The organism is Roseobacter sp. MH60115 (genome assembly GCF_015644665.1).
Taxonomy (GTDB): Bacteria; Pseudomonadota; Alphaproteobacteria; order Rhodobacterales; family Rhodobacteraceae; genus Roseobacter.
On the sequence record NZ_JADOBQ010000005.1, the window covers coordinates 388,116 to 469,684 of the forward strand.

86 protein-coding genes are annotated in these 81,569 nt (G+C 61.2%); 39 read left to right on the forward strand and 47 right to left on the reverse strand.

All coding sequences use genetic code 11. The features are described 5' to 3' along the window. The first annotated feature begins 91 nt into the window (after positions 1 to 91). Complete coding sequence (locus ISX84_RS17725; RefSeq protein ID WP_195821714.1) at positions 92 to 1,159, forward strand: Hint domain-containing protein; 1,068 nt, start codon at positions 92 to 94, stop codon at positions 1,157 to 1,159. Between the two features lie 6 nt (positions 1,160 to 1,165). Here the strand turns inward: ISX84_RS17725 and ISX84_RS17730 are convergent, their stop codons facing one another. After that, positions 1,166 to 1,741, reverse strand: coding sequence for a TlpA family protein disulfide reductase (locus ISX84_RS17730; RefSeq protein WP_195821715.1), 576 nt, complete (start codon positions 1,739 to 1,741; stop codon positions 1,166 to 1,168). A gap of 24 nt (positions 1,742 to 1,765) precedes the next feature. On the opposite strand from ISX84_RS17730, the gene argH reads away from it, so the two are divergent. The 6 genes from argH to ISX84_RS17760 all read left to right on the forward strand — a co-directional run bounded on the left by argH (position 1,766) and on the right by ISX84_RS17760 (position 7,928). Beyond that, a complete protein-coding gene (gene argH, locus ISX84_RS17735; RefSeq protein ID WP_195821716.1) occupies positions 1,766 to 3,178 on the forward strand; it encodes an argininosuccinate lyase in 1,413 nt (470 codons plus the stop codon). Continuing rightward, the gene (locus ISX84_RS17740) at positions 3,175 to 3,348 is read left to right on the forward strand and encodes a hypothetical protein (RefSeq protein WP_195821717.1); all 174 of its coding nucleotides are present in this window, start codon (positions 3,175 to 3,177) and stop codon (positions 3,346 to 3,348) included. The genes argH and ISX84_RS17740 overlap by 4 nt, the downstream gene beginning before the upstream one ends. Next, the gene (locus ISX84_RS17745) at positions 3,348 to 3,509 is read left to right on the forward strand and encodes a hypothetical protein (protein WP_195821718.1); all 162 of its coding nucleotides are present in this window, start codon (positions 3,348 to 3,350) and stop codon (positions 3,507 to 3,509) included. Before ISX84_RS17740 ends, ISX84_RS17745 begins: the two co-directional genes overlap by 1 nt. Before the next feature lie 13 nt (positions 3,510 to 3,522). Continuing rightward, positions 3,523 to 3,837: a DUF2834 domain-containing protein gene (locus tag ISX84_RS17750; RefSeq protein ID WP_195821816.1), complete on the forward strand. Its 315-nt coding sequence runs from the start codon at positions 3,523 to 3,525 to the stop codon at positions 3,835 to 3,837. Between the two features lie 172 nt (positions 3,838 to 4,009). Further along, positions 4,010 to 5,275, forward strand: coding sequence for a diaminopimelate decarboxylase (lysA, locus tag ISX84_RS17755; protein WP_195821719.1), 1,266 nt, complete (start codon positions 4,010 to 4,012; stop codon positions 5,273 to 5,275). 40 nt (positions 5,276 to 5,315) lie between these two features. Then, positions 5,316 to 7,928, forward strand: a complete 2,613-nt coding sequence (locus ISX84_RS17760; RefSeq protein ID WP_195821720.1) for a TIGR02302 family protein — start codon at positions 5,316 to 5,318, stop codon at positions 7,926 to 7,928. Between the two features lie 10 nt (positions 7,929 to 7,938). On the opposite strand, the gene ISX84_RS17765 is transcribed toward ISX84_RS17760, so the two are convergent. Next, a complete protein-coding gene (locus tag ISX84_RS17765; RefSeq protein ID WP_195821721.1) occupies positions 7,939 to 8,841 on the reverse strand; it encodes a zinc-ribbon domain-containing protein in 903 nt (300 codons plus the stop codon). A 163-nt stretch (positions 8,842 to 9,004) separates the two neighbouring features. Here ISX84_RS17765 and ISX84_RS17770 point away from each other — a divergent pair, with 163 nt between their 5' ends. The 5 genes from ISX84_RS17770 to ISX84_RS17790 all read left to right on the forward strand — a co-directional run bounded on the left by ISX84_RS17770 (position 9,005) and on the right by ISX84_RS17790 (position 13,056). Then, positions 9,005 to 9,682: a cell division ATP-binding protein FtsE gene (locus ISX84_RS17770; protein WP_195821722.1), complete on the forward strand. Its 678-nt coding sequence runs from the start codon at positions 9,005 to 9,007 to the stop codon at positions 9,680 to 9,682. Further along, positions 9,679 to 10,584, forward strand: coding sequence for a cell division protein FtsX (locus tag ISX84_RS17775; RefSeq protein ID WP_412071580.1), 906 nt, complete (start codon positions 9,679 to 9,681; stop codon positions 10,582 to 10,584). The genes ISX84_RS17770 and ISX84_RS17775 overlap by 4 nt, the downstream gene beginning before the upstream one ends. Then, a complete protein-coding gene (locus ISX84_RS17780) occupies positions 10,584 to 11,324 on the forward strand; it encodes a lysophospholipid acyltransferase family protein (RefSeq protein WP_195821723.1) in 741 nt (246 codons plus the stop codon). Before ISX84_RS17775 ends, ISX84_RS17780 begins: the two co-directional genes overlap by 1 nt. Further along, positions 11,299 to 11,916, forward strand: coding sequence for a pyridoxamine 5'-phosphate oxidase family protein (locus ISX84_RS17785; RefSeq protein ID WP_195821724.1), 618 nt, complete (start codon positions 11,299 to 11,301; stop codon positions 11,914 to 11,916). Before ISX84_RS17780 ends, ISX84_RS17785 begins: the two co-directional genes overlap by 26 nt. 96 nt (positions 11,917 to 12,012) lie before the next feature. Beyond that, a complete protein-coding gene (locus ISX84_RS17790) occupies positions 12,013 to 13,056 on the forward strand; it encodes a sterol desaturase family protein (RefSeq protein ID WP_195821725.1) in 1,044 nt (347 codons plus the stop codon). 76 nt (positions 13,057 to 13,132) lie between these two features. Here ISX84_RS17790 and lpdA read toward each other — a convergent pair whose 3' ends face one another. The 16 genes from lpdA to mdh all read right to left on the reverse strand — a co-directional run bounded on the left by lpdA (position 13,133) and on the right by mdh (position 28,500). Beyond that, entirely contained in the window at positions 13,133 to 14,521 is a 1,389-nt protein-coding gene (lpdA, locus tag ISX84_RS17795) for a dihydrolipoyl dehydrogenase (RefSeq protein ID WP_195821726.1), read from the reverse strand. A gap of 107 nt (positions 14,522 to 14,628) precedes the next feature. Beyond that, positions 14,629 to 15,039: an MAPEG family protein gene (locus ISX84_RS17800; RefSeq protein ID WP_195821727.1), complete on the reverse strand. Its 411-nt coding sequence runs from the start codon at positions 15,037 to 15,039 to the stop codon at positions 14,629 to 14,631. Next, positions 15,036 to 15,578 (reverse strand): hypothetical protein, encoded by a 543-nt coding sequence (locus tag ISX84_RS17805; RefSeq protein WP_195821728.1) that lies wholly within the window; start codon positions 15,576 to 15,578, stop codon positions 15,036 to 15,038. Before ISX84_RS17805 ends, ISX84_RS17800 begins: the two co-directional genes overlap by 4 nt. Positions 15,579 to 15,582: 4 nt before the next feature. Further along, entirely contained in the window at positions 15,583 to 15,966 is a 384-nt protein-coding gene (locus tag ISX84_RS17810) for an MAPEG family protein (RefSeq protein ID WP_195821729.1), read from the reverse strand. A 32-nt stretch (positions 15,967 to 15,998) separates the two neighbouring features. Continuing rightward, entirely contained in the window at positions 15,999 to 16,694 is a 696-nt protein-coding gene (locus ISX84_RS17815) for a hypothetical protein (protein WP_195821730.1), read from the reverse strand. Between the two features lies 1 nt (position 16,695). Then, positions 16,696 to 18,252 carry a 2-oxoglutarate dehydrogenase complex dihydrolipoyllysine-residue succinyltransferase gene (gene odhB / locus ISX84_RS17820; protein WP_195821731.1) on the reverse strand — a complete coding sequence of 519 codons (1,557 nt, stop codon included), beginning with the start codon at positions 18,250 to 18,252 and terminating at the stop codon, positions 16,696 to 16,698. 20 nt (positions 18,253 to 18,272) lie between these two features. Next, a complete protein-coding gene (locus ISX84_RS17825; protein WP_195821732.1) occupies positions 18,273 to 21,230 on the reverse strand; it encodes a 2-oxoglutarate dehydrogenase E1 component in 2,958 nt (985 codons plus the stop codon). After that, the gene (locus ISX84_RS23590) at positions 21,227 to 21,721 is read right to left on the reverse strand and encodes a DUF805 domain-containing protein (protein WP_195821733.1); all 495 of its coding nucleotides are present in this window, start codon (positions 21,719 to 21,721) and stop codon (positions 21,227 to 21,229) included. Before ISX84_RS23590 ends, ISX84_RS17825 begins: the two co-directional genes overlap by 4 nt. Positions 21,722 to 21,923: 202 nt before the next feature. Continuing rightward, positions 21,924 to 22,811: a succinate--CoA ligase subunit alpha gene (gene sucD, locus ISX84_RS17835; RefSeq protein WP_195821734.1), complete on the reverse strand. Its 888-nt coding sequence runs from the start codon at positions 22,809 to 22,811 to the stop codon at positions 21,924 to 21,926. A 119-nt stretch (positions 22,812 to 22,930) separates the two neighbouring features. After that, complete coding sequence (locus tag ISX84_RS17840) at positions 22,931 to 23,749, reverse strand: glycosyltransferase family 25 protein (protein ID WP_229884388.1); 819 nt, start codon at positions 23,747 to 23,749, stop codon at positions 22,931 to 22,933. Beyond that, positions 23,749 to 24,231 carry a hypothetical protein gene (locus tag ISX84_RS17845; RefSeq protein WP_326838767.1) on the reverse strand — a complete coding sequence of 161 codons (483 nt, stop codon included), beginning with the start codon at positions 24,229 to 24,231 and terminating at the stop codon, positions 23,749 to 23,751. The genes ISX84_RS17840 and ISX84_RS17845 overlap by 1 nt, the downstream gene beginning before the upstream one ends. After that, on the reverse strand, positions 24,228 to 24,752 hold the full coding sequence (locus tag ISX84_RS17850; protein WP_195821735.1) for a hypothetical protein: 525 nt from the start codon (positions 24,750 to 24,752) through the stop codon (positions 24,228 to 24,230). The genes ISX84_RS17845 and ISX84_RS17850 overlap by 4 nt, the downstream gene beginning before the upstream one ends. Continuing rightward, entirely contained in the window at positions 24,749 to 25,438 is a 690-nt protein-coding gene (locus ISX84_RS17855; protein WP_195821736.1) for a hypothetical protein, read from the reverse strand. Before ISX84_RS17855 ends, ISX84_RS17850 begins: the two co-directional genes overlap by 4 nt. Positions 25,439 to 25,442: 4 nt before the next feature. Then, positions 25,443 to 26,636, reverse strand: coding sequence for an ADP-forming succinate--CoA ligase subunit beta (gene sucC, locus ISX84_RS17860; RefSeq protein WP_195821737.1), 1,194 nt, complete (start codon positions 26,634 to 26,636; stop codon positions 25,443 to 25,445). A gap of 205 nt (positions 26,637 to 26,841) precedes the next feature. Next, positions 26,842 to 27,426, reverse strand: a complete 585-nt coding sequence (locus ISX84_RS17865; protein ID WP_195821738.1) for a TetR/AcrR family transcriptional regulator — start codon at positions 27,424 to 27,426, stop codon at positions 26,842 to 26,844. A gap of 111 nt (positions 27,427 to 27,537) precedes the next feature. After that, positions 27,538 to 28,500 carry a malate dehydrogenase gene (gene mdh / locus ISX84_RS17870; RefSeq protein ID WP_195821739.1) on the reverse strand — a complete coding sequence of 321 codons (963 nt, stop codon included), beginning with the start codon at positions 28,498 to 28,500 and terminating at the stop codon, positions 27,538 to 27,540. A 193-nt stretch (positions 28,501 to 28,693) separates the two neighbouring features. Here mdh and ISX84_RS17875 point away from each other — a divergent pair, with 193 nt between their 5' ends. Next, positions 28,694 to 29,449, forward strand: coding sequence for a sulfite exporter TauE/SafE family protein (locus tag ISX84_RS17875; protein WP_229884389.1), 756 nt, complete (start codon positions 28,694 to 28,696; stop codon positions 29,447 to 29,449). Positions 29,450 to 29,533: 84 nt separating this feature from the next. On the opposite strand, the gene ISX84_RS17880 is transcribed toward ISX84_RS17875, so the two are convergent. After that, complete coding sequence (locus tag ISX84_RS17880) at positions 29,534 to 29,866, reverse strand: hypothetical protein (protein WP_195821741.1); 333 nt, start codon at positions 29,864 to 29,866, stop codon at positions 29,534 to 29,536. Positions 29,867 to 30,197: 331 nt separating this feature from the next. Between ISX84_RS17880 and ISX84_RS17885 the strand changes: the two genes are divergently transcribed. From ISX84_RS17885 to ISX84_RS17935, 11 genes are all read left to right on the forward strand, one after another. Continuing rightward, positions 30,198 to 31,055, forward strand: a complete 858-nt coding sequence (locus ISX84_RS17885; RefSeq protein ID WP_195821742.1) for an HpcH/HpaI aldolase/citrate lyase family protein — start codon at positions 30,198 to 30,200, stop codon at positions 31,053 to 31,055. Between the two features lie 4 nt (positions 31,056 to 31,059). Next, positions 31,060 to 31,617: an NnrU family protein gene (locus ISX84_RS17890; protein WP_195821743.1), complete on the forward strand. Its 558-nt coding sequence runs from the start codon at positions 31,060 to 31,062 to the stop codon at positions 31,615 to 31,617. A gap of 16 nt (positions 31,618 to 31,633) precedes the next feature. After that, positions 31,634 to 31,837, forward strand: a complete 204-nt coding sequence (locus ISX84_RS17895; RefSeq protein ID WP_195821744.1) for a DUF1737 domain-containing protein — start codon at positions 31,634 to 31,636, stop codon at positions 31,835 to 31,837. After that, a complete protein-coding gene (locus ISX84_RS17900) occupies positions 31,837 to 32,871 on the forward strand; it encodes a MaoC family dehydratase (protein WP_195821745.1) in 1,035 nt (344 codons plus the stop codon). Before ISX84_RS17895 ends, ISX84_RS17900 begins: the two co-directional genes overlap by 1 nt. 24 nt (positions 32,872 to 32,895) lie before the next feature. After that, entirely contained in the window at positions 32,896 to 33,612 is a 717-nt protein-coding gene (locus ISX84_RS17905) for a DUF4344 domain-containing metallopeptidase (RefSeq protein WP_195821746.1), read from the forward strand. Positions 33,613 to 33,666: 54 nt separating this feature from the next. Next, positions 33,667 to 34,332 carry a DUF1194 domain-containing protein gene (locus tag ISX84_RS17910; RefSeq protein WP_195821747.1) on the forward strand — a complete coding sequence of 222 codons (666 nt, stop codon included), beginning with the start codon at positions 33,667 to 33,669 and terminating at the stop codon, positions 34,330 to 34,332. A gap of 156 nt (positions 34,333 to 34,488) precedes the next feature. Beyond that, on the forward strand, positions 34,489 to 34,872 hold the full coding sequence (gene sdhC / locus ISX84_RS17915; protein WP_195821748.1) for a succinate dehydrogenase, cytochrome b556 subunit: 384 nt from the start codon (positions 34,489 to 34,491) through the stop codon (positions 34,870 to 34,872). A gap of 10 nt (positions 34,873 to 34,882) precedes the next feature. Continuing rightward, positions 34,883 to 35,254: a succinate dehydrogenase, hydrophobic membrane anchor protein gene (gene sdhD / locus ISX84_RS17920; RefSeq protein ID WP_195821749.1), complete on the forward strand. Its 372-nt coding sequence runs from the start codon at positions 34,883 to 34,885 to the stop codon at positions 35,252 to 35,254. A 50-nt stretch (positions 35,255 to 35,304) separates the two neighbouring features. Continuing rightward, the gene (gene sdhA / locus ISX84_RS17925; protein WP_195821750.1) at positions 35,305 to 37,110 is read left to right on the forward strand and encodes a succinate dehydrogenase flavoprotein subunit; all 1,806 of its coding nucleotides are present in this window, start codon (positions 35,305 to 35,307) and stop codon (positions 37,108 to 37,110) included. Beyond that, on the forward strand, positions 37,110 to 37,442 hold the full coding sequence (locus tag ISX84_RS17930) for a hypothetical protein (RefSeq protein ID WP_229884390.1): 333 nt from the start codon (positions 37,110 to 37,112) through the stop codon (positions 37,440 to 37,442). Before sdhA ends, ISX84_RS17930 begins: the two co-directional genes overlap by 1 nt. A gap of 21 nt (positions 37,443 to 37,463) precedes the next feature. Further along, the gene (locus tag ISX84_RS17935; RefSeq protein ID WP_195821751.1) at positions 37,464 to 38,243 is read left to right on the forward strand and encodes a succinate dehydrogenase iron-sulfur subunit; all 780 of its coding nucleotides are present in this window, start codon (positions 37,464 to 37,466) and stop codon (positions 38,241 to 38,243) included. Between the two features lie 69 nt (positions 38,244 to 38,312). Here the strand turns inward: ISX84_RS17935 and ISX84_RS17940 are convergent, their stop codons facing one another. After that, positions 38,313 to 39,038 carry a hypothetical protein gene (locus tag ISX84_RS17940; RefSeq protein WP_195821752.1) on the reverse strand — a complete coding sequence of 242 codons (726 nt, stop codon included), beginning with the start codon at positions 39,036 to 39,038 and terminating at the stop codon, positions 38,313 to 38,315. 153 nt (positions 39,039 to 39,191) lie between these two features. On the opposite strand from ISX84_RS17940, the gene ISX84_RS17945 reads away from it, so the two are divergent. After that, positions 39,192 to 39,413: a hypothetical protein gene (locus ISX84_RS17945; protein ID WP_318168085.1), complete on the forward strand. Its 222-nt coding sequence runs from the start codon at positions 39,192 to 39,194 to the stop codon at positions 39,411 to 39,413. Positions 39,414 to 39,447: 34 nt separating this feature from the next. Continuing rightward, the gene (locus ISX84_RS17950) at positions 39,448 to 40,293 is read left to right on the forward strand and encodes an urea carboxylase-associated family protein (RefSeq protein WP_195821753.1); all 846 of its coding nucleotides are present in this window, start codon (positions 39,448 to 39,450) and stop codon (positions 40,291 to 40,293) included. Here ISX84_RS17950 and deoD read toward each other — a convergent pair whose 3' ends face one another. From deoD to ISX84_RS17970, 4 genes are all read right to left on the reverse strand, one after another. Next, positions 40,294 to 40,998 (reverse strand): purine-nucleoside phosphorylase, encoded by a 705-nt coding sequence (gene deoD, locus ISX84_RS17955; protein ID WP_195821754.1) that lies wholly within the window; start codon positions 40,996 to 40,998, stop codon positions 40,294 to 40,296. 4 nt (positions 40,999 to 41,002) lie between these two features. Beyond that, positions 41,003 to 41,338: an H-NS histone family protein gene (locus ISX84_RS17960; RefSeq protein ID WP_195821755.1), complete on the reverse strand. Its 336-nt coding sequence runs from the start codon at positions 41,336 to 41,338 to the stop codon at positions 41,003 to 41,005. An 88-nt stretch (positions 41,339 to 41,426) separates the two neighbouring features. Then, a complete protein-coding gene (locus ISX84_RS17965) occupies positions 41,427 to 43,394 on the reverse strand; it encodes a protein meaA (protein WP_195821756.1) in 1,968 nt (655 codons plus the stop codon). A 99-nt stretch (positions 43,395 to 43,493) separates the two neighbouring features. Next, the gene (locus ISX84_RS17970; RefSeq protein WP_195821757.1) at positions 43,494 to 44,087 is read right to left on the reverse strand and encodes a GNAT family N-acetyltransferase; all 594 of its coding nucleotides are present in this window, start codon (positions 44,085 to 44,087) and stop codon (positions 43,494 to 43,496) included. Positions 44,088 to 44,132: 45 nt separating this feature from the next. Between ISX84_RS17970 and ISX84_RS17975 the strand changes: the two genes are divergently transcribed. The 6 genes from ISX84_RS17975 (at position 44,133) to ISX84_RS18000 (ending at position 51,066) form a co-directional block, all read left to right on the forward strand. Next, positions 44,133 to 45,500, forward strand: coding sequence for a 1-acyl-sn-glycerol-3-phosphate acyltransferase (locus ISX84_RS17975; RefSeq protein WP_195821758.1), 1,368 nt, complete (start codon positions 44,133 to 44,135; stop codon positions 45,498 to 45,500). A gap of 147 nt (positions 45,501 to 45,647) precedes the next feature. Beyond that, entirely contained in the window at positions 45,648 to 46,928 is a 1,281-nt protein-coding gene (gene ccrA, locus ISX84_RS17980; RefSeq protein WP_195821759.1) for a crotonyl-CoA carboxylase/reductase, read from the forward strand. 371 nt (positions 46,929 to 47,299) lie between these two features. After that, positions 47,300 to 48,019, forward strand: a complete 720-nt coding sequence (locus tag ISX84_RS17985; RefSeq protein WP_195821760.1) for a helix-turn-helix transcriptional regulator — start codon at positions 47,300 to 47,302, stop codon at positions 48,017 to 48,019. Between the two features lie 115 nt (positions 48,020 to 48,134). After that, positions 48,135 to 48,773, forward strand: coding sequence for an acyl-homoserine-lactone synthase (locus ISX84_RS17990; RefSeq protein ID WP_195821761.1), 639 nt, complete (start codon positions 48,135 to 48,137; stop codon positions 48,771 to 48,773). A 53-nt stretch (positions 48,774 to 48,826) separates the two neighbouring features. Beyond that, complete coding sequence (locus ISX84_RS17995) at positions 48,827 to 50,368, forward strand: ATP-dependent DNA helicase (RefSeq protein WP_195821762.1); 1,542 nt, start codon at positions 48,827 to 48,829, stop codon at positions 50,366 to 50,368. Continuing rightward, complete coding sequence (locus ISX84_RS18000) at positions 50,365 to 51,066, forward strand: SDR family oxidoreductase (RefSeq protein ID WP_195821763.1); 702 nt, start codon at positions 50,365 to 50,367, stop codon at positions 51,064 to 51,066. The genes ISX84_RS17995 and ISX84_RS18000 overlap by 4 nt, the downstream gene beginning before the upstream one ends. Before the next feature lie 33 nt (positions 51,067 to 51,099). On the opposite strand, the gene ISX84_RS18005 is transcribed toward ISX84_RS18000, so the two are convergent. From ISX84_RS18005 to ISX84_RS18055, 11 genes are all read right to left on the reverse strand, one after another. Then, positions 51,100 to 51,867, reverse strand: coding sequence for a TIGR02186 family protein (locus ISX84_RS18005; protein ID WP_195821764.1), 768 nt, complete (start codon positions 51,865 to 51,867; stop codon positions 51,100 to 51,102). 5 nt (positions 51,868 to 51,872) lie between these two features. Further along, positions 51,873 to 52,787 (reverse strand): sulfite exporter TauE/SafE family protein, encoded by a 915-nt coding sequence (locus tag ISX84_RS18010; RefSeq protein WP_195821765.1) that lies wholly within the window; start codon positions 52,785 to 52,787, stop codon positions 51,873 to 51,875. A 96-nt stretch (positions 52,788 to 52,883) separates the two neighbouring features. Then, positions 52,884 to 53,852 (reverse strand): ABC transporter permease, encoded by a 969-nt coding sequence (locus tag ISX84_RS18015; RefSeq protein WP_195821766.1) that lies wholly within the window; start codon positions 53,850 to 53,852, stop codon positions 52,884 to 52,886. Next, positions 53,852 to 54,946, reverse strand: a complete 1,095-nt coding sequence (locus tag ISX84_RS18020) for an ABC transporter permease (protein ID WP_195821767.1) — start codon at positions 54,944 to 54,946, stop codon at positions 53,852 to 53,854. Before ISX84_RS18020 ends, ISX84_RS18015 begins: the two co-directional genes overlap by 1 nt. 3 nt (positions 54,947 to 54,949) lie before the next feature. Then, the gene (locus tag ISX84_RS18025) at positions 54,950 to 56,503 is read right to left on the reverse strand and encodes an ABC transporter ATP-binding protein (RefSeq protein ID WP_195821768.1); all 1,554 of its coding nucleotides are present in this window, start codon (positions 56,501 to 56,503) and stop codon (positions 54,950 to 54,952) included. 3 nt (positions 56,504 to 56,506) lie between these two features. Then, positions 56,507 to 57,502 (reverse strand): BMP family lipoprotein, encoded by a 996-nt coding sequence (locus ISX84_RS18030; RefSeq protein ID WP_195821769.1) that lies wholly within the window; start codon positions 57,500 to 57,502, stop codon positions 56,507 to 56,509. 133 nt (positions 57,503 to 57,635) lie between these two features. Next, a complete protein-coding gene (locus ISX84_RS18035) occupies positions 57,636 to 58,073 on the reverse strand; it encodes a GNAT family N-acetyltransferase (RefSeq protein WP_195821770.1) in 438 nt (145 codons plus the stop codon). Next, positions 58,070 to 58,687 (reverse strand): tRNA (adenosine(37)-N6)-threonylcarbamoyltransferase complex dimerization subunit type 1 TsaB, encoded by a 618-nt coding sequence (gene tsaB, locus ISX84_RS18040; protein WP_195821771.1) that lies wholly within the window; start codon positions 58,685 to 58,687, stop codon positions 58,070 to 58,072. The genes ISX84_RS18035 and tsaB overlap by 4 nt, the downstream gene beginning before the upstream one ends. Continuing rightward, on the reverse strand, positions 58,684 to 59,121 hold the full coding sequence (locus tag ISX84_RS18045; protein WP_195821772.1) for a GFA family protein: 438 nt from the start codon (positions 59,119 to 59,121) through the stop codon (positions 58,684 to 58,686). The genes tsaB and ISX84_RS18045 overlap by 4 nt, the downstream gene beginning before the upstream one ends. Positions 59,122 to 59,128: 7 nt before the next feature. Continuing rightward, positions 59,129 to 59,692 carry a NifU family protein gene (locus ISX84_RS18050; protein WP_195821773.1) on the reverse strand — a complete coding sequence of 188 codons (564 nt, stop codon included), beginning with the start codon at positions 59,690 to 59,692 and terminating at the stop codon, positions 59,129 to 59,131. 105 nt (positions 59,693 to 59,797) lie between these two features. Then, positions 59,798 to 60,253, reverse strand: a complete 456-nt coding sequence (locus ISX84_RS18055; RefSeq protein WP_195821774.1) for a universal stress protein — start codon at positions 60,251 to 60,253, stop codon at positions 59,798 to 59,800. 135 nt (positions 60,254 to 60,388) lie between these two features. Here ISX84_RS18055 and ISX84_RS18060 point away from each other — a divergent pair, with 135 nt between their 5' ends. Further along, positions 60,389 to 60,790, forward strand: coding sequence for a BLUF domain-containing protein (locus ISX84_RS18060; protein ID WP_195821775.1), 402 nt, complete (start codon positions 60,389 to 60,391; stop codon positions 60,788 to 60,790). Here the strand turns inward: ISX84_RS18060 and ISX84_RS18065 are convergent. Continuing rightward, positions 60,785 to 61,651: a branched-chain amino acid aminotransferase gene (locus tag ISX84_RS18065; protein ID WP_195821776.1), complete on the reverse strand. Its 867-nt coding sequence runs from the start codon at positions 61,649 to 61,651 to the stop codon at positions 60,785 to 60,787. The genes ISX84_RS18060 and ISX84_RS18065 overlap by 6 nt on opposite strands. A gap of 57 nt (positions 61,652 to 61,708) precedes the next feature. Then, entirely contained in the window at positions 61,709 to 61,936 is a 228-nt protein-coding gene (locus ISX84_RS18070) for a hypothetical protein (RefSeq protein WP_195821777.1), read from the reverse strand. A gap of 121 nt (positions 61,937 to 62,057) precedes the next feature. Between ISX84_RS18070 and ISX84_RS18075 the strand changes: the two genes are divergently transcribed. Continuing rightward, positions 62,058 to 62,756 (forward strand): M48 family metallopeptidase, encoded by a 699-nt coding sequence (locus ISX84_RS18075; RefSeq protein ID WP_195821778.1) that lies wholly within the window; start codon positions 62,058 to 62,060, stop codon positions 62,754 to 62,756. Positions 62,757 to 62,774: 18 nt separating this feature from the next. Here the strand turns inward: ISX84_RS18075 and ISX84_RS18080 are convergent, their stop codons facing one another. From ISX84_RS18080 to rimO, 4 genes are all read right to left on the reverse strand, one after another. Next, the gene (locus tag ISX84_RS18080; RefSeq protein WP_195821779.1) at positions 62,775 to 63,146 is read right to left on the reverse strand and encodes a thiol-disulfide oxidoreductase DCC family protein; all 372 of its coding nucleotides are present in this window, start codon (positions 63,144 to 63,146) and stop codon (positions 62,775 to 62,777) included. A gap of 53 nt (positions 63,147 to 63,199) precedes the next feature. After that, the gene (locus ISX84_RS18085; RefSeq protein ID WP_229884391.1) at positions 63,200 to 63,550 is read right to left on the reverse strand and encodes a hypothetical protein; all 351 of its coding nucleotides are present in this window, start codon (positions 63,548 to 63,550) and stop codon (positions 63,200 to 63,202) included. Between the two features lie 85 nt (positions 63,551 to 63,635). Then, complete coding sequence (locus ISX84_RS18090) at positions 63,636 to 63,878, reverse strand: CDGSH iron-sulfur domain-containing protein (RefSeq protein WP_195821780.1); 243 nt, start codon at positions 63,876 to 63,878, stop codon at positions 63,636 to 63,638. Positions 63,879 to 63,987: 109 nt separating this feature from the next. Beyond that, complete coding sequence (gene rimO, locus ISX84_RS18095) at positions 63,988 to 65,361, reverse strand: 30S ribosomal protein S12 methylthiotransferase RimO (protein ID WP_195821781.1); 1,374 nt, start codon at positions 65,359 to 65,361, stop codon at positions 63,988 to 63,990. A 66-nt stretch (positions 65,362 to 65,427) separates the two neighbouring features. Between rimO and ISX84_RS18100 the strand changes: the two genes are divergently transcribed. Next, positions 65,428 to 67,359, forward strand: coding sequence for an AsmA family protein (locus ISX84_RS18100; protein WP_195821782.1), 1,932 nt, complete (start codon positions 65,428 to 65,430; stop codon positions 67,357 to 67,359). Between the two features lie 156 nt (positions 67,360 to 67,515). On the opposite strand, the gene kdsA is transcribed toward ISX84_RS18100, so the two are convergent. From kdsA to ISX84_RS18125, 5 genes are all read right to left on the reverse strand, one after another. After that, a complete protein-coding gene (gene kdsA, locus ISX84_RS18105; RefSeq protein WP_195821783.1) occupies positions 67,516 to 68,349 on the reverse strand; it encodes a 3-deoxy-8-phosphooctulonate synthase in 834 nt (277 codons plus the stop codon). A 1-nt stretch (position 68,350) separates the two neighbouring features. After that, entirely contained in the window at positions 68,351 to 69,997 is a 1,647-nt protein-coding gene (locus ISX84_RS18110) for a capsule biosynthesis protein (RefSeq protein WP_195821784.1), read from the reverse strand. After that, positions 69,975 to 70,634 carry an ABC transporter ATP-binding protein gene (locus tag ISX84_RS18115; RefSeq protein ID WP_195821785.1) on the reverse strand — a complete coding sequence of 220 codons (660 nt, stop codon included), beginning with the start codon at positions 70,632 to 70,634 and terminating at the stop codon, positions 69,975 to 69,977. The genes ISX84_RS18110 and ISX84_RS18115 overlap by 23 nt, the downstream gene beginning before the upstream one ends. A gap of 339 nt (positions 70,635 to 70,973) precedes the next feature. Continuing rightward, positions 70,974 to 72,002: a permease gene (locus ISX84_RS18120; RefSeq protein ID WP_195821786.1), complete on the reverse strand. Its 1,029-nt coding sequence runs from the start codon at positions 72,000 to 72,002 to the stop codon at positions 70,974 to 70,976. Beyond that, positions 71,995 to 72,339 (reverse strand): ArsR/SmtB family transcription factor, encoded by a 345-nt coding sequence (locus ISX84_RS18125; RefSeq protein ID WP_195821787.1) that lies wholly within the window; start codon positions 72,337 to 72,339, stop codon positions 71,995 to 71,997. The genes ISX84_RS18120 and ISX84_RS18125 overlap by 8 nt, the downstream gene beginning before the upstream one ends. Positions 72,340 to 72,734: 395 nt before the next feature. Between ISX84_RS18125 and ISX84_RS18130 the strand changes: the two genes are divergently transcribed. From ISX84_RS18130 to ISX84_RS18145, 4 genes are all read left to right on the forward strand, one after another. After that, positions 72,735 to 73,709: a LysR family transcriptional regulator gene (locus ISX84_RS18130; RefSeq protein WP_195821788.1), complete on the forward strand. Its 975-nt coding sequence runs from the start codon at positions 72,735 to 72,737 to the stop codon at positions 73,707 to 73,709. A gap of 355 nt (positions 73,710 to 74,064) precedes the next feature. Beyond that, positions 74,065 to 77,268 (forward strand): beta strand repeat-containing protein, encoded by a 3,204-nt coding sequence (locus ISX84_RS18135; RefSeq protein ID WP_195821789.1) that lies wholly within the window; start codon positions 74,065 to 74,067, stop codon positions 77,266 to 77,268. Positions 77,269 to 77,330: 62 nt separating this feature from the next. Continuing rightward, complete coding sequence (locus tag ISX84_RS18140; RefSeq protein WP_195821790.1) at positions 77,331 to 79,076, forward strand: type I secretion system permease/ATPase; 1,746 nt, start codon at positions 77,331 to 77,333, stop codon at positions 79,074 to 79,076. Further along, positions 79,073 to 80,443: an HlyD family type I secretion periplasmic adaptor subunit gene (locus ISX84_RS18145; protein ID WP_195821791.1), complete on the forward strand. Its 1,371-nt coding sequence runs from the start codon at positions 79,073 to 79,075 to the stop codon at positions 80,441 to 80,443. The genes ISX84_RS18140 and ISX84_RS18145 overlap by 4 nt, the downstream gene beginning before the upstream one ends. 88 nt (positions 80,444 to 80,531) lie before the next feature. On the opposite strand, the gene ISX84_RS18150 is transcribed toward ISX84_RS18145, so the two are convergent. After that, on the reverse strand, positions 80,532 to 81,167 hold the full coding sequence (locus ISX84_RS18150; RefSeq protein WP_195821792.1) for a LysE family translocator: 636 nt from the start codon (positions 81,165 to 81,167) through the stop codon (positions 80,532 to 80,534). Positions 81,168 to 81,569: the final 402 nt, after the last annotated feature.

Below are 81,569 nucleotides of genomic sequence, written 5' to 3' on the forward strand. Positions count from 1 at the left end.
ACACTCTGGAATCCCGTGGAAATCCATTGTTCACAGGGTGTCATCTGCTTGTTACGAAAATCGCAAAGATAAAAAGCAGGTAGGCGGGTATATGAAAACGGGCTTCAGAGGCACGTTCTTGATCTCCTGGTCACAAACAGAAATCGACGGTCTGGAGGCCGCACCCATGCAGTCCTTGAGCATTGGGGCCGCATGGGCATGGCGGGGAGACACGGTCCAGGTCGATGGGCCATCTGGTGTTCTGCGGTTGGACCGGGAACACGGGTCTACAAGGCTGCGCGGGCGTGCGGCCAGGATGGTGCACCGGCTGGTGGATGCCGCGCTCGACGCGCACCCACGGGACGATCTGTGGCAAGGCAATGACATCACCAATGACGCTGACAGTAGTTTCGTCGTCACCGATGGCGCGCAACGCTACACCGTCACGGTGATTAATATCGGGCGGGGCGCACAGCCGCTCCTGATGTTTCTCGATGAAATCCCGCCCCGCGGAACGGATTTATGGATCGCGCACCATACGCTCGGGGTGAGGCCCGCAATTGGGCGCGCAGCCGATAGCGGCGGCGTGATTTGTTTCAGCCAAGGCACGCGCATCACCACGCCTACAGGCCCACGTCTGGCTGAGGATTTGCGCATTGGCGATCACGTGCTCACCAAAGACAACGGCCCACAGCCCATCGAGTGGATCGGCAGCAGGCACATGACGGGCGCCCGGCTGTTTGCGATGCCGCACCTGCGCCCGGTTCGCATTCGCATGGGCGCCTTGGGAGTCGAACGCCCCGATCAGGAACTGCTGGTGTCGCCGGAGCACCGGATGCTGATCACGGGGGCGCGCGCGCATGACCTTTTCAACACACCTGAAGTTCTGGTGGCCGCCAAGGATCTTGTTGATGGCCAGCTCATTTCGGCTGATCTGACCGTGCGGGACGTGACCTACATTCATCTGCTCCTGCCCGCCCATAATGTGGTCTGGGCCAATGGGGTCGCAACGGAGAGCTTTCACCCGGCCAATGCAGCATTCCATACGCTGGACAGCGCGGACAAGGCGCGGCTGCTTGCGCAGTATCCCGATCTGGCGAGTGATCCGCATACCTACGGCGGGTATGCGCGGCGCAATCTCACCACGTCGGAGGCGGCGCTCCTGCAGCGCGCGGCGTGATCGGACCTAGCTGTCGGCCCCCAAAACAGCGCTGATCACGGCTTTGGCGCTGTCGCTGGACCAATCCGCATCCCCTCTGAGGCGGGCCACTTCACGACCCTCGGGGTCAATCAGCACCGTGATTGGCAGTCCGAAAATACCCATCTGGCTTGCCAGTGCCTGGCGCGGGTCCTGGTGGCGGGGCAGATTTTCAACGCCGATCTCGGCAAAGAATTTCTTGATGCCTTCAGGAGAATTGCGTCCCGTCGCGATGGTGACCACCTCGAAGTCGTCGCCGCCGAATTCAGCCTGCAACTCCGACAGTTGCGGCATCTCCTTGCGGCAGGGCGCGCACCATGTGGCCCAGAAGTTCAGTAGAATGTATTTGCCTCTGTAGGCCTCAAGCGTCTCTTCACCGGCGCCGTCGGCCAGTTGATAGGCGGCGTCCGATGTCGCCTCTGGCACCTCGTGAAAGACCAGCTTTTTCATGTCGCCCGCGCGCAGAAGGGCGGCTTGGGCAAGATCTGCCTGTGCGGTGACTGGAGCCAAGATTGCGCCTGCGCCAAGGGCCGTATAAACGAGCGCAGCAATTATTCTTTTCATTTCCCCTCCGAAGGGTTCAGACCGATGACAGACACACCCGCCTCCAGTGCCGCCAACACCTCAAACAAGATGTGGGGCGGTCGTTTTGCTGCCGGTCCGGATGCGATCATGGAGGCCATCAATGCCTCCATCGGCTTCGACAAACGTATGGCAGCGCAGGATATTGCGGGCTCACGTGCGCATGCCGCGATGCTGGGGGCAACGGGCATTTTGCAAGCTAGCGATGTTGAGGCCATTCGGGAAGGCCTGCTCACAGTCTTGTCAGAAATCGAGGGCGGTACCTTTCAATTCTCCACGGCGCTGGAAGACATCCACATGAACGTCGAGGCGCGCCTGAAAGAGATCATCGGCGAACCTGCGGGGCGGCTGCACACCGGGCGCAGCCGGAACGATCAGGTGGCAACCGATTTCAAGCTTTGGGTGCGGGATCAACTGGACGCGGCGGAAGGCGGGCTGATCGCGCTGATCAAAGCGCTGTTGGCGCAGGCCGAGGCGGGTGCCGACTGGGTCATGCCGGGTTTCACCCATTTGCAGACCGCCCAGCCGGTGACATGGGGCCACCACATGATGGCCTATGTGGAGATGTTCGGGCGCGATCTCAGCCGCATGCGGGATGCGCGGGCACGGATGAACACATCGCCCCTGGGGGCCGCAGCCCTTGCGGGCACCTCTTTCCCGATTGACCGGGCCATGACGGCAGAGGCGCTTGGGTTTGATAGCCCTGCGGCAAATTCGCTGGACGCTGTCAGCGACAGGGATTTCGCACTGGAATTCCTCGGCGCGGCCAGCATTTGTGCCGTGCATCTCAGCCGGTTTGCCGAAGAACTGGTGATCTGGTCCTCGGCGCAATTCCGGTTTGTGACCTTGAGCGATCGCTTCTCCACCGGTTCCTCCATCATGCCGCAAAAGAAAAATCCGGATGCAGCGGAGCTGATCCGCGCCAAGGTCGGGCGGATATTTGGCGCCAATACCGCACTTATGATGGTGATGAAGGGACTGCCGCTGACCTATTCCAAGGACATGCAGGAAGACAAGGAGCAGGTGTTTGATGCCGCGGACAACCTGATGCTGGCGCTGGCCGCGATGACCGGCATGGTGTCCGATATGACGGCAAACCGTGACAGCCTCGCCGCCGCCGCTGGATCGGGGTTTTCCACCGCAACCGACCTGGCTGACTGGCTGGTGCGGGTTCTCGACCTGCCGTTCCGCGACGCCCATCACATCACCGGCAGTCTCGTCGCCATGGCCGAAGCCAAGGGCTGCGATTTGCCAGATCTGACCCTGGAGGATATGACATCTGTGCACGGCGGTATAACCTCAGAGGTCTTCGACGTGCTCGGGGTTGAAAACTCCGTCAACAGCCGTACGTCCTACGGGGGGACCGCACCCGCCCAGGTACGTGCCCAGATCGCCCGCTGGAAGGAGATGATCGCATGACCCGTCTGACACTCATTTTGTTGTGCACAGCGCTTGCTGCCTGCGGCGTGGATGGCGAACCGGTGGCCCCTCAGGTCAACGGGAGCGTGACCATCAATCAAAACGGTATCTATCCCAGTGCGTCCGTCGGGGTCGGCAAAGGCCCGATTTCGGTCTGGTTGGGGCTGTGATGCGTCTGGCGATCTGTGTGGGCGCTTTTGCCGCGTTGTCGGCATGCACAGGCCCTTCCGTGCCGCGCGCTGTCCCTGACACGCCCGCGCCTGAAGCTCAGGCGTCCAAGAGCAGCATCCGGGTCTCGGGCACCGCCATCATCGGCTACGTGAAGGATTGATGCGGTGACCCCGTTGCGTCTTGTCTGGCTTGCGCTGGCGGTGTGGGGCACGATCCACCCGATGAGCTATTTTCTGCAGTGGTTTGGGGAAAACAGCTACGATCTGATGGCCATGGTCGATGCCTGGCATGCCAATGCGGCCACCAGCGGCCTTGTCTGGGACCTGACGATTGCAGCAGCGGCACTCACGATATGGGTGGTTGTAGAAAGCATCCAGCAGCGTCGTTGGATCGGTCTGCTGGCCATACCCGCAACCTTCGGGATCGGCGTCAGCTGCGGATTGCCGCTCTACCTGTTCCTGCGGTCGGGGTCTGATGGTCGACCCTGAATTGTCCTTCCGCGTTGAAATCCGGAATGCCAGTCCCTGAACTCGAAACACCTGCGCTCAATTTGACGGGCATCGTCTCTTTGCCCGCCTGATGGTTTTCCGAGGCAGGCACGGTGATTGCGTTAGCCCGCCGGTCTGATATGAGGCATGAGCTTTCAATCAGAGGCCCGACATGGACCATTTTCTTTACCGGGACGGCGCACTTCACGCGGAAGACGTGCCCGTGAGTGACATCGCCAAGGCGGTGGGCACGCCGTTCTACGTCTATTCGACCGCCACGCTGCTGCGGCACTTTCACCTTTTCGATGACGCGCTGGACGGCCTCGACCATCTGGTCTGCTATGCGATGAAGGCCGCCAGCAATCAGGCCATTTTGAAAACCCTCGCGCAGGCCGGCGCGGGTATGGATGTTGTCTCCGGGGGCGAATACAGGCGTGCCAAGGCCGCGGGCGTGCCCGGTGACCGCATTGTGTTCTCCGGCGTGGGCAAGACTGCCGCTGAAATCCGGCTCGCGCTCGAAGGCGGTATCCGCCAGTTCAATGTGGAATCCGAACCCGAGATGGAGGTGCTGAACGCCACCGCCGTCGCGATGGGCAAGGTTGCGCCGATCACGATTCGGGTCAATCCGGACGTGGATGCCAAGACCCATGCCAAGATTGCCACCGGCAAGTCGGAAAACAAGTTCGGCATCCCGATTGCGCGGGCGCGCGAGGTCTATGCGCTGGCGGCCTCGCTGCCCGGTCTTGAGGTGATCGGCATCGATGTGCACATCGGCAGCCAGTTGACGGATCTTGCGCCCTTTGAGCTGGCCTATCAGAAAGTCGCCGAGCTGACGGGGGTGCTGCGCGCGGATGGGCACACCATCCGCCGTCTCGATCTGGGCGGCGGGTTGGGCATTCCCTATGCGCGCGACAATCAGGCGCCGCCGCTGCCCGTGGACTATGGCGCGCTGGTCAAACGCACCCTGGGCCATCTGGGCTGCGAAATCGAGATCGAACCGGGACGGCTGATCGCCGGAAATGCCGGGCTCATGGTGTCCGAGGTGATCTACCTGAAGTCCGGCGAGGGTCGCGACTTCCTGATCATCGACGGCGCGATGAACGACCTGATCCGCCCGGCCATGTATGAAGCCTACCACGACATCATTCCCGTGACCGAACCTGCGCCGGGCGTTGAGCAGGTAAAATATGATATTGTCGGGCCGGTTTGCGAATCCGGGGACACCTTCGCCAAGCAACGCATGATGCCTCCGGTCGCCGCTGGCGCGCTTGTCGCTTTCCGGTCAGCGGGGGCTTATGGCGCCGTTATGAGCAGTGAATACAATTCCCGCCCCCTGATTCCGGAGGTTTTGGTGAATAAGGATCAATTTGCGGTTATTCGCCGACGTCCGACCTTTGACGAAATGATAAATCGCGATACCATTCCGGAATGGCTTTGACCCCGTATTCCCGGGGGCGAAGACCAACGGAGAAAAACCGATGGCGTCATTTTCCCGGAACGATGCGGACCGCGGCCTGAGAGCCGTGCGCTGGCCTTTGCGGCTGACCCGCCTGGGGATGATCGCCGAAGCTTTTGTGCAGAGCCTCTGGCCCTTGATGACGGTGTGCCTGTTTGTGCTGGGCGCACTGATGCTGGGCCTGCAGGACACGATTGCCATCGAAGCCGTCTGGGGTCTGGCCGTCCTTGCCGGTGTCAGTGCGCTGGGCGCGCTGGGGTATGCCTTCATGCGGTTCCGGCTGCCGACACGGGAGCAGGCCATTGCCCGACTGGATGCCAGCCTGCCGGGACGTCCATTGCAGGCACTGCTGGATACGCAGACGATCGGGGCGACGGATGCCGCCTCCACCGCCGTCTGGCGGGCGCATCAGGCGCGTATGGCCGCCCGCGCTGCCGAGGCCGAGCCGGTGCCCGCCGATCTGCGCGTCGCGTCCCGCGATCCTTACGCGCTGCGGTATCTCGCGGTTTTGCTCTTTGGGATCGCCCTGCTCTTTGGCTCCATTTGGCGGGTGGGATCGGTTGCGGATATGACGCCCGGGGGCGGCGGACTGGCCGCCGGTCCGGTCTGGGAGGGCTGGGCGGAAAGCCCCAGATATACCGGTCGCCCGACGATCTACCTCAATGATATTCCCGAAGGGGCGCTCCGCGTACCGGTCGGCAGCCTCATCACCCTGCGCCTTTACGGCGAAGTCGGCGCCCTGACCCTGTCGGAGACCGTCTCCGGCCGGACCGAGGTGCCACCAGCCTCCGACCCGGCGCAGGATTTCACCGTGGTGCAGGACGGCACGGTCACGATCAATGGCCCCGGGGGCCGCAGCTGGCGGGTCGAGGTTATCCCCGACAGCCCGCCCCAGATTGCCGTGCTGGAGGATCCGTCCGCCTCCGCCTTGGGGGAAACGACACTGCCGTTCGAGGCGCGTGACGACTACGGCGTTGAGGCGGGCGAGGCCCGCTTCACACTCGATCTGGCGTCGGTCACCCGTCATCACGGCCTGACCATCGCGCCAGAGACACGTCCCGATCTGATTGTGCCCCTGCCCACCCCCATCGCCGGGGACCGCCGCGCGTTCGAGGAAAACCTGATCGAGGACTTCTCGGAGCATCCCTGGGCCAATTTGCCGGTGTTCGTGCGTCTCTCCGCACTCGACGGCGCGGAACAGACCTATGAAACGGAGCCACGCGCGATGGTGCTGCCCGGGCGGCGGTTTTTTGACCCGGTGGCCGCTGCCGTGATCGAACAGCGGCGCGATCTGCTGTGGTCGCGCAAGAACAACAAGCGCATCAGCCAGATCCTGCGCGCCGCTGCTTACTTGCCCGAGGAGTTGTTCCGCAATCAGACCGATGCGCTGCGGCTGCGCAAGGTCATCCGTCAACTGGAGACCTTCGCCACCTACGGGCTCAGCGATGACATGCAGGAAGACCTCGCCCAGGAAATGTGGGATCTCGCGATCATCCTTGAAGAAGGCGATCTGGCCGATGCTGCAGAACGCATGCGCCGGGCGCAGGAGCGGCTGAACGAGGCGATCCGCAATGGCGCGTCGGATGAGGAAATTGCGGAGTTGATGCAGGAACTGCGCCGCGCCACGGACGACTATTTGCAGCAGATGATGCGGCAGGCGGAGCGCCAACGTCAGCAAAACGACGAAAACGGCGGCCCGCAAAACGAAAATACCATGACCATGACGCAGGATGACCTGCAGCGCATGATGGACCGTATTCAGGAATTGATGGAGCAGGGCCGCATGGCCGAGGCGCAGCAGGCGCTGCAAGAGCTTCAGCAGATGATGGAGAACATGCGCGTCACCCAAGGCCAGCAAGGGCAGGGCGGGCAGAGCCCCGGCGAGCAGGCGATGGAAGGTCTCTCGGAGACACTGCGTGAGCAACAAGGCCTGTCCGATCAGGCCTTCCGCGATCTGCAGGAGCAATTCAACCCCGGTGCCCAGGCGGGCGAAAGTCAAGGGAATGAAGGCCGCAGTGGTGGTCAGGGTCGGGGTCAAAGCCACGAGGGCCAATCGGGTCAAGGCGAAGGCAACGGCGAACAGCCGGGGCAGCCACAGGAACGCGGCGACGGCTCTGCGGGCGATCCGCGACCGGGTAGCGAAGGCTCCATCGCCGACCGTCAGCAGGCCTTGCGCGACGAGTTGCGCCGCCAGCAGGGCAATCTGCCCGGTGCGGGCACACCCGAAGGCGATGCTGCGCGCGATGCGCTGGACCGGGCCGGACGCGCGATGGACGGGGCCGAAGATGCCCTGCGCAACAATGATCTGGCCGAAGCCATCGACAATCAGGGCCAGGCGATGGAAGCGCTGCGTGAAGGTATGCGGGCGCTTGGCGACATGATGGCGCAACAGCAGCAGAACCAGCAACCGGGGCAAGGCACGCAGCAATCGGATCGCAGGGCGGAAAACCGTGACCCGCTGGGGCGCGAGTCCGGCAATTCCGGTGCGGATGGGGATACTGGGCCGCTGGCTTTGAACGATGATGCCTACGGGCGTGCGCGGGAGCTTCTGGATGAAATCCGGCGCCGGTCAGGTGAAACAGCGCGCCCCGAAGAGGAGCGCAATTATCTCAAGCGTCTCTTGGACCGCTTCTGAACCTCGCGCTCTACTGACTGCTGGAGGCTGCGGCGGCATCAAGCCACCCCAGCACGTCCTCAGCCTTGCCATCAAGCCACATCCGCCACTGATCCACCATTCCGACATAGGCGCTGAGCCACGGATCAGCTTGCGGTACGGCTTTGGCCAGTTCTGGCGCAAAAGCGTAGACCAGAGCGAGGATGGCGGCGAGCAGGACCACCACGACAAATCCACGTCCAAAACTGCGCTTTTCCTGAACTTCGACCTGGGCGGTTTGTCCGGCGTCTTCGCCCGGCGATCTGTCGTTGTTGGACCGCAGGGTAGAGTTGATTTCCTCGATGTTCGGCAACAGGTCGCGGCGCGCGCCGGAAACGGCAGTGGCCTCCACAACGGGCAGCGATGGCGGTTCACCCCGCATGCGTGCCATACGGTCGCGGGTTTCGCCTGCACGCTTGCGCGCCTCGTCACTGCCTTCCGCCTCTGTCAGGCCAAGATCAGGCTGACTTTCCATGCTTCCGGCGGTTTCGTTCTCGCGGGCTTTTTTCTCAAGCTCTGCCTCTTCCCGCAACACGTCGGCCACCGCCGGGTCCAGCGGTTTGCGCGACCGCGCTGCTGGCGTCTCTTCCTGCTCGGGTTCGGCCTCTGGTTCAGGTTCGGGATCCGCTGGGCTCTCTTCTTCGGCAGTCGCAGGCTCCTCAACGACGGGTACCGTTTCGGGCTCCGGCTCCGGGGGTGCGTCTGCGTCTGAGACAGTCTCTTTGGTCTCGGCAGCCGGCTTGCCTGCGGCGTCTTCATTGTCCTGTTCCGCATTAGGATGCGCCTGAAACCACATCTGCCCACAATTGGAGCACTGCACGTCGCGCCCCTCGGGCGGCATCACGTCATCGGGGACTTCGTATTGCGCATCGCAATTCGGACAGATCAGGCGCATGTCAGGTCCTGCTTCATAATGACCCCAGTTCGATTATTGTTTTTCTGCACCATATTGACATCGCACCCGTGCGAAAAGCGTTAACTGCGCACAAAGCTTGCAAGTGATGCATTGAAACCAGATCGCTGCTGGGGCACAACAGCGCAACAAAAAAGGGGGCCGCGTGATCGAGCTGGAAAATGTCGCCTACAGCTACGGGGGCGGCGCGCTACTATCTGAGATTTCGCTCAAGCTGGCGCCGGGTTCTTTCCATTTTCTGACCGGTCCCTCGGGCGCGGGTAAAACCACCCTGCTCAAGCTGTGCTATGGCGCATTGTTGCCGACCCATGGCGACGTGACGCTGTTCGGCGAGGATGTCTCGCGGCTGGAACGCGACGACATCGCGCTGGTGCGTCGGCGCATGGGGGTCGTGCATCAGGATTGCCGGTTTCTGGATCATCTGACGGTTTCGGAAAACATCGCACTGCCGCTGACGGCGTCCGGACGTCCTGCAAGTGCCGGACAGGATGATCTGACCGAACTGATGGCCTGGGTCGGGCTGACCCACCGTGCCGATGCTGTGCCGCCGGAGCTGTCAGGGGGAGAGCGCCAGCGCGCCGCCCTGGCCCGCGCGGTGATCATGTCGCCGGATGTGGTTCTTGCCGATGAGCCCACCGGCAACGTGGACTGGGAAATGTCGCAGCGGTTGCTGCGGCTACTGGTCGAGTTGAACAAGATGGGCAAGACCGTTCTGATCGCCACCCATGACCTCAGTCTGATCCGGGCCGCCAAGAGCCAGATCCAGGCACGGGTGTTGCGCATCGCAAATGGCCGCCTGCAGCTCGCCGGTGCGGACCTGTGACGGTGTCCCGCATCGATCTCAAACGTCTCATTCTCGGAGACAAACAGGCCGACCGCGTGGTGCCGCCCTCGGGTTTCACGGCGCAGCTGACGATTTTTGCAGCCGCCGCGATGGCTTTTCTGGCTGTCTTCGCCATGGCCCTTTCGCTGGCCTCCGGGCGTCTCGCGGCCCGCTGGGGGAATGAGCTCGCACAGTCGTCGACCATCCGGATCGTGGCGCCGCTGGATCAGCGGCAGGCCCAGACCGATGCAGCCTTGCGCATTCTCGAAACAACAGCGGGCGTGGCCTATGCCCGCGCCCTGGACGATGCCGAGCAACAGGCGCTGCTGGCGCCCTGGTTCGGTGCAGACCTCGACTTGCAGGCGCTTCCGGTGCCGCAGTTGATTGAAGTGATCGAAGAAGACACTGGTTTTGACGCTGCCGGGCTGCGGCTGAGACTGGCGGCGGAGGTGCCGGGCGCCGTTCTCGATGATCACAGCAGGTGGCGTGCACCGCTGGTGGCTGCCGCCAACAGGTTGCGCCTTCTGGGGTGGATTTCCGCTGTGCTTCTGGGGGCCAGCGTGGCGGTCATGGTGACCCTGGCCGCGAACACCGCGCTGGCGGCAAATGCGCAGGTCATCGCGGTGCTGCGCCTGGTAGGGGCCACGGATCGCTACATCGCGCAGGCGTTCATTCGCCGCTTTACCCTGCGCGCCTTCGGCGGCGCAATCATCGGCATCGCGCTCGCCATGGCGGCGGTTTCCTTTCTGCCCAAGGCCTCTGACACGGCCGGTTTCCTGACAGGTCTCGGATTTCAGGGCTGGCACTGGTTTTTGCCGTTCCTGATCCCTGTGCTGTCGGCGCTCGTTGCCTTTGTCGCGACCGGCACCGCGGCTAAGCGCGCTTTGAAAAGGTTGGCCTGATGATTCAGTATATTCGATCGGTTATTTTCATCACACAGATGTACATTGCCATGCCCATCGTCGGTCTGGGCTTTGCGCCCTGGGCGATGTTCAGCCGCCGGGGGGCGTATGCGGCGTGTAAAACCTACTCGCGCTATGTGTTCTGGACCGCGCGGTGGATGGTCGGCATGCGCTGCGAAGTGCGGGGCACCGTCCCGCAGGGCGAAGCGCTGATCGCAGCCAAGCACCAGTCCTTTCTGGACATCATGATGATCTTCACGGCACTGCCCGCCGCCAAATTCATTATGAAGAAGGAAATCCTGATGACGCCCATCATCGGACAATACGCCAAGCGGCTGGGGTGTGTCGCGGTGGATCGCGGCAAGCGCGGTGCGGCGATTGACAAGATGGTGTCAGACGTGAACGCAGGCCGAGCAGAGCCGGGGCAGCTGATCATCTATTCGCAGGGCACACGTGTCGCGCCGGGTGCGAAACTGCCCTATAAGGTCGGTACTGCCGTGCTCTACGGCCAGTTGGGTCAGCCGTGCGTGCCCGTTGCAACGAATGTTGGTGTTCTGTGGCCGAAACGCGGGATGTTGCGGAAACCCGGTGTCGCCGTGGTGGAATTCCTGCCCGCGATAGAGCCGGGCCAGACGCGGGACGCCTTTATGAGCACATTGGAAACCATGGTGGAAGAAAAGTCCGATGCCTTGATGGCGGAAGCGGGGTTCACATATGACGGACACAGTCACGCGGATTGACACGCTTGAGGCGCTGTTGGCGCTTTATGGCACGCCGGGCGCGGCATCGCTGCGCAAGGTCGCGCATACCATGACGCCGCTCTACCGGAAATGGATCATGTCCTCAAAGCTCTGCGTGCTCAGCACCGTGGGCCCGGAGGGGACGGATGGCAGCCCGCGCGGGGATGACGGGCCCGTGGTTCAGGAGATCGACCCGGGCACGCTGGCCCTGCCGGACTGGCGCGGCAACAACCGGTTGGATTCGCTGCGTAACATCGTAGCGGATGGCCGGGTTTCGCTGATGTTTATCGTGCCGGGATCAAACAACGTGGTCCGGGTGAACGGCCGCGCGTCACTGACCGCCGATGCGGATATGCGCGCGCGTTTCGAAAGGAAGGGCCGGTGCCCCACCACCGTCATCATCGTCGAGATCAAAGAGATCTATACACAATGCGCGCGGGCCTTGATGCGGGCAGGGATTTGGTCCGCGACGGATGCGCATGCCCATCTGCCCACCGTGGGCGACATACTGGCTGAAGTCAGTGAGGGCGAAGAGGGCGGCAGGGCCTATGACGATGCCTGGGGCGCCCGCGCGGCCCGCACGATGTGGTAAAACTCCCCATCTTTGAACGGAAGATGCCCCATTTAGGCCATTTTTGCGGTGTGCAGTCGCCTTGAGGCACTGAAGCAACGAGAAAAAGAGGCGATCATGGATCTGGGCAATGATTTCGTGAACGGAGTGCTTGCGCACGCATACTCCACAGTTACCGCTCCGCTGGATCCGGCGAACCGCATATTCGCCCTGTATATTCTGACGTCACTGGTCTTTGCCTTCTGCATCTACCTCGCGGCCAGAAAGCGAAACGAGGAGACGGAAGGCACCTTTCTCAAGTTCCTCTTTCCGAAAAAGGTGTGGGATCACCCGTCGGCATGGTTGGATCTGCGCTACTTCTTTTTTCACAACATGATCGGTCATTTCATGATGGTTGGTCTTGCGGCCTGGATGTCGACGCTGACCTTCGGGTGGATCACCGGCGGTCAGTCGCTGCTTGACCTGTCGCGGGAAAACACATTGTCCACGATGTCCAATATCGGTCTTGCCTTCCTGTTCATGATCATCGCAACTCTCGTCATCGATTTTATTGCCTTCCTCACGCACTACGTGCAGCATAAATCTCCGCTGCTTTGGCAGTTTCACAAAGTGCACCACAGCGCAGAAGTGATGCATCCGATCTCCAACTTTCGCGAACACCCCATTGACAATCTGTTTTATTCGCTGACCTTCGGCGTAGGCTACGGCGCGACCATTGCGGGTGCCATGATCCTCTTTGGATTTGTCCCCAATGTTCCGTCCCTGTTGGGTGTGCCGTTGCTGGGGTTCCTCTTTAACCTTGCGGGATACAACTTGCGTCACTCGCACATCTGGTTGCGCTGGCCCGGAAAGCTGTCGATGATCTTCCCCTCACCGGCACACCATCATGTGCACCACAGCTGCCACCCCGATCATATCGACAAGAACTTTGCATTCATCTTTCCAATCTGGGACGTGATTTTCAAAACCTACCACATGCCCGAGGACAACCGCGATGTGAAGTTTGGCATCGGCGAGGAAGACACCGGTGAAATGACCACCTGCCTGCGGCTCTACACCATACCCTTCCGCGATGCTTTCCGGCTGGTGCGACGTATGTTCGGCCGCCGTGGGGCGGGCGAAGTGGAACAGCCTGTATCATCCGTGACCCCGGCGGAGTGATCTGCACATATCTCAAGTAAAAAGGGCAAGATCGCATTCCGATCCTGCCCGTTGCTGTCGAACTGAAAACCCAGCCTCACATGTGGATCGGACCGTCTCCGCAGGCCAGGGCAGCCTCGCGGACCGCCTCTGAATAGGTCGGGTGCGCGTGGCATGTCATCGCCAGATCCTCGGCGGAGGCCCCGAATTCCATGGCGACACAAATCTCGTGGATCAGATCGCCTGCCGCCGGGCCGATGATGTGGGCCCCCAGAATGCGGTCCGTGTCCTTATCCGCCAGAATTTTGACAAAGCCGTCCCCGGCAAAGTTTGCCTTGGCGCGCCCATTCCCCATGAACGAGAATTTGCCGACCTTGTAATCGCGCCCTTGCTCTTTCAGCTCTTCTTCGGTCGCGCCCACATTGGCCACCTCCGGATGCGTGTAGATGACACCGGGGATCACGCCGTAGTTCACATGCCCATGTTTACCCGCGACCTGTTCGGCTGCAGCCATGCCCTCGTCCTCGGCCTTATGGGCCAGCATCGGGCCTTCGATCACGTCGCCAATGGCGTAGATGCCGGGCACGTTGGTCTCCCACTTGCCGTTCACCGCGATCTGGCCGCGCTCCGTCATTTTGATGCCAACCGTATCAAGGCCAAGCCCCTCGGTGTAAGGCTTGCGACCGGTTGCGACCAGCACGACATCGGCATCAATCACGTGTTCACTGTCGTCCTTGCGCAGTTTGTAGGTCACCTTTGCCTTGGTTTTCATGGCTTCGGTCTTTTGCACCGCGGCGCCCATGACAAAGGTCAGACCCTGCTTTTTCAACGTGCGCTGGAAGGTTTTCTGGATTTCGGCATCCATGCCCGGCGTGACGACATCCAGGAATTCCACGACCGTCACTTCTGACCCCAGACGCGCATAGACCGACCCCAGTTCCAGCCCGATCACACCGGCCCCGATCACCACCAGCTTTTTCGGCACCTTGCCGAGCTCCAGCGCGCCAGTGGAGGTCACCACTACCTTTTCGTCGACCTCGACACCCGGCAGGGAGGCTGGCTCAGAGCCTGAAGCGATGATGATGTTCTTAGTTTCATGCACGTCATCGCCCACTTTGACCTTGCCCGCCTCGGGGATCGACGCCCAGCCCTTGAGCCAGTCCACCTTGTTCTTCTTGAACAGAAATTCGATGCCGCTGGTGTTCTGGCCGATGGTCTTTTCCTTGTATGCCATCATCTGTTTCCAGTCGACCGACGGGCTTTTGCCCTTCAGCCCCATGGCGGCGAAGTTATGCTCTGCTTCATGCAGCATATGGCTCGCATGCAGCAATGCTTTCGACGGGATGCAGCCCACGTTCAGACAGGTGCCGCCCAGTGTCTCGCGCCCCTCGACACAGGCCACCTTCAGCCCCAGTTGCGCGCAGCGGATGGCGCAGACATAGCCGCCGGGGCCGGAGCCGATGATGATCACGTCGTAGTTAGCCATGGGTCAGATCCTTTGATTTGGAACGTCGGTGTTGTCTCGGCGCACCGCCGGTGAGGCAATGATGACCGTGTCAGGTTTCAGAATGCGTCCCGCCATAGTTGCCCCGCCTAGACCAAAGCTGCAAGCAGCATCAGGGTTGTGGCGCCGAGGCCAACGAACCAGATCACCGACCGCCAGGGCACCCAGCCGAAGGCGTAGGCGGGGACATAGAGGACGCGCGCGGCCAGATAAATCCACGCGCAGGCACGGGTGAGGGGGGAGGACTGGTCACCCAGCGTGACCACCAGCACGGCGATGGTGAAGAGGATCAGCGCCTCGAAATGGTTGCTCAACGCCCGGTAAAGCCGGGCAGTGCGCGGCGACAGCCGGTCGACCAGATCGCCGCCCAGGGTGTCGCGGTCGCGCGGGCTAAGGGTTTCGCCCGGGGCGAGCTCAATATTAGCAGGCACCGCCATCAACACGAATTGCCCCACCTGCAACAGGGCAGCCAACGCCAGGACGGTCAGCTCCACCGTCATGTGCCGAGCGCTTTCGCAATGGCGCGGGCCTTGGCGCGCATGCTGAGGCCCCGTGCACTCGGATGCGGGACCGCGTGATGTGCAATGCTGAAACGGGTGCACGCATGGCTGGCGACTTGTCCTAGGGCCACAACCGGACGGCCCGCCACCTCGTGCCGGGTGATGGCGTCGAAACTCGCCTCCACATCGCTGGCGGGCACCGTGGCGGAACGGCTGGCGGGCAACAGGTGAAACGCATGGGTGAGATAGACCGCGCCCCGCGCCAGACCGGCCAGTCCGAGCGCCAGATCGAGCACCCGGTTGAACAGCATCTGCGGCAGCATGCCGAGGCGTTTGAGTGTGTCGCGATGCGCGCGCGCCGTTGGGGCATCGAGCCAGTTGTAGCTGATCAGCACCCGGCCCGCCGGGTTGCCGCAGGTCAGGTGGTAGGGCGTGATATAGTCGCCCTCGACCCCCGCATCGGCATAGGTGTCATACCCTGGCCGCGTAAAGCTGCGCCGGGCGGCGATCAGACGGGTCCGCTCCTCGGGGGCGAGCATCGGCTCAAAGCGCCAGCAGGTAGAGGGCGGTGGTGGCCACGATCCCCACCGTCCAGGCGAGGCTGCGCAGGCCGACGATTCCGAAGGCGTAGGAGGGCAGGTAGATCAGGCGGGCGATCAGAAAGGCCTGCGCAGCCAGCAGGGTTTCGTTGGTGCTGCTGTCGGTGACGTAGATGAGCAGAACGGCCGGGGCAAAGAGCACCATGGCAGTGACAGAGTTGTTAAGCGCCCGTTCCAGCCGCCCGGCGATGCCTTTGACGGTGCGGTTCTCATCGCGGGAGCCCAGCAGGTAGCCCATGCCGAGCTGTGTAAGACCGCCGGTGGCCTGCAGGATCAGCGTCAGGATGACCAGAAGGCCGTAGAGGGCGAGGATTTGGATTTCGGTCACGACGGGTCTCCTTTTTAGACTTCTCTGGTTTGCTACTCTTTAGTTCTTTGGGGTGAAGGCAGCCTCTTGGGAGGCGAAGGAAGTCGGGGGATTGCGGGTTCGTTAGGTAGTTGCAGCGTCTCAACTTTTTTATCCTCTACTTCCTTTTGAAGACCAACAATTTGTATGATTGTAGTGATTGCATCCGGGGCATCTGCCAAAAAGGAAGTTGTGCCCAAAATTCCGGCTGCACAAAATGCGAGCGTTTTCATGAGGGCAGAATATTCAATTCTTCCTTCATTGATTTCCTCTTCTAGAGCGCTCAGAAGCTTAAGTATCTTTTGTTTCTTTTTTTGTGCAAGATCAGCTTCTTGTACACTGCCTCTTAGCCGAGAAATCTCATCGAGCAGCCGTTCTTGTGCCGGTTGCGAAATGAGTAAAACATCATCTGCTTTCGCTCTTGTCTCCCGAATGCTCAGGCGCGCAGCCATGGCCGCGACTTGAGACCGAAAATGGGGAAAGGACTCAAAAACATTTGTCGGTTCAAAGTCACCGATTGCTCCCAAACCCAATTCATTCGCACTGGCGTTCAAAACCTGGACGTATTCAAGAAGGTCGCCCTCCTCAAATCCGCTCTGCAAATCAGAATTGGAATTCAGGCGTACTTCAAGCAAATCCCTTAGATCTAGCCACCGGGCAATATTTCCTTGGGGCAGATTGTCAAAGTCCTCCCGCCGTAACAGCGGCATATCACAAATCCATCAACAACCGCCGTGGATCCTCCAACGCCTCTTTCACGCGCACGAGGAAGGTCACCGCGCCCTTGCCGTCCACGATCCGGTGGTCGTAGCTCAGCGCCAGATACATCATCGGGCGGATCACCACCTCACCGCCAATCGCCATCGGACGGTCCTGGATCTTGTGCATGCCCAGAATGCCCGATTGCGGCGGGTTCAGGATTGGCGAGGACATCAGCGAGCCGTAAACCCCGCCGTTGGAGATCGTGAAGGTGCCGCCCTGCATCTCGGCCATGCTCAGCTTGCCGTCCCGCGCCCGCGCGCCCTTCTCGGCAATCGCCTGTTCGATGGCGTGGAAGCTCATCGCATCGGCATCCCGAATGACCGGCACCACCAGCCCCGTGGGCGTGCCCGCGGCGATGCCCATATGCACGAAGTTCTTGTAGACGATATCGGTTCCGTCGATCTCGGCATTGACCTCGGGCACCTCCTTCAGCGCGTGGCAGCAGGCCTTGGTGAAGAACGACATGAAGCCCAGTTTCACGCCGTGTTTCTTCAGGAAAAGGTCCTTGTACTCGTTGCGGAGCGCCATGACCTCGGTCATGTCCACCTCGTTGTAGGTGGTCAGCATAGCGGCGGTGTTCTGGCTGTCCTTCAGGCGCTTGGCGATGGTCTGGCGCAGACGCGTCATTTTCACCCGCTCTTCGCGGGCAGCGTCATCGGCGGCCACAGGCGCACGCGGCGCGGCGGCGGCAGGCGCGGGCGCCGGTGCTGCGCTGGCCGCGGCAATCGCGGCGGTTACGTCCTCTTTCATCACACGCCCGTCGCGGCCCGAACCCGTGACCTGATCGCGATTCAATCCCGCTTCGGCCATGGCCTTTTTGGCAGAAGGCGCGTCTTCGACATCCTTCTCCGGACCGCCCTGTCCGGCGGGGGGCGTGCTGTACTGCGTATCGCCCTCCGGTGCGGCAGGTTCGGTCGCCGCCGGTGCCGCCCCCTCACCCGGCGTCATGATCGCAAGCTTTGCGCTGGCTTCCACGGTGGTGCCCTCAGGCGCCAGGATCTCGGTGAGTGTCCCCGCGGCAGGTGCTGGCACTTCCACGCTCACCTTGTCGGTTTCCAGCTCGCAGAGCATCTCATCCGCCGCCACGCTATCGCCCACGGATTTGAACCAGGTGCTCACGGTCGCCTCGGTCACGCTTTCCCCCAGCGTGGGCACCATCACGTCGATGGGGGCGCCACCGCCGTCAGATGCCGTGCGGGCTGCGGAGGAGGGTGCCTCCGCCTCCTTGGCGGCTTCCTTACCCTTGGGCGCGGCGTCAGAACCCGCGTCGCCCTCGGAGATATTGGCCAGCAGGGCATCGACCCCCACAGTATCGCCTTCGTTTGCGACGATCTCATCCAGCGTGCCCGCCACCGGACTGGGTACCTCGACGGTGACCTTGTCGGTTTCCAGCTCACAGAGCATTTCATCCACGGCGACGGTGTCGCCGGGCTTCTTGAACCATGTGGCCACGGTGGCCTCGGTGACGGATTCGCCCAGCGTGGGGACGCGAACTTCGGTGGTCATTTGAGTATTCCCTTCGACGCTTATTTCTTGAGTGTCAGCGCATCGTCCACGAGCGCTGCTTGTTGGGCTTTGTGCTGGCTGGCCAGACCCGTGGCAGGGCTGGCAGACGTGGCGCGGCCTGCATAGATCGGGCGCGGATGCTTGGCCTTGATCCGGCCCAGCACCCATTCGATGTTGGGCTCAATAAAGGTCCAGGCGCCCTGGTTCTTGGGTTCCTCCTGGCACCAGACGACTTCGGCCTGCTTGAACCGTTCCAGCTCCTTGACGGCGGATTGTGCCGGGAAGGGGTAAAACTGCTCCAGCCGTAGCAGGTAGATGTCATCGATCCCGCGGGCGTCGCGCTCTTCGAGCAGGTCGTAGTAGACCTTGCCTGAACACATCACCACGCGCTTGATCTTGTTGTCCGAGACAAGCTTGGTGTCGGAATTGCCTTCCTGCGCATCATCCCACATCAGCCGGTGGAAACTGGAGCCGGTGGTGAATTCCTCCGCCTTGCTCACGGCCAGTTTATGACGCAGCAGCGACTTTGGCGTCATAAGGATCAGCGGTTTCCGGAAGGACCGGTGAATCTGTCGCCTCAGGATGTGAAAGTAGTTTGCAGGCGTGGTGCAATTCGCAACGATCCAGTTGTCTTGTCCACACATTTGCAGAAAGCGTTCCAGTCGCGCGGAGGAGTGTTCCGGCCCCTGACCTTCAAAGCCGTGCGGCAGCAGGCAGACGAGCCCCGACATGCGCAGCCACTTGCTTTCCCCGCTTGAGATGAACTGGTCGAACATGATCTGCGCCCCGTTGGCGAAATCGCCGAACTGCGCCTCCCAGAGGGTCAGCGCATTGGGCTCAGCCATCGAATAACCGTACTCAAACCCCAGCACGGCATATTCGCTGAGCATCGAGTCGATGACCTCGTAATGCGCCTGCCCGGGCTTGATGTTGTTGAGCGGATAATAGCGCTCTTCGGTGTTCTGGTTCACCAGCCCCGAGTGCCGCTGCGAGAAGGTGCCGCGGGTGCTGTCCTGACCGGCCAGCCGCACCGGATAGCCTTCGGTGAGCAGCGAGCCGAACGCCAGCGCCTCGGCGGTGGCCCAGTCGATCCCTTCGCCACTGTCAAACATTTGTTTCTTGGCGTCCAGCAGGCGTCCAACGGTCTTGTGCATGGGGAAATCATCGGGTGCCGTACTCAGCGCCTTGCCCACTTCCATCAACGTGCCTTTGGCAATGGCGGTCTTGCCCCGCTGGTATTTGTTCTTCTGCTTGTCGAGATGTGACCACTTTCCATCGAGCCAATCCGCCTTGTTCGGACGGTACTCCTTGCCCGCCTCGAACTCCTCGCTCAGATAGGCTTGGAACGCCGCCTTCATATCTTCGATCTCCCCCTCGGGGAGCAGCCCGTCCTTGACCAGACGCTCGGTATAAAGGCTGAGCGTTGTCTTGTGGCCCTTGATCTTCTTGTACATCACCGGGTTGGTGAACATCGGCTCGTCGCCCTCGTTGTGTCCAAAGCGGCGGTAGCAGATGATGTCGATCACCACGTCCTTGCGGAATTTCTGGCGGAATTCGGTGGCGACCTTCGCAGCATGAACCACAGCTTCCGGATCATCGCCGTTCACGTGGAAGATCGGCGCCTCGACCACCAGGGCGTTATCCGTGGGGTAGGGGCTGGAGCGGCTGAAGTGGGGGGCGGTGGTAAAGCCGATCTGGTTGTTTACGACCAGATGCATGGTGCCGCCCGTCTTGTGCCCGCGCAGTCCGCTGAGCGCAAAGCACTCGGCCACCACGCCCTGACCGGCAAATGCGGCATCGCCGTGCAGCAGAATGGGCATGCAGGAGGTGCGATCGGGGTCGTTGTTCTGGTCCTGTTTGGCGCGCGCCTTGCCGAGCACGACCGGGTTCACCGCCTCAAGGTGGCTGGGGTTCGCCGTCAGGCTCAGGTGAACCTCGTTGCCGTCGAACTCGCGGTCGCTGGAGGCGCCGAGGTGGTATTTCACATCGCCGGAGCCATCTACGTCTTCCGGTTTGAAGCTGCCGCCCTGGAATTCATTGAAGATCGCCTTGTAGGGTTTGGCCATCACATTGGCCAAGACGCTCAGCCGCCCGCGGTGCGGCATGCCGATCACGATATCGCGCACGCCCAGAGCGCCACCGCGTTTGATGATCTGCTCCATTGCAGGCACCAGGCTTTCGCCGCCATCAAGGCCAAAGCGTTTGGTACCCATGTATTTCACGTGCAGGAATTTCTCGAAGCCTTCGGCCTCGACCAGCTTGGCGAGGATCGCCTTGCGCCCTTCACGCGTGAAAGAGACCTCCTTGCCAAAGCCCTCGATGCGCTCCTTCAGCCAGCCCGCCTCTTCAGGGTTGGAGATATGCATGTACTGCAGCGCGAAGGTGCCGCAGTAGGTGCGTTTCACAATCGAGATGATCTCGCGCATCGAGGCGGTTTCCAGCCCCAGCACGTTGTCGATGAAGATCGGACGGTCCATGTCGGCCTCGGTGAAGCCGTAGGATTTCGGGTCCAATTCGGGGTGCGGTGTGTTCTCGCGCATGCCCAGCGGGTCAAGGTCGGCCACCAGATGGCCCCGGATGCGGTAGGCGCGGATGATCATCAGCGCGCGGATGCTGTCGAGCACGGCGCGTTTGATCTGGTCGTCGGTGACTTGCACGCCCGCTTCGGCGGCCTTGGCGCGGATTTTCTTGTCTGCGCCCTTGAGTTCGGCCTCCGGTGCCCACTCGCCAGTCAGCGCCTGCGTCATCTCATCGCCCGGTTGCGGCGGCCAGTCGGTGCGCGCCCAGCTGGGCCCTTCGGCCTCGCGTTTCACCGCAACCTCGTCATCCCCCATCGCCTTGAAGAAGGCCCGCCAGGCATCATCGACCGCGTTGGGGTCGGATGCATAGCGCGCGTACATCTGTTCGAGGTACTCGGCGTTGTGCCCCTGCATGAAGGAGGAGGCATGGAACTGGTCATTGGGGGTGTGTTCGGTCATGGGGTTACCTCTGTTGGGTTGGGACCGTATTGGTTGGGGCCGGGTTGGGAGGGGCATGACAGCAGGTAGATCATCCGTAGCCAAGCTGCGAAAAGGATCAGACCTGTGAGGGCGAAAAGGGTAAAGAGTATCACGTGAACTTGTCCTGCGCCGCGCGTTTCAAGTCCAATCCCGATCGACAAAAAGACAAGCGTGGCGAGTACGAGATAGAGCGCCTCGCGCGCTGATCGCCCGGTGTCATGCAGTCTTCGGCTGGCGGCGGCGGCGACTGCTGGCAGAAGTGCAACTGCCAAGAGCATCTCGATGGGTGCTTGCGAAGATGGTAGCAGTTGCGGGGAAGTAAGCGTCCCATAGCCAATTCGTACTTGCCTTGTGATGAGCACAGCCATCCATACCAAGAGCAAAAACCGCCAGAACTCCGACCTTGGAGCGCGGCCAGAAAAGGTGACATAGTTGCTCAAGCAGGTTTTGAGGGTCTCTATAAGTGTCATAGCTATAGACCTCCCGCCCGGCGGCTTGCGCCGGGCAGCGGCCGAACCGCACCCGCGGGGCGGATACTTTGCGTCCCGCCACTCGGTTCGGGCGCTGCCCCCAGTGCGTTAGTCCAACGCTTGAGTGCTGGCCGGGGCTCCGCCCGTTCGGACCTCAAACGCGCCACTGGAGCGTTTGCCTCGCTTATGCTCGGTCCGGTCCTCACCCCTTTTCAATCGCCTCTTTCACGGCTTCGCCCAGCGTGGCAGGGCTGTCGGCGACCACAATCCCGGCGGCGCGCATGGCTTCGATTTTGTCCTCGGCACCGCCCTTACCGCCAGCGACGATGGCACCGGCGTGGCCCATGCGGCGGCCCGGAGGGGCGGTGCGGCCCGCGATGAAACCCGCTGTGGGCTTCCAACGGCCCTTCTTCTTCTCGTCAGCCAGGAATTGTGCTGCGTCTTCCTCGGCGCTGCCGCCGATTTCGCCGATCATGATAATGCTCTGCGTCTCGTCATCCGCCAGAAACATTTCCAACACGTCAATGTGCTCGGTCCCCTTGATCGGGTCGCCGCCGATGCCCACCGCTGTCGACTGGCCATAGCCCAGATCGGTGGTCTGCTTGACCGCCTCATAGGTCAGCGTGCCGGAGCGTGAGACCACCCCGCAGGAGCCGCGCTTGTGGATGTGGCCGGGCATGATGCCGATCTTGCAGGCGTCGGGCGTGATCACACCGGGGCAGTTCGGCCCCACGAGCCGCGAGGCGGAGCCTTCCAGCGCGCGCTGCACCTTCATCATGTCGAGCACCGGGATACCTTCGGTGATGCAGACGATCAGCTCCATCTCCGCATCGATGGCCTCAAGGATCGAATCCGCGGCGAAGGGCGGCGGCACGTAGATCACGGAGGCATTCGCCTCGGTCTTGGCCTTGGCCTCATGCACGGAATTGAAAACCGGCAGGTCCAGATGTGTCTGACCGCCTTTGCCGGGGGTCACACCGCCAACCATCTTGGTACCATATGCAATGGCCTGCTCAGTGTGGAACGTGCCCTGCGAGCCGGTGAGGCCCTGGCAGATGACTTTTGTGTTTTCGTCGATGAGTACGGCCATTGTTCTTCCTTTGACTTACAAATTGAGGCTGGCGGCATGGATACCACCATCGTTTAGGGCATCACCGCTTTTGGTTGGGATGAAAGGCGTGGCAGCGGGCAAGGTGGTCCGGATGTCGCTCATAGTCGGTCCACCTCCTCTGCCGTATCGGGCATGAAGGTGATTTTATGCAGGCTGGCGCGCCCCATGAGCAAACGCAGCAGGGTCGGCAGAGGATAGGCGATCTCGTAGTATCCGCGCTTGAGCTTCTGGCGGAGCAACGCAAGACCTGTCGGGCGGACGCGCTGCGCAGCTTGAAGGGCAGCCCCCTGCTGTTCGTTTCCCTGCTCCAGCAGTGCGGGTTCAACCTGATACATCTTCATGCGTCGGGCAGCAGGCGAGGCATTGAAGTTGAAGAGCAGATTGTCGATGGTCAGATTGAAGGGGCGTTGTGCCAGAAAACGCTCTGCAGCGCTGCGCGTCAGAATATACCCCGCCGCGCCGACATGGCGGGACAGGAGCCGCGCGATCCGGCGACCCCTGTGATGTGTATGATGCGATGAAAGCAGTACGCGCAGCCTGCGGGCGCGCCAGCGTTCGAGCTTCACCACATCCGCATCGGCGGGCCACCAACTCAGATCCTCAAGCCAGTTCCCCAGGTCAGTGGAGACAAAAACATCGTCTTCCATAACCAGGCAGAACTCTGCGTCTGTCTTCAGAAACCGCTCCCACACCTGCGCATGGCTGATGGTGATGGCCATATTGGTGCTGTGGAACGGTCCCCAGGGGCCCTCCGCTTTGCACTGGCGCTGCATCTGCGCAGGATCTTCACTGGCGCTGTCAAAGGCGGGGAAAAACTGTGCGTCCACCCCGGCTTTTGCCAGTTCTGCGCGCATCCGGGCACGTCGCTCATCGGCACGGGCGAGGTTGATCATCTCGATATAGAGGCGCTGTGTCATCAGCCGTCCTCCCAATCTGCGGGCAGTCGGTCGACGGTCATGAAGGTCTGGCTGTCGCGCGTGCCCACATGCACCACCGCCACCCGTCCCCGCAGCAACGCGCGCCCTTCGATCAACGCGGTGCCGGTCAAAGGGGCGTGTGTGTCGGGCAGGTCGATGAAGGTTCCGAAAACCGGCGGGGTGGCCATCTGTGCCCGCAGCGCTGCTATCGCCACTTCGGTGTGATCGCCGTCAAAACTGACTTCGCAGCGTCGTTCGATCCGGGCAGGTGTTTCGGGCGCCGGTTCCAGAGATTTGTCCCAGAAGGTCAGCGTGTAGGGAAGGGGCGCGCCATCGCGCGCTTCCATGCGTGCGCGTGCCTGCGCGACGGTCTGCCCTGCCTTGAAACAGACCGCGTTAAACGTGGCGATGGCCTCGCTCGCACCTGCGCTGGCATGGGCTGGCACCGCCAGCATGGCGGATATGACGAAGGCCCGGATCACGTTGCACCCGGCGTGAAATGGATAAGCGCATAACGATACCACCCAAGGCTGACCGTGCGCTCCGTGGCAATAAGCGAGGGGGGCGTGGTGGGCAGCGACCACGCTTGTTCGATGTTCTTGCCCAAGGGCGCGGGATCAATTGCACGCGCCCCGGGATATGTGGCGGTCACATAGTTCTGAAACCGCGCGGTCTGGCCGGTGCGCGATTCCGCCTGTACGACGCACATTTTGTCAGAAACGGCGATAGCGGGGCGCCGGTCGTCGATCACATAGGCGCGGGCGCCCGGCGTGCGTTCCGGCAGCGGCACATAGCCTGCCGCGCGCAGGGTTGCGTCATCCCGCGGGCCGACCGTGCAGAACCGGTCAAAGGCGTTGATCATCACTGCGGGCGCGCTTTTCGGCACCAGATTGAACCGCCACATGTTGCGCAACTCGGCGGTGTCGGAAGACACGCCTTGCGTTGAGCAGGCGGCCAGAAGGCAAAGGGGTGCGGCGCAGCAGAGACTCAGGAGCCTGGTCATCCTGCAACCTCCTCAAGGTCCGCTGGTACGTGGGCTGCATTGTATCGCCGGTAGAAGGCAAAGGCAGCGACGAGAAAGCTCAGCGCCATGCCGAACTCGGCAACTTCCTCATAGGTCAGTGCGGCAAGATCAATGCTTTCGGTGATCTCGATGCCGAAAGCCTTGAGTTTCCGGTCAAACCCGTCCGCGATCTTGGAGGTTGCCGCCAGAAAAACACCAAGCCCGACGCAGAGCGCGACGCCATCACGCTGCTTCACACGGCGCGGCAGGCCGCGTATGCCCCGCACAATCACCAGCCACACGCAGACGGCGATCAGCAACAGAAGGCCAAAGGAGATCAGCCGCTCGAACCAAGGGACCGTGTCGCCGACGAACTGCCTGCTCTTGAACAGACCTTCGGTGAACAGCAGCTTGTCGAGGTCGAATTCCCGCATGCAGAATAAAACAAGCATGCAGACAAAGGGCCACACCATGCGGAAGACGGGCAACAACGGCACGATGGCCACCAGATAAAGCAGCGCGGAACTGGTCTCCAGCACACCGCTCTCCTGAAGGAGCGCGCGCTGGGGCGTGCTATCCAGAACGAGCATGGACACAAACAACGCGCCCATGACCACTAAACAGAGGACAACGTAGGCGGCCGCCGCGCCTGGCCGCGCGGCAAGCTGGCTATGGCCGGCGGTCATGCTGCTAGCCTTTCACAGCTTTCACGATCTTCTGCGCGCCGTCTTTCAGGTCATCCGCCGCGATCACGTCCACGTCCGAGTTGTTGATGATGTCCTTGCCCTGCTGCACATTGGTGCCTTCCAGACGGACAACCAGCGGCACCTGCAGGCCTACCTCCTTGACCGCCGCGACGACGCCCTCGGCGATCACATCGCAGCGCATGATACCGCCGAAGATGTTCACCAGGATGCCTTTGACGTTCGGGTCGGAGGTGATGATCTTGAAGGCTTCGGTCACCTTTTCCTTGGTGGCGCCGCCGCCGACGTCGAGGAAGTTGGCAGGCTCGGCCCCATAGAGCTTGATGATGTCCATCGTCGCCATGGCAAGGCCCGCGCCGTTCACCATGCAGCCGATTTCGCCATCGAGTGCGATGTAGTTCAGATCGTATTTCGAGGCCTCCAGCTCCTTGCTGTCCTCCTCGGTGGTGTCGCGCAATTCGGCGACATCCGGGTGCCGGTAGATGGCATTTCCGTCAAAGCTGACCTTGGCATCGAGCACTTTCAAGTCGCCGCTGTCGGTCACAATAAGCGGGTTGATCTCCAGCATCTCCATGTCTTTTTCCATGAAGGCCTTGTAGAGCAGACCCATCAGCCCGACGCATTGCTTGACCTGTTTGCCCTCGAGACCCAAAGCAAAGGCGATGCGACGTCCGTGGAACGCCTGGTAGCCCGAGGCTGGGTCGACCGAAAAGCTGAGGATTTTCTCAGGGGTCGCCGCAGCCACCTCCTCAATGTCCATGCCGCCTTCGGTGGAACAGACAAAGCTGACGCGGCTGGTCTGGCGATCCACCAGAAGGGCCAGATACATTTCCGTCTCGATGCCCGAGCCATCCTCGATGTAGATGCGGTTGACCTGCTTGCCCGCAGGTCCGGTCTGATGCGTGACCAGAGTGCGGCCCAGCATCTTTTTTGCCTCCTCTGCGGCTTCTTCCACCGATTTGGTCAAACGCACGCCGCCCTTGTCTCCGGCGTCCGGTTCCTTGAACTTCCCCTTGCCACGTCCGCCGGCGTGGATCTGCGCCTTGACCACCCACATCGGACCGTCCATCGCACCTGCCGCCGTCTTGGCTTCTTCGGCGCGCAGCACCACCCGACCGTCCGAGACCGGCGCGCCATAGCTGCGCAACAATGCTTTCGCCTGATATTCGTGGATATTCATGGATAGGGTCCCGTTTTGTTGGATCGGATCGTTTCGCCGATATAAGCCGCGAAGTTTCCACGAGGGAACCTGTTTTGGCCTGTACTATGGCTTGACAGTGAGAAATCGACATTTTGTGATCACAGGATTTTCTGCTGTGATCACAAAATGCATCTGCAGGACAATTTTCATATAATGCAAGGGATTCGCAGCCCAAAGGCTCAGGTTAGGCAATGAAGAGTCGTTGGCAGGCCGCGACCATCTCGCGCTCATAGGCGGTTTGCGCCCAGCCGCGGCGCTGGACGAGATCTTCCCATGTGGTCACCGAGAGCATGGACCACATGAGATCTGTGGCCATCTCCGGGTCCGTATCGGCGGGCAGATCACCGTCAGCGTGAAGCGCCTGGATCGCCGCCGCGCACCCCTCACGCATGTCGGACATGCGTTGTGACCAGGCGGATGCGGCTTCGGTATCCGTGGCCGCCATGTCCATGAGTGGCTTTGCGACACGGTAGATTTTCGGCACGTAACTGCACCAGGCCAGGACAAACGCCTCCAGCCTGACGCGTCCGGATGGCGCGGTGCGACTGGCCTGCAATTGACTGTCCATATCGAGCTGGGCATCGAGCGCTTTGGTCGCGGCGATCAGGACTTCGGCGCGGGAGCCGAAGTGCAGATAAATCGCCTGACGGCTTACCCCCGCCTTCTTGGCGACATCTGAAAGGCGCGTCGCGTCACGCTGATCGCCTTCAAGCAGGGCAAGTGCTGCGTTGACGATACGCTCTTTTGTTGAATTTCCTCGGCTTGACATGCCGTCAAGGAGCAAGTCAGCCCGGCAAAGTCAAGGTCGTCCGCGATCTACGACCGGCAAAAAAGAACCCGCCGGAGCGGGTTCCCTGACGTGCATTTAGTCCTGAAAAGTTCAGGAAAGCGTGTTGTCGATACCCTTGCAGGCTTCCACCAGGCCTTTTACCGCCTTCACGGAATTGTCGAACATGGCCTGCTCGTCCTTGTTCATCGAGATTTCGACAACCCGTTCGATCCCGCCCGCACCGATCACGGTTGGAACCCCGACGTAAAATCCTTTCAGGCCGTAAGCGCCGCTGACGTAGGCAGCACAAGGCAGAACACGTTTCTGATCCTTCAGATAGCTTTCGGCCATTTCAATCGCCGAGGTTGCTGGCGCGTAGAAGGCGGAACCGGTTTTCAACAGGCCGACGATCTCGGCCCCGCCGTCACGGGTGCGCTGCACGATGGCGTCGAGTTTTTCCTGCGTGGTCCACCCCATTTTCACCAGATCGGGCAGCGGAATACCGGCCACGGTCGAATAACGCACCAGCGGCACCATCGTATCGCCGTGCCCGCCCAGGACGAAGGCGGTGACGTCCTTCATCGAGACGTCGAATTCGGAGGCGAGGAAGTGGCGGAAGCGCGCAGAGTCCAGCACACCCGCCATGCCACAGACCTTCTCATGTGGCAGGCCGGAGAACTCGCGCAGCGCCCAGACCATCGCGTCGAGCGGGTTGGTGATGCAGATGACAAAAGCATTCGGTGCGTGATCGCGGATGCCTTCGCCAACGGATTTCATGACTTTGAGGTTGATGCCCAGGAGATCGTCGCGGCTCATGCCCGGCTTGCGCGCCACACCGGCGGTCACGATGCAGACGTCTGCGCCTGCAATGTCTTCGTAGGATTGTGTGCCCGACATGGTGGCGTCGAACTTGGCGGAGGGTCCGCTTTCCGCGATGTCGAGCGCCTTGCCCTCGGGGATGCCTTCGGCAATGTCAAAAAGGACGACGTCGCCCAGTTCTTTCAGCGCTGCCAGATGGGCAAGTGTGCCGCCGATTTGACCGGCGCCGATCAGCGCGATTTTGGGTCTTGCCATGGAATATGCTCCGCATTCGGTTGAGGTTGCGCCCTCTGCTACCCATTAACGCCCGATTGCGCAAGTTCGCTTGCATGGTTGTGTTCGGGCGGGCGCTGTCGTGATCTGTGCATGCCGAATCGCGTGCTCCTTTGCACGCATGGATGGCGGGGTGCTGATCAATTGTGCAGGGCACCAGAGGAGAGGCAGCAGATTGCTCACACTGGATTGGATGTTTTTTGCGGTAGCTGGGCCGGCTGTCATCTTTGCCGGTATTTCCAAAGGTGGGTTCGGGTCCGGTGCTGCGTTTGCCGCCGCGAGTATTCTGGCACTCGTGGTCGAGCCCGGGCTGGCGCTGGGCGTCATGCTGCCGCTTCTGATGCTGATCGACGTTGCATCCCTGCGCCCGTACTGGCGCAAGTGGGACGGTCAGGCGGCGCTGCTGCTGATCCTCGGGGGGATGCCGGGTGTGGCTTTGGGCGCGGCGCTCTACAGGATCGCGGAGCCCGATGTGCTACGGGTTCTGATCGGCGCGATTTCTATCGCCTTTGTCCTGTGGCAGGTGGGCCTCGCCCCGAAACTGATGGCACGCTCGGCGCGCAGACTTCCGCTTTGGGCAGGGGGCGTTGCCGGGCTGGTGGCCGGCTTCACCAGCTTTGTCAGCCATGCGGGCGGCCCGCCAGCTGCCGTGTATCTGCTCTCCATGAAGCTGACGAAAACCCAGTATCAGGCGACGACCGTGCTTGTTTTCTGGGTGATCAATATCGCGAAATTCATCCCTTACGCTTTCCTAGGGATGTTCACGCTGGAGACGGGGATGGCAAACCTCGTGCTGGCACCCTTTGCCCTGCTTGGGGCCTGGCTGGGCGTGCGCGCCCATCGGCTGGTGCCGGAGCGACTGTTCTTCGGATTGACCTATGCGCTGCTGAGTCTGACCGGGATCAAACTGATCTGGGACGGTCTGACCTGACAGGTTGGCGGGTGTCGGCCCGTCCGGCAGACGGTCAAGGATCTGCACTGCGTGCCAGGTGGGCCGCTGGCCCACCTTTGTGGTTCAGGCGTCGTTGCCTTTGGCGGGCAGAGCCTCTGCAAGTGTTTCGTAAGACTGTCCGGACGCAACGAGGCATGTCAGGCCGTTGGGCGTCGTGACCGTAATTGTCCAGGTGCCGGTTTCATCCGAGGCAAATACCTCGATCACCGCGTTATTGGCACCGAGCCCCATGGACTGACGGGATTCGCCGTAACCCTCGGCCAGCCGGTCGACAACAGCGTCGCGTGGCGCACAATTGCGCGCATTTTGCGCTGCGGCATCGGTGGTAGAAGCAATATAAAGTGCGGCTGCCGCGCTGAGCGCGCCCAAATGCAGCATCTTGGATATGCGTGTCATAATGTGTCTGCCTTCATGTCAAAGGCGGCACCCGCTGTCATCTGGCCCAACCGGCTTTACCGGTGATGACCGGGCGGCCCCGGTTCAAGATAAATGCCGTTGATATCACGAGATCAGGTGCATCCAGCGGCCAGGCCGAAGCAGGGTTTGCCGAGATATCCGACGCAAACACCATCCGCTTTAGGGCTGAAATAATGGTTAATCCGCCGTACGGATATAGATTGAATTTGAAATTTGCTGCATTGCGGCACAAATCTGCTTGCAGTTTCTTTCAAAAAATGCCCCATTCCGCGCAATTTTGTGACCTGCTGATGAGCGTGGACCTTTGCCAATGACTGTCTCTCAACGCCCTTTGCGTTCTGTTCTCTACATTCCGGGTTCAAAACCTCGGGCACTTGAAAAAGCCCGGAGCTTGCCTGCGGATGCCATTATATTCGATCTCGAAGACGCTGTGGCACCGGACGAAAAATCAACCGCGCGCAGCACGCTGGCGCAGGCGCTTTCCGACGGCGGTTACGGTGCGCGCATGAAGATTGTGCGCATCAACGACCTGGGAACCGAATGGGGGGCGGAGGATGCGCGTGCGGTTCTGTCGATGGGGGCAGATGCGGTGTTGCTGCCCAAGGTAAACGGGCCTGCGGAGCTTGATGCATTGGCAGAGATCACGGGCGATCTGCCGCTGTGGGCAATGATGGAAACGCCCACGGGCATGCTGCGCGCCGCAGAGATTGCCGCCCATCCGCTGTCGCAGGGCATGGTGATGGGGACAAACGATCTCGCCAAGGACATGGGCACGCGTTTTCGTGTCGACCGCATGCCGCTCATGACCGGGCTGGGCCTGTGTTTGCTTGCGGCAAAGGCGCACGGCCTGGCCATCATCGATGGGGTCTACAACGCTTTTCGCGATGCGGAGGGGCTTGCTGCGGAATGCACGCAGGGTCGCGATATGGGGTTTGATGGCAAGACACTGATCCACCCGGCCCAGTTGGATGTCACCAATGCGGCGTTTGCCCCATCCGAGGAGGAAGTGGACCTCGCCCGTCGCCAGATTGCCGCCTATGATGAAGCCCTTACGAACGGCCAGGCGGTCGCCGTGGTTGACGGGCGCATCGTCGAAAATCTGCATGTTGCAACTGCACGCGAAACACTGGCAAAGATGGACGCGATAGCAGCTCTCAACGCGGGGTAAGCCAATGACACTTCTCATCGCCGGATTGGTCCTCTGGACCCTTGTTCACTACTTCAAACGACTGGCCCCGGATCAGCGCGTGGCCCTTGGCGCGCCGGGCAAGGGTCTTGTCGCGCTGGGTGTTGTTGCCGGGCTCATTCTGATGATCATCGGCTACCGCGCGGCGGATTTCATCCCCGTCTGGCAGCCGCCCGCTTTCATGGTGCATGTCAATAACACGCTGATGTTGTTGGCGTTCTGGGTCTACGGCTCTAGCGCCGCAAAAGGGGCGAAAGCCTGGCCCGCCTATAGAATCCGGCACCCGCAACTCACCGGGTTCAAGATCTGGAGCGCGGCGCATCTGCTGGTCAACGGTGATCTCGCATCCATCCTGCTCTTTGGCGGCCTGCTGGCTTGGGCCGTGGGCCAAGTGATCCTGATCAACCGCGCCGAGCCTGATTGGACGGCACCCGAACCCGCGGGCACCGCGACCTATGTGCGCCTGGCCGTCATTTCGCTTGTCCTCTTTGCACTCGTCGCCGGCATTCACATCTGGCTTGGCGTCTGGCCCTTTCCCGTCTGATTTTCGGAGATAGCTCATGAAACTCTACCGCTTCCTCTCTGAGGAGGACACATCGGCCTTCTGCCACAAGGTAACGGAGGCGTTGAACAAGGGGTGGGAGCTGCACGGCAGCCCGACGCAAACCTGGGACCACGCCGCAGGTGTCATGCGCTGCGGACAGGCGGTGCTGAAAGAGGTGGACGGGACCTACACGCCCGACACCAAGCTGGGGGCGCAGTGATGGGGGTGAAGACCAACGCGGGCCGGTTTTTTGAAGACTATGCCGTCGGCCAGATGATCCATCACGCGGTGCCGCGCACGGTCAAGATGGGTGAGCGCGCGCTCTACCACATGCTCTACCCCGCACGTCACGCGCTCTATTCCTCAGATCAGTTTGCGCAAAGCTGCGGGCTGCCGTTCAGCCCGCTCGACGACATGATCGCCTTCCACGTTGTCTTCGGCAAGACCGTGCCGGATGTGTCGCTGAACGCGGTGGCGAACCTCGGCTATGCCCAAGGCCGCTGGATCACGCCGGTCTGGCCCGGGGACACGCTGCGCTCGGTCTCCGAGGTGATCGGGGTCAAGCAGAACTCCAACGGTAAGACCGGGGTGGTCTGGGTGCGCACCACCGGCCTCAACCAGCACGACGAGACGGTGCTGGAGTATGTGCGCTGGGTCATGGTGCGCAAACGCCACACGGATGCGCCCGCGCCGGAGACGGTAGTACCCGATCTGCCCAAGGCCGTGGCGGCAGAGGATCTGGTGATCCCGAAGGGCCTCGATTTCACCAACTACGATTGCACGCTGGCGGGTGAGCCACATCGCTGGGGTGACTACGCCATCGGCGAGCAGATCGACCACGTGGACGGTGTGACCGTCGAAGAGGCGGAACACATGATGGCCACGCGGCTTTGGCAGAACACCGCCAAGGTGCATTTCGATACCTCCGCCCGGCCCGACGGATCCCGCTTGATCTACGGCGGTCACGTGATTTCTATGGCGCGCACGCTCAGCTTCAACGGGCTGGCCAATGCGCAGATGGTGGTGGGGCTGAACGGGGGGGCGCATGCCAATCCCTGTCTTGCCGGCGACACCATTCGCGCGTGGTCCGAAGTGCTCGACAAGGCCGAGACATCTGCGCCGGGTGTCGGCGCGCTGCGCCTGCGGCTGGTGGCGACAAAGGGCGGCGATCCCTTCACGCTGAAAGGCGAGGATGGGAAGTATCTGTCTGATGTTCTGCTCGATCTGGACTACTGGGCGCTGATTCCGACGTAGAAACCGCAAAGGGAGGGACAGGCGATGGTGAGGCGGACAATTTTGGCAGGGGTGCTGGCGGTCGTGGCGGCCACGTCGGCTGCTGCGCAATCGCGCGAGGATGATTTCGTGGCGGCGAACGTGCTGGCCATTCTCTACCACGAACTTGGCCACGCCCTGATCGACATCCTGAACCTGCCGGTTTTCGGTCAGGAAGAGGACGCAGCGGACGTGCTTAGCGTCCTGCTGATCCATGACCTCTACGAAGAAGAGGCCGCTGCGGGCATTATCTATGATGCGGCTTTTGGTTTCCTCGGAGAGGCGGAAGGGAACGAGCCTGCCCCCTGGGATGTGCACGGCCCCGATCTGCAGCGCTACTACACCATGGTTTGCCTGTTTTACGGTGCCAATCCAGAGGCCCGCGAGGCGCTGGCAATCGAACTGGATTTGCCGGAGGAGCGGGCCGAAACCTGCGTTGAGGAGTTCGAGCTTGCCTATGACAGCTGGGGTCCGGTGCTGGACGGGATCACGGCGGAGGAGCCTGGCGTATCGATGGTACTCCAGAGCGCGGATGACACGCTGATTGGCCAGTTGATGGTTGATGAGGTCCGCGCGCTGAACGAAGACTTCGATCTACCAGAGACTCTGACCCTCCGGGCTGAGGTCTGTGGCGAGGCCAACGGTTTTTACGATCCGGGAACGCGCGAGATCATCATTTGCAGTGAATTGGATGGTTATCTGCGGTCACTGGCGGAATTCTGAGGCCCCTTAGAAAAATGATCTGGGATTGGCGGCCAGTTTGCGTAGTCTGGCCCAATGAAACGGCTGATCTCCTCTCTGGTGATGATGGTCCTCGGCGGGCAGGGCGCGCTTGCCTGCCAGCTGGCGCTGGTGCTCGCCGTTGATGTATCGGGATCCGTCGACAGCCGCGAATATGACATCCAGATGCAGGGGCTGGCCGCGGCGTTGCGCGACGGCACCGTTGTCGATGCACTGATCGAGCAGGAGGCGCAGGTCACGTTGATCCAGTGGACCGGCTCTTCCCGCCAGCGGCAGACTGTGCCCTGGACGCAGATCCGGACCGATGTCGACGTGACGGCGCTGGCGGAGATCATCGCCACCAACCGCCGGGTGTGGCGCAACTACTCTACGGCCATCGGCGAAGCGCTTGTGGCGGCTGAGGCCGCCCTGATCGAAGTGCCGGAGTGTACCCGCAAGGTCGTGGATGTTTCCGGTGATGGCATTTCCAATGAAGGCGTATTGCCCCTGACCCGACATCCGGCGCTCTCGGCCATGGGCGTGACGGTGAACGCGCTGGCGATCGAGACCGATGAGGGCGACCTGACCGGCTGGTTTTATGAAAACCTGATCCTGGGCGACGGCGCATTCGTGATCACCGCTGATGGGTTTGAGGATTATCCTGCGCAGATCAGACGCAAATTACAGCGCGAGACCACGCGACAGCTCAGCTACCTGCCATAATGTGATCACGCGCTGTTCTCGTGTGATCACAAATAACGGCAAGTTAATGATTTTTGTACAAAACGCGCCAATTAACCGCGCCTTGAGGCGGCGCAGACACGTGACAAGCCCGCAATAAGCAGTAAAAAGAAATGCAGGGAACAAAAGGAATCTCACATGGCTGATGTCAATCGGGGCAACCGCCCCTTGTCGCCGCATCTGACGATTTATCGTCCGCAGCTGACCTCCATGACCTCCATTCTGACGCGCATCACCGGCAATGCGCTTCTGATCTCTTCCTTGTTGATTGTCTGGTGGTTTCTGGCAGCCGCGACCTCACCCGAGTATTTCGCCTATGCGGATGGCGTGCTGACCAGCTGGTTCGGTGATCTGGTGATGACCCTGTCTCTTTGGGGGCTGTGGTATCACACGCTGGCGGGGCTGCGGCATCTGATCTGGGATCAGGGCATCGGCCTCGATCTCGATACCGCCTACAAACTTGGTTACGTGGTGATCGGCGGCTCGGTGCTGCTGACCCTGCTGACCATCGTGATCATATAAGGGGGCCGCCATGAGCTATCTCACAGACCGCAAGCGCGCCGTGGGTCTCGGGTCCGCGAAAACCGGGACAGAGCATCACTGGTCGATGACCGTCAGTTCCGGTGCCCTGCTGATCCTGATCCCTCTTTTTGTCTTTACCTTTGGCCCGATGCTGGGCGCTTCGTATGAAGAGGTCACCGCCTACTTTAACCGCCCGTTCCCCGCAGTTGTTGCCGGGCTGACCATCATCGTGACCTTCAAACATTTCGCCGGAGGTGTGCAGGCGCTGATCGAGGACTATGTGCATGGGTTGGCGCAGAAAGTTGCCATCGTTGTGATGACCTGTGTCAGCTACGCGGCCATGGCCGTGGGCCTTTACGCAATCGTGCGGCTCGCACTCTGACCCCAATGACCGTGCAGGCGGGGCCCGCACGAGACCCAGGAGACTGATCCATGGCTGAATACGAATACGAAACACATGAATACGACGTCGTGGTGGTCGGAGCCGGCGGCGCCGGGTTGCGGGCGACGCTCGGCATGGCCGAACAGGGGCTGCGCACGGCCTGCGTGACCAAGGTCTTTCCAACACGGTCTCATACGGTGGCCGCCCAGGGTGGTATCGCAGCGTCACTGGCCAACATGGGCCCCGACACCTGGCAGTGGCACATGTACGACACGGTCAAGGGGTCTGACTGGCTGGGCGACACTGACGCGATGGAATACCTCGCCCGCGAGGCGCCCAAGGCGGTTTATGAGTTGGAACACTACGGCGTGCCATTCTCGCGCACCGAAGAGGGCAAAATCTATCAGCGTCCCTTTGGCGGGCACACGACGGAATTCGGCGAAGGCCCTGCGGTGCAGCGCACCTGCGCCGCCGCCGACCGGACCGGCCATGCGATCCTGCACACGCTTTATGGCCAGTCGCTGAAGAACAACGCGGAATTTTACATCGAATACTTCGCCATCGACCTGATCATGTCCGAGGACGGCGTCTGCCAGGGCGTGCTCTGCTGGAAACTGGATGACGGCACGCTGCACCTCTTTGCCTCCAAGATGGTTGTTCTGGCCACGGGGGGGTATGGCCGGGCGTATTTCTCCGCCACCTCGGCACACACTTGCACCGGCGATGGCGGCGGCATGACGGCGCGGGCCGGGTTGCCGCTGCAAGACATGGAGTTCGTGCAGTTCCACCCCACCGGCATCTATGGCGCGGGCTGCCTGATCACCGAAGGCGCGCGCGGCGAGGGCGGCTACCTCACCAACTCCGAAGGCGAACGCTTCATGGAGCGCTATGCGCCGCAGTACAAAGACCTCGCGCCGCGTGATTACGTCTCCCGCTGCATGACCATGGAGATCCGCGAGGGCCGGGGCGTCGGCAAGAACGGCGACCACATTCACCTGAACCTCAATCACCTGCCGCCCGAGACGCTGAAACTGCGCCTGCCGGGTATCTCGGAGAGCGCCCGCATCTTCGCAGGCGTGAACCTCAACAAGGAGCCGATCCCGGTGCTGCCCACGGTGCACTATAATATGGGCGGTATTCCCACGAACTACTGGGGCGAGGTGTTGGCACCGACGAAAGATGACCCCGACCGCGTCTCGCCCGGCCTGATGGCCGTGGGTGAGGCAGGTTGTGCCTCCGTGCACGGGGCGAACCGCCTGGGCTCCAACTCGCTGATTGACCTCGTGGTCTTTGGCCGCGCCGCCGCCATCCGCGCGGGCAAGGTGGTCGACCCCGACAGCGCCGTGCCCACGCCCAATGCCGCCTCGGTGCAGGCCGCGCTCGACCGTTTCGACAACACCCGCTACGCGAAGGGCCACACGCCGACCGCCGAGCTGCGGCTTGAAATGCAGCAATGCATGCAGAAAGACGCCGCCGTTTTCCGCGCCAATGAGACGCTGGCCGAAGGGAAGACCGCGATGGAAGACGTGGCGGACAAATGGTCCGACGTCGGCGTGACCGACCGTAGCCTGGTGTGGAACTCCGACCTGATGGAGACGCTGGAACTGGCGAACCTCATTCCCAACGCCGTCGCCACCATCACCGGGGCTGAGGCGCGCAAGGAGAGCCGCGGGGCGCATGCCCATGAGGATCACCCCGAACGCGATGATCAGAACTGGCGCAAGCACTCGCTGATCTGGTTCAAGGGCAACAAGGCGTCTTTGGGCTATCGCGGCGTGCACGAGCAACCGCTCACCAGCCACAATGACGGCGGGATCGACCCCAAGAAAATCGCGCCCAAGAAGCGGACCTTCTGATGCGCCTGCCTTTGATCTTATGCGCCGCTCTCGCGCTTTCGGCTTGTGTTGAAATCCAGCAAGCGACCGACCGCGCGGGCCGGGATACGGCCAAAACCGTGCTGCCCGAGGCCCTCGCCGTCTATTTCCCGCAGGTGCCCAAAGCGCTGTTTACGCCATTTACAAACTGTGTGGTGGACAATGCCGATGCCGCTGAAGTGCAGGCGCTGGCTGCGGATGCCATCACCGGGGTCGATCAGGGCACGGCGGACACCATTCGCACGGTACTTGCCCGCCCCGAAACCCAGAATTGCCTGCGTGCTGCCGCTCCGACGGCGCTCGGCACGCTCTAGACCGAACAGGAGACCGCAGACATGGTTCAACTGACCCTGCCCAAGAACTCCCGCATGACTAAGGGCAAGACATGGCCCAAGCCCGAGGGCGCGAACAACCTCCGGAAATTCCAGATCTACCGCTGGAACCCGGATGACGGTGAAAACCCCCGGGTCGACACCTATTTCGTTGATCTGGACAGCTGCGGCCCGATGATCCTGGACGCGCTGATCAAGATCAAGAACGAGATCGACCCGACACTGACCTTCCGCCGCTCCTGCCGGGAAGGCATTTGCGGCTCCTGTGCGATGAACATCGACGGGATCAACACGCTGGCCTGTATCTATGGCATGGATGAAGTGAAGGGCGACGTGCGCATCTACCCGCTGCCGCATATGCCGGTGGTCAAGGACCTGATCCCGGACCTCACGCATTTCTACGCCCAGCACGCCAGCATCATGCCCTGGCTGGAGACCAAGACGAACCGTCCGGCCAAGGAGTGGAAACAGTCCATCGAAGATCGCAAGAAACTCGATGGCTTGTATGAATGCGTCATGTGCGCCTCCTGCTCCACCTCCTGCCCGAGCTACTGGTGGAACGGTGACCGCTACCTCGGGCCAGCAGCGCTCCTGCACGCCTACCGCTGGATCATCGACAGCCGCGACGAGGCCACGGGCGAGCGGCTGGATGATCTCGAAGATCCGTTCAAACTCTACCGCTGCCACACCATCATGAACTGCGCCAAGACCTGCCCCAAGGGGCTCAACCCAGCTGAGGCGATTGCCAATATCAAGAAGATGATGGTCGAACGCCGGGTGTGAGCCCGGCATTCGTGGTGGTTGACGTGGAGCCCTTCAGCACCTGCTCTGATCCGGGGGTGCTGGTCGGGGTCATGCCTGGGGTGATGTACGGTTTGCCTTGCGTCGCAGCATTCCGACCGCCGAGAGCGCTGTCAGACACAGGAAGAACCCGGCTGGCAAGGGAACCGGCGCGACTGCGGGGGTGAAGTCTCCCGAGATCGCGGTGTTGTCCGTGTCCTGGATGAACGAAAACGACCGCCCTGCAGCCAGACCGCCCAGGCCGCTGAAATCCACGGTCATTGCGCCGTAGAGGTCACCCGCATGCGCCGTGTCCGTCAGGCTGATCGGGCGGGAGAAGAGCACGGAAACCTCTCCGGGCGTCTTGTCGTTTGTTGTGAAGCCGCGCCCGTAGGCACTGCCGGATGTGCCGACCGACGCGCCGATGATATCGAAGATGGTATCACCCGGAACACCGTCAATTTGCAGAGACTGCAGCCTGCCCTGCGAGACGGCGACTACAAAAGGGCTGGAAAAGCTTGACGTGCCGTCGAGCGAGAGGGAGAACCAGCCCCCGTCGGCCACGCCCGATTTTGCGCCGTTTGCCAGAAAAGTGGCCTTGCGCTTAGCACCTTTTTCAAAAATCCCGGTGATCTGCATACCGTCCATGTCAGCACCGCTGGTCGTGTATCCGCTGATGCCCGAGGTGCTGGCGGCACCAATCTTGTCGGTTTCTATGGAGATGGTTGCCGCCTGGGACAGGCCTGCCATCGACAAGTAGGCGGCAACAGGCAGGGTTAGAAATGTGAACGTCTTCATGGGAATACTCCTCAATTTGTGTCTGACGTCACATCTAACCAAGCGGAAGGAACGGCGCGATTGAGCTTTCGGACAGAACAGATACTCATTCGCGCGCCTTCTACTCAAAAGGATATCTTCGGGCCGATGGACAGCACGGCCCGCAGCCCCTAAATGACTGATATGCATATCGTTGTCGGTCTGATCATCGCCTTTGTCGTCGTTGCCATCTTTGCGCGGCGCAACCGGGGCACCCGCCGCTGCCGCTGGCGCGAAGACCGCAACGGGGATCGGGGCAGCCTGCGAAAATACAAATGTGCGGCCTGCGGGGCCGAGGCCTTCACCGCGTCCAAGGGTCCGCCCGACACCTGCAAATCCCACCTGCCGCCTGTCTGAGAACAGGCCTCCTTCAGCAAAGGATCGACACGCCGTGACCACACCTGCCGATGCCGAGACGCGCCGCGCCGTCAAACCCGCAATCTGCTATCCGGTGGAGACGCTGCCCGCCCCTGATATGGCGCTCTACGATCAGGCGCGCAGGGAGCTGACCAAACTTGATGAGGTGCTCGTGCCAGCCCGCGAGGCCCGTTGTTTCGCCGTGCCCGCCGGACATTTCTTTCGCATCACCAGTGTCGAGGGGCCGCAGGTAGGCGATTTAAACCTGCACAATGCGTCAGATCTCAGTGAACGGTTCTATTCTGGCAAGACCCGCGCGCTGCATGGCACCCACATCACGCGAGGGGAACGGATGTGGTCATCCTTTCCGCATCTGCGCCCCATGGCAACGATCACCCACGATACGCTGGGATGGTACGGGATCGACACCTTCGGTGGCTCGGTGCATGACGTGATCGGCACGCGTTGTGATCCCTACACCCATGCGCTTTTGTCGGACGGCGGGCAGTACCATCACTGCTGTCACTCCAACCTCACGCGGTCGCTCGCAGCACATCTGGGCGTGCCACGCGCCGAGGCGGAGCCCTTGGTACATGACGTGCTGAACGTCTTCATGTGCACTGGGTTCACCCGTGACACCGGGCAGTACTTCATGAAGGCAAGCCCGGTGCGCCCCGGTGATTTCCTGGAGTTCTTTGCTGAGATCGATCTGCTCGGAAACCTCTCCGCTTGTCCGGGCGGCGACTGTTCGTCCGAGCATTCCAGCGATACGGCCCCCTGCCACCCGCTACTGGTCGAGGTGTTCAGCCCGGCAGAGGGCCGCTTGACCGGATGGCAGTCGCCTGCCGTCAATAGCTATGACCGCAGTCATGGGGCGTGATCAGCTGAACGCAGCCTCAAGCGCGATCTCGACCATGTCGCCAAAGGTCTGCTCGCGATCCTCTGCGGGCAGCGCCTCGCCCGTCTGCAGGTGGTCGCTGACCGTGAGGATCGCCAAGGCCCGGCGGCCATGGCGTGCCGCGAGCGTGTAGAGCTCTGCCGCTTCCATTTCGACCCCCAGAATACCGTGGCGCACCATCTGCTCGTCCAGATCGGGGCGCTCCGCGTAGAAGACATCCGAAGAATAGATCCCACCGACATGGGTTGTCGTGCCCCGTGCCTTCGCGGCTGCGACCGCAGCGGCCAGCAGGTCGTAGCTGGCCGTCGGCGCAAAATTCACCTCCTTGAAAATCCCGGAGGAGGGCGAGGTGATCGTGGTCGCCGACATGGCGATGATCACGTCACGCACCGACACATGAGGCTGCATCCCACCGCAGGAGCCGATGCGGATCAGGGTCTGTGCATTATATTGTGAGATCAGCTCGTTGGCATAGATCGACAGGGACGGCATACCCATGCCGGACCCTTGGATCGTGACCCGATTGCCTTTGTAGGTGCCGGTGAATCCCAGCATCCCACGGACTTCGTTGACCAGCTTGGCGCCGTCCAGAAATGTCTCCGCCGCCCATCGTGCGCGGTAAGGATCGCCGGGCATCAAGACGGTTTCGGCAATATCGCCGGGGGCGGCGCCAATGTGGATCGTCATATGGTCAGATTTCCATGGTTTTGGGGTCAACGCCCGCTGCCAGCGCGTCCCGGTACCAACCGGGTTGACGCCCCATGCCGCTCCATGTCTGCTTGGGGTCGGTGGGATTGGCATACTTTGGCTCACGCGGCTTTTTTGGAGCCGTTTTCGGTGTCCGCTTTGGCCCTGGAGCGGTACCAGTGGTGAGTTCGTCGAGTTTGAAACCGAACTTTGCTGCCGCCGCTGCCGCCGCTTTTTTCGCTTCGCGCCGTTCTTTGTTTTCTATTATTTTCAATGCTTTATGTGCGTCTTTGATCAGTTTTTCCAACTGTTTGCGCGTCATTTTTGACAGGTTTGCCATACCGCCTCTCCCTTGAATGGTCGGCGATTGATACAACTACGTATTGGCCAGATACAAGTGCGTCTCTTCAAGTGTGTCTTGCAGGACACTATTCCGCGGCGACTGCCTGCGGATCGGCGAGTGTCACGATGTCCATCATGATGGTATTGAGCTCGAAATCCTTGGGCGTGTAGACCCGGGCGACCCCCATGGACCGCAGACGTTCCGCGTCATCATCCGGGATGATGCCGCCAACGATGACGGGCACATGGCCAAGGCCTGCCGCGCGCATCTGGTCCATCAGATCCTCCACCAATGGGATGTGGCTGCCGGACAGGATCGACAGGCCGACCACATGGGCATTGTCCTCCTGCGCCGCCGCAACGATTTCTGCAGGTGTCAGACGGATGCCCTCATAGGCGATATCCATGCCGCAGTCCCGCGCACGCACGGCGATCTGTTCGGCCCCGTTCGAGTGGCCGTCGAGCCCTGGTTTGCCGACAAGAAACTTGAGACGCCGACCCAGTTTGTCGCTCACGACATCCACCGCCTCGCGCAGATCATCCAGACCCTCGGTCTTGTTCGACCGCGCGCCTGACACGCCCGTCGGGCCCCGGTATTCGCCATGCACGGCCCGCATCTGGGCGGCCCATTCGCCGGTTGTCACACCCGCCTTCGCCGCCGCGATGGAGGGGGCCATCACATTGCGCCCGTCGGCAGCAGCCGCGCGCAGATCGGCCAGCGCCTCGTCTACCGCCCGCTCGTCCCGGTCAGCACGCCAGGCGTCCAACCGTGCGATCTGTTCCGCCTCGACCGCCGGGTCGACCACCATGATGCCGCCATCACCTGTCATCAGCGGCGAGGGCTCGCCTTGCTGCCACTTGTTTACGCCGACGACGATGGTTTCACCCGCCTCGATCCGGCCCAGCCGTTCCGCGTTGCTGTCGACCAGCCGCGCTTTCATATAGTCGATGGCCTCGATGGCGCCGCCCATGCCGTCAAGGTTCGCCAGCTCGTGCCGCGCGCCGTCTTTCAACGCTTCAACCTTGGCATCCACCGCCGGGTTGCCATCGAAAAGATCGTCGAATTCCAGCAGGTCCGTCTCATAGGCCATGATCTGTTGCATCCGCATGGACCACTGCTGGTCCCAAGGGCGGGGCAGGCCAAGCGCCTCGTTCCACGCGGGCAATTGCACGGCGCGGGCGCGGGCCTTTTTGCTGAGCGTCACCGCCAGCATTTCGATGAGAATACGGTAGACGTTGTTCTCAGGCTGCTGTTCGGTCAGGCCCAGCGAGTTCACCTGCACGCCATAGCGGAAGCGGCGGAACTTCGGGTCCTCGACGCCATAGCGTTCGCGGCAAATCTCGTCCCAGAGATCCACAAAGGCACGCATCTTGCACATCTCGGTGACAAAGCGGATGCCTGCATTCACGAAAAACGAAATGCGACCGACCACGGCCGGGAAGTCCTCCGCCGCCACACGCGGTTTCAGCGCATCCAGCACCGCAGTGGCGGTGGCCAGCGCAAAGGCCAGTTCCTGCTCCGGCGTCGCGCCCGCCTCCTGCAGATGGTAGGAACAGACGTTCATCGGGTTCCATTTGGGCACGTTGGTATAGCAATACTCCGCCACATCCGCGATCATCTTGAGGCTGGGCGCGGGCGGGCAGATATAGGTGCCGCGGCTCAGATATTCCTTGATCAGGTCGTTCTGGACCGTGCCCTGCAGCTTCGAGACATCGGCGCCCTGTTCCTCAGCCACCGCAATATAGAGCGCCAGCAGCCAGGGAGCCGTCGCGTTGATCGTCATCGAGGTGTTCATCTGCTCCAGCGGGATCTGGTCAAACAGCGTGCGCATGTCGCCCAGATGGCTGACCGGAACACCCACTTTACCCACTTCGCCCCGCGCGAGCACGTGATCGCTGTCATAACCCGTCTGGGTGGGCAGATCGAAGGCCACCGACAGGCCGGTCTGGCCCTTGGCGAGGTTCGACCGATAAAGCGCATTGGACGCCTGGGCAGTTGAGTGACCCGCATAGGTACGGATCAACCAGGGGCGGTCTTTCTTGGCGTCGGACATGGCAACCTCGTGAATCAGGCAAAGCAATTTTATTACGTCACAAGACTGATACTTGGAATATTATGCCAATGTCAATTCGCTGCGTTGCGGCATGGCCGGTTATTTTGCCGGGTTCTGCCAGAGCATCTGCGTTGCCGATTTGAACCTGAAAACGTGGCGAAAGGGTCCCGTGCGCTCAATCCCATGCGGTACAAAGCCTTCCCGCAGATAAAGCGCCTTGGCACGGGGATTGCTGTCAATAACGTCAAGGCGCACGGCGGGCTTTCCCATGGCCTGCGCCTGTGATTTGACCGCTCCGAGCAGGGCGGTCCCAACACCCAACCCGCGCGCGCTTTCATGCACGCATATGCCGTCCATCAGCAGGACGTCCGGTGCCACGTCCCGTTCTACAACGGAGAGGGTCAGGCCGCGCCAAACGGCACCCCAGGTGCCGTAGACGGCTTGCAAATCCTTGAAATCACCGCCAACCAGCGCCCCTTCCGCCGTCTTGAACCCCGCAATACCAAGGATGCGTCCATCAGGTCCGCGTGCGACCAGCGCAAACGCCGGATCGATCACGGCACACAGGAATTCCCGCGCGCGCGGGTCCGGCCCCAGTACACGCCCCAGTTTATAGCCGAAGGCTTGCCAGTAGAGGGCTGCGAAGATGGGCCTCTCATCGGTGTCGAAGCCAGATGATATCTCGTATGCCATGCATTTGATATTGTTCTTGCCGCCCTGTCCTGCAAGGGTCGCCCCATGACGCAAGTCGTTGAAATACCGTTGTGGCTGTTCGTGCTGATCGTGCTCTTTGCAGCCGTGACCTTTGCGTCGCACTTTCTGTTTCCCTCTGTCCGCTGGTTTTTCAGGCGAAGGTTGGAGCGCGCGGTCACGCGCCTGAACGAACGTCTGACCCGGCCCATTGAACCCTTCAAGCTGGCGCGGCGCTACGACATGATCCAGCGGTTGATTTACGATCCCGAGGTCACACGCGAAATCGTCAATCATGCGCAGACAAACAAAGTCCCCGAAAACGTGGCCTTCGAACGCGCCCGTGCCTATGCGCGAGAGATCGTCCCGAGCTTCAGCGCCTTCACCTATTTTGGCCTTGGTACGCGCATGGCGCGCCTGCTGGTCAATTCGATCTATTCGGTTTGGACCGGGCCGCACAATGACGAGGTGATCCGCTCCATCCCAAAGGATGCGACGGTGGTCTTCATCATGAACCACCGCTCGAACATGGATTACGTCCTGGTGACCTATCTTGCTGCACGGACCTCTGCCTTATCCTACGCGGTGGGGGAATGGGCGCGCGTCTGGCCGCTGAGCCGTCTGATCCGGATGATGGGAGCGTACTTCATCCGGCGCAAATCGCGTGGCGGGCTCTATCGCAAGGTGCTGGCGCGTTACGTGCAGATGGCAATTTCGGGCGGGGTCGCGCAGGGTATCTTTCCCGAAGGCGGGCTCAGCCTGAACGGGCGTCTGATGCCGCCGCGGCTGGGGCTTTTGTCCTACGTGGTCGAAGGACATGATCCAGAGGGGCGGGATGTGGTCTTTGTGCCTGTGGCCATCAACTATGATCGCGTCCTCGAGGATCGGGTCCTGATCGCGGCGGGAAAGCGCGGTGACCGCCGCTTTGGAGCGCGGATCTCCGTTGTGGTCCGGTTCATCCTCAGCAAGTTCTGGCAGGGGCTGCGAGGGCGCGTCACGCGCTTCGGCACGGCGGCGGTTGCCTTTGGGCAGCCGCTGTCGTTGAGCGCCTTCGGCGCGGACCGCCCCGTCGAAGAGCTTGCGGATGATCTGATGCGCCGTATCGAGGCGGCCATGCCCGTGCTTGCGGTGCCTCTGGTCTGTCATGTCCTGCAGGCCCGCAGTGAACCGCTGCCCGAGGCCGTGCTGATCGACGAGGTCAAAGCCGCGCTCGAGCTGCTGTCGGTTTCCACACCGCCGAGTATCTCCGAAGACCTGCCCGCTACCATAACCGCGGCCTTGGGTCAGTTGCGCAAACATGGCGTGATGGAAAGAACGGCGGACGGATGGCACCCGTTGCCCGATCAGCAGGCCGTTGTCAGTTACTATGCGAACTCGATCGCGCACTGCTTTGAGGATGCCGCATCTGCAGCATAAATTTCTGCGCCTGCAGGGTCATAAAATTACAAAAAGTAAGCTGTAGATGTTGCAATGTTGCGCGGCACTGCATATTCAATCCCCACAAGCCGCGATTCTGCATTGCGGCATCATTGATTTGAGTATGTCGCTAAGCAGGAGGCTTGCATGGCACTGGATACCACCATCGCGCGCTACGAGGCGCCGGAAAAAGACCTCTATGAAATGGGTGAAATGCCCCCCATGGGCTATGTGCCCAAACAGATGTATGCATGGGCGATCCGCCGGGAACGGCACGGTGAACCCGACAGCGCAATGCTACAGGAGGTCGTGGAGGTCCCGAAGCTCGACAGCCAGGACGTGCTGGTGCTCGTGATGGCCGCCGGGGTCAACTACAACGGCGTCTGGGCCGCACTTGGCGTGCCGATCAGCCCTTTTGACGGGCACAAACAGCCCTATCACATCGCCGGGTCGGACGCCTCCGGCATCGTCTGGGCTGTGGGCGACAAGGTCACGCGCTGGAAGGTGGGCGACGAGGTTGTGATCCATTGCAACCAGGACGACGGCGACGACGAGCACTGCAACGGCGGCGACCCGATGTATTCGCCGAGCCAGCGGATCTGGGGCTACGAAACCCCCGATGGGTCCTTCTCGCAATTTACGCGGGTCCAGAGCCAGCAACTGATGCCGCGCCCCAAACACCTGACCTGGGAAGAGGCGGCGTGTTACACACTGACACTTGCCACTGCCTACCGGATGCTCTTCGGGCACGAACCGCACGACCTCAAGCCCGGCCAAAACGTGCTGGTTTGGGGCGCATCCGGTGGCCTTGGATCGTACGCGATCCAGCTGATCAACACCGCGGGCGCCAATGCCATCGGCGTGATCTCTGATGAGAGCAAGCGCCAGTTTGTCATGGATTTGGGCGCCAAGGGCGTTCTGAACCGGAAGGATTTCAACTGCTGGGGGCAGCTGCCAACGGTGAACACGCCGGAATACGGTGAGTGGTTCAAGGAAGCGCGCAAGTTCGGCAAGGCGATCTGGGACATCACCGGCAAGGGCGTGAACGTCGATATGGTGTTCGAACACCCAGGCGAGGCGACCTTCCCCGTCTCCACCTTCGTGGTGAAGAAAGGCGGCATGGTCGTGATCTGCGCGGGCACCACCGGCTTCAACCTGACCTTTGACGTGCGTTACATGTGGATGCACCAGAAGCGTCTGCAGGGCAGCCACTTTGCGCATCTGGCGCAAGCCTCGGCGGCGAACAAGCTGATGTTGGAGCGGCGGCTTGATCCCTGCATGTCAGAGGTCTTCACTTGGGCGGACCTGCCGCAGGCGCATATGAAGATGATGCGCAACGAGCACAAACCCGGCAACATGTCCGTTTTGGTGCAGGCGCCGACGACCGGGCTGCGGACCCTCGAAGATGCGTTGGAGGCACGCCGTTAATCTAACATCGAGTTGTTTAAACATGACGAACGCCCGCGAATCACGTATAGGTTGCGCGGGCGTTTCTCGTTATGGTTGTGACGCTCTTTAGTATCAATTACTTACAAAATCCGACCTCGCTATTTCTGGGGAGTTAATAACTGCGAATTTTCAACGCTTGTTCACACATGTTATAGTTGTGTTAATCTTTCATTAACCTTTAAGAGGCGAGTCTGCTATGCGAAGTGATTGGATTTTGGACGTTCTCACGGACTTGAAAACATTTGCGACAGCAAACGACTTGCCGGTGTTAGCCGAGCAGTTGGATGATACCGCGATTGTTGCTCTTGCCGAGATCGCCGCCCTTCACGAGAGGACGCAGGGCACGGCACATGGTAGCGAACACGACGGTGGAGGAAGTCTTGGCGGAGCTGGAGCAGGCGGACACGCTTGAATCCATACAGGACGCCATCCTCAAACTCAGGGAGTATTTCGAAGTCGAAAATATGGTCTACCACTGGGTGGACAGTGCCGGGGAACAATATGGTTACGGCACCTACCCGCTGGAATGGGCCACAAGGTATCAAGAGCAGAACTATATCCGGATCGATCCGGTCATCGCCGGATGTTACAAACGCTTTCACCCGGTGGATTGGAAGAAACTCGATTGGTCCGGCAAGGCCGTGCGCGCCTTTCAGGCAGAAGCGGTGGAGTACGGCATCGGCACCCAAGGCTATTCCATTCCCATCCGGGGGCCTAACGGTCAGTTCGCCCTCTTTACGGTGAATCACACCTGCGATGACGCGGAGTGGGAAAAATTTACGGAGGATAATCGGCGCGAACTGATCCTGATCGCGCATTATTTTAACCAAAAGGCGCTCGAGTTCGAACCGAACCGGGCGCCGGAGCAATCACAATCGCTGTCGCCACGCGAAATCGACGCGATGACGCTGCTTGCAATCGGGTACAGCCGGGCGCAAGTGGCTGAAACGCTGTCGATTTCCGAGCATACGCTGCGGGTCTACATCGAGAGCGCGCGCTTCAAACTGGGGGCGTCGAACACCACCCATGCGGTCGCCAGAGCGCTGAGCCGCGGCCTTATTGTCGTGTAAAATCGCCGCCTGAAACGGCTTCATCCGTTAACGTGACGCACGCCGTGGTTGGCCAGCGTTAAACATCCTCAAGCTAATCCTTTGCTCATCCCGCGCTCTGACCAAAGGACACAACATGCTTCGTTACATCTACGCCGATCAGCTTTCCCGCCATAAAAAACTTGCTCAATCCATGTTTCAGGATCGTGCGGATCAGTTCAAAACGCGCCTGGGATGGGAAGTCAGCGTGGACGAACAGGGGTTCGAGCGGGACGAGTATGACGCGATGAACCCTCTCTATGTGATCTGGGAAATGCCCGACGGCACCCACGGCGGGTCCATGCGGTTCCTGCCGACAACAGAACGGACCATGGTCAACGATCACTTCACCCACCTGATGGGCGGGGGCACAATCACCAGCCCGCTCATCTGGGAATGCACGCGCTTTTGCCTGAACCGCGAGGCGCCAAGCCGTGTCGCCGCAGCCCTGATGCTGGGTGGCGGGGAAATCATGAGTGGATTTGGCGTGAAGCATTTTGTCGGGGTCTTCGACGCGCGCATGGTGCGCATCTACCGGATGATCGGGTCCTCGCCAGAGGTTCTGGGCAGCGAAGGCAAAGGGCGTGACGCTATCAGCATCGGTTTGTGGGAGTTTGCACCCGAAGCACAGGCGAAGGTCGCTCTGCGGGCTGGCGTGTCGCCGGAACTCTCCCGCCTGTGGTTCGACCGGGCATTCGGACGCGAAGTGGCGCGCCAATTGGCCTGCGCGGGCTAAATCCGCTCAGGTGACATCTGGTCCCTGTCGCGCGGCCCCTGTAGGGTCGCGCCATGACCACACCCGCGCTGACTTTCTCCGACGACCAAGCCGCAGCTTATGACAGCGTGACAGAGGTCCTGCGCGGGTCTGGCATCGATCTGGATGATCAACTTCTGACACCGCCCAAAAGCTCGGTTGCCTCCGTCATGGCCATCACAGGCAAGGCGGGATCGGGCAAAACGCTGCTACTGGCGGAGCTCTACAAGGCGCTGGAAGGCGCCGGTGTCGAGGTCGTCTCGGGCGATTACGAATCCCGCAAACGCCGCGACAAGCGTACGCTGGCCATTCTTGCACCAACCAACAAGGCCGCGAGTGTTCTGCGTCTGCGCGGTGTGCCTGCGACCACGATTCACCGCATCCTTTACACGCCGGTCTACGATCCGGAATATGAACGTATCGCGGAGTGGCTGGCGGCCAATGGAGAGCGTCCTGAGATCGACGGGCTGACCGATGTGGCCCTCGACCGGGCGGCAGCCTTCTACGCCACCAACAAGTCGATTCCCGGCGCCTTGGCGGCGGCGGGTCTGCGCGGGTCGGATTTCATCACCGGCTGGAAACGGCGCGAAGAGCCGTTGGACATCGGCTTTGTCGATGAATCGTCGATGCTGGACGACAAGCAATTCGAGGATCTCAAGGAGATTTTCCCGACGCTCTTGTTGTTTGGCGATCCTGCTCAGCTTGCGCCGGTCAACCAATCAGGTGCGATGGTGTTCGAGAAGCTGCCTGAGAGGCGGGTACTCGCACTGAGCCGCATTCACCGGCAGGAAGCGGACAATCCGATTCTCGATCTTGCCCATGCGCTTGGCGATCCTGATCTGGGGTTTGAGCAATTTGAGCGTATGGTGGAAGAGGCGGCAGCACGTGATGACCGGGTTGTCTGGGGCCAGCGGGTCGAGGTCGATCTGATGGCGCGCAGCCCGGTGCTGGTCTGGCGGAATGCCACGCGCATCCGCCTGATCAATGCCTTCCGTCAGGTGCACGGTGCACCAGAGGATGCGCTGCTGGAGGGCGAGCCGCTGATCTGTGACGGTTTGGAATTGCCGTTGAAACATCGCAAGAAGCGGCTTGATCTGGAAGCGCGTGGGCTGATCAAGGGCGCGCAGGTGATCTATCTGGGGGAGGGGCGCAAACCCGGGTTCAGCCGCTTGCATGTGATGGGGGCGGAAGATCCGCAAGTCTCTGCGGCGTCAATTGTGAAGATCGAAAAGCCGGACGAGGAAGAGCCCTTTATCCCCTTTGCGGCCCGCATGGGCGCGACCTTTCTGCATGGTGCGGCGGTGACCATTCACAAGGCCCAGGGCAGCCAGTGGGACACGGTTCAGGTCTTTGCGCCTGATCTTTATGCCGCTGCACGGATGGGCCGTTCAGAAGCCGGACAGCCCCTGTGGAAACGGCTTGCTTATGTGGCGATCACACGTGCTCAGGAGCGGCTGATCTGGGTGGTCCGCAACCGGTTGTCGATGCCGACGGGGCCGCTGGCGGTCGATGACTTGCGTGCCGTGCCCACCGCGCCATTGGCGCTATCCGAACCGCAACCGGAGGAATTACTATGAAATCGATCATCATCACTGGCGCTAGTTCGGGCATTGGTCACGCAACCGCAGAGATGTTTCTGGAGGCCGGCTGGCGCGTCGGTCTGATTGCGCGGCGCGCAGACCGGCTTGAGGCGCTTGCTGACCGGTTTGAAACCGCGGTGCCGCTGCCTGCCGACGTCACGGATGCACCGGGCATGCAGGCGGCGTTCGATGCATTCGGCCATCTCGATGTACTCTTCAACAATGCGGGCCTCTTTGGCCCTTCGGCGACAATCGACGAGGTCGATCTGCAGGACTGGGCCGAGGTGATGCAGGTGAACGTCGGTGGCATGTTCATTGCCGCGAAACTGGCCTTTGCGCAAATGCGCCGCCAGAAACCGCAGGGCGGCCGGATCATCAACAATGGTTCACTGTCAGCCTACGTGCCGCGCCCGAATTCAGTGTGCTATACCACGACCAAACATGCGGTAACGGGGCTGACCAAGACGCTGTCGCTGGATGGGCGGCCTTTCGGCATTGCTTGCGGGCAAATCGACATCGGCAATGCGGAAACCGACCTGCTTGCACAATTGAAAAAGACGCAGCCAGGCACGGCGACGATGGACGTTCAGAATGTCGCGCGATCTGTCCTGCATATGGCCGGGATGCCCCCGGAAGCGAATGTGCAATTCATGACCGTCATGGCGAGCACAATGCCGTATATCGGGCGAGGGTGACACCAAGGGTGGGCTTCAGGCCACCCTTTCGGTTCAGGCACGGAACATTCTGAAGACGGCGGATGCAGCCCAGCCTGCGGCAATGGCGATGGCGATGGACATAATCCCGTAAAGCAATGGTTGCCCCCGCGACAACTCAAAGAGCCAGCGTTCCAAACCAACCTTCTGCACGTCGATTGTCGTGTCATAGCTGGAGATCACCTGACCATCGCGCGTCAGGAAAATGCGCGTCACGTAGTCGCCCTCGGTCAGCGCGGCCGGCAGGCGGACAGCCGTGCGAAACAATGTCTGTTCGCTGACGGTAACCGCGTCCTCACGCAGTTGGTAGAGATCTGATCGGCTGCGGATGCGGATGAGCGCCTCGGTGAAGCTTTCGGCATCGCTGATGTTCGAGGGTGCACCAACCGAGCGGATGGCGCGTGGCACGGATATCTTGTGGCGCAGATCCTCCACATCCTTAAGCACCTCGCGCAACGGGCCGCTGGTCTGCACCGCGTAAAAGCTGGGCGCGCGATCCACTTCGACGGCATCCGTATTCACCCAGATGCCCAGGCGTTTGGCTTTGCGCCGTACGGTCAGAGGTGTGGACGGGCCTGCAACGGTCACGATGACCTCGATCGGTGGTCCTTCGGGAATGGCCTGCTCCCGCTTCACGGCGCCGAAGATCAGGATATCGGAGCCGTCAAAGCTCGTGGTGATCGACACCTTGTCCTTGCTGAGGCCCAAGACGACTTCTTCGGCCCATAGCGGCCCTGTGCAGAGCAGCAGAAGCGTCAGGAGACCGGTCAGAAAACGGGGCATCACGCTCAATGCCCCGTGGCCGCACCGACGGAGTAGAGCTCCGACGGCATCAAAAGCAAATCGAGGGCCAGCTTGCCGCAGACTGCAAGCACCATGAGGGCCAGCAGGATGCGCAGCTGTTCGGCCTTCATCTTGACGCCGATGCGCGTCCCGATCTGCGCACCGATCACCCCCCCCACCAGAAGCAGCACCGCCAGAACAATATCCACGGTAAAGTTCGTCGTGGCGTGCAGCAGCGTGGTAAAGCCGGTCACGAAAATGATCTGAAAAAGCGATGTGCCCACGACAACCTTGGTCGGCATGCCGAGCAGGTAGATCATGGCGGGCACCATGATAAAGCCGCCACCCACACCCATGATCGCCGCCAGAATGCCGACGGCCACACCCACCAGCAGCGGGGGGATCACGGAGATGTAGAGACCGGAGACCCGGAACCGCATCTTGAAGGGCAGCCCATGGATCCAGTTGTGCTTCTTGCGCGCAGGCGGCTTGCCGGACTTGGTCTTGCGGATCGCGTTCAGGCTTTCCACGAACATCAGCCCGCCGATCACGCCAAGGAAGATGACATAGCAAAGCTTGACCAGCAGATCGACCTGGCCCTGTGCCTTGAGGTAGTTAAAGACCACAACCCCCAGCGCGGCACCGATGAGGCCCCCTATGAGCAATACCGTGCCCATCCTGAGGTCCACCGTCTTTCGCTTCAAATGCGCCAACACACCTGAGAAGGAAGAGGCGACAATCTGATTGGCTTCGGTGGCCACGGCCACGGCGGGCGGAATGCCGATCATGAAAAGCAGGGGCGTCATGAGGAACCCGCCGCCCACACCGAACATGCCCGACAGGATGCCGACGATCCCACCCAAGCCCAGCAACAAAAAGGCGTTGACCGAAACTTCGGCGATGGGAAGGTAAATTTGCATGTCCCCTGTTAGAGCACAGGGGGGTGCAAAATCAATGCCCCTTGCTGCCCTGCAGCAATCAGGACTGACATAAAAGGCCGAACTGGCCTTATGGGATCAGCGCTCTTTGACGTAAGGTTCGCCTCCTGCGCGAGGTGGGATCGCTTTGCCCACGAAACCGGCCAGAATGATCACGGTCATGACGTAGGGCAGCGCACCCAAGAGAGCTCCCTGTACCTTGATGCCAAATAGCGCTTCGATCACGTCCGGGCGGGTCTCCAGCGCGCCGAAAAGACCAAAGAGCAGCGTGGCGTAAAGCGCGTACCACGGGCGCCATTTGGCAAAGATCAGGGCGGCGAGCGCGATGAAACCGCGACCAGCCGACATGTCCTTGACGAACCCCGCCTGCAGGGCCGTCGAAAGGTAAGCGCCCGCGATGCCGCAGAGCACCCCGCAGATCATTACAGCCGCGTAGCGCAGCCCGACGACGGAGACACCTGCGGTATCCACGGCGGCAGGGTTTTCACCCACGGCACGCAGGCGTAAGCCAAAACGCGTGCGAAACAGGATCCACCATGTCAGCGGCACCATGGCGAAAGCGAGATAGACGAGGATAGAATGCCCCGAAATCAGCTCCTGATAGATTGGGCCGATAAAGGGCACGGACCCGAAGGCTTCGGCGAAGGGCAGGGTAATGGGTTCGAACCTTGCGCCGCCCATCAGAGAGGGGGTGCGCCCGCCCTGGCTGAACCAGTCCTGCGCGATCAGAACCGTCAGCCCCGCGGCCAGAAAATTGATCGCGACGCCGGAAATCAGCTGGTTGCCGCGGAAGGTGATGGAGGCCAGCCCATGTAGCAGGCTGAACAACATCGACGCGGTGATGCCTGCGAGCAGTCCAATCCAGACCGAGCCGGTGAGCGCAGCAATGGCCGCCGAGAAGAAGGCTGCCGCCAGCATCTTGCCTTCGAGGCCGATGTCGAAAATGCCCGCCCGTTCAGAGAACAGCCCGGCCAGGCAGGCCAGCAGCAACGGGGTCGCCAGACGCACGGTGCTGTCGAGCAGTTGGATGAGGGTCAGGAAATCCATCAGGCATTCCTCCGCCGCATCATCAGGAACAGCCGCTCCAGCGGCATGCGCACCATATTGTCGAGCGCGCCGGTGAAGAGGATCACAAGGGCCTGAATGACCACGATCAGTTCACGGGGAATCGACGTCCAGAGGGCGAGTTCGGCCCCGCCCTGATAGAGGAACCCAAAGAGGATTGCCGCCAGCAATACGCCAAACGGGTGGCTGCGCCCCATGAGGGCCACGGCGATACCGATGAAGCCCGCGCCTTCGACGGCGTTCAGGACCAGTCGTTCGGCCTCGCCCATCACGTTGTTGATCGCCATCAAACCCGCCAGACCGCCGGAGATCAGCATGGCGATCATGGTGATGGCCGTGGGAGAGATACCGCCGTATTTGGCCGCAGGTTCCGATTTGCCGTAGCTGCGGATTTCATAGCCTAACCATGTGCGCCAGAGCAGGAACCACACAAGGACACAGGCGAGCAGCGCGATCAGGAAGGTCACGTTTGCGGGCGCGGACTTGGAAAAGTTGATGCCGATGGGCGCAAGGATGTCGTGCAAGGTCGGCAGGTGCGTGGTTTCCGGAAAGCGCGCGGTGGCCGGGTCCATGCTGCCTGCCGGGCGCATCAGGTTCACGAGCACGTAGTTCAGCACGGCCGCGCCGATGAAGTTGAACATGATCGTGGTGATCACGATATGGCTGCCGCGTTTGGCCTGCAGGAACGCCGGTATGGCGGCCCATGCGGCGCCGAAAAGCGCCGCAGCACCTGCAGCGCCCAGCAGGGCCAGCGTCCAATGCGGCCAGGGGATCAGCAGGCAGGCCAAGGCGACGCCCAGCCCGCCGAGCATGGCCTGTCCTTCGCCGCCAATGTTGAAAAGACCCGCATGAAAGGCCACGGAGACGGCGAGGCCGGTAAAGAGGAAGTTGGTCGCGTAGTAAAGCGTGTAGCCCCAGCCATAGGTGCTGCCCAAGGCGCCCGTGACCATCAGGTTCACCGCTGCAATCGGGTCTTCGCCAATGGCAAGGATCACCAGCGCCGACAGGATCGCGGCCAGCAGCAGCGAGATGAGCGGCACGAGGGTGACCTCGGCCCATTTTGGCATCACTTCCATGCTTTAGTTCCCCACACCGGCCATCAGCAGCCCCAGTTCTTTTTCATCCGTCTCGGCTGACATCCGTTCACCCATGATGTGCCCGTCGAACATCACCGCGACACGATCTGCCAGCGCGAGGATTTCCTCAAGCTCGACCGAGACCAGAAGCACGGCCTTACCCTTGTCGCGCAGGGCGACGATCTGCTGGTGGATGAATTCGATTGCCCCGATGTCGACGCCGCGTGTGGGTTGGCCGACCAGCAGCAGATCGGGGTTGCGCTCGATCTCGCGTGCCAGCACAATCTTTTGCTGGTTCCCGCCGGAAAAGTTCTTGGCGGCCAGGCCCGGGTTGGGCGGTCGCACATCGAACCGCTCCATCTTGGCCTCGGTATCGGCACGAATAGCTGCGTTGTTCAGCAAGACGCCCGACTGGTAGTCCGGATCGCGGTGATAGCCAAAAGCGGTGTTCTCCCAGGCGGAGAAATCCATGATCAGGCCTTCGCGCTGCCGATCCTCAGGCACATGGGCGATGCCGCGGGCACGGCGCGAGCGTCCGTCAGAATGCTTGCCGGACAGATCAAGCGGCTGGCCGTTCACGCGGATCTCGCCGGTGGCGTCTGCATAGCCGCCAAGCACTTCGAGCAATTCGGACTGACCGTTACCGGCCACACCGGCAATCCCGACGATCTCCCCGGCGCGCACCTGCAGGTCAATCCCCTTGAGCCGCTCGACGCCCTTGTCGTCAACAACGTGCAAGTTCTTGATATCGAGAACAACATCGCCAGGGACGGCGGGCTTTTTATCAACACGCAGCAGGACCTTGCGCCCCACCATCAGCTCGGCCAGCTCCGCCGGTGAGGTGTCTTTGGTCTTGACCGTTGCCGTCATCTCGCCCCGCCGCATCACGCTCACGGTATCCGTGGCTTCCATGATCTCGCGCAGCTTGTGGGTGATCAGGATGATGGTTTTGCCCTCTTCGCGCAGCCGGTCGAGGATGCGGAACAACTGGTCGGCCTCCGCCGGGGTCAGCACGCCCGTGGGCTCATCGAGGATGAGGATATCGGCCTGCCGGTAGAGCGCTTTGAGGATTTCGACACGCTGCTGCATGCCGACCCCCAGTTCTTCGATCACCGCGTCGGGGTCGACGTTGAGCCCGTATTCATGCTCCAGCTCCAGCAGCGTCTTGCGTGCCTTGGCGAGCGAGGGGGTCAGCAGCCCACCGTCTTCAGCTCCGAGAATGATATTCTCGAGCACTGTGAAATTCTCGACCAGCTTGAAGTGCTGGAAGACCATGCCGATGCCCGCGGCAATCGCCGCCTGGCTGTCGGGAATGTCGGTTTTCTGACCGGCGATGAAAATCTCGCCCTTATCGGCTTTGTAAAAGCCATAAAGGATCGACATCAGGGTCGATTTGCCCGCGCCGTTCTCACCGATGATGCCGTGAATCGTGCCGGGCATGACCCGGATGGAAATGTCCTTGTTGGCCTGAACCGGTCCAAAAGCCTTTGAAATGCCCTGGAGTTCGATGGCGGGGGCGGCAGTTTCCTGCCGCCCCGACGTATCGCTGCCGCTCATGCTTTAAAAGCTCAGAGCCGGGCAGCTGTCGTCCGATGTGTAGTCATGCACGGCCAGATCACCGGATGCGATCTTGTCGGCGGCAGCATCGACCGCCGCCTGCATGTCCGCGCTCACCAGGTCGGCGTTGTTTTCATCCATGGCATAGCCGACGCCACCATTGGCAAGGCCCATGACGTTAAAGCCTTTTTCCATGCCCGGACCGTCAGACATCGCGTCAAAGACAGCGTTGTCGACGCGCTTGAGCATGGAGGTCAGCACTTTGCCCGGGTGCAGGTGGTTCTGGTTGCTGTCCACACCGATGGAGAGGATGTCCTCATCCGCCGCCGTTTGCAGCACGCCGACACCGGTGCCGCCCGCCGCGGCATAGACCACGTCAGCGCCCTGGCTGATCTGTGCCTTGGTCAGCTCGGAGCCCTTCACCGGGTCATTCCAGGCGGCAGGCGTCGTGCCCGTCATGTTGGCGATCACAGTCGCATCGGGGTTCACCGCCTTGACACCCTGCGCGTAGCCACAGGCGAATTTGCGGATCAGCGGGATGTCCATGCCACCGATGAATCCGACGGTGCCGGATTGCGAGGCTTTGGCGGCCAGCATCCCGACGAGGTAGGAGCCTTCATGCTCGTTGAAGACCACGGAACGCACGTTGGGCGCATCCACCACCATGTCGATGATCACGAAATCTGTGTCGGGATAGTCGCTGGCCACCTGACCCAGCGCATCGCCGAAGGCAAAGCCGGTCATGACAATCGGGTTGGCGCCGGATTCGGCAAAGCGGCGCAGGGCCTGCTCGCGCTGTGCTTCGGACTGCAGTTCGATGTCACGGAAGGAGTTGCCGGTCTCTTCGGCCCAGCGTGTGGCCCCGTTGAACGCCGCTTCGTTAAAGGATTTGTCGAACTTGCCGCCAAGATCGAAGATCAGTGCGGGTTCGGCGAGGGCGGCACCAGCGGACAAAGCCAGTGCAGCCGTTGCGCCGAGGAATTTGTGCATAAGAGTCATTCAGGGGTCTCCCAGTTTGTGATTTTGGAGCGTCCGGCGGGCCGATCATAGCCCCAAGCCGCCCGGTACGAGCAGAGTTTATCTGTTCCTGTGCAAATTAGGGCCTAGCTGACGGGCAGGGTCAACCGGTTTTTCAGGGGGTGCGGGGGGATTCAGCCCCCTGACCGCAGGGCAACGCCGCCGTCATCAGCACAGCATCCACCATGGTGCCATCAGATCGCTTATAGTAGTCGCGTCGCCGTCCCGTTTGTGCGAATCCATGCTTGCGGTAAAGGTCTTGCGCGGCATGGTTGTCTGCCGCCACTTCAAGAAATGCCCTTTGCGCCGTTGTTTCTGCCATCCAGTCTGAGATCAGCAGACTGGCGATGCCTTGGCGATGATGGTCCGGATGCACGGCGAGGGTTAGGATTTCCGCCTCTCCCGCGATGGTGCGGATCAGGGCGAAGCCTTGCGGACGGGCCGTCAGGGTGACGTATGGGCTCTGGAGCAGGGCTGCGAATTCATCGGCGGCCCAGCTCCGCTCCGACCGGAAGGCGGCGCAATGCAGGCTGGCGAGCTCTGCCGGTGTCATGGCAGGATGACGGGGGGCGCGTCGCGCGCAGGTGCTGCATCCGCAGGGCGCAGGTAGAGTGGGGCGGGACGCTCGGTCGTCGTTTTGTACCGATCCGCTGCCAGGCGCGCGATTGCTTCGGCAATGGGAAAGGTGGGCGCACGTCCCGTCGCGCCAAAGAGTGGACCTGCATGCTCGGGCAGGGCCTGCTCGGGCATCAGGATCGGCGCTTCTGCGTTAGTCCCGTCAAAGCGCTGATAATAAAGCTGTTCGCGGCGTGCAGTGATGGCGGTGGCGCAGGGTCCATCGTGGCCATATCGCAGCGCTTCGAAACTGGACACGCCAACGGCGGGGACGCCCAGCCCAAAGGCCAGCCCGCGCGCCGCTGCAACGGAAATTCGAATGCCGGTGAAGTTTCCCGGGCCGATGCCCACGCCGATTGCCGTCAGCGCGTCAAAAGACAAATCCGCAGATGTCAGCAGATCGTCGCAGAGAGACATCAGCCGTTCTGCCTGTCCCTTCTGCAGGGGCTCTTCTGCATGCGCCACAAGCTGTCCATCCGACAGCACCGCTGCCGCACAATGCGGCGCGGCGGTATCAAACGCCAGCACGGTTACGGGCGCGGGTTCGGTCATTTCTGGGCTGATCCGGGGCGCAGCGTATCACGCGCGCTTTTCTCATTTCGGGCCAGCTCGTCCTGGATGTGCAACCACGGCATTCCGGACGCGGCATGGGAATGCAGGCTGGGCGGCAGGTCTGCAGCCTGATCGATGAGGCCAAGCGGCACGTAAATCTGTCCCGGCAGGTAGTCATACCGCGCGCCAAGCGGCGAGCCACAGGCATCGCAAAACCAGCGTTCTACGCCGTTAAAGTGCGACACGGGCGCGCCGGGGTCGGGTGTGTATCGCACGGACCCATCCGCAAAGGCTGCAAAAGCCGCCACCGGCGCGCCGGAGACGCGCCGACAGTCCGAACAATGGCAATAAGAAACGACGGACGGCAGGGCAGAAACCGAAAACCGGGTCTTGCCGCAGTAACACCGACCGGTGATCGGCGGGGTCTTGTCCATGATCTGCTTACGTGGCGACCGGGCGCACTTCGGTGACCTCGGGGATGTAGTGCCGCAGCAGGTTCTCGATCCCCATCTTCAGTGTCAGGGTGGAAGAGGGGCATCCGGCGCAGGCACCCTGCATGTGCAGGTAGACAACGCCGCGGTCAAAGCCGTGGAAGGTGATATCGCCCCCGTCCTGTGCCACGGCAGGCCGTACGCGGCTGTCCAGCAATTCCTTGATCTGGTTGACGATCGGGCCATCCTCTCCGCTGTGCTCCGCATGACCGGAAGCCGGCGTGTGATCCCCGGCCATGACCGGCTGCCCGGATTGGAAATGTTCCATGATCGCGCCCAGAAGCGCGGGTTTGATGTGATCCCAGTCGACTGCGTCGCTCTTGGTTACGGTGACAAAGTCGGTCCCGAAGAAAACGCCGGCGACCCCTTCAACACCAAAGACACGCGTGGCCAGAGGTGATTTATCCGCCGTTTCAGCGGTCGGGAAATCAGCCGTGCCCATCTCCAGCACGGTCTGACCGGGCAGGAATTTCAGGGTGGCGGGGTTCGGTGTCGATTCTGTCTGGATGAACATGGATTTTCTCCTGAGGATGTCTCAGATATGCGGGTCGTGCCCCGTTAAGTCAAGGTTTGGAATCATTCTAATCTGGACGTCCGCAGGACAAAATGAGCAAATTGCTCAGGTAATCGCCTCAAGCTTTTCCTTGCTCAGGTCGCCGGGCACAATTGTGATCGGAATGGGCAGCGATCCCGCACTTTTTGTGAGTTGCGTGACCAGCGGGCCTGGGCCCTTCTTGTCGGTCCCTGCACCCAAGACCAATACGCCGATCTCCGGGTCTTCGTGAATCTGCGACAATATCTCATCCACGGGTGGGCCTTCGCGGATTACCAGTTCAGGATCAATGCCCTGCCGGTCCCGCATCCATTTGGCGAAAACCTCGTAATGCACTTCGATCCGTTCGCGCGCTTCTTCACGCATGACGGCACCAACGCCGATCCAGTGGTTGAACTCATCCGGCGGAATGACCGAGAGGATTTCGACCCCGCCGCCGGTATTGGCCGCCCGCATCGCCGCAAATCGCATGGCGTTCAGGCATTCGCGACTGTCGTCCAGCACGACAAGAAACTTACGCATCTTTCGATGTCCCCCTTTTTGAGCAGATCATGACCTCAGTTTCCGGGCGGCGCAATCGCAATCTCTGTCCGGCTGCCTCTGGACAGAAAGCGCGCGAGACGCAATTCTGGCGGGACAAGCGGAAAGGTCCGGAAAATGTCCGTCCATCAGCTGATCTATACCTCGCGTCCTTTTGGGTATGACCTGAACATGCTGGCCAGTATTCTGGCAACGGCACGGTCCCGGAACGCGCGGGACGACATCACCGGCGCGCTGATCTGTCGACCGGATGTTTTTCTGCAGCTTCTTGAAGGGCCTCGCTTGAAGGTCGAGGCCACATACGAGCGGATTTGCGCGGATGATCGGCATGTGGAAGTGACATCGCTGGTGTCCGAAGGCGTGCCGGACCGGCTCTTTCCCGATTGGGCGATGAAGCACGACCCCGCGGTGTCCTGGCTCTGGTCGCCGCTGGAGGTGCATATGGGCGCGCTGCACGCGGCCTCCAAGCTGGCCATTCGCGAAGTCTTTTTCAGGTCGGCCCAGGACGATCCGTCATAGCGGTTCGGAGGCGGCCCAGTCCCAATACATCTCGCGCAGCCGTCGCGCCATGGGACCAACCTGATAGGTTGTGTCCTCCAGCGCCTTGACCGGTGTGATTTTTGACATGTTCCCGGTCATGAAAACCTCATCCGCGTGATGGAAATCATCAAATGTCAGCACCTTTTCATGCAGGACAATGCCGTCGGCCTTCATATTCGCGATGTGACGCGCCCGGGTAATCCCGGCAAGAAATGTGCCATTGGCGATGGGGGTAAAGACCTCACCATCCCGCACCATGAAGATGTTGGCTGTGGCTGTTTCCGCGACATTGCCCATCGCATCCGCAACCAGCGCGTTGCTGAAGCCGCGCGCGCGGACTTCGGCCAGCATCCGCGCGTTGTTGGGGTAAAGGCATCCCGCCTTGGCGTTGACGACATTATCCTCCATCACCGGACGGCGAAACCGGGTGAGGCCGAGCGTAGCCGCCGCATCTGCCGGGGCCATGGGGATCTGTTCCAGGCTGATGGCGAAACCGGTCTCATCCCCGCGCGGGACAATGGCGGTGTCATCTCCATGGATCGCCCAATACATCGGGCGGATATAGACGGCATCTTCAGCCCCGTAGTTTTTCAGACCCTCGCGGACCATCTCGACCATATCGTCGGTGCTGACCGTCGGTTTGATCATCAACGCCTCGGCAGAGCGATTGACCCGCGCGCAATGCGGCACCAGATCCGGGGCGCGTCCCGCAAAGAAGCGCGCGCCGTCAAAGACGGTCGTGCCTAGCCATGCACCGTGATCGGCTGCTTGCATCACCGGCACATCGCCTTTGTGCCAGCGCCCGTCGAAATAGGTGTGAATGTTGGTGCCGACGCTCATGGGTGGATCTCCGGGAGACGGGCCAGAGAGAGAATTCGCAGCCCGTGTTGGTCAGGGTTACTCTGCGCGGTAGACGCCTTCCGGCAGGTTCAGCGCCGCCGTCAAATCGCGCCATTGTTCAGGGGATAGCGTGATGGACACGGTACGGTCCGTGCGCGGATCGTACTGGTTCAGCAGAATGGCACTTTCCGTTGCATGCACGGTCACGTCTTCCTGCAAGGGCGCTTTGCCGTCATCCACAAGGGTCACGACCGTCGCGTCGAATTCATGTTCGATTGTAAACATGGGGGCAGACTACGGGTTGCGGCGCATGATGCAAGGGGGACAAAGCTGTGTGAACGGACTGGTCGCCGGAAATGAAGATGCTAAGATAAAAGGACGTAACAAGCGCGGAGAGAGCCACCCCATGCGATGGAAGCCGATAGCCACAGTCCTTGCCGCAATGCTGCTTGCCGGGTGCGAGGTGACAACGGGGGCGGTGCCGATACCGGTTGGCGGTCCAAGCGCGCCGGTCCCCCGGGCCAGAGCCAACAGTTTTGCCGAAGTGGTGCGGATTGTCGAACCGGTGGCCGAACGCGAATGCCGGGCGCGCACGGCGCGTGTAAACTGCGACTTCAAGATCGTCGTGGACAGCAGAGCAAACCAGCCGCCCAATGCGTTTCAGACACTGGACAAGTCCGGGCGACCGATCATTGCCTTTACCCAGGCGCTGATCGACGATGCGCGCAATGTTGATGAACTTGCCTTCGTCATGGGTCATGAAGCTGCGCACCATATTGCGGGCCATATCCCACGGCAGCAGCGCAATGCCGTTAACGGCGCCGTGATTGCGAGCGGCATTGCCGTGCTGTTGGGGGGCGGGGCGGAGGCCGTGCAATCGGCGCAGCGTACCGGTGCGCAGGTCGGTGCGCGTTCTTTTTCCAAGAATTTCGAACTGGAAGCGGATGCGCTCGGCACGGTGATCACCGCGCGGTCGGGGTTTGATCCTTTGCGCGGAGCGCAGTTCTTCAGCCGCATTCCGGACCCGGGCGACCGTTTTCTCGGCACCCATCCGCCGAACAGTCAGCGGATCGAAATTGTCCGCAGAACGGCGGCTGGATTGTAGCCCCTGCAACCGGTGAGGTCAGGCGCCTTTTCTTTGACGCTTTACATGGCGGTGATAGAGCAGCGGCGCGAGAATTCGGTTATATGTCCAGCGTGCCACGTGGAACACGCCAGGCAGTTTTACGAAACGCGCCAGCCACCGATATCCCGGCAAGTCTTCCCAGAGCGCGATGAACGCCGGGACACCGACGTAAATCCTACCGTCTTTGCGCACGTGTAAACGCTTTGCGGCGTCATCCGCCGTCACACCCCATGTCCGCAGGTTTTCCGCATCCGCCAGATCATCATAGCGATGCGGCAGGTCGCGCGCAGCGCTGAGACGCCGGTAGTGGGCAATTTCACGGCTGCAGACCGGGCACGCGCCGTTATAGAGAATATCCGTTTTGCTCATGGGCTGGAATTAGACCGACCCCATGATGTTTCCAGACGCCTGAATGCGGCAGACTAACGCGGCATGTTGCCGTCGATCCACTTCGACATCATACCCCTGTCGCGAAAGCACTCCCGCGGGATGTCGCGACGCTTGATCCGCGCAATCCTTTCCGCAAAGGCAACCTGTTTGGAGGACGGGTAATTCGCAAATCTGCGGCCCGGCGCCTTGGGCTTATGGGCATCGATCCACGCAGAAAGGGCGGCGCGATCGCCATGCAAGTCCTTTGGCAGCGCCACGCCGGTTTTCTGCGCGATTGCATGCGCGTACTGCAGTTGCTTTTGCGTGGCCGCCTGAGCGTTTTCGACGGGCCGCGCACCCTGCTCGGATGCGAAAAGCCCGGGGATCTGGGGTTCAAAAGACATGGGATGCTCCCGCTCAATGTTCTGTTAATAAATAGAACATAAAAGGAACATTTTCAAGCCCAAGGCCAATTCGGCCCGTGCGGCGTCAGATTTTCGAGTGCGTGCCATCGCAAAGCGGTGGGGTTTTGGTTGCTTTGCAACCGCAGAAAAACAGGGTTTTATCCGCCTCCGCCTCATACTTCATGGGCGCGAAGGCAGTTTCCTTGTGCGAGCCGTCGCAAAAGGGCTGTTTCGACGACTGGCCGCATGTGCACCAGAAATAAGTTTTCCCGGCGGTCACCTCGACGGGGTAGGGCGATTTCTGGGCGATCTTCGGCGTGTCGGTCATAGGTGTGCTTTCTCTGGCGCTAAGACTGTGGCTTGATCAGCGTGTGACGGAGAGCATAGCGCACTGTCGCAGCTTGACCAACACACCCGCCCGCCATGACCCGGAGCGCTCAGCCGGTTAGCCGTCCCCAAAGATCGTATTCACCTGCTTCGTCCACTTCGACCGTCACGATGTCCCCGACGGACAGGTCCTCGAACCCTTCATCGATGAACAGGTTTCCGTCGATCTCCGGCGCATCCGCCTTTGTCCGGCAGGTGGCCGCCTCGTCGTCGATTTCATCAATGATCACGTCGAGCCGCTGCCCGACCTTGGCCGCCAGTTTCGCCTCGGAAATTGTCTGTGCCTTGGCCATGAAGCGTTCCCAACGGTCCTGCTTCACCTCCTCCGGCACATGATCCGGCAGCGCATTTGACCGCGCGCCCTCGACATTTTCGTACTGAAAGCAGCCAACGCGGTCCAGCTGCGCCTCGTCCATCCAATCCAACAGGGTCTGGAACTCGGCGTCGGTCTCGCCGGGATAGCCGACGATAAAGGTCGAGCGCAGGGTCAGGTCCGGGCAGATGTCCCGCCACGCCGCGATCTCGTCGAGCGTTCGGGCCGCCGCGGCAGGGCGGGCCATCCGGCGCAGCACATCCGGGTGTGCGTGCTGGAACGGGATGTCCAGATAGGGCAGCACCAGACCGTCGGCCATCAGCGGGATCAATTGGCGCACGTGAGGATAGGGATAGACATAATGCAGCCGCACCCAGGCGCCCAGGCTGCCCAGGTCCCGCGCAAGGTCTGTGATATGCGCGCGGTGGCCACGATCCGTCGCATGTTTGATGTCGACACCATAGGCCGACGTGTCCTGCGAGATCACCAGCAGTTCCTTCACGCCGTTTTCGACCAGCTTTTCCGCCTCGCGCAGCACCGCATGGGCGGGGCGGGACTGCAGCCTGCCGCGCATGTCGGGGATGATGCAGAACTTGCACTTGTGATTGCAGCCTTCGGAGATTTTCAGATAGCTGAAATGCCGGGGCGTGAGGCTGACCCCGGAAGCGGGCAGCAGATCGACAAAGGGATCGGGGCTGGGCGGCACGGCATCATGTACCGCATCCAAGACCTGTTCGTATTGATGCGGCCCGGTCACGGCCAGCACGCTTGGGTGCGCTCCGGTGATGTAGTCGGGCTCGGCCCCCAGACAACCGGTCACAATCACCCGCCCGTTTTCCTGCAGCGCCTCGCCGATGGCCGACAGGCTCTCTGCTTTTGCGCTGTCGAGAAACCCGCAGGTGTTCACGATCACCGCGTTTGCTCCGGCATAATCCGGCGATATCCCGTAGCCTTCCGCCCGGAGGCGGGTCAGAATACGTTCACTATCGACAAGCGCCTTGGGACAGCCGAGACTGACCATGCCGATGGTGGGTTGTCCGGGGCGCGCAGGATCCTGCAACCGTGCCTTTGGCGCGAGATCGGGGCGCAGATTGGGTGGGTTTGTACTCATGACTTGCGCTATAGTGGAAGTGAGGGGCCCCGAAAAGGGCTGGCGGAGCAGGGTAAAGGTGTTGTCATGAAATGGATCTTCCGTCTGTTGGGGCTGGTCGTCGTGATTGTCGTGGTTGGCGTTGTCTCGATTTTCTTTTTGCCCGCCGACCGGGTGGCGCGTATCGCGGCAGAGCAGCTGCGCGGCGTGACCGGGCGCGATGTTGCCATCACCGGGGACGTGTCGCTGACCTACTGGCCGGTGCTCGGCGTGCGCGCGGACGGTCTGGAAGTGGGCAATGCGGATTGGGCGGAGCAAGGCCCGATGCTGCAGGCGGCGAACGCTGCGATTGGTGTCGATGCCATGGCGCTTTTGCAGGGCGAAATCCGCATCACCAATATCGAGGCTGAAAGCCCGACCATCCGGCTCGAACAACGGGCCGATGGCCGCGCGAGCTGGCAATTCACCGATGCAAGTGGTGAAGCCCAGATCGAGACGGAAACCGCCCCGGACAGACCTGCACGCGCCATTAGCATCGAGCGGCTGAAAGTAACGGATGCGCGGCTGATCTATGACGCGGAAGACAGCGATCTGGTGTCTTACGAAGGCGTTGATCTGACCCTCGACTGGCCGGAACGGCTGGGACCTGCCGAGATTGCTGCCGTTTTGCGGCCCACGGGCAGCCCGGTGACGATCGATGCGGTCATCGACGGATTTGCAGGTTTCATCACCGGCGACACGCAGACGTTGCGGGTCGCCGTGGACGCCGAAGCGGGCAAACTGGCGTTTGACGGACGTGGCAGTACGGCGGGGGCGGTCGCAGGAACGCTGACCCTGAACACCGGCAACACCGGTGCGTTCCTGCAGGCGCTTGGGCTGCCCGGCGCGGATTTGCCTGAAAATCTGGGCCGAAGCATTGATCTCAGCACAGCGGTGACCCTGACGCCCGATCGGCAACTGGCGCTGCGTGATCTGGTCGCGGGGCTGGGCAAGAACCGGATCACCGGCGCTGCAGACATCGGTCTGAACGGCGTGCCACAGGTCAATGCGCAGCTGGATGTCGGGGCGTTTGATCTGGCGTCCGGCGCCACGCCGGAAGCCAGCGGCGGCAGTGGCGGTGGTGGTGGTGCCGGGGGCAGTGCAGACACCGGATGGCCGAAGACACCCATCGACGCCAGCGGGCTTGCCGCCTTCAACGGCGAGATCGTTTTGACGGCGCAGAGCATCGATCTGGGGCAATTCAAGCTTGGCGCAACACGGGCGCTCTTGCGCAATGACCGGTCGCGCATGGTTTTCGAGCTGCGCGACGTGGCTGCCTATGGTGGCAATGTGAGCGGTGAGTTTGTCATCAACAATCGATCCGGCCTCTCCGTGGGGGGAAGCCTTGCAGCCCGGTCCATCCAGATGCAGCCGCTGCTGACGGATGCCGCCGACTTGGACCGCTTGACCGGCCAGGGCAATGCGCGGCTGTCGTTCCTGGGGGCGGGGGCGTCGGTAGATGCGATCATGCGATCCCTGTCGGGCGACGGCTCGCTCCAGATCGGGCGGGGTACGATCCTCGGGATCGACCTGGACCGCCTCATGCGCTCGGGGGATTCCAGTGGCGGGACCACCGTTTTCGACAGTCTCACCGGGACATGGACCATCGCGTCGGGGGTGCTGAGCAACAGCGATCTTCTGCTGCAACTGAAGAACTACCGCGCCTCCGGTAACGGCGTCGTAGGGCTCGGCACGCAAACGGTGGACTATACGTTCACCCCCGTCGCGCTGCGGGCCAACAGCGGGCAGGGCGTGTCGATCCCGGTGCGGTTCACCGGGCCGTGGTCTGATATCTCCATCAGGCCAGATCTCGAAGCGGCCTTTGAGGCCGAAATTGATGCCAAAACGGACGAGCTCGAAAACAGGGCCAAGGAGAAGCTGAACGAAAGGCTCGGTATTTCCGGGCAGGATGGGCAATCCACCGAGGATGCGGTGAAGGATCGGGTCAAGGAAAAGCTTCTCAGGAAGCTTTTCGACTGAGGGGGGCGGGTCCGAACCGCTTCGCATCGGGCGGCCGGGTCGCAGTGCCCATGTACACGGGTGGCCTGAAAGCCCACCCTACCTGCCACCACAGACCTTTGCGCCCAGCAGGTAAGGTGGGCTTTCAGGCCACCTTTGGCTCAGGAAGCAGCGTGCTCAGAATGTCAGGGGGGTCGCCTTCGACAGCCGGTCCAACGCCATCAGCGTTTCGATAAGCTTGGGCATCTGGTCGAGGTATATCATGTTCGGCCCGTCGCAGGGTGCGTTGTCCGGATCCTGATGCGTTTCCATGAACACGGCGCCGACGCCGACGGCCACGGCGGCGCGCGCCATCACCGGCGCGAACTCACGCTGACCGCCAGAGGACCCGCCGCGCCCGCCGGGCTGCTGAACCGAATGCGTGGCGTCCATCACCACCGGATAGCCGGTCTGCGCCATCTGTGGCAGCGAGCGCATATCGACGACCAGCGTGTTGTAGCCAAAGGTCGTGCCCCGCTCCGTGAGCAGAATGCGTCGGTTGCCAGTTGATTCGATCTTAGTGACGATGTTCTCCATCTCCCAAGGTGCCAGGAACTGACCTTTTTTCACGTTGATCGCTGCACCGGTGTTGCCAGCGGCCAGTAACATATCGGTCTGGCGGCATAGAAAGGCAGGGATCTGGATGATGTCGACGGCCTCTGCGGCGATGGCGCATTGCGCCTCGGAATGCACATCGGTGATGACCGGCACGCCGTTGGCCTTGCCGACGGATTGCAGCACCTTGAGCCCTTCGTCGATGCCCATACCGCGCGCGCCGTCAAGCGATGTGCGGTTGGCCTTGTCGTAAGAGGCCTTGAAGACATATTGCGCGCCGACCGCCGCGCAGGCCTCTTTCATCACCCCGGCAATCATCTGTGCGTGGTCCGCGCTTTCAAGCTGGCAGGGGCCCGCGATCACGGTAAGCGGTTGGTCATTGCCGATCGTCAGATCGCCGACGGAAACATGCGTCATATCAGGAGGTCACCTGTTCACGGAGAATGGAAGCAGTCAAAGAGACCATCAGATATATACCGGCAAAGACCAGAAAGGCCACCAGGGTATTCTCGAATTTGCGCGGATAGCTGGGTTCTTCCGACGGCACTGGCTCCACGCTGACGGTCAGATAGCGGACCTGTCGGTTGGCCTCCAGGCGTGTCTGTTCCATTTGCTGCAACGCCGACTGCAGCAGCATGTCCCGCGTGGCGAGGTCTGCCTGTGCCATCTGGATGCGCACGTTGAGCTGGGCCAGCGAGTTTTCGCCCTGGCTGGCGTCGGTCATCCGCGCGTTCAGCTCGTCAAGCTGCGCATTCAGGCGGCGCACGTCACCGCGCGCGCCATCCACACGGCTCTGGTTGGGGCGGGTGTTGTCCAGCAGGGCGGCCAGTTCCAGCTCTTTCTCCAGCAGTTGCAGTTCCACCTGATTGATCTGGGCGCGCATCCCGGCGATGACTGCTTGCGGGTCGAGTGTGTCCCCTTTTAGCTGAAGGTTCACCAGCGCCTGCTGCGCCTCCCGGCGCTCCCTCTCTGCTTCCTCGAAACTCTCGCGGGCTTCGGCCATCTGGTCATCGCGCTTCTTTTCGCTCAGCCCGTTGACGCTTTGCTCCGCATAGCTGATCAGCGCCCGGCTGAACTCGGCGCTGACCTGAGGGTCTGCGGCAATGACTTCCATGCGGATCATGCCTTCGGTCGGGTCGTAACCGACTTTCACGTTTTTCTTGTACGTCTTGTAGGCCTGCTCGTTGGAGGCGTCGGCATCAAGACGCTGGATCGGGTCGATGTCGGGTTGTGCGTAATGCGACTTGAAACCGATCTCATCATCCAGACGCAGCATCGCGGGTTTGGAGACCAGAAAGGCCTGGACGGCAATGCTGTCCGAAGAGGTGGCAAATTGCGTGCCTGACAGCAGACCACCGATGCCTGCGCCGCCTGCACTATCCGCCTGCAGGATCAGGAACTCCGATTTTGTCGAATACATTGGCGTTGCGACCGCGTAGAAGTACCAGCCCGCCAGCACGGTCGGCAGCATGACAAAGAACGCCAGTCGCGCCAGCAGCATCCCCATCTTGCGGCGGCGGCGGCGGGTGATGTCCTGTTGAATCTCCGAGATCTGCCGATCGCGCATTTCTGCCGGGCTGAGGTGTTCCGTCGATGGCAGGGTTTCCCGGTCAACTGGCATTGTCTGCGGCAGTTGAATCCGCCCGGCTTTCTTTTTGTCGTCCGGCTTGCCGTCCGTGTCCTGCGTGGGTCCATTCGGGTTCTTCGGTACCACGAGTTCCAGCATGTTTGATCGCTGGAACGGATCAATGCCGCGGTTGCGCAGCAGACGCACCGCGTCGAGATCTGACGTTGGGTTCAATCCGTTCTTATGGGCAACGCGCCGCGCCATGCGCAGCTGGCGCCCGGTCAGCCCCTCGTCGCGGATCGCCTCCAGGTCGGTCGCGACGTCCTTGCTGTCGGCTTTTACCGGTGCGGATTTTTGCCGTGGTGACGTTGCGGCCTTATCTTCTTCAGCCACAGATTCCGGTGCTGGCGGACGGTCATCAGGAGTTGCTTTTTTGGCACTTCCCCCTTGTGACGTCCGCCTGATGCGGAATTTCCTAGCTGTCGGTTTCGTAGTCATAAAGCCGTTTCGCTTCTTCCAATGTATCGAACATGTGCAGGCGACCGTTCAGCAAGACCGCTGCGGAACGGGCAAATTTTTCCAGCGTACGCGCCTGATGCGACACGATGATGATGGTGGTGGTTTGCAAACGTTCCTGCAGAATTTCACCGGCCTTGCGGTTGAACTCCACATCCGTGGTGCCGGGCATGCCCTCGTCGATCAGGTACATGTCGAAATCCAGTGCGAGCATCAACGCAAAGGAAAACCGTGCGCGCATGCCAGCAGAGTAGGTGCCTATGGGTTGGTCGAAATACTCGCCCAGGCCACAGAGCCAGCGACAAAAGCTTTCGACATAGTCGGGATCGAGCCCATAGAGACGCGCGATATAGCGGGCGTTCTCCATCGCCGAGACCTTGGTCACCACGCCGCCCATGAACCCCAGGGGAAAGGAGATATTGCAGCCCCGCCTGATCTCCCCCTCATCGGGCTTCTCAAGGCCCGCGATCATGTTGATCAGCGTGGTCTTGCCCGTGCCGTTCGGGGCCAGTACGCCCAGGGAGTTGCCCAACTCAACCTTGAACGACACACGGTCCAGGATCACCTTGTGCTGGGTCCCGGTCCAAAATGACTTTGATACGTTCTCGAAAGACAGCATCACTGCTCCGGTTGCTCTGACCTCGAAACGGGTCTGCCTGATCTCTGTACTCAGAGTTTGTCAGCGGATTATTTACTGTGTTTGGCATAATTATGTCTTAATTGGAAACGAAACTCTACGCGGGACGGCGTGCTGTGGGGCCAAAGGCTGGCAGCATATGGCCGCCGGGGCGACCCGCTCCCTGGGCACTAGGGCTCACAGATGTACTGGGCTCGCCGGTTCATGTTTTTTGGGAGTTCAGGCAGCGACCTTGGTTGCCCGCCACAAATAATGGGATCGACACGCCCTGAACAACCTTCGAGCAAAGCGTGCCGTGTCAGTTGTGCTTGCCCGTTGCCTTCAGGCGATCGCCTGCCAGGCCATGCCCGCCAGCACCGCGCCGACAAGCGCGTAGGAGAGATAGGCTGCGAACACCCGCGGCTTGACCAACGCCCAGACCGCGACGGCGGCGGGGATACAGCTCACCCCGCCCGCGATGACAAAGGACATCGCGGCCCCCGGTGCCATGCCCTGTGCCAACAAGGCGTCCACCAGCGGCACGGCAGCATAGCCGTTCAGATAGGCCGGTGCCCCCACCAGTGCGCCCAGGAAAATGGGCCACAGACCGGTGCCGCCAAGCAGGTTGGCGATCAGTTCCGCGGGCACATAGGTCAGCATGATCGCTTCGATCACATAGGCCAGTGTCAACCACTTCAACAGGAACAGCCCGTTTTCAAAGGCGGTGTCGCGGAAGGTGCGGGTGCGGTCGGCCTCTTGCCAGAACTGCCACAGGGGCGCGCCGCTGAAGGGTTTCTTGACGCCGCAGCATCCGCCAACGGCGGGCCGTTCCCGCAGCGGATCGGCAAAGACAGGAGAATTCGCAAAGAGCATGGTGCCGAAGCCGCCCAGCATGCCCAGCCCGATGGCGGAGAAGGCCTTGGCCACGGCAAACTCCCAGCCCAACGTGCCGGAGGTGATGGCGAACATGGCCGGATCCATGAGAGGTGAAGCGAGCCAGAATGCCATCACGGCGCCCAGCGGCGCGCCCACGGCCAGCAGGGCCGCGATGAAGGGGATCACCTCGCAACTGCAAAAGGGAGAGAGCCCGCCGAGCAGCGCAGCCATCACGATCATCCGCGCCTGATTGCCGGAGAAGGCCTTGGCCAAGAGCGTCTCGGCGCCGGAGGCCTTCAGATAGGCGACGGCGAAGACCGCAAAAAGGATGAAGGGGGCGGTGTGCAACAATGCATTGGCGGCGAAAACCACGGTCGGCACGAATTCGGGCCCGTCGAAAACGGCAATCATTGCCAGCAGGACAAGGGTCGCGCCCCATGCACCGGGGCGTGGGAGGCGCCGCGTCGGCACCTGCGATTGGGTGGTTTCAGCCATGATCATGGTCTCCGCATGGGGTGATGCTGTCTGCGCAGCACTCGTTCAGCAAGAATTGCGATAGCGCCTGCACATCGTCGTAGGCCACGGCGGCACAGATGATGCTGCGCCCCTGTTTTGCCTGCGTGACGAGCCCGGCCGAGTTCAGGATTTTCATGTGATGTGTGAGCGTTGACCCGGTCACACCGGTCCGGGTGCCCAGCTCGCCAATGCTCAGCCCTTCGGGACCGGCCCGCACCAATGTCCGCAGCACGCTCAGCCGCTGTTCAGAGCCAAGGGCCGCGAACTGCGCGGCAGTCACAGTGAGGTCGGGGGTATCCGGTTGGTTCATTTTCATGATTCTAGAAATAACGAAATAATCTTCATGGCACAACACTCATTTCGATAATCGTCGAAATAAAATACCGACCTATGCCGCCATGCCCTAGAATTTCTCTCCGTCAGCGGAGTTGTTGGCGTGAATCGGGGGCCTGTACCGCGCATAGCACAGGGGTGGTCATGTGTACGGAGGGCTGGGTCCCAGTTGTTTCAGCGGTTTCAGTAAAATCACACGACGTTTCACGAAGGTGAGATATGGACCGGTATGCGTTGCCTGTGGCGCTCGATATCGCCAAAATTAAGGCAGTTCGCGAAAGCTGGGTCCAATACCGGGGGCGGCCACGCTGGACCAGGTGCCGCAGCTGTCCCCTGACAAGATGGGCAATCGCGACGCGCAATGAGGCGATAGATCGAATGAACCTGAGAGACCTTCAATACGTCATCGCCGTGGCCGAGCATCATAACTTCACCCGCGCCTCTCAGGCCGTCGCCGTCAGCCAGCCAGCACTGTCCAATCAAATCAAGAAGCTCGAAGCGGAACTGGGTGTCCCGATTTTTGAACGCAGCAAGGACGGCGTGCATCTGACTGCTTTCGGCAGGGACCTGATCGGACAGGCAAGACAGGTTGTCGAGGTCGTGGACACAATCGGCGACCTTGCGCGCAAGCACCGGACAACAGAACGCTTGCCCATCCGCCTTGGGATGACCCCGACCCTTGCCGCTTACCTCTCGCTCTACTTTCGGGACTTGTTTGCGCTGGCCGCCCCCGACCGGAAGATCATCATTGTCGAAGAATATCCCGTCGCGCTGGCCAAAATGGTCGAGGACCGCGTGATCGACATGGCGTTCATTGCGCGCAAGAGCTTCGATCACATCTATCTTGGCTCCAAACGACCCATGGATTTCACATCGCTCTGGCTTGAGCCGCTTTATCTGGGGGTGCGATCCGGTCATCCTTTGAGCCGCAAGAGCAGCATCTGGGCGCATGAGGTTCCTGCCGAGCAGTTGATCCGGTTCGATATCTCCTTTGGATACGATCTGGAACGCAACCTGCCTGATCCCTCCGATACGGTTGCAGAGGCGACAGGGATTGATGTGAAAACGGCGCGCTTTGAGACGGTGTGCCGCTACGTGGCGCAAAGTGATGCCTGCACGATGGTGAATGCCATCGCGGCAGAGCAGTTCAAACGCGATGGGTTTGGTCTGGCCTTCATCCCGTTCGATGATGAAGGCAACATGCGGGAACTCGGGGCGTTGACCAGACCTCAATATCCCAATCCGGACATCATCGACGCGCTGGGCGGGTACGTCTGTGAGAACCCGCCGCATGGCACCGTCGCCTCCCGCAATGCGGAGATGGTCCGAACGCCGGTTTCTTCCGGTACCTGAACACCTGAACTTACAATTGATGCTGCGATCCGCGCGTGGGCGCCGGGCGCCCTGGGTCATTTGGATCGGCGCAGGCCATTGCAGTTTGCGATCAGATTGGCCGGTTGCGGATCACTTGCGCCGACATTCTTGTGAGGCAGTGTCATCGAATAAAACGCCGACCTTGTGGTGGATTTTTAACTAACTGTAATTAATCAATTTTATTGTTACCCAGCTCGCGAACCACGTGAGTATTTGCCTTGGTTATGCCCTCTATTCGATCAAAGAATTTCTATAACCTGAGGGGCACAGGCACCTGATTGAGCAGCGGAGAACACATCATCCGCCTAACGCAACTCAACCATGGAGCTCCCCAATGCTTTCCGAATTTCTAGCAAGTTTGCGGGCCAGACTGCTGACAACATCTTCGCTGGCGCAAGAGGCAGCGCGTGACGGTCAAACGCTGACAAATGGCTTTTTCCAAAGCACAGTGGTCGACAACACGCCCGCCTTTCTGCTCGACAATGATTTTGCACGTTTCCTGAATTTTGGTCAGGTCGAAACAAACAACGCCGCCGCCGCCGTCGCGGTGACCGGCGAGGACGCGCAGGTCTTCAACTTCCGTTCCGGCAGCATCGAGGCCAATTCCGGCCCGGACGCGCTGGCCACCGGCATTCAGGTCACCGGCAGTGCGGCGATCCGCAATTTCGGCGAGATCGCAGGCGACTTTAACGGCGTTCAATTTGCGGGCGCGGGTAGCTCCGGGTCGCTGGACAACTTTCGCGGCGGTGTCATCTCTTCCGACAGCCGCGCGGTGGATATCCAGGGTGAGGGCGTCAACGTCCGCAACTTTGGCGACATCCTTGGCACCGGCGACCAGCGTAACGGCACCATCTACAGTGATGCGGGCGCCGAAGACGTCTCGATCAGCAACTTCTCCGGCGGCACCATCGACGCTGGGGCCGGCAATAATGGTGCGGGCATCTCGCTGCAAGTTGGCGACGAAGCGGGCGACCGTGTGGAAAACACGTTATTCAACGGCTTTGGCGCGACCATTCAGGGACGCGGGCAGGCGGCTGCCAACACACCCGGCGCGGGCGACGGCATCCGCATCAACAATGGCGCCGAGGGCACCGTCTCCGAGACGGACATTGTCAACAGCGGTCTGATCTCTTCCGAGAGCAATCAGGGCACAGCCGGTGGTATCCGCGTGGCCGACGGTGTTGCAGCCGAAGGGCGCATCCTGAACACCTCGACCGGCACCATCGAAGGCGTGCGCAATGGTCTTTACATCGGCAACGCCGAACATGATCTGGACGTCCTGAACTTTGGCACGATCCAGTCGGACAGTCGCGCGGTCAACATCGATGGGTTGGGCGTTGATCTGATCAACGGCGGTGACATTCTGGGCACCGGCGATCAGCGTAACGGGACAGTCTATGCCGATGACACGGCGCGCGACTTCTCCATCAACAACCTCGCGAATGGCACAATCGATGCAGGCGCGGGCAACGACGGTGCAGGTATCTCGCTTTCGCTGGCCGAAGACGGCAATGGCGAGGTGGAGATCACCAACGCAGGCACCATCGCCGGGCGCGGTCAGGCCTCGGCTGCCGCAGGCACCGCGGGTGACGGTATCCGCCTGGAAGGCGTGCGCGGCGAGGCTGGCTTTGCGGCTGCCCTCTTTGACGGCACGATCACCAACGCAGGCACAGTGACCTCCGAGAGCCTCGTGGGCACAACCGGTGCGTTCCGCGCCGTAAACGGCGTCAACTTCCAGGGCGAATTGGTCAACGAAGCCAGCGGCGTCTTTGCCGGGGGGCAAAACGGCGTCTACTTTGGCACCGGCGATCACACGGGCGGTTCGTTCGTCAACCGCGGATTGGTGACCTCTGACAGCCGCGCGCTGAACATCGACGGTGAAGGCCTTGATGTGCGGAACGAGGGCGCAATCCTCGGCACGGGCAACCAACGCAACGGCACCGTCTACGCCGATGGCACAGCCGACAACTACACCTTCACCAACACCGGCCTTGTGGACGCAGGCGAGGGCAACAATGGATCCGCCGTGTCGCTGCAAACCGGCGATGTGGATGGCGATGTCGTCTCGGCGGCCATCTTCAACGAGGGTATCTTCCAGGGGCGCGGTGACGCCACAGAAGGCAATCAGGTGGGCGACGGTCTGCGGCTCTTCAGCAATCAGGAAGACGCAAGCTTTGCCGGACTGGTGCAGAACGACGGGCTGATCGCCGGATCGGAAGACAGCGACGCGGCTGCCGGTATCCGGATCGACGGCGGCCTGAACATCCTTGGCGCGATCATCAACGAAGGCGAAATCACCGGTCAGGTGAACGCCATCGATGCCACCGAAGGCGGCTCAGTCACTTTCGTCAATGACGACGCAGGTGTTGTAAATGGTAGTGTGTTACTGAGTGCCGGAGACGACATCGTTGTAGACCTCGGTCAGATCAATGGTGTCGTCAATGGCGGCGCGGGGGATGACGTGCTGATCGCCGGTCAGGGCGACAACGTGATCGTCGGCGGCCTTGGCAATGACTTCATCGACGGCGGCAACGGTTTCGATACGGTCGATTTCTCCGACCTTGATGTCGCGGTCAATGTGAACCTCGGCCCCAATGGCAACGGCACGGCGACGCGGGATACCGGGTTCACCGTGCGGGTCACCGATCAGGCGGTCTCGGCTCCGGGTCAATTCGGCTCAGCCATCGCTGATGGAACGCAGTTCGTCGAACAGGCGGTTGCAGGCAACCTCTACTTCAACATCCACACGGCAGAATTCCCGGGCGGCGAAATCCGCGGGCAGTTGTTGGTGGATAGCGATGTGACGGTTGGCGGTTTCCGCACCATCACCCTCTCGGGGGGGCTGGACGCAAGCCAGGAGCCGGGGCCGACATCGGACAGTACCGCCACGGGCGAAGGCTCACTGGTCATCGTGCAGGAAGTGCATACCGGCGCGGTCACATACTCCAGCGAGCTCAGCGTCGTGGGTCTGAACGAGGCCGATCTGCAGACGCCGATCCCCGGTGTGGTCTCGGCCATCCATCTGCATAATGCGCCAGCCGGTCAAAACGGGCCTGTGGTGCAGGACACGCTGGTGGACGCAGGCGCGACCCTCGATGTGATCGAACCGATCTCGCCCACCGGTGTGGTTGGTGACGATGTCATCGAAAACCAGATCGAAACTGATGTTCTCAGCTCCATCGAGAATGTCATCGGGTCTGACGATGGCGACGTGATCATCGGGAGCGACGCGGACAACGCACTGAGCGGCGGTGCGGGTGATGACCTGCTCGACGGTCAGGGCGGCGACGACCTGCTTCTCGGTGGTGAGGGGGCTGATATTTTCTCCTTCGCGCCGGGTGATGGCAACGACATCGTTGGCGACTTCGAACTGGGTATCGACAAGATCCGTCTGACCGATTTCGGGCCCGACTTCGATCTGTCCTCGGCTGTGTCCCAGGACGGCGCAGACGCGGTTCTGTCCTTCTCCTCCGACGCCTCCGTGCGGTTCGAGGGCATCGACAGCACCCAACTGACCGAAGACGATTTCATCGCCTGATGACATCCAACGGGGCGGCGGCACTGGCCGCCGCCCCTTCACCCTGAAAAGAGATCACCCCCATGTTTCAGAAAAAATCCACCGTCAAATCAGCCTGGTCCTCCCTGCGAGGCGGCTTTTTCGCAATCGCTTTCTTCAGCCTTGTTTTGAACCTTCTCATGCTCGCCGGTCCCCTCTACATGCTGCAGGTCTATGACCGCGTGCTGACCAGCCAGAACATGGACACGCTCATCGCGCTCAGCCTTCTTCTGGCAGGCGTTTTCATCGTGACCGGCCTGCTCGACCTGATGCGCACGCGCATCCTCAACCGCCTCGGGGCCCGGTTTGAACTGAAAATCGGCGCACCTGTCCTGCAATCCGCCATCCGCCGCCGTCTGCACGGCAAGACCGCGGCAGGTGACAGCCCAGCCGCCGACATCACCGGGCTGCGCGATTTCATCTCCGGCTCCACATTGATCGCGTTCTTTGATGCGCCCTGGATTCCGATTTACCTCGCCGCGCTCTACATGCTGCACCCCTATCTCGGCGCGCTGGGGCTTGCCGGGGCGGTACTGCTCACAATTCTGGCCCTGATCAACAACACGCGCGCCTCTGGTGTGATGCAGGATGCATCCCACGCGCGCAGCAGGTCCGACGCCTTGTTCACCTCCAGTGAGCAAAATGCAGAGCTTGTCCACGCAATGGGTATGACTGGTGATCTCGCCCGGCGCTGGACGGCTCTGCAGCATGATGCGCACCGCCTGAAAACCCGTGTCAGTGATCGGATCGCAAGCTTTTCGGTGCTGTCCAAGACGATCCGGATGGGGTTGCAGTCGGCCATGCTGGGGCTTGGTGCCGCCCTTGCCATCATCGGTGACGCCACGGCCGGTGTCATGATCGCTGCGACCATCGTATTGGCCCGCGCGCTGGCCCCCATCGATCAGCTGATTGGCCAGTGGCGTACCTTTCTGGCAGCGCGCGGGTCCTACAAGAATCTCGCCGCGCTGAGCGAGGCATTCCCGCAGGAGCTCAAACGTCTGTCCCTGCCGCGCCCGCAAATCTCCCTCAACGCCACCATTGCAAAGGCCGGGCCGCCCCTGGCGCAGAACGCCACCATTGGCGGCATTGATTTTGCGCTGTCGGCGGGTGACGTTCTGGCCGTGATCGGCCACAGCGGGTCCGGCAAATCCACGCTGGCGAAAATGCTCGCGGGGATCTGGACGCCCCAGCGCGGCGCCATCCGTCTGGACGGTACGCCGATGGCGAAATGGGACGCCGCAGATCTGGGGCAGCTCATCGGATACCTGCCGCAGGACGTGCAGCTCTTTGACGGCACGATCCGCGAAAACATCGCGCGCTTCTCCACCGCCATTGACGACACCAAGGTGCTGGGGGCGGCGGTCGCGGCGGATGTGCACGATCTGATCAGCAATCTGCCGGAAGGCTATGCCACGCAGATCGGCAATGGCTTCCACCTTTCGGGTGGGCAGCGTCAGCGGATTGCTCTGGCGCGGGCGCTCTATGACGATCCGTTTATCCTGGTGCTGGATGAGCCGAACTCCGACCTCGACAGCCAAGGGGAATTGGCGTTGCGCAATGCCATCCGTGGGGCCAGTGCCCGGGGGGCTATTACCTTTGTGATGACGCACCGGCCCAGCACGCTCGAAGCGGTCAACAAGGTCCTGACCCTGAGTAAGGGCATGCAGAGCGGTTTTGGAGACAAGGAGGACATCCTGCGCCCAAGACAGCAGCCCGTCATGGCCCGCAAACAGAACCCACAGCTTGCCGCGCGCAAGGACCAGCAGCTTCAGAAAGGAGCGGTTCAATGACCTCTCACCTTCCAACGCATCCCGCCCAGACTGTTCTTCGGCTCGAAGACTATAACCGCATAGAAGACCGCGCCAACGGGGCGGGGATCAAGGGCTTTGTTTTTGCAGGCCTGATCGTCGTGACCGGTTTCATCGGGGGCGCGGCCTATTGGGCGGCGTCCTCCAAGCTCGACGGGGCCGTTGTCGCGCCCGCCTCTCTGGTTGTGGAAGGCAATCGCAAGACCGTGGAACATCTGGACGGCGGTATCGTGCGCGACATCCTTGTGACAGATGGCGATCTGGTCGAGGCGGGGCAGACCCTTCTCGAACTGGACAGCACGGATCTCGATGTCGATCTGGACGTCATTCAAAGTCAGCTTGGGGATCTGATGATCCGCCGCGCGCGTTTGCTGGCGCAGCTTGAGGGAGCGGATACATTCGGCCCGGCCTATGTGCAGGAGACGCTCAGGGTCGCGATGCACCGCGACGACTGGCAGGACGCCTATCAGACGCAAAAACTGCTCTTCGATGCGGAAATGCGCACCCGCACGGCCGAGAAGGATTTGCTGGCCCAGCGGATCGCCAATTTGCAGGATCAGATGTCTGGCCTGCGCGCGCAGCGACAATCGAACGCCCGCCAGCTTGAGATCACGCGGGAAGAGCTTGGCAATCTCGAAACGCTTCTGGAAAAGGGCCTTGTGGCGGCTGCCCGTGTGAACGCCCGCCGTGTGGAGGTTGAGCGCCTGAAAGGCGTGGATGCCTCCTTGCAGACGCAGGAGGCGCAGGCCCAAAACCAGATCAGTGAATTGCAGCTGACAGGCATTGGCGAACAGACCCAGCGTGACGAGGCGGCCTCGACGGAACTCGCGCAGGTCGAAGGGCTGCTGGCGACGCTGGAGCCGCAATATGTGGGCGCCACGGAACGTCTGAAACGGGTGGCCATCACCGCGCCGGTCAGCGGGCGCGTTGTGGGAATGACCGTCTTTACGTCAGGCGGTGTCATCCGCCCCGGCGCACCCATCCTCGATATCGTGCCGGTGGACCAGCCGCTGGTGGTGGAGGCGCGGGTCAACACGGCGGATATTGAAAAGCTCTTTATCGGCCAATCGACCCGCGTGCGGTTGTCGGGTTTTGATCAGGCGGAAATTCCCGAGGCCACGGGCAGGATCGTCGATATTTCCGCTGACAGTCTGGAGGATGACCGCACCGGCCAAGCCTACTATACGGCGCGGGTCACATTCGACAGCGCCCAACCTGCAGCCGTTGCCGAGCTGGATCTGGTGCCGGGTATGCCTGCGGACCTCTTTGTCAACACGGGCGAACGGTCTGCGCTCAGCTATCTGACCCAACCCCTTCAGGACAGGCTAGCGCGCACGTTCATTGAATAGAGCGGCGTACAAGTGAGATGGCAGAGCGCGATGTGATGTGCGCTCTGCCTGAGGATTTAGAGGGTGGCGAGAAGGCCGCGAATATGGTTCAGGAGCCCGCCGTGTCGCGCATGCTCTTGAGGCCCAGCAGAATGGCCGCGCCGATCAGGAACGCCCCGCCGATGCGGCCAATTGCGACTTGTGCCTTGGCCTTCAGGCGTTTGGCAAGCCAGCCAGCGCTCGCCCCGTAGCTCAGCAGGAAAGCCCCGTCGATGGCAATGTATGTCGCAGAGAGGATGAAGAGTTGCAGGAAAAACGGCTGGTCTGCGGTGATGAATTGCGGAAAGAGCGCCGCGAAGAACACCACGGCCTTGGGGTTGGCGGCGGAGGTCACGAAACCCTGGAGCCAGAGTTTGCGCGGCGACGCCGACATGTTTGATTTCATCGACGGGGAACCTTTGCCCGCAGTGCGCCACATCCGGATACCCATCCACAGCAGATAGGCGACCCCCATCCATTTGATGACTGTCAGCGCGTGTTGCGAGGCCACGATTATCGCGGCCAGCCCCAAACCCGCGGCCAGCATCTGCAGGGCATTTGCGCTCAGATCACCGATGGCGGTGGCAATGGAGGGTCTGAACCCATGCGTCATGCTGTTTGAAAGCATCAGCAAATGACTTGGGCCGGGTGTCAGCATGAAGAGGAACACGGTTGCGACATAGAGTGCCCAGATATCAAAGCTCATGCGATGTCTCCTGTTGTGACTAACTCAGTTTTTCGATCATCAGGTCACCCGTATCAACCATTGGACAACCCAGATCAGGTTCTGCAGTCGCACGAAAGACTGCGGCGCGTATGAACACGATACCCTGAAGAATGCGGTTTGTGCGAAAAGCTTCGCTGTGGCCGTCGAATTCCCTCATTCGGCGATATCCGGAGTTTTGGGTGTATCCACAATCTGGTGCGCGATACCCTTGTCAGGTGAAATCCCAGCATGCCGCCAGAATGACGCGAAGCTCCGCGCTAGGACCAATCGACATTCAGGATTCACAAGGGATGTGATTGTGTGATTCATAGAGGACCAGATTGAGCAGTCTGGAGATGATCACATGACCAAGCGTTACGAACTCACCACGTCGCAATGGCT

What these genes read in the sequence shown, in the direction of transcription:
- argH (WP_195821716.1), top strand. Translation starts at nt 1,766, where the DNA reads ATGACAGACACACCCGCCTCCAGTGCCGCCAACACCTCAAACAAGATG.
- ISX84_RS18070 (WP_195821777.1), bottom strand. Translation starts at nt 61,936, where the DNA reads ATGTTTACAATCGAACATGAATTCGACGCGACGGTCGTGACCCTTGTG.
- rimO (WP_195821781.1), bottom strand. Translation starts at nt 65,361, where the DNA reads ATGAGTACAAACCCACCCAATCTGCGCCCCGATCTCGCGCCAAAGGCA.
- ISX84_RS18005 (WP_195821764.1), bottom strand. Translation starts at nt 51,867, where the DNA reads ATGCCCCGTTTTCTGACCGGTCTCCTGACGCTTCTGCTGCTCTGCACA.
- ISX84_RS17850 (WP_195821735.1), bottom strand. Translation starts at nt 24,752, where the DNA reads ATGACCAGGCTCCTGAGTCTCTGCTGCGCCGCACCCCTTTGCCTTCTG.
- ISX84_RS17885 (WP_195821742.1), top strand. Translation starts at nt 30,198, where the DNA reads ATGACTGTCTCTCAACGCCCTTTGCGTTCTGTTCTCTACATTCCGGGT.
- kdsA (WP_195821783.1), bottom strand. Translation starts at nt 68,349, where the DNA reads ATGACGCATGTTTCCGTCGGCGATCTGACGATCGGCAATGACCAACCG.
- ISX84_RS18030 (WP_195821769.1), bottom strand. Translation starts at nt 57,502, where the DNA reads ATGACTCTTATGCACAAATTCCTCGGCGCAACGGCTGCACTGGCTTTG.
- ISX84_RS17930 (WP_229884390.1), top strand. Translation starts at nt 37,110, where the DNA reads ATGCGCCTGCCTTTGATCTTATGCGCCGCTCTCGCGCTTTCGGCTTGT.
- ISX84_RS17760 (WP_195821720.1), top strand. Translation starts at nt 5,316, where the DNA reads ATGGCGTCATTTTCCCGGAACGATGCGGACCGCGGCCTGAGAGCCGTG.
- ISX84_RS17840 (WP_229884388.1), bottom strand. Translation starts at nt 23,749, where the DNA reads ATGACACAGCGCCTCTATATCGAGATGATCAACCTCGCCCGTGCCGAT.
- ISX84_RS18015 (WP_195821766.1), bottom strand. Translation starts at nt 53,852, where the DNA reads ATGGATTTCCTGACCCTCATCCAACTGCTCGACAGCACCGTGCGTCTG.
- ISX84_RS17965 (WP_195821756.1), bottom strand. Translation starts at nt 43,394, where the DNA reads ATGTCCGACGCCAAGAAAGACCGCCCCTGGTTGATCCGTACCTATGCG.
- ISX84_RS17940 (WP_195821752.1), bottom strand. Translation starts at nt 39,038, where the DNA reads ATGAAGACGTTCACATTTCTAACCCTGCCTGTTGCCGCCTACTTGTCG.
- ISX84_RS18125 (WP_195821787.1), bottom strand. Translation starts at nt 72,339, where the DNA reads ATGAAAATGAACCAACCGGATACCCCCGACCTCACTGTGACTGCCGCG.
- ISX84_RS17780 (WP_195821723.1), top strand. Translation starts at nt 10,584, where the DNA reads ATGATTCAGTATATTCGATCGGTTATTTTCATCACACAGATGTACATT.
- ISX84_RS17800 (WP_195821727.1), bottom strand. Translation starts at nt 15,039, where the DNA reads ATGACGGTGGAGCTGACCGTCCTGGCGTTGGCTGCCCTGTTGCAGGTG.
- ISX84_RS17890 (WP_195821743.1), top strand. Translation starts at nt 31,060, where the DNA reads ATGACACTTCTCATCGCCGGATTGGTCCTCTGGACCCTTGTTCACTAC.
- ISX84_RS17805 (WP_195821728.1), bottom strand. Translation starts at nt 15,578, where the DNA reads ATGCTCGCCCCCGAGGAGCGGACCCGTCTGATCGCCGCCCGGCGCAGC.
- ISX84_RS18060 (WP_195821775.1), top strand. Translation starts at nt 60,389, where the DNA reads ATGTCCGTCCATCAGCTGATCTATACCTCGCGTCCTTTTGGGTATGAC.
- sucC (WP_195821737.1), bottom strand. Translation starts at nt 26,636, where the DNA reads ATGAATATCCACGAATATCAGGCGAAAGCATTGTTGCGCAGCTATGGC.
- ISX84_RS17895 (WP_195821744.1), top strand. Translation starts at nt 31,634, where the DNA reads ATGAAACTCTACCGCTTCCTCTCTGAGGAGGACACATCGGCCTTCTGC.
- ISX84_RS17945 (WP_318168085.1), top strand. Translation starts at nt 39,192, where the DNA reads ATGACTGATATGCATATCGTTGTCGGTCTGATCATCGCCTTTGTCGTC.
- ISX84_RS17880 (WP_195821741.1), bottom strand. Translation starts at nt 29,866, where the DNA reads ATGACACGCATATCCAAGATGCTGCATTTGGGCGCGCTCAGCGCGGCA.
- ISX84_RS18065 (WP_195821776.1), bottom strand. Translation starts at nt 61,651, where the DNA reads ATGAGCGTCGGCACCAACATTCACACCTATTTCGACGGGCGCTGGCAC.
- lysA (WP_195821719.1), top strand. Translation starts at nt 4,010, where the DNA reads ATGGACCATTTTCTTTACCGGGACGGCGCACTTCACGCGGAAGACGTG.
- ISX84_RS17910 (WP_195821747.1), top strand. Translation starts at nt 33,667, where the DNA reads ATGAAACGGCTGATCTCCTCTCTGGTGATGATGGTCCTCGGCGGGCAG.
- mdh (WP_195821739.1), bottom strand. Translation starts at nt 28,500, where the DNA reads ATGGCAAGACCCAAAATCGCGCTGATCGGCGCCGGTCAAATCGGCGGC.
- ISX84_RS17765 (WP_195821721.1), bottom strand. Translation starts at nt 8,841, where the DNA reads ATGCGCCTGATCTGTCCGAATTGCGATGCGCAATACGAAGTCCCCGAT.
- lpdA (WP_195821726.1), bottom strand. Translation starts at nt 14,521, where the DNA reads ATGGCTAACTACGACGTGATCATCATCGGCTCCGGCCCCGGCGGCTAT.
- ISX84_RS18035 (WP_195821770.1), bottom strand. Translation starts at nt 58,073, where the DNA reads ATGACACCGGCAGAGCTCGCCAGCCTGCATTGCGCCGCCTTCCGGTCG.
- ISX84_RS18115 (WP_195821785.1), bottom strand. Translation starts at nt 70,634, where the DNA reads ATGCTGTCTTTCGAGAACGTATCAAAGTCATTTTGGACCGGGACCCAG.
- ISX84_RS17745 (WP_195821718.1), top strand. Translation starts at nt 3,348, where the DNA reads ATGCGTCTGGCGATCTGTGTGGGCGCTTTTGCCGCGTTGTCGGCATGC.
- ISX84_RS17730 (WP_195821715.1), bottom strand. Translation starts at nt 1,741, where the DNA reads ATGAAAAGAATAATTGCTGCGCTCGTTTATACGGCCCTTGGCGCAGGC.
- ISX84_RS18055 (WP_195821774.1), bottom strand. Translation starts at nt 60,253, where the DNA reads ATGCGTAAGTTTCTTGTCGTGCTGGACGACAGTCGCGAATGCCTGAAC.
- ISX84_RS18085 (WP_229884391.1), bottom strand. Translation starts at nt 63,550, where the DNA reads ATGTCTTTTGAACCCCAGATCCCCGGGCTTTTCGCATCCGAGCAGGGT.
- ISX84_RS23590 (WP_195821733.1), bottom strand. Translation starts at nt 21,721, where the DNA reads ATGACACTTATAGAGACCCTCAAAACCTGCTTGAGCAACTATGTCACC.
- ccrA (WP_195821759.1), top strand. Translation starts at nt 45,648, where the DNA reads ATGGCACTGGATACCACCATCGCGCGCTACGAGGCGCCGGAAAAAGAC.
- ISX84_RS18020 (WP_195821767.1), bottom strand. Translation starts at nt 54,946, where the DNA reads ATGGAAGTGATGCCAAAATGGGCCGAGGTCACCCTCGTGCCGCTCATC.
- ISX84_RS18135 (WP_195821789.1), top strand. Translation starts at nt 74,065, where the DNA reads ATGCTTTCCGAATTTCTAGCAAGTTTGCGGGCCAGACTGCTGACAACA.
- sdhD (WP_195821749.1), top strand. Translation starts at nt 34,883, where the DNA reads ATGAGCTATCTCACAGACCGCAAGCGCGCCGTGGGTCTCGGGTCCGCG.
- odhB (WP_195821731.1), bottom strand. Translation starts at nt 18,252, where the DNA reads ATGACCACCGAAGTTCGCGTCCCCACGCTGGGCGAATCCGTCACCGAG.
- sucD (WP_195821734.1), bottom strand. Translation starts at nt 22,811, where the DNA reads ATGGCCGTACTCATCGACGAAAACACAAAAGTCATCTGCCAGGGCCTC.
- ISX84_RS18090 (WP_195821780.1), bottom strand. Translation starts at nt 63,878, where the DNA reads ATGACCGACACGCCGAAGATCGCCCAGAAATCGCCCTACCCCGTCGAG.
- ISX84_RS18010 (WP_195821765.1), bottom strand. Translation starts at nt 52,787, where the DNA reads ATGCAAATTTACCTTCCCATCGCCGAAGTTTCGGTCAACGCCTTTTTG.
- ISX84_RS18140 (WP_195821790.1), top strand. Translation starts at nt 77,331, where the DNA reads ATGTTTCAGAAAAAATCCACCGTCAAATCAGCCTGGTCCTCCCTGCGA.
- ISX84_RS18045 (WP_195821772.1), bottom strand. Translation starts at nt 59,121, where the DNA reads ATGGACAAGACCCCGCCGATCACCGGTCGGTGTTACTGCGGCAAGACC.
- ISX84_RS17855 (WP_195821736.1), bottom strand. Translation starts at nt 25,438, where the DNA reads ATGACCGCCGGCCATAGCCAGCTTGCCGCGCGGCCAGGCGCGGCGGCC.
- ISX84_RS17990 (WP_195821761.1), top strand. Translation starts at nt 48,135, where the DNA reads ATGCTTCGTTACATCTACGCCGATCAGCTTTCCCGCCATAAAAAACTT.
- ISX84_RS17905 (WP_195821746.1), top strand. Translation starts at nt 32,896, where the DNA reads ATGGTGAGGCGGACAATTTTGGCAGGGGTGCTGGCGGTCGTGGCGGCC.
- ISX84_RS18100 (WP_195821782.1), top strand. Translation starts at nt 65,428, where the DNA reads ATGAAATGGATCTTCCGTCTGTTGGGGCTGGTCGTCGTGATTGTCGTG.
- deoD (WP_195821754.1), bottom strand. Translation starts at nt 40,998, where the DNA reads ATGACGATCCACATTGGCGCCGCCCCCGGCGATATTGCCGAAACCGTC.
- ISX84_RS17970 (WP_195821757.1), bottom strand. Translation starts at nt 44,087, where the DNA reads ATGGCATACGAGATATCATCTGGCTTCGACACCGATGAGAGGCCCATC.
- ISX84_RS17995 (WP_195821762.1), top strand. Translation starts at nt 48,827, where the DNA reads ATGACCACACCCGCGCTGACTTTCTCCGACGACCAAGCCGCAGCTTAT.
- ISX84_RS18110 (WP_195821784.1), bottom strand. Translation starts at nt 69,997, where the DNA reads ATGACTACGAAACCGACAGCTAGGAAATTCCGCATCAGGCGGACGTCA.
- ISX84_RS18000 (WP_195821763.1), top strand. Translation starts at nt 50,365, where the DNA reads ATGAAATCGATCATCATCACTGGCGCTAGTTCGGGCATTGGTCACGCA.
- sdhA (WP_195821750.1), top strand. Translation starts at nt 35,305, where the DNA reads ATGGCTGAATACGAATACGAAACACATGAATACGACGTCGTGGTGGTC.
- ISX84_RS17985 (WP_195821760.1), top strand. Translation starts at nt 47,300, where the DNA reads ATGGTAGCGAACACGACGGTGGAGGAAGTCTTGGCGGAGCTGGAGCAG.
- ISX84_RS17825 (WP_195821732.1), bottom strand. Translation starts at nt 21,230, where the DNA reads ATGACCGAACACACCCCCAATGACCAGTTCCATGCCTCCTCCTTCATG.
- ISX84_RS17975 (WP_195821758.1), top strand. Translation starts at nt 44,133, where the DNA reads ATGACGCAAGTCGTTGAAATACCGTTGTGGCTGTTCGTGCTGATCGTG.
- sdhC (WP_195821748.1), top strand. Translation starts at nt 34,489, where the DNA reads ATGGCTGATGTCAATCGGGGCAACCGCCCCTTGTCGCCGCATCTGACG.
- ISX84_RS18025 (WP_195821768.1), bottom strand. Translation starts at nt 56,503, where the DNA reads ATGAGCGGCAGCGATACGTCGGGGCGGCAGGAAACTGCCGCCCCCGCC.
- ISX84_RS17740 (WP_195821717.1), top strand. Translation starts at nt 3,175, where the DNA reads ATGACCCGTCTGACACTCATTTTGTTGTGCACAGCGCTTGCTGCCTGC.
- ISX84_RS17815 (WP_195821730.1), bottom strand. Translation starts at nt 16,694, where the DNA reads ATGCCGCTGTTACGGCGGGAGGACTTTGACAATCTGCCCCAAGGAAAT.
- ISX84_RS17900 (WP_195821745.1), top strand. Translation starts at nt 31,837, where the DNA reads ATGGGGGTGAAGACCAACGCGGGCCGGTTTTTTGAAGACTATGCCGTC.
- ISX84_RS18150 (WP_195821792.1), bottom strand. Translation starts at nt 81,167, where the DNA reads ATGAGCTTTGATATCTGGGCACTCTATGTCGCAACCGTGTTCCTCTTC.
- ISX84_RS17790 (WP_195821725.1), top strand. Translation starts at nt 12,013, where the DNA reads ATGGATCTGGGCAATGATTTCGTGAACGGAGTGCTTGCGCACGCATAC.
- ISX84_RS18075 (WP_195821778.1), top strand. Translation starts at nt 62,058, where the DNA reads ATGCGATGGAAGCCGATAGCCACAGTCCTTGCCGCAATGCTGCTTGCC.
- tsaB (WP_195821771.1), bottom strand. Translation starts at nt 58,687, where the DNA reads ATGACCGAACCCGCGCCCGTAACCGTGCTGGCGTTTGATACCGCCGCG.
- ISX84_RS18050 (WP_195821773.1), bottom strand. Translation starts at nt 59,692, where the DNA reads ATGTTCATCCAGACAGAATCGACACCGAACCCCGCCACCCTGAAATTC.
- ISX84_RS17725 (WP_195821714.1), top strand. Translation starts at nt 92, where the DNA reads ATGAAAACGGGCTTCAGAGGCACGTTCTTGATCTCCTGGTCACAAACA.
- ISX84_RS18130 (WP_195821788.1), top strand. Translation starts at nt 72,735, where the DNA reads ATGAACCTGAGAGACCTTCAATACGTCATCGCCGTGGCCGAGCATCAT.
- ISX84_RS18145 (WP_195821791.1), top strand. Translation starts at nt 79,073, where the DNA reads ATGACCTCTCACCTTCCAACGCATCCCGCCCAGACTGTTCTTCGGCTC.
- ISX84_RS17960 (WP_195821755.1), bottom strand. Translation starts at nt 41,338, where the DNA reads ATGGCAAACCTGTCAAAAATGACGCGCAAACAGTTGGAAAAACTGATC.
- ISX84_RS18120 (WP_195821786.1), bottom strand. Translation starts at nt 72,002, where the DNA reads ATGGCTGAAACCACCCAATCGCAGGTGCCGACGCGGCGCCTCCCACGC.
- ISX84_RS17865 (WP_195821738.1), bottom strand. Translation starts at nt 27,426, where the DNA reads ATGTCAAGCCGAGGAAATTCAACAAAAGAGCGTATCGTCAACGCAGCA.
- ISX84_RS18080 (WP_195821779.1), bottom strand. Translation starts at nt 63,146, where the DNA reads ATGAGCAAAACGGATATTCTCTATAACGGCGCGTGCCCGGTCTGCAGC.
- ISX84_RS17785 (WP_195821724.1), top strand. Translation starts at nt 11,299, where the DNA reads ATGACGGACACAGTCACGCGGATTGACACGCTTGAGGCGCTGTTGGCG.
- ISX84_RS17935 (WP_195821751.1), top strand. Translation starts at nt 37,464, where the DNA reads ATGGTTCAACTGACCCTGCCCAAGAACTCCCGCATGACTAAGGGCAAG.